Annotated in this window: 103 protein-coding genes and 1 pseudogene (2 of these 104 only partly in view); 52 read left to right on the plus strand and 52 right to left on the minus strand. The window is 66.0% G+C overall.

Annotated features, from left to right (window positions below):
* From ACODTA_RS10285 to folP, 10 genes are all read left to right on the plus strand, one after another.
* Positions 1-575: the 3' end of a peptide MFS transporter gene (locus tag ACODTA_RS10285; RefSeq protein WP_489065815.1), read on the plus strand. It extends 1,231 nt beyond the left edge of the window; only the last 575 of its 1,806 coding nucleotides appear in the window; its start codon lies beyond the left edge, outside the window; the stop codon is at positions 573-575.
* On the plus strand, positions 562-1,965 hold the full coding sequence (locus ACODTA_RS10290) for an amidohydrolase (RefSeq protein WP_489065816.1): 1,404 nt from the start codon (positions 562-564) through the stop codon (positions 1,963-1,965). The genes ACODTA_RS10285 and ACODTA_RS10290 overlap by 14 nt, the downstream gene beginning before the upstream one ends.
* A gap of 134 nt (positions 1,966-2,099) precedes the next feature.
* Positions 2,100-3,392, plus strand: coding sequence for an amidohydrolase family protein (locus tag ACODTA_RS10295; protein WP_489066196.1), 1,293 nt, complete (start codon positions 2,100-2,102; stop codon positions 3,390-3,392).
* A gap of 10 nt (positions 3,393-3,402) precedes the next feature.
* Positions 3,403-4,074, plus strand: a complete 672-nt coding sequence (locus tag ACODTA_RS10300) for an NnrU family protein (protein ID WP_489065817.1) — start codon at positions 3,403-3,405, stop codon at positions 4,072-4,074.
* 61 nt (positions 4,075-4,135) lie between these two features.
* Complete coding sequence (glmM, locus tag ACODTA_RS10305) at positions 4,136-5,476, plus strand: phosphoglucosamine mutase (RefSeq protein ID WP_489065818.1); 1,341 nt, start codon at positions 4,136-4,138, stop codon at positions 5,474-5,476.
* Positions 5,476-5,703, plus strand: a complete 228-nt coding sequence (locus ACODTA_RS10310; protein WP_489065819.1) for a DUF1272 domain-containing protein — start codon at positions 5,476-5,478, stop codon at positions 5,701-5,703. Before glmM ends, ACODTA_RS10310 begins: the two co-directional genes overlap by 1 nt.
* Positions 5,700-6,455 (plus strand): bifunctional hydroxymethylpyrimidine kinase/phosphomethylpyrimidine kinase, encoded by a 756-nt coding sequence (gene thiD, locus ACODTA_RS10315; RefSeq protein WP_489065820.1) that lies wholly within the window; start codon positions 5,700-5,702, stop codon positions 6,453-6,455. Before ACODTA_RS10310 ends, thiD begins: the two co-directional genes overlap by 4 nt.
* A complete protein-coding gene (rnhB, locus tag ACODTA_RS10320) occupies positions 6,452-7,009 on the plus strand; it encodes a ribonuclease HII (protein ID WP_489065821.1) in 558 nt (185 codons plus the stop codon). Before thiD ends, rnhB begins: the two co-directional genes overlap by 4 nt.
* A 185-nt stretch (positions 7,010-7,194) precedes the next feature.
* Positions 7,195-8,307: a site-specific DNA-methyltransferase gene (locus ACODTA_RS10325; protein ID WP_489065822.1), complete on the plus strand. Its 1,113-nt coding sequence runs from the start codon at positions 7,195-7,197 to the stop codon at positions 8,305-8,307.
* Complete coding sequence (folP, locus tag ACODTA_RS10330; protein ID WP_489065823.1) at positions 8,304-9,434, plus strand: dihydropteroate synthase; 1,131 nt, start codon at positions 8,304-8,306, stop codon at positions 9,432-9,434. Before ACODTA_RS10325 ends, folP begins: the two co-directional genes overlap by 4 nt.
* Before the next feature lie 14 nt (positions 9,435-9,448).
* Here folP and ACODTA_RS10335 read toward each other — a convergent pair whose 3' ends face one another.
* Positions 9,449-9,994 carry an RNA 2'-phosphotransferase gene (locus ACODTA_RS10335; RefSeq protein ID WP_489065824.1) on the minus strand — a complete coding sequence of 182 codons (546 nt, stop codon included), beginning with the start codon at positions 9,992-9,994 and terminating at the stop codon, positions 9,449-9,451.
* A gap of 44 nt (positions 9,995-10,038) precedes the next feature.
* Entirely contained in the window at positions 10,039-12,282 is a 2,244-nt protein-coding gene (locus ACODTA_RS10340) for a TonB-dependent receptor (RefSeq protein ID WP_489065825.1), read from the minus strand.
* 103 nt (positions 12,283-12,385) lie between these two features.
* On the opposite strand from ACODTA_RS10340, the gene ACODTA_RS10345 reads away from it, so the two are divergent.
* Entirely contained in the window at positions 12,386-13,393 is a 1,008-nt protein-coding gene (locus ACODTA_RS10345) for a serine hydrolase domain-containing protein (protein WP_489065826.1), read from the plus strand.
* A gap of 204 nt (positions 13,394-13,597) precedes the next feature.
* Here ACODTA_RS10345 and ACODTA_RS10350 read toward each other — a convergent pair whose 3' ends face one another.
* The 4 genes from ACODTA_RS10350 to ACODTA_RS10365 are packed head-to-tail and all read right to left on the minus strand — an operon-like array spanning position 13,598 to position 17,919.
* Entirely contained in the window at positions 13,598-14,947 is a 1,350-nt protein-coding gene (locus ACODTA_RS10350) for a GntR family transcriptional regulator (RefSeq protein ID WP_489065827.1), read from the minus strand.
* A gap of 55 nt (positions 14,948-15,002) precedes the next feature.
* The gene (locus tag ACODTA_RS10355; protein ID WP_489066197.1) at positions 15,003-15,779 is read right to left on the minus strand and encodes an enoyl-CoA hydratase/isomerase family protein; all 777 of its coding nucleotides are present in this window, start codon (positions 15,777-15,779) and stop codon (positions 15,003-15,005) included.
* A 2-nt stretch (positions 15,780-15,781) separates the two neighbouring features.
* Positions 15,782-16,651: a TauD/TfdA dioxygenase family protein gene (locus ACODTA_RS10360; RefSeq protein WP_489065828.1), complete on the minus strand. Its 870-nt coding sequence runs from the start codon at positions 16,649-16,651 to the stop codon at positions 15,782-15,784.
* Entirely contained in the window at positions 16,648-17,919 is a 1,272-nt protein-coding gene (locus tag ACODTA_RS10365) for a spinster family MFS transporter (protein ID WP_489065829.1), read from the minus strand. The genes ACODTA_RS10360 and ACODTA_RS10365 overlap by 4 nt, the downstream gene beginning before the upstream one ends.
* A gap of 109 nt (positions 17,920-18,028) precedes the next feature.
* Here ACODTA_RS10365 and ACODTA_RS10370 point away from each other — a divergent pair, with 109 nt between their 5' ends.
* From ACODTA_RS10370 to ACODTA_RS10385, 4 genes are all read left to right on the plus strand, one after another.
* Positions 18,029-19,210, plus strand: a complete 1,182-nt coding sequence (locus tag ACODTA_RS10370) for a hypothetical protein (protein WP_489065830.1) — start codon at positions 18,029-18,031, stop codon at positions 19,208-19,210.
* Between the two features lie 153 nt (positions 19,211-19,363).
* Entirely contained in the window at positions 19,364-19,723 is a 360-nt protein-coding gene (locus ACODTA_RS10375; RefSeq protein ID WP_489065831.1) for a PspC domain-containing protein, read from the plus strand.
* Between the two features lie 166 nt (positions 19,724-19,889).
* Positions 19,890-20,393: a glycine zipper 2TM domain-containing protein gene (locus ACODTA_RS10380; protein WP_489065832.1), complete on the plus strand. Its 504-nt coding sequence runs from the start codon at positions 19,890-19,892 to the stop codon at positions 20,391-20,393.
* A 127-nt stretch (positions 20,394-20,520) separates the two neighbouring features.
* A complete protein-coding gene (locus ACODTA_RS10385; RefSeq protein WP_489065833.1) occupies positions 20,521-20,985 on the plus strand; it encodes a GFA family protein in 465 nt (154 codons plus the stop codon).
* A gap of 19 nt (positions 20,986-21,004) precedes the next feature.
* Here the strand turns inward: ACODTA_RS10385 and ACODTA_RS10390 are convergent, their stop codons facing one another.
* Positions 21,005-21,484 carry an Lrp/AsnC family transcriptional regulator gene (locus tag ACODTA_RS10390; RefSeq protein ID WP_489065834.1) on the minus strand — a complete coding sequence of 160 codons (480 nt, stop codon included), beginning with the start codon at positions 21,482-21,484 and terminating at the stop codon, positions 21,005-21,007.
* Between the two features lie 279 nt (positions 21,485-21,763).
* Between ACODTA_RS10390 and ACODTA_RS10395 the strand changes: the two genes are divergently transcribed.
* From ACODTA_RS10395 to ACODTA_RS10425, 7 genes are all read left to right on the plus strand, one after another.
* Entirely contained in the window at positions 21,764-23,260 is a 1,497-nt protein-coding gene (locus ACODTA_RS10395; protein WP_489065835.1) for a S10 family peptidase, read from the plus strand.
* A complete protein-coding gene (locus tag ACODTA_RS10400) occupies positions 23,257-25,344 on the plus strand; it encodes an amidohydrolase family protein (protein ID WP_489065836.1) in 2,088 nt (695 codons plus the stop codon). Before ACODTA_RS10395 ends, ACODTA_RS10400 begins: the two co-directional genes overlap by 4 nt.
* Positions 25,334-26,827 carry a S10 family peptidase gene (locus ACODTA_RS10405; RefSeq protein WP_489065837.1) on the plus strand — a complete coding sequence of 498 codons (1,494 nt, stop codon included), beginning with the start codon at positions 25,334-25,336 and terminating at the stop codon, positions 26,825-26,827. The genes ACODTA_RS10400 and ACODTA_RS10405 overlap by 11 nt, the downstream gene beginning before the upstream one ends.
* The gene (locus tag ACODTA_RS10410) at positions 26,824-28,158 is read left to right on the plus strand and encodes an APC family permease (RefSeq protein ID WP_489065838.1); all 1,335 of its coding nucleotides are present in this window, start codon (positions 26,824-26,826) and stop codon (positions 28,156-28,158) included. The genes ACODTA_RS10405 and ACODTA_RS10410 overlap by 4 nt, the downstream gene beginning before the upstream one ends.
* Before the next feature lie 97 nt (positions 28,159-28,255).
* Complete coding sequence (locus ACODTA_RS10415; protein WP_489065839.1) at positions 28,256-29,419, plus strand: pyridoxal phosphate-dependent aminotransferase; 1,164 nt, start codon at positions 28,256-28,258, stop codon at positions 29,417-29,419.
* Between the two features lie 281 nt (positions 29,420-29,700).
* Positions 29,701-31,959: a TonB-dependent receptor gene (locus ACODTA_RS10420; RefSeq protein WP_489065840.1), complete on the plus strand. Its 2,259-nt coding sequence runs from the start codon at positions 29,701-29,703 to the stop codon at positions 31,957-31,959.
* A 75-nt stretch (positions 31,960-32,034) separates the two neighbouring features.
* Positions 32,035-33,789, plus strand: a complete 1,755-nt coding sequence (locus tag ACODTA_RS10425; protein ID WP_489065841.1) for a M61 metallopeptidase family protein — start codon at positions 32,035-32,037, stop codon at positions 33,787-33,789.
* Positions 33,790-33,805: 16 nt separating this feature from the next.
* On the opposite strand, the gene ACODTA_RS10430 is transcribed toward ACODTA_RS10425, so the two are convergent.
* From ACODTA_RS10430 to ACODTA_RS10445, 4 genes are read right to left on the minus strand one after another with little or no spacing between them, the layout of a single operon-like run.
* Positions 33,806-34,459: a glutathione S-transferase family protein gene (locus tag ACODTA_RS10430; protein WP_489065842.1), complete on the minus strand. Its 654-nt coding sequence runs from the start codon at positions 34,457-34,459 to the stop codon at positions 33,806-33,808.
* A 19-nt stretch (positions 34,460-34,478) separates the two neighbouring features.
* Positions 34,479-34,712 carry a hypothetical protein gene (locus ACODTA_RS10435; protein ID WP_489065843.1) on the minus strand — a complete coding sequence of 78 codons (234 nt, stop codon included), beginning with the start codon at positions 34,710-34,712 and terminating at the stop codon, positions 34,479-34,481.
* Positions 34,709-35,149, minus strand: a complete 441-nt coding sequence (locus tag ACODTA_RS10440) for an SRPBCC family protein (protein WP_489065844.1) — start codon at positions 35,147-35,149, stop codon at positions 34,709-34,711. The genes ACODTA_RS10435 and ACODTA_RS10440 overlap by 4 nt, the downstream gene beginning before the upstream one ends.
* Positions 35,146-35,508, minus strand: coding sequence for an ArsR/SmtB family transcription factor (locus tag ACODTA_RS10445; protein WP_489065845.1), 363 nt, complete (start codon positions 35,506-35,508; stop codon positions 35,146-35,148). The genes ACODTA_RS10440 and ACODTA_RS10445 overlap by 4 nt, the downstream gene beginning before the upstream one ends.
* 151 nt (positions 35,509-35,659) lie before the next feature.
* On the opposite strand from ACODTA_RS10445, the gene ACODTA_RS10450 reads away from it, so the two are divergent.
* The 3 genes from ACODTA_RS10450 (at position 35,660) to ACODTA_RS10460 (ending at position 40,967) form a co-directional block, all read left to right on the plus strand.
* A complete protein-coding gene (locus ACODTA_RS10450) occupies positions 35,660-39,967 on the plus strand; it encodes an autotransporter domain-containing protein (RefSeq protein WP_489065846.1) in 4,308 nt (1,435 codons plus the stop codon).
* Between the two features lie 92 nt (positions 39,968-40,059).
* Positions 40,060-40,683, plus strand: a complete 624-nt coding sequence (locus ACODTA_RS10455) for a YbhB/YbcL family Raf kinase inhibitor-like protein (protein WP_489065847.1) — start codon at positions 40,060-40,062, stop codon at positions 40,681-40,683.
* Complete coding sequence (locus ACODTA_RS10460) at positions 40,680-40,967, plus strand: hypothetical protein (RefSeq protein ID WP_489065848.1); 288 nt, start codon at positions 40,680-40,682, stop codon at positions 40,965-40,967. The genes ACODTA_RS10455 and ACODTA_RS10460 overlap by 4 nt, the downstream gene beginning before the upstream one ends.
* Before the next feature lie 6 nt (positions 40,968-40,973).
* On the opposite strand, the gene ACODTA_RS10465 is transcribed toward ACODTA_RS10460, so the two are convergent.
* From ACODTA_RS10465 to alr, 5 genes are all read right to left on the minus strand, one after another.
* Entirely contained in the window at positions 40,974-41,192 is a 219-nt protein-coding gene (locus tag ACODTA_RS10465) for a hypothetical protein (RefSeq protein ID WP_489065849.1), read from the minus strand.
* Positions 41,192-41,611 (minus strand): nucleoside diphosphate kinase regulator, encoded by a 420-nt coding sequence (rnk, locus tag ACODTA_RS10470; RefSeq protein ID WP_489065850.1) that lies wholly within the window; start codon positions 41,609-41,611, stop codon positions 41,192-41,194. Before rnk ends, ACODTA_RS10465 begins: the two co-directional genes overlap by 1 nt.
* 228 nt (positions 41,612-41,839) lie before the next feature.
* Complete coding sequence (locus ACODTA_RS10475) at positions 41,840-42,187, minus strand: RidA family protein (RefSeq protein ID WP_222989868.1); 348 nt, start codon at positions 42,185-42,187, stop codon at positions 41,840-41,842.
* Between the two features lie 21 nt (positions 42,188-42,208).
* Positions 42,209-43,465, minus strand: coding sequence for a D-amino acid dehydrogenase (locus ACODTA_RS10480; protein ID WP_489065851.1), 1,257 nt, complete (start codon positions 43,463-43,465; stop codon positions 42,209-42,211).
* On the minus strand, positions 43,462-44,598 hold the full coding sequence (gene alr / locus ACODTA_RS10485; RefSeq protein ID WP_489065852.1) for an alanine racemase: 1,137 nt from the start codon (positions 44,596-44,598) through the stop codon (positions 43,462-43,464). The genes ACODTA_RS10480 and alr overlap by 4 nt, the downstream gene beginning before the upstream one ends.
* Before the next feature lie 126 nt (positions 44,599-44,724).
* Between alr and ACODTA_RS10490 the strand changes: the two genes are divergently transcribed.
* A complete protein-coding gene (locus ACODTA_RS10490; RefSeq protein WP_489065853.1) occupies positions 44,725-45,171 on the plus strand; it encodes an Lrp/AsnC family transcriptional regulator in 447 nt (148 codons plus the stop codon).
* Between the two features lie 52 nt (positions 45,172-45,223).
* On the plus strand, positions 45,224-45,424 hold the full coding sequence (locus tag ACODTA_RS10495) for a hypothetical protein (RefSeq protein WP_222989871.1): 201 nt from the start codon (positions 45,224-45,226) through the stop codon (positions 45,422-45,424).
* A gap of 22 nt (positions 45,425-45,446) precedes the next feature.
* Here ACODTA_RS10495 and ACODTA_RS10500 read toward each other — a convergent pair whose 3' ends face one another.
* Both ACODTA_RS10500 and ACODTA_RS10505 read right to left on the minus strand, forming a co-directional pair.
* Entirely contained in the window at positions 45,447-45,749 is a 303-nt protein-coding gene (locus tag ACODTA_RS10500) for a DUF6958 family protein (RefSeq protein WP_489065854.1), read from the minus strand.
* Positions 45,746-46,285 (minus strand): GFA family protein, encoded by a 540-nt coding sequence (locus ACODTA_RS10505; protein WP_489065855.1) that lies wholly within the window; start codon positions 46,283-46,285, stop codon positions 45,746-45,748. Before ACODTA_RS10505 ends, ACODTA_RS10500 begins: the two co-directional genes overlap by 4 nt.
* 86 nt (positions 46,286-46,371) lie before the next feature.
* On the opposite strand from ACODTA_RS10505, the gene ACODTA_RS10510 reads away from it, so the two are divergent.
* On the plus strand, positions 46,372-47,013 hold the full coding sequence (locus ACODTA_RS10510; RefSeq protein ID WP_489065856.1) for a TetR/AcrR family transcriptional regulator C-terminal domain-containing protein: 642 nt from the start codon (positions 46,372-46,374) through the stop codon (positions 47,011-47,013).
* Positions 47,014-47,020: 7 nt separating this feature from the next.
* Here ACODTA_RS10510 and ACODTA_RS10515 read toward each other — a convergent pair whose 3' ends face one another.
* Complete coding sequence (locus ACODTA_RS10515; protein ID WP_489065857.1) at positions 47,021-47,524, minus strand: asparaginase domain-containing protein; 504 nt, start codon at positions 47,522-47,524, stop codon at positions 47,021-47,023.
* A gap of 88 nt (positions 47,525-47,612) precedes the next feature.
* Positions 47,613-47,858, minus strand: a complete 246-nt coding sequence (locus ACODTA_RS10520) for a hypothetical protein (RefSeq protein WP_489065858.1) — start codon at positions 47,856-47,858, stop codon at positions 47,613-47,615.
* A 222-nt stretch (positions 47,859-48,080) separates the two neighbouring features.
* Between ACODTA_RS10520 and ACODTA_RS10525 the strand changes: the two genes are divergently transcribed.
* On the plus strand, positions 48,081-49,127 hold the full coding sequence (locus tag ACODTA_RS10525; RefSeq protein ID WP_489065859.1) for an alpha/beta fold hydrolase: 1,047 nt from the start codon (positions 48,081-48,083) through the stop codon (positions 49,125-49,127).
* 3 nt (positions 49,128-49,130) lie between these two features.
* Here the strand turns inward: ACODTA_RS10525 and ACODTA_RS10530 are convergent, their stop codons facing one another.
* Genes ACODTA_RS10530 through ACODTA_RS10550 form a run of 5 tightly spaced genes read right to left on the minus strand, consistent with a single transcriptional unit; the run spans position 49,131 to position 56,426 of the window.
* Positions 49,131-50,309: a VWA domain-containing protein gene (locus tag ACODTA_RS10530; RefSeq protein ID WP_489065860.1), complete on the minus strand. Its 1,179-nt coding sequence runs from the start codon at positions 50,307-50,309 to the stop codon at positions 49,131-49,133.
* On the minus strand, positions 50,306-52,537 hold the full coding sequence (locus tag ACODTA_RS10535; protein ID WP_489065861.1) for a DUF5682 family protein: 2,232 nt from the start codon (positions 52,535-52,537) through the stop codon (positions 50,306-50,308). Before ACODTA_RS10535 ends, ACODTA_RS10530 begins: the two co-directional genes overlap by 4 nt.
* A gap of 4 nt (positions 52,538-52,541) precedes the next feature.
* A complete protein-coding gene (locus tag ACODTA_RS10540; RefSeq protein WP_489065862.1) occupies positions 52,542-53,621 on the minus strand; it encodes an ATP-binding protein in 1,080 nt (359 codons plus the stop codon).
* The gene (locus ACODTA_RS10545; RefSeq protein ID WP_489065863.1) at positions 53,618-55,039 is read right to left on the minus strand and encodes a DUF5691 domain-containing protein; all 1,422 of its coding nucleotides are present in this window, start codon (positions 55,037-55,039) and stop codon (positions 53,618-53,620) included. Before ACODTA_RS10545 ends, ACODTA_RS10540 begins: the two co-directional genes overlap by 4 nt.
* Positions 55,032-56,426 carry an SWIM zinc finger family protein gene (locus tag ACODTA_RS10550; protein ID WP_489065864.1) on the minus strand — a complete coding sequence of 465 codons (1,395 nt, stop codon included), beginning with the start codon at positions 56,424-56,426 and terminating at the stop codon, positions 55,032-55,034. Before ACODTA_RS10550 ends, ACODTA_RS10545 begins: the two co-directional genes overlap by 8 nt.
* A gap of 234 nt (positions 56,427-56,660) precedes the next feature.
* On the opposite strand from ACODTA_RS10550, the gene ACODTA_RS10555 reads away from it, so the two are divergent.
* Entirely contained in the window at positions 56,661-58,790 is a 2,130-nt protein-coding gene (locus tag ACODTA_RS10555) for a PQQ-dependent dehydrogenase, methanol/ethanol family (RefSeq protein WP_489065865.1), read from the plus strand.
* A 3-nt stretch (positions 58,791-58,793) separates the two neighbouring features.
* Here the strand turns inward: ACODTA_RS10555 and ACODTA_RS10560 are convergent, their stop codons facing one another.
* Positions 58,794-59,165 (minus strand): hypothetical protein, encoded by a 372-nt coding sequence (locus ACODTA_RS10560; protein ID WP_489065866.1) that lies wholly within the window; start codon positions 59,163-59,165, stop codon positions 58,794-58,796.
* 86 nt (positions 59,166-59,251) lie between these two features.
* A complete protein-coding gene (locus ACODTA_RS10565; RefSeq protein ID WP_489065867.1) occupies positions 59,252-60,052 on the minus strand; it encodes a transporter in 801 nt (266 codons plus the stop codon).
* A 96-nt stretch (positions 60,053-60,148) separates the two neighbouring features.
* On the opposite strand from ACODTA_RS10565, the gene ACODTA_RS10570 reads away from it, so the two are divergent.
* A complete protein-coding gene (locus tag ACODTA_RS10570; protein ID WP_489065868.1) occupies positions 60,149-60,448 on the plus strand; it encodes a hypothetical protein in 300 nt (99 codons plus the stop codon).
* 119 nt (positions 60,449-60,567) lie between these two features.
* On the opposite strand, the gene putA is transcribed toward ACODTA_RS10570, so the two are convergent.
* Entirely contained in the window at positions 60,568-64,209 is a 3,642-nt protein-coding gene (gene putA, locus ACODTA_RS10575; RefSeq protein WP_489065869.1) for a trifunctional transcriptional regulator/proline dehydrogenase/L-glutamate gamma-semialdehyde dehydrogenase, read from the minus strand.
* A gap of 120 nt (positions 64,210-64,329) precedes the next feature.
* Here putA and ACODTA_RS10580 point away from each other — a divergent pair, with 120 nt between their 5' ends.
* Complete coding sequence (locus tag ACODTA_RS10580) at positions 64,330-64,800, plus strand: Lrp/AsnC family transcriptional regulator (RefSeq protein WP_489065870.1); 471 nt, start codon at positions 64,330-64,332, stop codon at positions 64,798-64,800.
* Positions 64,801-64,812: 12 nt separating this feature from the next.
* Here the strand turns inward: ACODTA_RS10580 and ACODTA_RS10585 are convergent, their stop codons facing one another.
* The 5 genes from ACODTA_RS10585 to pdxR form a co-directional block, all read right to left on the minus strand.
* Complete coding sequence (locus tag ACODTA_RS10585; protein WP_489065871.1) at positions 64,813-65,916, minus strand: PepSY-associated TM helix domain-containing protein; 1,104 nt, start codon at positions 65,914-65,916, stop codon at positions 64,813-64,815.
* An 8-nt stretch (positions 65,917-65,924) separates the two neighbouring features.
* The gene (locus tag ACODTA_RS10590) at positions 65,925-68,117 is read right to left on the minus strand and encodes a TonB-dependent receptor (protein ID WP_489065872.1); all 2,193 of its coding nucleotides are present in this window, start codon (positions 68,115-68,117) and stop codon (positions 65,925-65,927) included.
* A 142-nt stretch (positions 68,118-68,259) separates the two neighbouring features.
* Positions 68,260-69,927, minus strand: coding sequence for an amidohydrolase (locus tag ACODTA_RS10595; RefSeq protein ID WP_489065873.1), 1,668 nt, complete (start codon positions 69,925-69,927; stop codon positions 68,260-68,262).
* 17 nt (positions 69,928-69,944) lie between these two features.
* Complete coding sequence (locus ACODTA_RS10600; protein WP_489065874.1) at positions 69,945-70,442, minus strand: hypothetical protein; 498 nt, start codon at positions 70,440-70,442, stop codon at positions 69,945-69,947.
* A 118-nt stretch (positions 70,443-70,560) separates the two neighbouring features.
* Entirely contained in the window at positions 70,561-72,027 is a 1,467-nt protein-coding gene (gene pdxR, locus ACODTA_RS10605) for a MocR-like pyridoxine biosynthesis transcription factor PdxR (protein WP_489065875.1), read from the minus strand.
* Positions 72,028-72,226: 199 nt separating this feature from the next.
* Here pdxR and ACODTA_RS10610 point away from each other — a divergent pair, with 199 nt between their 5' ends.
* The 6 genes from ACODTA_RS10610 (at position 72,227) to ACODTA_RS10635 (ending at position 79,973) form a co-directional block, all read left to right on the plus strand.
* Positions 72,227-72,829 (plus strand): FMN-binding negative transcriptional regulator, encoded by a 603-nt coding sequence (locus tag ACODTA_RS10610; RefSeq protein ID WP_489065876.1) that lies wholly within the window; start codon positions 72,227-72,229, stop codon positions 72,827-72,829.
* Positions 72,826-74,259 (plus strand): amidohydrolase family protein, encoded by a 1,434-nt coding sequence (locus ACODTA_RS10615; protein ID WP_489065878.1) that lies wholly within the window; start codon positions 72,826-72,828, stop codon positions 74,257-74,259. Before ACODTA_RS10610 ends, ACODTA_RS10615 begins: the two co-directional genes overlap by 4 nt.
* Positions 74,256-75,503: an amidohydrolase family protein gene (locus tag ACODTA_RS10620; RefSeq protein ID WP_489065879.1), complete on the plus strand. Its 1,248-nt coding sequence runs from the start codon at positions 74,256-74,258 to the stop codon at positions 75,501-75,503. Before ACODTA_RS10615 ends, ACODTA_RS10620 begins: the two co-directional genes overlap by 4 nt.
* The gene (locus ACODTA_RS10625; protein ID WP_489065880.1) at positions 75,500-78,724 is read left to right on the plus strand and encodes an amidohydrolase family protein; all 3,225 of its coding nucleotides are present in this window, start codon (positions 75,500-75,502) and stop codon (positions 78,722-78,724) included. The genes ACODTA_RS10620 and ACODTA_RS10625 overlap by 4 nt, the downstream gene beginning before the upstream one ends.
* Positions 78,721-79,512 (plus strand): pyrroline-5-carboxylate reductase, encoded by a 792-nt coding sequence (gene proC, locus ACODTA_RS10630; RefSeq protein ID WP_489065881.1) that lies wholly within the window; start codon positions 78,721-78,723, stop codon positions 79,510-79,512. Before ACODTA_RS10625 ends, proC begins: the two co-directional genes overlap by 4 nt.
* An 89-nt stretch (positions 79,513-79,601) precedes the next feature.
* Positions 79,602-79,973 (plus strand): tRNA-binding protein, encoded by a 372-nt coding sequence (locus tag ACODTA_RS10635; RefSeq protein WP_489065882.1) that lies wholly within the window; start codon positions 79,602-79,604, stop codon positions 79,971-79,973.
* Here ACODTA_RS10635 and ACODTA_RS10640 read toward each other — a convergent pair.
* A complete protein-coding gene (locus ACODTA_RS10640; RefSeq protein ID WP_489065883.1) occupies positions 79,970-80,725 on the minus strand; it encodes a phytanoyl-CoA dioxygenase family protein in 756 nt (251 codons plus the stop codon). The genes ACODTA_RS10635 and ACODTA_RS10640 overlap by 4 nt on opposite strands.
* Before the next feature lie 80 nt (positions 80,726-80,805).
* Between ACODTA_RS10640 and ACODTA_RS10645 the strand changes: the two genes are divergently transcribed.
* The 4 genes from ACODTA_RS10645 to ACODTA_RS10660 all read left to right on the plus strand — a co-directional run bounded on the left by ACODTA_RS10645 (position 80,806) and on the right by ACODTA_RS10660 (position 84,701).
* The gene (locus ACODTA_RS10645; protein WP_489065884.1) at positions 80,806-81,390 is read left to right on the plus strand and encodes a helix-turn-helix domain-containing protein; all 585 of its coding nucleotides are present in this window, start codon (positions 80,806-80,808) and stop codon (positions 81,388-81,390) included.
* Between the two features lie 42 nt (positions 81,391-81,432).
* A complete protein-coding gene (locus ACODTA_RS10650; protein WP_489065885.1) occupies positions 81,433-82,608 on the plus strand; it encodes an MFS transporter in 1,176 nt (391 codons plus the stop codon).
* 180 nt (positions 82,609-82,788) lie between these two features.
* Positions 82,789-84,036 (plus strand): BtaA family protein, encoded by a 1,248-nt coding sequence (locus ACODTA_RS10655; RefSeq protein ID WP_489065886.1) that lies wholly within the window; start codon positions 82,789-82,791, stop codon positions 84,034-84,036.
* Positions 84,036-84,701: a class I SAM-dependent methyltransferase gene (locus ACODTA_RS10660; protein ID WP_489065887.1), complete on the plus strand. Its 666-nt coding sequence runs from the start codon at positions 84,036-84,038 to the stop codon at positions 84,699-84,701. Before ACODTA_RS10655 ends, ACODTA_RS10660 begins: the two co-directional genes overlap by 1 nt.
* 44 nt (positions 84,702-84,745) lie before the next feature.
* On the opposite strand, the gene ACODTA_RS10665 is transcribed toward ACODTA_RS10660, so the two are convergent.
* Positions 84,746-85,642: a LysR family transcriptional regulator gene (locus tag ACODTA_RS10665; protein WP_489065888.1), complete on the minus strand. Its 897-nt coding sequence runs from the start codon at positions 85,640-85,642 to the stop codon at positions 84,746-84,748.
* Positions 85,643-85,740: 98 nt separating this feature from the next.
* Between ACODTA_RS10665 and bla the strand changes: the two genes are divergently transcribed.
* A complete protein-coding gene (gene bla / locus ACODTA_RS10670) occupies positions 85,741-86,631 on the plus strand; it encodes a class A beta-lactamase (RefSeq protein WP_489065889.1) in 891 nt (296 codons plus the stop codon).
* Between the two features lie 53 nt (positions 86,632-86,684).
* Here bla and hemA read toward each other — a convergent pair whose 3' ends face one another.
* Together hemA and murI are read right to left on the minus strand one after the other, a co-directional pair.
* Positions 86,685-87,899 (minus strand): 5-aminolevulinate synthase, encoded by a 1,215-nt coding sequence (gene hemA / locus ACODTA_RS10675; RefSeq protein ID WP_489065890.1) that lies wholly within the window; start codon positions 87,897-87,899, stop codon positions 86,685-86,687.
* Positions 87,900-88,028: 129 nt separating this feature from the next.
* Entirely contained in the window at positions 88,029-88,826 is a 798-nt protein-coding gene (gene murI, locus ACODTA_RS10680) for a glutamate racemase (protein ID WP_489065891.1), read from the minus strand.
* A gap of 134 nt (positions 88,827-88,960) precedes the next feature.
* Here murI and plsY point away from each other — a divergent pair, with 134 nt between their 5' ends.
* From plsY to topA, 4 genes are all read left to right on the plus strand, one after another.
* The gene (gene plsY, locus ACODTA_RS10685) at positions 88,961-89,572 is read left to right on the plus strand and encodes a glycerol-3-phosphate 1-O-acyltransferase PlsY (protein ID WP_489065892.1); all 612 of its coding nucleotides are present in this window, start codon (positions 88,961-88,963) and stop codon (positions 89,570-89,572) included.
* A gap of 1 nt (position 89,573) precedes the next feature.
* Positions 89,574-90,695, plus strand: a complete 1,122-nt coding sequence (gene dprA, locus ACODTA_RS10690) for a DNA-processing protein DprA (RefSeq protein ID WP_489065893.1) — start codon at positions 89,574-89,576, stop codon at positions 90,693-90,695.
* A gap of 103 nt (positions 90,696-90,798) precedes the next feature.
* Entirely contained in the window at positions 90,799-91,791 is a 993-nt protein-coding gene (locus ACODTA_RS10695) for a hypothetical protein (RefSeq protein WP_489065894.1), read from the plus strand.
* 73 nt (positions 91,792-91,864) lie between these two features.
* Positions 91,865-94,399: a type I DNA topoisomerase gene (gene topA, locus ACODTA_RS10700; protein WP_489065895.1), complete on the plus strand. Its 2,535-nt coding sequence runs from the start codon at positions 91,865-91,867 to the stop codon at positions 94,397-94,399.
* A 26-nt stretch (positions 94,400-94,425) separates the two neighbouring features.
* On the opposite strand, the pseudogene aac(6') reads toward topA, so the two are convergent.
* The 10 genes and pseudogenes from aac(6') to ACODTA_RS10750 all read right to left on the minus strand — a co-directional run.
* Positions 94,426-94,860 (minus strand): annotated as a pseudogene (gene aac(6'), locus ACODTA_RS10705) (aminoglycoside 6'-N-acetyltransferase); the annotation flags it as partial.
* A gap of 2 nt (positions 94,861-94,862) precedes the next feature.
* Complete coding sequence (locus ACODTA_RS10710; protein ID WP_489065896.1) at positions 94,863-95,618, minus strand: HesA/MoeB/ThiF family protein; 756 nt, start codon at positions 95,616-95,618, stop codon at positions 94,863-94,865.
* A gap of 5 nt (positions 95,619-95,623) precedes the next feature.
* Complete coding sequence (gene dut / locus ACODTA_RS10715) at positions 95,624-96,070, minus strand: dUTP diphosphatase (protein ID WP_489065897.1); 447 nt, start codon at positions 96,068-96,070, stop codon at positions 95,624-95,626.
* Positions 96,067-96,492 carry a DoxX family protein gene (locus tag ACODTA_RS10720; RefSeq protein WP_489065898.1) on the minus strand — a complete coding sequence of 142 codons (426 nt, stop codon included), beginning with the start codon at positions 96,490-96,492 and terminating at the stop codon, positions 96,067-96,069. The genes dut and ACODTA_RS10720 overlap by 4 nt, the downstream gene beginning before the upstream one ends.
* Complete coding sequence (coaBC, locus tag ACODTA_RS10725; RefSeq protein WP_489065899.1) at positions 96,489-97,673, minus strand: bifunctional phosphopantothenoylcysteine decarboxylase/phosphopantothenate--cysteine ligase CoaBC; 1,185 nt, start codon at positions 97,671-97,673, stop codon at positions 96,489-96,491. Before coaBC ends, ACODTA_RS10720 begins: the two co-directional genes overlap by 4 nt.
* An 8-nt stretch (positions 97,674-97,681) precedes the next feature.
* Positions 97,682-98,800: a hypothetical protein gene (locus tag ACODTA_RS10730; protein WP_489065900.1), complete on the minus strand. Its 1,119-nt coding sequence runs from the start codon at positions 98,798-98,800 to the stop codon at positions 97,682-97,684.
* Positions 98,800-99,927 (minus strand): glycosyltransferase, encoded by a 1,128-nt coding sequence (locus ACODTA_RS10735; protein ID WP_489065901.1) that lies wholly within the window; start codon positions 99,925-99,927, stop codon positions 98,800-98,802. Before ACODTA_RS10735 ends, ACODTA_RS10730 begins: the two co-directional genes overlap by 1 nt.
* Positions 99,928-99,992: 65 nt before the next feature.
* The gene (locus ACODTA_RS10740; protein WP_489065902.1) at positions 99,993-100,832 is read right to left on the minus strand and encodes a nucleotidyltransferase domain-containing protein; all 840 of its coding nucleotides are present in this window, start codon (positions 100,830-100,832) and stop codon (positions 99,993-99,995) included.
* Between the two features lie 4 nt (positions 100,833-100,836).
* Positions 100,837-102,369: a 2-polyprenylphenol 6-hydroxylase gene (ubiB, locus tag ACODTA_RS10745; RefSeq protein ID WP_489065903.1), complete on the minus strand. Its 1,533-nt coding sequence runs from the start codon at positions 102,367-102,369 to the stop codon at positions 100,837-100,839.
* The gene (locus tag ACODTA_RS10750) at positions 102,366-103,097 is read right to left on the minus strand and encodes a class I SAM-dependent methyltransferase (RefSeq protein WP_489065904.1); all 732 of its coding nucleotides are present in this window, start codon (positions 103,095-103,097) and stop codon (positions 102,366-102,368) included. Before ACODTA_RS10750 ends, ubiB begins: the two co-directional genes overlap by 4 nt.
* Before the next feature lie 63 nt (positions 103,098-103,160).
* Between ACODTA_RS10750 and mutM the strand changes: the two genes are divergently transcribed.
* The 3 genes from mutM (at position 103,161) to dnaA (ending at position 106,128) form a co-directional block, all read left to right on the plus strand.
* On the plus strand, positions 103,161-103,976 hold the full coding sequence (gene mutM / locus ACODTA_RS10755) for a bifunctional DNA-formamidopyrimidine glycosylase/DNA-(apurinic or apyrimidinic site) lyase (protein WP_489065905.1): 816 nt from the start codon (positions 103,161-103,163) through the stop codon (positions 103,974-103,976).
* Positions 103,977-104,072: 96 nt separating this feature from the next.
* Positions 104,073-104,336, plus strand: coding sequence for a 30S ribosomal protein S20 (gene rpsT / locus ACODTA_RS10760; RefSeq protein ID WP_489065906.1), 264 nt, complete (start codon positions 104,073-104,075; stop codon positions 104,334-104,336).
* Between the two features lie 391 nt (positions 104,337-104,727).
* On the plus strand, positions 104,728-106,128 hold the full coding sequence (dnaA, locus tag ACODTA_RS10765) for a chromosomal replication initiator protein DnaA (RefSeq protein ID WP_489065907.1): 1,401 nt from the start codon (positions 104,728-104,730) through the stop codon (positions 106,126-106,128).
* A 101-nt stretch (positions 106,129-106,229) separates the two neighbouring features.
* On the opposite strand, the gene ACODTA_RS10770 is transcribed toward dnaA, so the two are convergent.
* The 5 genes from ACODTA_RS10770 to secB all read right to left on the minus strand — a co-directional run bounded on the left by ACODTA_RS10770 (position 106,230) and on the right by secB (position 111,967).
* The gene (locus ACODTA_RS10770; RefSeq protein WP_489065908.1) at positions 106,230-106,883 is read right to left on the minus strand and encodes a DUF4136 domain-containing protein; all 654 of its coding nucleotides are present in this window, start codon (positions 106,881-106,883) and stop codon (positions 106,230-106,232) included.
* A gap of 130 nt (positions 106,884-107,013) precedes the next feature.
* Entirely contained in the window at positions 107,014-108,012 is a 999-nt protein-coding gene (trpS, locus tag ACODTA_RS10775) for a tryptophan--tRNA ligase (RefSeq protein ID WP_489065909.1), read from the minus strand.
* A gap of 109 nt (positions 108,013-108,121) precedes the next feature.
* Entirely contained in the window at positions 108,122-109,768 is a 1,647-nt protein-coding gene (locus ACODTA_RS10780) for a hypothetical protein (RefSeq protein ID WP_489065910.1), read from the minus strand.
* A 108-nt stretch (positions 109,769-109,876) separates the two neighbouring features.
* Complete coding sequence (gene murJ, locus ACODTA_RS10785; protein WP_489065911.1) at positions 109,877-111,430, minus strand: murein biosynthesis integral membrane protein MurJ; 1,554 nt, start codon at positions 111,428-111,430, stop codon at positions 109,877-109,879.
* 24 nt (positions 111,431-111,454) lie between these two features.
* Positions 111,455-111,967: a protein-export chaperone SecB gene (gene secB, locus ACODTA_RS10790; protein ID WP_489065912.1), complete on the minus strand. Its 513-nt coding sequence runs from the start codon at positions 111,965-111,967 to the stop codon at positions 111,455-111,457.
* Between the two features lie 160 nt (positions 111,968-112,127).
* On the opposite strand from secB, the gene ACODTA_RS10795 reads away from it, so the two are divergent.
* Complete coding sequence (locus ACODTA_RS10795; protein ID WP_489065913.1) at positions 112,128-112,781, plus strand: Tim44/TimA family putative adaptor protein; 654 nt, start codon at positions 112,128-112,130, stop codon at positions 112,779-112,781.
* 2 nt (positions 112,782-112,783) lie between these two features.
* On the plus strand, positions 112,784-114,025 hold the 5' portion of the coding sequence (mltA, locus tag ACODTA_RS10800; RefSeq protein WP_489065914.1) for a murein transglycosylase A. Its footprint extends 57 nt past the window's final position; only the first 1,242 of its 1,299 coding nucleotides appear in the window; the start codon lies at positions 112,784-112,786; its stop codon lies off the right edge, out of view.

The raw sequence follows: 114,025 nt of genomic DNA on the forward strand, positions 1-114,025 counted from the left end.
CCGATCTCAGCGTATTCGGCCTGTTCAGCATCACCGCGCCGCAGACCCAGTTCTTCAATCCGCTGTTCATCGTGCTGTTCGCGCCGGTGCTGAGCATCCTCTGGTCCAAGCTCGCCGCGCGTGGGCTGGAGCCGAGCATGCCGGTGAAGTTCAGCGTGGCACTGATGGGCGTGGGCGGGGGCTTCCTGTTGCTGGTCTGGGGTACCAGCTTCGCCGATGAGGGCTTCCAGGTCGCGATTTGGTGGCTGGCGGGCCTCTACCTCATCCATTCGCTCTCGGAACTTTGCATCTCGCCTGTCGGGCTGTCGATGATCACCAAGCTCTCGATCGCGCGCGTCGTCGGCCTGATGATGGGCGTGTGGTTCCTGTCGATCTCGGTCGCGCAATATGTCGCCGGCGTGGTCGCGCAGATCGCCAGCGTCGATACGGTGGGCGGCCAGGTCACCAACCTCAAGGTCAGCCTCGACACCTATGTCGGCGTGTTCTGGACGATCGGCCTCTGGTCCGCCGGCATCGGCGTCCTCCTCCTTATCCTGTCACCCCTCATCAAGAAGTGGATGCATGGTGTTCAATAAGCATCTGAACGTACTTTCCGCGACGATCCTGCTCGCGGCCTGCGGCGCGTCTGAGCCGCCAGCGACCGCGAGCGACAAGCCCGCACCCGCGAAGGCGGCGCAGGCACCTGTCGCCGATCCCTATCCGTCGACCTACAAGGTCTATCCGGGCGTCGCGACCGTCATCCGCGGCGCGACCATCTTCGACGGCGAGGGCGGCCGGATCGAGAACGGCACCGTTTTCCTGTCCGAGGGCAAGGTGACCGCAATCGGCGGTCCCGACACACCGATTCCCGCCGATGTCGCGGTGATCGATGGTCGCGGCAAATGGGTGACGCCCGGCATCATCGATATCCACAGCCATCTGGGTGACTATCCGTCGCCGAGCGTCCAGGCCAATTCGGATGGTAACGAGGCGACGAGCGCCGTCACCCCGCAGGTCTGGGCCGAACACAGCGTCTGGCCGCAGGATCCGGGCTTCAGCCGCGCGCTCGCCAATGGCGGCGTCACCGCGCTCCAGATCCTGCCGGGGTCGGCCAATCTGTTCGGCGGCCGTTCGGTCGTGCTCAAGAATGTGCCGGGTCGCACGGTGCAGCAGATGAAGTTCCCCGGTGCGCCGCAGGGCCTGAAGATGGCGTGCGGCGAGAATCCCAAGCGGGTCTATGGCAGCCGCAACCAGCTTCCCTCCACCCGGATGGGCAACATGGCGGTCAACCGTCACACCTGGATGCGGGCGACCGAATACAAGCGCAAGCGCGACAAGGGGGAGGCGCAGCCGCGTGACCCGTCGATGGACACGCTGGCTGACGTGCTCGACGGCAAGATCCTGGTCCATAACCACTGCTACCGCGCCGACGAGATGGCGTTCGTCATCGATATGTCGAAGGAATTCGGCTACAAGGTCTCGACCTTCCACCATGCGGTGGAGGCGTACAAGATCGCCGATCTGCTGCGACAGAACGGCATCTGCGCGGCCATGTGGTCCGATTGGTACGGGTTCAAGATGGAATCCTACGATGCGATCAAGGAGAATATCCCGCTGGTCCACAATGCGGGGGCTTGCGCGATCGTCCATTCCGACGACGCCAACGGCATCCAGCGGCTGAACCAGGAAGCGGCCAAGGCGCTTGCCGATGGCCGGCGCATGGGCATCCAGGTCTCCGACGAGGTCGCCTGGACATGGTTGAGCTGGAATCCCGCCAAGGCGATGGGCATCGGCGATGTGACGGGCAGCCTGAAGCCGGGCAAGAACGCCGATGTCGTGCTGTGGAACGGCAATCCCTTCAGCGTCTATACCCGCCCGGATCGCGTCTGGATCGATGGCGCGTTGATGTATGATGCGGGCGATCCGAAACGCAGGCCGGTGAGCGACTTCGAACTGGGCCAGATCGGCGAAGGAGACGTGAAATGAGGAATTTCGTCTCCAGCAAGCGCTGCGTCATCAAATCCGCTCGGGCTGAGCTTGTCGAAGCCCCGTTCTTCTTCAGCATCGGCACCAAGAAAAAGGCAGGGCTTCGAAAGGCTCAGCCCAAACGGGCTTTGGGCATGTTTATCACCAGCCTTCTGGCTACTGTCACAACGCCCGTGGCGGCGCAGACCGTTGCGATCACCGGTGGGACCGTCGCGATCGGTGACGGCAGCGCGCCGATCGAGCGGGGCACGGTGGTCGTCGCCAACGGACGCGTTGTCGCGGCCGGCGCCAATGTGGCGGTGCCCGCAGGCGCTCAGGTGATCGATGCGACCGGCAAATGGGTGACGCCCGGCATCGTGGCGGGCTTCACGCGCATGGGCATCGTCGAGGTCGATGGCGTCAGCCAGACCAGCGACGTCGCCGCCAACAACAGCATCTGGTCCGCTGCGATCGATATCACGCCCGCGGTCAACCCGCGCAGTACGCCGATCGCGATCAATCGCATCGAAGGCGTGACCCGTGCGGTGGTTTCGCCGGGCACCGGCGCGACGATGTTCGCCGGCCAGGGCGCGGTGATCGATCTGGGCGCGGACATGGATGCGGTGACCAAGCCACGCGCCTTCCAGTTCGTCGAGTTCGGCGAAACCGGCGCGCGCGAGGCGGGAGGGAGCCGCCCGGCGGCCTTCCTCCAGTTCCGCTCGTCCCTCCAGGCGGCACAGGCCTATGCGCGCAATCCGGCGGGCTATGACGGCGACAGCAAGGATGCGATCCTGCCGCGCGCCGACGCGGCGGCGCTGGTGCCGGTGGTCAACGGCGCGATGCCGCTGCTCGTCCATGTCGAACGTGGCAGCGACATTCTGGCGGTGCTGGGCCTTCGCCGTGAATTCCCGGCGCTGAAGCTCGTGCTGGTCGGCGCGGTCGAAGGCTGGACGGTCGCACGCGAGATTGCGGCGGCGGGCGTCCCCGTCATCGCTTCCGCGCTCAACGATCTGCCCGACAGCTTCGAGACGCTCGCCGCGACCCAGTCCAACATCGGGCGGATGAAGGCGGCGGGCGTGAAGGTCTCGATCGGCATGATCGGCGACAATGAATCGCGCATGGCGTTCCAGTCGACGCAATATGCGGGCAATCTCGTCGCGCTCGGCAAGGTGCCGGGAGCGACCGGGCTCGATTGGGCGGCGGCCTTCGCCACGATCACGTCCGCGCCGGCAGAGGCGGTCGGCATGGGCGGCGAGATCGGCTCTCTCCGCGCCGGCCGCCGTGGCGACGTGGTGTTGTGGAACGGCGATCCGCTGGAATTGTCGAGCGCCGCCGAACGCGTCTGGATCGATGGCGTCGAACAGCCGATGGAGTCGCGGCAGACCAAGCTCAGGGACCGCTATCGCACGGCAAGCGAAGGGCAGCTTCCCAAGGCTTACGAGCGGTAAGGAGCGGAACATGACTCCAATGGCTTCCCTGATCGCCGCGTGCGTCGCGTTCGTGGGGAGCCATTTCCTGCTGTCGCATCCGCTGCGCGCACCGCTGGTCGCACGGCTGGGCGCGCGGCCGTTTCTCGGCGTCTATTCGCTGGTCGCGCTCGCCAGCCTCGCCTGGATGGTGATCGCCTATCGCGCGGTGCCGCCGCAGGCGCCGCTATGGGTGCCGCCCGATTGGGGCTGGATGCTGGCATCTCTGGTGATGCTGTTCGCCGCGATCCTGTGGGCCGGATCGCTGGTCGGCAACCCAGCGATGCCGGAAGCGAAGGTGAGTGACTGGGCGCCGCGCGGCGTGTTCGCGATCACGCGGCACCCGATGATGTGGTCCTTTGCGCTCTGGGCGATCGTTCATGGCTGGATGTGGGCGACGCCCGCCAATCTCGTGCTGACCGCGTCGATCCTGATCCTCGCCTTGGGCGGAGCTGCGGGGCAGGATGCCAAGAAGGCGAAGCTGATGGGGGCGAACTGGCGGGGCTGGGTGGCGCGCACCGCCTTCTTCCCCTTTGCCGGGCGTGCGGCGCTGGGCGCGATGTGGCCTCGCTGGCCGGTGATCGCCGGTGGCGTGCTGCTCTGGCTGGTCGCCACCTGGGCGCATGGTCCGCTCGGCGACATGGCGGTCGGCCTCTGGCGTTAGTGCTCTCCGGAAGCTACCCGAACAGTCCAATGTTCGAATCGCGCAGAGGGAAGCCAGGCCAGTGACTCGCAGATTCTTCGGCACCGACGGTATTCGCGGCCGCACCAATGATTGGCCGCTGACCGCCGAGATCGCGATGAAGGTCGGCATGGCGGCGGGCGCGCATTTCCTGCGGGGCGATCACAAGCACCGTGTCGTCATCGGCAAGGATACGCGGGTTTCCGGCTATATGATGGAATCGGCGCTGGTGGCGGGTTTCACCAGTGTCGGCATGGATGTCGTGATGGTCGGGCCGATGCCGACGCCGGCGGTGGCCATGCTGGTGCGATCGATGCGCGCCGATCTGGGCGTGATGATCTCGGCCAGCCACAACCCGTTCGCCGACAACGGCATCAAGCTCTTCGGGCCGGACGGCTATAAATTGTCGGACGAGGACGAGGCGGCGATCGAGGCGCTGATCGAAGCGTCCGTGCCGCTGGCCCCGGCGGCCGAGATCGGCCGCGCCCGCCGCGTCGAGGATGTACGCGGGCGCTACATCCATTTCGCCAAATCGGCCTTCCCCGATCATCTGCGGCTCGATGGTCTGAAGATCGTCGTCGATTGCGCCAATGGCGCGGCTTATGCGGTGGCCCCGTCGGCGCTGTGGGAGCTGGGCGCGGAAGTGATCGCGATCGGCGTCGAGCCCAATGGGCTCAACATCAATCGCGATTGCGGTTCGACCGCGCCCCAGACCCTGCAGGAAGCCGTCGTCGCGTCGGGCTCGCATATCGGCATCGCGCTCGATGGGGACGCGGATCGCCTGATCGTGGTCGACGAGGCTGGCACGATCGTCGACGGCGATCAGTTGATGGCGCTGATCGGCACCAGCTTCGCGCGTGCGGGCAGGTTGATGGGGGACGGTGTCGTTGCCACCGTCATGTCGAATCTCGGGCTGGAACGCTATCTCAATGCTCAGGGGCTCACGCTCGAAAGGACCAAGGTCGGCGATCGCCATGTGCTCGAACGCATGCGGGCCGGCGGGTTCAATGTCGGTGGCGAACAGTCCGGGCACATCATCCTGAGCGATTATGCCACCACGGGCGACGGCCTGATCGCCGCGCTCCAGATCCTCGCCGAACTCGTCGAGTCCGGCAAACCGGCGAGCGAATTGCTGCGGCTGTTCGATCCGGTGCCGCAATTGCTGAAGAATGTCCGTTTCAAGGGCGGGAAGCCGCTGGAGGACGCAGCCGTCAAGGCCGTGATCGCCGATGTGGAGGCCGAACTCGCTGGCAAGGGCCGATTGGTCATCCGCCCCTCCGGCACCGAGCCGGTGATCCGCGTGATGGCGGAAGGCGATGATGCCGCGCAGGTGGAGGCGGTGGTCGATCGCATCTGCGACGCGGTGAAGGCCGCCGCCGCCTGATGCTCGCCATGCGCCCCGATTGCGAACGCTGCGGCCGTGATCTGCCGGCGCAGGCGGGTGACGCCTTCATCTGCTCGTTCGAATGCACCTTCTGCATCGATTGCGTCACCGGCCCGCTTGCCGGCCGCTGCCCCAATTGCGGCGGTGACCTTCAGCCGCGCCCGCAGCGGAGAGCGGAACTGCTGGAAAAATTTCCGGCGTCGACGGAGCGGAAGTACCGGGCGTGATCGCGCGTATCCTGATCATCGCGGGCTCCGACTCCGGCGGCGGCGCAGGCATCCAGGCGGATATCAAGACCGTCACGATGCTGGGCGGTCACGCCATGACCGCGATCGCCGCGATCACCGCGCAGAATACGCTGGGCGTCACCGGCGTTCACGCGATTCCGACCGAAATGGTGGTCGCGCAGATGGACGCGGTGATCGACGATATCGGTGTCGATGCGGTCAAGATCGGCATGATCGGTTCCGCCGAGACCGTCGAGGCCGTCGCGGACAGGCTGGAAGCTCTCGCGGGCGTGCCGATCGTCTTCGATCCGGTGATGATCGCGACCAGCGGTTCGGTGCTGGCCGACGACGCCACGATCGCCGCGTTCGGGCGATTGATGCGGATCGCGACGCTTGTCACGCCCAATGCGCCCGAACTCGCGGCACTTGGCGGTGATCGCATCGCGCGGGACTTCGGCGTGCGCGTGCTCGCCAAGGGCGGCGATCTGCCGGGCGATGTGGTGGTCGACCGGCTGCTGGGTTCCGATGGGGAGATCGCCCGCTGGAGCGATGCGCGGATCGAGACGCGACACAGCCATGGCACTGGTTGCACGCTTGCCAGCGCGATCGCGACGGGATTGGCGCAGGGCCTGGCGCTGGAACCAGCGATCATGCGGGCGCGCGCCTTTGTCCGCGCGGCATTGCTCGCGGCGCCCGGGCTCGGCGCAGGGCATGGCCCGATGGGTCATCAGGCGGTAAGGCTCGAATCATGATCGCGGGTGTGGACGAGGCGGGGCGTGGTCCCCTGGCGGGACCGGTGGTGGCGGCGGCGGTGATCCTGTGCCCCGAAGGTATCGTCGGCGTCGACGACAGCAAGAAGTTGACGGGCGCGCGCCGCGAGACGCTGTTCGCCGCGATCAGCGCGAATTGCACCGTCGGCGTCGGCATCGCGAGCGTCGAGGAAATCGACGAGATCAACATCCTCTGGGCGACGATGCTGGCGATGACCCGGGCGGTGGAGGCGCTGGGCGTCGATCCGGCCGAAGTGCTCGTCGACGGCAATCGCTGTCCCAAATGGCGTTACCCTTCGCGCGCGATCGTGGGCGGAGACGCGCTGGAGCCTTGTATCTCGGCCGCGTCCATCATCGCCAAGGTGACGCGCGACCGGATGATGGTGGAGGCCGATGCGGCGTTCCCAGGTTATGGCTGGGCATCGAACAAGGGATATGGCGCGCCGCAGCATCTCGATGCGCTGCGCCGATTGGGGCCGACGCCGCTCCACCGGCGGTCGTTCGCGCCGATTTCACAACTTTCATTGTCGATTTGAGTCTTTTTAACCACACCACAAGCGCTTGAGTCACAAGCTTCGCGCAAAACCTAGATCATGTGGGGGACTCGTTTCGTTCCGCATCGCCCATTGACTCTTGAAACAATTTATTAACCAACCTTTGCTTGACGTGAGACTCGCGCTGACTCAGGGTCCGCCGCTCGAACAAGACAAGCGGGGTTTTCATGGGGGTTATCGAACGGATCAGACACAATGTGGCAGCAGTCGAGCTGCCGCTGGATCGGATCCTGAAGGGCGATTGCGTCGAGCATATGCGCGGCCTGCCCGACAAATCGGTGGACATGATCTTCGCGGATCCGCCGTATAATCTGCAATTGGGCGGCGACCTGTTTCGCCCCGATGGCACCCAGGTCGACGCCGTCGACGACGACTGGGACAAGTTCGACACCTTCGCCGCCTATGACCGCTTCACGCGCGAATGGTTGACCGAGGCGCGCCGCATCCTGAAGGACAATGGCAGCCTGTGGGTGATCGGCAGCTATCACAACATCTTCCGCGTCGGCACCGCCGTGCAGGATGCCGGCTATTGGATCCTCAACGACATCATCTGGCGCAAGTCGAACCCGATGCCCAATTTCAAGGGCACGCGCTTCACCAACGCGCACGAGACGCTGATCTGGGCGTCGAAGAGCGAGAAGGCGCGCTACACCTTCAACTATCGCGCGATGAAGACGCTGAACGACGAACTGCAGATGCGTTCGGATTGGGAGTTCCCGATCTGCGGCGGCCAGGAGCGATTGAAGAAGGGCGGTTCCAAGGTCCATCCGACGCAGAAGCCGGAGGCTTTGCTCTATCGCATCCTGCTCGCCTGCACCAAGCCGGGCGATGTGGTTCTCGATCCCTTCTTCGGCACCGGCACCACCGGCGCGGTCGCCAAGCGGCTTGGCCGCCGCTGGATCGGCATCGACCGCGAGGGCGTCTATATCGAAGCCGCGCAGGAGCGGATCGCGGCGGCGCTGCCGCTCGACGAATCCGCCGTGGTGACGATGCAGTCGCCCCGCGCTCAGCCCAAGGTCGCCTTCGGCCTGCTGATCGAGAACGGCCTGCTCAAGCCCGGCACCGTGCTCACCGATGCGCGCCGCCGCTGGCGGGCGACGGTCCGTGTCGACGGATCGTTGGAAGCGGGCACCGATAGCGGATCCATCCACAAGCTGGGCGCGGCGCTGCAGGGCGCACCTTCGTGCAACGGCTGGACCTTCTGGCATTATGAGGATGCCAATGGGCTGAAGCCGATCGACGCGCTGCGCCAGACCTATTTGCTGGCAACGCAACCGTGACGATCGCCGGGCTCCCCGCATTGGGGAGCGGAGCGAGAGCGTATCTGCGGCCGATCCAGTTCGTCGACAGCCCGGTCGGGCTCGATGGACAGGTGGACCGGCTCGCGGGTGGGCTGAACTGGTTCGCCGCCTATGACCTGATCCTGGTCGAGGGCGGTGCGCGGGTTTTCGAAACGCCAGTGCCAGTCGCCGGGATCGCCCAGGCGATCGCGGCGCTGCCGGGCGCGCTGGCCGAAAGCGCCAGCATGTTCCGCGCGCGGCTGACCGCACCACGTGCCGCCTTGTCGTTGGGCGAGCGGGTGATCCGCTTCGATCAGCCGCAGGTGGCGGGCATTCTCAACATGACGCCCGACAGCTTTTCCGATGGCGGCGCTCATGTCGACGATCCTGTCGCGGCGGCGGCAGCCGGGGTCGCGATGGCGGCGGCCGGCGCGGCGCTGATCGATGTCGGCGGTGAATCGACGCGCCCGGGGGCTGCTGCGGTCTGGGAAGGCGATGAAGTTGCGCGTGTCGTGCCCGCGATCGAGCGGCTTTCGCTGGCCGGCACCGCGGTCTCGATCGACACGCGCAAGGCGGCGGTGATGGAAGCGGCGATCGAGGCCGGCGCGCATATGGTCAACGATGTCGCGGCATTGCTCTGGGACGATCGCGCGCTGGAGGTGGTGGCGAAGGCCGGCTGCCCGGTCGTGCTGATGCATTCGCCCGATCCCAAGGCGGGCGGGCATGGCGAGCATCGCTACACCGACGCCGTGATCGAGGTCTATGACTGGCTGGAAGCGCGGATCGACGCGGTGGTCGCCGGCGGCATCGCGCGCGAGAAGATCGTGGTCGATCCCGGCATCGGCTTCGGCAAGACGGTGCAGAACAACCTGCAACTCGTCAACGCGCTGGCGCTGTTCCAGGGGCTGGGTTGCCCATTGATGCTGGGCGTCAGCCGCAAGCGCATGATCGGTGCGCTATCCGGAGAGGCACCGGCGGACCAGCGCCTGGCCGGATCGATCGCGCTGGCACTGCGCGGCGCCGATCTGGGCGCGCAGATCCTGCGCGTGCATGATGTCGCTGAAACGGTGCAGGCGATACGGGTGTGGCGCGGACTGCGTGACGCCGCGATGATGCCGCGGCTTTAGACTCCTGCGGCGGATCAGGCGGCCGGCGTCTCGATATAATCGGGCGGTACCTGGGCAGTCAGCCAGACGAGGTTCGAGGTCAGCAGGAATGGTTGTCCGGCCGCGTGCAGCGCCGCTGCCTTGATCGTGAGAATGACTGGCGCTCCACGCCGCGCACCGACGCGGCGTGCCGTCTCGATATCGGGCGACAGATGGACATGATGGCGGCGCATCGGCTTCAACCCTTCGGCGAGAATAGCCGAAAGTGCGCGCTCAACCGTACCGTGGTAGAGAAGTTCAGGTGGCACGGTTTCGGGCCAGTCGAGTTCCACGCTGACCGAGTGGCCCTGACGCGCACGGATCCGCGCGGCGTCAGCCGACAGTTCGAAGCGCTGCTTGTCGCTCTCCTCGACGATCCGAAGCAGTCGCTGCCAGTCGCAGTGCGCACCGGCATGTGTCAGCGCGCCGAGCACGGCATCCACATCGGTCCACCCCTGCGCATCGAGCGTCAGATCGGCCGCGTCCGGCTTGTGCCGCAGCCACAGTGAAAGCATCTTCGATACGCGGACATCGTCGGCCATGATGACGGCGACATACAGGCTTGAAATCGGGGCAGGCAATGCCCCTACCAGCGCAGCCCCGCCTCGATCCCCAGCAGGCGTGGCTGGCTGTAGCGGCGGATCGTCGTGTCGCGCGCGAGATAATGGACCTCGTTGGTCACATTGTTGGCGATCGCGGCGATCGAGAAACGCTCGGTTTCATAGCCGAGCTTCAGGTTGAGCTGCTGGAAATCGTCGAGCGGCACCGAATTGACGCGCAATTCCTGGAAACCGCCCCATTGCGCGGTGTAGAAGGCGTTGGCGACGATCGCGCCCTTGCCTGCGGGATGCCGGTAATTGAGGCTGGCCGAGGCGAGATAATCGGGCACCTGGGGCAGATCGAGCCCGTCATAGCGGCCGCTGGTCACCCTGCCGCCCTGCCATGATCCGCTCAATTGCGCGCGCAGCTTGCCGCCGCCCAGATCGAAGCTGGCGGTCAGTTCGCCCTCCACGCCATAGGATTTGGCGTTGCCGGCATTGGTGAGGAAGGTGACGGCCGCGACGGGGCAAGCGGGCAGCGTGATCGCGCAGCCATTGTCGAGCTGTCCGATCAGATTGTCGAGTTTGTTGTAATAGCCGGCGATCGCGAAATAGAGATTGGAGGCCGGGTCGCCCTTGATGCCGGCTTCGTAGGACATCGCCTTTTCATTGCCATAGGCGGCGGGGATGACGACGGGCTGGCGCGGATCGCCGAGATTGGTGTTGAAGCCGCCCGCACGGTAGCTGCTGCCGACCTTGGCATAGCCGAGCACGCCGAAGCCGGTCTTGTACGACAGGGTTGCGTTATACGAGATATTGTCCGGCCTGGTGCCGGCATCGACCATGCGCGCGGCGCCGCCGACATTCGCGCTGGTCACCCGGTCGAGCAGCCGCGCCCAGAGCGAGCGGTCGTCCTTGGTGTAGCGGATCTCGCCCGTGGCGCTCAGCGCGTCGGTGATGTCGAAGCCCAGCGAGCCATAGGCGGCATAGGACCGGTAATCGAGTTTGGCGGGCGCGCGCGTGCCGGTGGAGGCATTGGCGGGCGTCGGCGTGCGCGTGGTCGTCACCTGATAATTGCTGTCGAGGATGACCACCTCGGCGCCCGCGAGCCAATGGAGCCGGCCGTTCGCGGCGGTGCCGTTCAGATAGAGATTCTGGTTGAAGGTCCTGGTGGTGTCGATGACATAGGATGCCGATTCGGTATCGGTGTTGACCAGCGGGGAGACCAGGCCGGCGGCCTTGGCGCGCGCGAGTTCCTCCGCGCTGATCGCGTCATTGTCGAGATCGTAGCGCGAGTGCCGGGCGCGGTAGAGCGACGCCCAGTTGAGCGAGGTGCCGCCGCCCAGGTCGAGCGATCCGAAGATCTGCAGCCCCTCCACATTCTGTTCGGCGCGCGGGCGCGTGTTCCAGGGGTAGCTGAACTTCTCCTGCGTATAGCCGCCGGGATAGCCCGGCGTCCCCGGTGCGATCGACACCTGATAATGGATGCTGGGGATGATCATCGCCTGGATTTCGGCGAGGAAGGTGACGTCGAGCGCGCCGCTCCTGATCCGGGCCTGGCCACGCGCGGCGAAGCCGTTCGAGCGGTCGAAATAGACGTCGTGATAGGGATTGTAGAAGAAGCCCCCGGTCTGGTTGACCGCATCGGCGGAGAAGCGCAGCGCGACCGTGTCGCTGACCGGGATGTTCGCCGCCGCCTGCAACTGGGTGCTGTCGTTCTCGAAACTGTAGCGCGCCCTGGCATAGCCGCTGAAACCGAATTCGGGACGGGCGGAGACGATGTTGATCGCGCCGCCCACGGCGTTGCGGCCGTAGAGGGCGCCCTGGGTGCCGCGCAGCACCTCGACGCGGCCGATGTCCATCATGTCCAGTCGCGTGAAATTGCGGCCGCCGATCGCGCCGCCGCCGATATAGCTGCCGTTGCGATAGAGGCCGACGCTGGGATCGCCATTGGTTGCGCGCGCGGTGGAGGATGCGCGCATCGAGATTTCGGAAGTGACCGCGGAATTGAGATTGTTGAAGCGGACGCTGGGCTGGTCGGCGAGCAGTTCGCCGCTCGAAAAGGCGCCGCCCCGATCGACCAGCGACTGCGCGTCGATCACCGATGCCGCGGTGGGGACGTCGGCCAGCCGCTCCTCACGCCGTCGCGCGGTGACGACGATCTCGCCCTCATTGGCATATTGGCCTTGTGGGGATTCGGCGCGGTCGGCGTCCGATTGGGCGTGGGCGGGCAGCGCGAAGGCAAGCGCTCCGATCGCCGCAGATGTGAACAGACCCGTCCTGATCGCCATATCGCCCCTCCGATGTTTCTTTTGCCAATTATTGACATAATTATCGACAATCGACCGTCCGTGCAATAGGGTCCGGATTGCCGGTTCAGAAGGATATGCCGCCATGGGTTCGATCGTCCTCGCAATGCTTCTCGCCGCCGCTTCGCCGGCCGGCGTACCGCGATCGGGCGATGCGGGCTGTGCGGCCGCCACCGCCTATTCGGATGCGCGGCGCGGTTTCGCCGTGCTCGTCATGCGCGACGGCAAGCCGGTCTGCGATACGCGCACGACGCCGGCCGAGGCGCCGCACGAACTCTGGTCGGGCACCAAAAGCTTTGTCGGGATCATGGCGGCGGCGGCGGTGCGGGACGGACTGCTGACGCTCGACGAACCTGTGGCGGACACGATCACCGAATGGGCGGACGATCCCGTGCGGCGCAAGATGACGATCCGCCACCTGCTGTCGATGACCAATGGGCAAGGCGGGACGATCGGCAAACCGCCGACCTATGCCGAAGCGGTCGTGCAGAAACTGTCGGCGGCGCCGGGCGAGAAGTTCCAGTATGGCCCGGCGCCGATGCAGGTGTTCGGGGAGGTGATGCGGCGCAAGCTCGTCCGGGCCGGGCTGGATGCCGATCCCTATGCCTATCTCAAGCGCCGCATCCTCGATCCGCTGGGCATCCATATCGCGGCATGGCGTCGCGGCGCCGACGGCAACGCGCTGCTGCCGCAGGGCGCGGCGATGACGACGGCCGAATGGGCGAAGTTCGGTCGCTTCATCCTCGACGGCGGGCGGCACCAGGGCAAGATGCTCGTCGATCCCGCGGCCTTTGCCGAACAGTTCAAGGGGAGCGCGGCCCATCCCGGCTATGGATTGACCTGGTGGCTACCGCACGCGTCGGCCACGCCGGATCCGGTGACGGCGGGCAGCGATATCGGCCGCCGCGCCGCCGAACTGCCGAAGGATCTGGTGGTCGCGGCGGGAGCGGGCGACCAGCGGCTTTATGTGATTCCGTCGCGGCACATGGTCATCGTCCGCCAGGCGCGGCTCGACCTGGCGTCGTTCGGCCCCAATGCCGATCCGGCAACGCACTGGTCGGATGCGGATTTCCTGAAGCTGCTGCTCGACTGAGAGGTGCCGGGGCTATCGGCTTTTGCGCGTGCGTCGTAACCGGCATCGAAAGTGCGAGAGCCAGCGTGAGCGCTGCCGCCGGCGACTTGAGCATGATGAAGTCCACCCCCTTGTCTGAACGTGCAAAGGGATGATCCAGCCAGCGAAAGTTGCAATGCCAATAGTCCTGCCTCACAGGGCCAGAAGGGCTAAGACTTGCTGGGATCAGCGCGGCGCGCGCTGGATCGTCTTCAGTGCTTCCGCGCCGGCTTCCTCGACGACCTGGCGGCCCAGCGCGCGTGCTTCTGTCGCATCACCAGCAAGGATCGCGTCGACGATCGACCGCCAGGCGCGCGCCGAGGTGAGGCGTCGCTGGGGGGTTACGACACCGGCCCAGAGGATCGCGACCTCACCCTCCAGTTCGGCGGCGAGGCGGCCGATCATGATGTTGCCGCCGGCCGCGAGCGTGACCAGCGCCAGCGTGCGCCGCGCGACGATGTAGTTTTCGAAGGGGCTGTCCCCATCGTGTGACAATGCGTCGAGCAGGTCGGCGCCGGCGACGAGTTCGTCGTCGATCCAGGCCGGGCGATCGGGGGCTTGCGCCGCTTCCGCCATCTGCACGCCGGACAGCACCGCGCGGATCGCGAACAGGTCCGCGACGTCGCTCTCGTCGAGGCGACGGACGAAAACACCGCGCCGCCCCTCCATGCTGATCAGGCCGTGCCGGTCGAGCAGGCGGAACGCTTCTCGAACGGGGCCGCGGCTGGTGCCGAATTCGGCGGCGAGCGGTAGCTCGCGGATCGGGTCGCCGGGCTTGAGCGCGCCGAACTGGATGCGCTGCAAGATCGCCGCCGCGACCTGATCGGTGGCGGAGGGCGCGGAGGGGCTGGTGGCAAGCAGCCTTTGCCCGATGCGCGAGACGTAATGACGGACCTTGCGCGCGGTCCGCCCCTTGTCGATCACCACGGGTGTCGCGGCACCGGGAAGCCGGGCCGCCTCGCGCCGCGCGGGCGAGCGGCGGGTGGTTTCGAGAAAGCTCGCCGCGATCAGCCGATCAGCATCGTCGAAACGATCCTGCGCGATGTGCTCGGCCAGATCGCTCAGCGCCTCGACGTCGATCGGGCTGGCGTGGCCGTGGGCGATCATGCTCATCACCCCCAACCGTTGCAAGATCGCCGCCAGCCTCGGCAGCCCGCTCGCTTCGCCGATGAGCGCGAGCGCGGTCCTCAGCTTCAGATAGTCGCGCCAGGCGCCCGGGGCGGCATCGACGGGCGCGATGATGATATCGCCCCGCCTGATTTTCGCGCGGTCGATGGCCAGCGCGAGCAATGCCTGCCAGATCGGCCTGATGTCGGTCGGATCGGCATCCTGCGGCCGAGCCAGCGTCGCCCCCCGCCGCGACGACAATGTCAGCGCGCCGAGCTTGTCGAGTTGGTGCAGTGTTTCGCGGGCCTGGGTATGGGTCACGCCGAAGGTATCGACGAACCAGCGCTCGGCAAGACGCGCACCGGGGGCGACGGCGCCCTCGATCATCCGCCGCAGGGCGGCGAGAACCAGATCGTCTTCCTCAGCCATTCATGATCCGCTGGTCACGCTCCGTCGGTCGATTCGGATGTGTCTAAACCCACTCCTAGCGGCCATCAAAGCGCGGCGTACGTTTCTCGATAAATGCGGCGACACCTTCCTCGAAATCATGGCTGAGCGAGGTCAGCAGAAACTGGTCGCGGTCCATATGGCTGGACGTGGCGTGAAGCGCGCCGGACGTGCGGTTGACCGCTTCCTTGGTCATCCGGACGGGGATGGGGGGCAGGGTAGCGACGCGTTCGGCCCATCGCACCGCCAGATCCAGCTCGCCGCCCTGCGCGGCGCATGTATCCGCCAGTCCCCAGTCCAGCGCTTGGGTGGTGGCGATCGCATCGCCGAACAGCACGATCCGCTTTGCGCGTGCAGGGCCGACCAGCGCGGTCAGGCGTGGCAATGTCTGCCAACTCATGTTCATGCCCAGCGCGATCTCGGGAAGGCGGAACGTGGCGCCGTCCCCCATGATGCGGAAATCGCAGGCGAGCGCCAGTGCGAAGGCGCCGCCGACGCAATAGCCCTCGATCGTGCAGATGGTGATCGCCTCGATCTCCTCCCAGGCGCGGCACAGATCGGGGCCGGCGCGCAGCGCCTGACGGCGCTCGATCAACGTCGCATCCTCCGCGACCGTGGGCACGGCGAGATCGATCCCGCACGAAAAGATCGTGTCGCCTCCGCTCAGGATCACGGCGCGGATATCGGCGCGCACGCCCAGATCGCAGGCGATAGTGGTGAGTGCCGCGATCGTCGCCGGGTCGAGCGCGTTGCGCCGTTCCGGCCGGTCGATGCGGACGATGCAGATCCCGTCCGCGGGCTCTTCAAGGATCACGCTCAAAAGGGCCTGCCCCCTTTTATGGTCACGCGATTGCCGTAGCGGCGCGCGGGCCAGTAATCCCAGATCGCATGATGCTGCGCGCAGCGATTGTCCCACAGCGCCACGCTGCCCGGCGTCCAGTGGAAGCGGCACTGGAACAGCGGATGCGCGAGATGCTGGAACAGATAGCGCAGCAGCGCATCGCTCTCGTCCGCCGGCATGTCCAGGATATGCGTGGTGAAGCCGGCATTGACGAACAGCGCCTTGCGTCCGGTGACGGGATGGGTGCGCACCACCGGATGGATCGCGCGCGGATAGCTTGGCCGGTCTGCGACGCCCAGATCGGCATAGAGGCCACGATAGACATGTTCGCCGTCATGCACCGCGCGCAGCCTGTCCAGCCGCGCTTTCATGCCATCCGACAGCGTCTCATAGGCCGCGTACATGTTGGCGAACAGCGTGTCTCCGCCGATCTCCGGGCAAGTGCGGATATGGAGGATGCTGCCGAGCGGCGGCTCGGCGTCGCATGACACGTCGGAATGCCAGCCCTCGCCATTGGCGCGCGCGCTGTTCTCGTCGGCAGCGATGATCATCAGTTCGGGATGGCCCGCCTCGCTCGGAGCGGCGGGGTGGATATGCAGTTCGCCGAAACGCCTGCCGAACGCGATATGCGCTGCCGGGGTCAGTCGTTGATCGCGAAAGAAGATCACCAGATTCTCGGCGAAGGCGCGTTCGATCTCGGCGAAGACGGCGGGTGCGATCTCCGCCGACAGGTCGACGCCCCCGATCTCGGCGCCGATCGCCGGGGTCAGCTTGCGCACGCCGATATGGCGATAGGTGCCGCCGGTCGGTGAAACATCGGCGATATGGACGCGTCTCTCGGTCATTGCTCAGCTCGCGCGGGATCGGCGCCGAGCGCGCTTGCCGCGCGCCAATAGGCGAAGCCCGCCAATATGTTGAAGATGAAGATGCCGGCGATGGCGACGCCCAGCGCGCGCGTGCCGAGGTCGGGCGCCAGTCCGTCGCTGATCATGCCGATCAGCAGGGGGCCGAGGCCGAGGCCCACCAGATTCTGCACGAAGATCATCAGCGCGGCGGCGCTGGCACGTTCGCCGGGATGCGCGACGCCCTGGACGAGCGCATAGGTTGAGGGCTGGTAGAGGAAGTTGAGGAAGGTCGCGAGCGCGGTGCCGGCCAGCGCCAGTTCGTAATCGCCGGTCAGATAGGCGGGGGTGCCGATAGCGGCGGCGATCAGTACGGTGATCGCGGGCCACCATCCCAGCCAGCGCCGGTCGCGTCGCGCCAGCCGGTCGCCGATCGCGCCGCCCGCCAGGCTGCCCAGTGCGCCGGCGACGAGCCCGATCATGCCGAGCAGCAGCCCGGCCTGTGCGATCGACAGGCCATGGCCGCGCACGAACCAGGGGATCGCCCACGCACCCAGACCATAGGTGACGACCAGATGGAGCGCGGAGCCGGAGATGCACCAGGTGAAGGCGCGATTGCCGAGCAGTCCGCGATAGACGCTCCAGGCCTTTTCGGCGCGTGGCGGCGCGGTGCGCGGCGGCTCCTTGATCGTCAGCCGGACGAGCAATGCTACGACGATGCCGGGCAGGCCGATCGCCGCGAAGGCCCAGCGCCAGCCATGATGCTGTGCGACATAGCCGCCCAGTGCGGAGGCGACGAACGCGCCCAGCGAAATGCCCGTCACCAGCACCGCGAATGCCGTGCCGCGATTGCGGGCGGGCACGCTGTCGGCGATCAGCGAATGGGTGCAGGGTGCATAGCCGGCCTCACCCGCAGCCACGCCGGCACGTGCCAGCAACAAGGTCCAGAAACCTGTCGCCAGTCCGCAAAGGCTGGCCATCGCGCTCCAGATCGCCAGGCAGATCGCCAGGATGTTGCGCCGGTTGAACCGGTCCGCCAGCCGCGCGATCGGCAGGCCGAGCGGGGGATAGACAAGCGCGAAGGCGGTGCCGCCGAGCAGGCCGATCATCGTATCGGACAGGCCGAACTCGCGCTTGATCGGCTCGGCGATGACACCGATGATTTGCCGGTCCGCCATGTTGAGCGTCGAGACGAGCAGCATGACCAGCAGGAAATAGGCGGTGCGCCCACGCGTCGATGCTTCGGCGGACGATGGCGCAGCCATGGTCATGATCGCTTCTGTTCCTCCGCCGGATAATCATCGCAATCATATTGCGAATGTCGATTATTGACAATAATGCTTGTGAAGAAGACGCGATGCAAGTGGATGAATTGCCTGAATGACGGATCCTCTTTCCCGCCTTATCGAACGTTATGCCGGTTTCGGTGGCAAGGCATCGGGCGGTGCGGGCGACGACGCGTGCGGGGCCTGGCTTGAGGCCGAGATGACGGCGATCGGCTTCGCGACCGAACGGCGATATTTCGATATTTCATGGTTCGAGGCGGATCGGGCGTCGCTGTCCGCCGCAGGGTGTCAGGTGCGGCTTCTGCCGCATCGTGACTGGTCTGGAACCGTGGCAGGCGTTCTGCTGCCATACTGGCCCGGTATGCCGGTGCGGGATGCCAAAGGCCGTATCATCCTTCTCCATCTGCCTTTCGAGCGCTGGTCCGACAGCGCGGATCAGCGCATTGTCGAGCAGATCGATGCGCTGCTCGACCATCGCCCGGCGGCGATCATTCTGGTCACCACCGGGCCAACGGGGCAGGCACTTGCGCTCAACGTCGGCGATGGAGATGTCGCGCCGCTGCCGATGGCGATCATGGGTGCGCGCGATGCGGCGGCAATCTCCGCCTTGGCGGGAGAGGAGGCGATCCTGACCGTGCAGGCGCGCGGTGGGCGTCGCCCAGCCTATAATCTGGTCGCGCGGCTCGATCGGGGGTATGCACGGGATCTGGTCGTCTCAACGCCGCGATCGGGCTGGTTCGATTGCGTGGGGGAGCGCGGCCCAGGCATCGCGATCTGGCGCATGCTCGCTGAAGCATTCGTCCGCGATGATCCCGGCGCCAATCTCGTCTTCCTGTGCGCGAGCGGGCATGAGCGCGGTTATGCCGGCATGTCTGCCTATCTCGCGGAAGGTACGCCTCCGATCGAACGAACCGCATTCTGGCTACATCTGGGTGCGAATTGCGCGGCGCGCGACTGGCACCGTTCGGAGGCATGGCTGATGCCCTTGCCCAGCGCGGATTCCCATCGTTTCTTGGTCGCGTCTCCCGCCCATGTTGAGATGGCGCGGCCATATTTTGCCGGGTTGAGCGGGCTCGAATGCCCTTATCCGGGTGACGGCAGGGCCGCCGGCGAGACGGGCAGGATCATGTCCGCCGGCTATCCGGGGGTCGCCGGGATTTTCGGCGGGCATCTTCTCCATCATTGCGCGGACGACGATCTCCGCGCGACCGATGCCGGGCTTGTCCGGCCAGTGCTCGACGCATGTGAGGCGTTTCTGCGCCGGGCTGTCGCCTGAATCCTCATTGTTGGTGATAATTGCCGATATTTGGCAAAAAATCTTGGCTGCAGTCTTGGCCATAAGGCACTTTTCCTGGCCGAAAACGGCGAAAAACCTGACTTCCGCGAAATTGGCACGGTCCGTGCTGAAGGGGATTGCAAGAGCGGCGGGATGTTCGTCCGCCCCGGCAATGGAGTTCAGTCGATGGAAGCGCAGCAGTCCCTTTTCGCCCGCAGCGATACGCTTTTCGGCATTTGCGAGGCGCTGGGCCAGGATTTCGGTTTCAATCCGAACTATCTGCGCGTGGCTCTGGCGGCGGCGGTCATCTGGAGCCCGGTAGCGGCGATGGGCGGATATGCCGCCGCCGGTGCGGTGGTGCTGCTGTCGCGCCTGATCTTCCCGGCGCCGCGTTCGGCGCAGGCCGATGCGGAGGTGGATGCGCAGGGCGATATCACGACGCCGGCCATGCTGCCCGCCCCCCGCGCCCGCGCCGAGGCGGTGGATGCGGAAATGCTGCCGATCGCTGCCTGATCTTCTCGTACGGCGCGATGACCCCAGCATCGCCCGCACGATGCCCGCCCCTGCCAAGGCAGGGGCGGGCTTTTTCGTATCGGTCGCGGTTCAACATCGGTTCAGCCGTCGGCGTGGAACCTTGCGGGCCTTCGGAGCGCTATCGGCGCAGGATTGGAGACAGACCGTGAAGACCAGGCTTATCATCATCGCCGCAACGCTGGCCGCCGCCAGCGCGGCGCCCGCGCTCGCACAAACCCGTGCCGATCAGGAGCGGTGGGATGCGGCCCAGGCGCGCTATCAGGCGGAATCGGACCGCTATCAACGCGAACGCGAATATTATTACGAGGCCCGCGACCGTGATCGCAGCGGCTATCGGAGCCGCTCCGGCTATGGCGATGATCGCTACGCGACCGATTACGATGCTTCGCGCTATTATCGCGACGATCCGCGTTATACCGAACGGCGGCTGAGTTCGAACGACGAAGTCTATCGCGGTTCGGACGGGCGCTATTATTGCAAGCGCAGCGATGGCACGACCGGTCTGATCGTGGGCGCCGCCGCCGGCGGCTTGCTTGGCAATGTCATCGATGGTGGCCGCCGCCGCACGGGTGGCACGCTGATCGGTGGCGCGCTCGGCGCGCTGCTCGGCCGTTCGGTCGAACAGAACAGCGATATCCGCTGCCGCTGAACCCGCGATATCGAACCCGATCCGCGCTGATGCGGATCGGGTTCGTCTCTCGTCTGAACCGGCCTGATGCGCTAACCGGTGCACGTGGTGCGGGGTGATTCCCGGCATCGGGTTCAAGGAGAGTGCGATGACCGGGCCGACATTGCCGATCGAGGGTGAGTGCCGTTGCGGCGCGGTGGGTTTTTCGATCAGCGCGCTGCCGCTCTTGACCATGGCCTGTCACTGCACGGGCTGCCAGCGGATGAGTTCGAGTGCTTATTCGCTGTCCGCCGCGATCCCCAGCGAGGGCTTCTCGATTACAAGGGGCGAAACGGTGATCGGTGGCCTCCACGGCGCGAGCCAGCATCATTTCTGTGCTCATTGCATGAGTTGGCTGTTCACGCGGCCGGAGGGCATGGATTGGTTCGTCAATATCCGCCCGACGATGTTGAACGACACGAGCTGGTCACGCCCGTTCATCGAGACTTTCACGAGCGAGAAGCTGCCATGGGCGGAAACCGGCGCCGCGCACAGCTATGAGAGCTTCCCCCCGATGGAGGCTTATGAGGGGCTGGTCGCCGAATATGCCGCGTGGTCCGACAGCACCGGTTGATTCCGGGGGTAAGCGCTGATCAATAGCGGCTTTTGCGTACCGGGATCGCCGTGGTCTGCTTGATCTCCGCCAGCGTCACCGTCGACTGGACGTCCTGCACGCCCGGCAGCTTCAGGATCACGCGGAAGATGAACTTCTGATACCATTCAAGCGATTCCGCGATGATCTTGAGCATGATGTCGCGCTCGCCAAAGATGGTGTGGCACTCCATGATCTCGGGGATGGTGTCGATCTTGCGGTTGAACACCGCGCGCTGTTCCTCGCTCAGCGTCACCATCTTGAGCGTGGCGAAGATATAGAGGCTGTCGCCGAATTTCTTGCGATCGAGCACCGCGACCTGGCCGGTGATATAGCCTTCGTCGCGCAGCCGCTGCAGCCGTCGCCAGCAGGGCGATTGCGACAGGCCGACGCGCTCGGCCAGTTCGGTGGTCGATAGCGCCGCATCCTTCTGCACCTGTTCCAGGATCTTCAGGTCGATCGGGGTCAGCGCTTCGGTCATGGGATGCTCGTCCTTTCCGCGCCATGTGACGCCGGGGGCGGCGTATGCGCAACATAAATTTGCCGGTAATCCCGGCAATGCGCGTGAAACCTATTTTCCGATCGACGGCCCGGCTGCGATGGTGCTTCGGCGCGAGCCGGGTTCCGGCCAGCATTATCGGTCGATCCGGCAAGGGCGCCGGGGAAATTCTATGCGCGCTTCGGCCGGGTTCACACCATCTTCGCATAAGTATTTCGCGGGCGGGCCCATAAGGTGGCGGGATCGGAGGACCAATCGCAGATGAAAATCATCGGATCACAGCTTGCCCTGGCGTTCGGCACCGCGCTCGCGCTTTCCCTGGCGGCGCCGGCCACCGCACAGCAGCCCGGCGCCGGACCCGTCACCGATCAGGTCGATCATCCTGCCGTCGTCACGCGCCATCAGGGGCGCTTCGGCGGGCAGGCGGTCGCCTATACGGCGACGGTCGAGGGGATCGCGATCTCGACCGGCCAGAACGAAGCCGCGCGGATCGTCGGTTTCGCCTATACCCGCGACGGCGTCGATCCCGCGAAGCGGCCGGTGATGTTCCTGTTCAACGGCGGGCCGATCGTTGCCGCGCAATATCTGCATATCGGCGGCATCGGGCCGAAGCGGGTCGCCTATCCCGACGATATCCGCGCCGATCCGTCGACCTTCCGTCTGGTCGCCAACGAATTCTCACCGCTCGACGCGGTCGACATGGTGTTCGTCGATCCAGCCTCGACCGGTTTCAGCCGGGTCGCACCGGGCACCGATCCCAAAGCCTATTTCTCGGTCAAGGCCGATGCGCGCCAGTTCGCGGCCTATATCCGCGCCTGGCTGAAGCAGCATGGCCGCGAAGGATCGCCCGTCTATCTGACCGGCGAAAGCTATGGCACCAATCGCGCGGCGGAGATCGCCGGCCAGCTTGCCGCCGGCCCCGATCCGCTGCCGCTGGCGGGCATCTTCCTCTATGGCCAGGCCGCCAATATCATCGAATATTCGCAGCGCCCCGCCAACATCACCAGCTATGTCGCCTCGCTGCCGACGGTCGCGGCGATCGGCTGGTATCACGAGCGCGCCGATCGCAAGGGGCGGGGGCTCGATGCCTTCCTGGCCGATGCGCGCGCCTTCGCGAAGGGCGAGTATCTGACGGTGCTCTACCAGGGCAGCGCCGCGTCGGACGCTGACAAAAGGCGCGTCGCCGCGCGGCTGGCGGAGTTCAGCGGCATCCCCGCCGACTGGTATCTGGCCAATGGGCTGAAGATCACCAAGGAACGCTATCGCGCCGAATTGCTCAAGGATCGCGGCCTGCTGCTCGGCCGCGCCGATGCGCGCTACACCGCGCCCATCACAGACAAGGGCAATGGCCCCGATCCGTCGGACGTGCTGATGCAGGGCGTCCAGAAATTCCTGCCTATCTATCTGCGCGACGATCTGAAGGTGACGTGGAGCGATCCCTATGTGCCTGCTGTCGGCATCACCAGCCTGGAGGATTGGGGCTGGGGCGACGGCACGAGCCCCTTTGCGGACTGGCCCTATTATCAGGGGATCAGCGCGATGATGGCGCGCAACCCCGATTTCCGCCTGCTGATCGGCAACGGTATCTACGATACCCAGACGACGATGGGGGCCGCCGAACTGCTGGCGACGCAATCGGGCTGGGATCCGGCGCGGGTGACGCTGCGCTATTATGACGGCGGGCATACCGGCTATTCGGTGGCGGCGACCGCGAAGGCGATCGGCGACGATATCCGCACGCTGGTGCGCCGGCCATGAGGAGCGTTCTTTCCGCCGCGCTTGCCGCGACTTTGCTCGTCGCCGCGTCGCCCATGGCCTTTGCCGCGACCGAGCGGCTGTCGATCCTGTCCAACGGCGAGAGCGTCGGCTCGCTCGTCGTCGAAAGCGAGGGCGACCGCGCCACCGTCGACTATCGCGTCGACAATAACGGGCGCGGCCCCAAGCATCGCGAAGAACTGACCTTCGACGCGCAGGGCATCCCCACCGCCTGGACGATCAAGGGCACGTCGCTGATGGGCGGCACGGTCGACGAACGCTTCGCTTGGTCGGGCGGCCGCGCGCGCTGGACCAGCCAGGCCGACAGCGGCGCCGTCAAGGCGGATCGACCGCCGCTCTATGTGGTCAATGACGACAGTCCCTATGCGATCTGGGTCTATGCGCGCGCGGCGCTCGCGGCACCGGATCACAGTATCGCGGTGCTGCCCTCGGGCCGGATCAACATGGAGAAGCTGCGCACGCTGACCTTGGGCGAGGGCGCGGCCGCGACGCAGGTGACCGCGTGGCGGCTCACCGGGGTCCAGCTCAATCCCAGCTATCTGCTGCTCGACGGCGAACAGAAACTGTTCGCGCTGTTCGGCCCTTCTGCCGAAGGCACGACGATCCGCGCCGGCTATGAAGCGGCGGTGCCGCTGCTCGGCAAGCTCGGTTCGGAACTGGAGACCGAGCGCGCCCTGCAGCTCCAGCGGAAGTTGGCCCACCGTTTCGACGCGCCGGTGCGCGTGCGCAACGTCCGCGTCTTCGATCCGGACACGGGCGCGCTGTCGCCGCTGTCGAGCGTCGTCGTCATGCGCGACACGATCGCGCAGGTGACGGTGGAGGACGAGCGACCCGTGCCGGCCGACGAAGTGGTGATCGATGGCGAGGGTGGCACGCTCTATCCCGGCCTGCACGACATGCATTCGCACGCCACATTGCCCGCCAGGCTGATGTATCTCGCCGCCGGCGTCACCGCGACGCGCGACATGGGCAACGACAATGGCTTCCTTCAGGATCTGCTGACCAAGATCGATGCGGGTGAGGTTGCCTGGCCGCGCATCGTGGCCAATGGCTTTATCGAGGGGCGCAGCCCCTATTCGGCGCGCTTCGGCTTCATCCCGGCGACCGTGGAAGAGGCGCTGGGTAATGTGCGCTGGTACGCCGATCGCGGCTATGCCGAGATCAAGATCTACAATTCGATGAACCCCGACTGGATAAAGCCGATCGCGACGGAAGCGCATCGGCTGGGGCTGAAGGTGACGGGCCATGTGCCTGCCTTCACCACGCCCGACCGGGTGATCGCCGATGGCTATGACTCGATCGCGCATATCAACCAGCTCATGCTCGGCTGGATCCTGAAGCCGGGGGAGGACAGCCGCACGCCGCTGCGCCTGACCGCGATGGCGCGTGCTGGTTCGCTCGATCTGAATGCGGAGGCCGTCCAGCGCACCGTCGGGCTGATGAAGACGCATGGCACCGCGCTCGACACCACCGCCGTGATCCTGGAACAGTTGATGCTCAGCCGCGCGGGACAGGTGCCGCCGGGGCAGGAGGATTTCCTGCCGCACATGCCGATCGGCTTCCAGCGCTATCGCAAGCGCTCCTTCGTGACGATCGCCAACAAGGCGGAGGATGCCGCCTATCAGGCGGGCGTCGCCAAGATGCTGGAGACGATCGGGATGCTGCACGGACAGGGCATCCGTCTGCTGCCCGGCACCGACGACGCGACGGGTTTTTCGGTGCAGCGCGAGATCGAGCTCTATGTGAAGGCGGGGCTCACCCCGGCCGAGGCGTTGCGTGCCGGCACGCTGGGTGCGGAGGAGTTTCTGGGGCGGGCGGACCGGCTGGGCAGCATCGTGCGCGGCAAGCTCGCCGATTTCGTGCTGGTGCCCGGCGATCCGACGCGCGACATCACCGCGATCCGTCGTCCGCGCATGGTGATGAAGGGCGGCGTGGTCTATTTTCCGTCGGAGATCCACGCCGCGCTGGGCATCCAGCCCTTCACCACCGCGCCCGCGATCCGGCCGGCGGCAAAGTTGGCAAAGAAGGAAGGGGCCGATCATGGTGAGCATGCCGATGCGTATTGATCGCACGATCGCCGCGCTGGCGCTGATGCTGTCGGCGACGGCTGGACAGGCCCAGACGCCTCCGCCTCCGCCACAGCCGCTCGCGGAACCGCGGATCTACCGATCGGAGGGGCAGGCCGAGATCGGCGGAACGCGGCTGCGCTACGCCGCGGCCGTCGAGGAATTCCTGCTGCCTGGCGCGAGCATCTTCGCCACCAGCTATATCCGCAGCGACGTGAAGGACGCGACCGCTCGCCCGGTGATCTTCGCTTTCAACGGCGGGCCGGGTTCGGCGTCGATCTGGCTGCATCTGGGGCTGATGGCGCCGCGCCGCGTCGATTTTGACGATCCCGCGAACCCGCGCACCGTTCCGCCCTTCGCCACCGTCGCCAATCCGGACAGCCCGCTCGATATGGCCGATATCGTGCTGATCGATCCGCCGGGCACCGGCTATAGCCGCGTGCTGCCCGGCGCCAAGACCGAGCAATTTTACGGCGTTGAACAGGATGCGAGGGCGATGGTGGAGGTGGTGCGGCAATGGCTGCGCCGCCATGGCCGTGCCAATTCGCCCAAATATCTCGTCTCCGAAAGCTATGGCACGATCCGCGCGGCGGTGATGGCGCGGCTGATGGCAGGCGGGCCGACCCAGACGGGCGCGATGGACGGGCTGACGCTCAACGGCGTGGTGCTGCTCGGCCAGGCGCTCGACATGGCGCGCGGCGCCGAGGGCGACGACCGCGCCTATCTGGCCATCCTGCCATCGCTGGCCGCCACCGCCTGCCATTTCGGCAAGGTCGCCGCCGGCTGCACGGCGGAAGGGCAGGCGGATGCCGCGCGCCGCTTCATCGACAGCGGCTATCTCGCCGCGCTCCATGCCGGTTCGCGGCTGCCCGCTGATCGCAAGACGGCGGTCGCAGGCGAACTGTCGGCGCTGATCGGCATCGATCAGAAGGATATCCTCGCCGCCGATCTCCGCATGTCCGGCGCCGCGTTCGCGAAGCTGCTGCTCGCCGATCGGGGCCAGCGCGTCGGCATGTACGATGCGCGCTTCGTACTGCCGTCGAAGGGCGCGGGCAGCGATCCCGTCGCCGACGATCCGGCGATGGGCCAATATGTGCCGGGCTTCGTCGCCGCCTGGAACGATTATGCGGCAAGGACGCTGAAAGTGACGCTCGACCTGCCCTACGAGCCGATCGCCTTTCGCGAGGTCAACGGGCGTTGGGATTACGGCTTCGGCCCCGGCGTGCCGGTGGGCCGCAATTACGGCACCGATCTGGCAGCGGCGATGAGCCGCAATCCGGCGATGCGGCTGATGGTCGGCACCGGCTATTACGATCTCGTTACCCCGATCGGCAGCGCCGAGTATACGCTGACCCATGTCGGGGTGCCGCTATCGGCGACGCGCTTCCACGCCTATCCCTCGGGTCATATGCCCTATGTCGGCGCGGGCGCGCGCACTGCCTTGATCCGCGACCTGCGCGCCTTTGTGAGCGGCCGCGAATGATGGCGCCGGCTCAAGGGGGAACGCTGCGCAAGAGCGTCGGGCTGGTCGGCGTCGTCACCTTCGGCGCGGGCACCGCGATCGGCGTTTCGATCTTCTCGATCCTCCAGCCCACCGCACAGGTGGCGGGATCGGGGCTGCTCGCCGCGATCGGCGTGGCGGCGCTGCCGATGCTCGTCTTCGCGGTCGCCTATGCCTATCTCGGATCGGCGCTGCCGATTTCCGGGGCGTCCTATGAATGGCCGAAACGGTTCATCCATCCCGGCGTCGGCTTCATCATCGCCTGGCTGCGCATCGTCTCCAATGTCGGCGCGCTCACCATCCTCTCGCAGGTGATGATCAGCTATCTGGGCATGGTCGTGCCGGTGCCGCTCAAGCTCGGCATGGCGATCACCATCACCGCGGTCTTCGCGCTCAACTATGTCGGCGTGTCGATGGCGGCGCGCGTCCAGACGCAGTTGATGGCGCTGCTGCTGATCATCCTGGCAATCTTCGTCGCGACCGGCCTGCCGCATTTCGACGGTGCGCTGGTCGGCAATCCGCTCGATACCCCGCCGCTCGCCATCCTCGCGGTCGTGCCGCTGATGATCAGCCTGTTCCTGGGCATCGAATCCGCGGTCGAGATCGGAGAGGAAGTGCGCGATGCAGAGCGCAACGTGCCGCTCGGCATTGCGCTGGCGATCGGGCTGACCGCTCTGGTCTATGGCCTGGTCGCGGTCACCGCGCTCGGCCTGGTCGGACCGGAGGCGCTGGCGAAAAGCACGGCGCCGCTGCTTGATGCCGCCAGGGTGCCGCTGGGCGATCTCGCGGTGCCGCTGATCGTCGGCGCCGCCTGTTTCTCGATCATCAAATCGATGAACGCCGCCGCGCTCACTTTCTCGCGCAGCCTGTTCGCGATGGGCCGCAACGGCGCTCTGCCGCAGGCGATCGGTGCGATCCATCCGCGCTTCGGCACGCCGCACCGGGCGATCCTGTTCGGCTATGTCTGTGCGATGTCCGGCCTGTTGATGCCGCCCAGCCTGATTTTCCTGCTGCTGGCGGTGAATGTGCCGACGATGCTCAAATATATGGCCTGTTCCTATTCGGCGACGGTGGTGGCGGGCCACCACCCCGATATACATGCCCGTTCGGCGCTGCGTCTGTCGCGTGGCACTGTCGTGGCGGTCGGCTATGCCGGCGTCGTCTGTGCCTTGCTCGTCGGCGTGTTCGGGGTGGAGGCGGATCCGCGTCCCTATCTGCTGGTCGGCTGCTGGCTGGTGGTCGGGCTGATCTATTGGTTCGCCAAGGGTCGGCGGGACTCCGCCGATCACGCCAAGCGCGCTTTGGGCGAATAGCTGCGCAAATTATGCGCAATCGGCGCCGGTGCGCGCGAGATCGAATAATTAGTGCCCGTCGCGCGCGGTAGAAAACCCCATGTTCAAGGATGATCACATGATGCCGGCGATGCCCGAGGGCGAGAGCTATGCGCAATGGGTGCGCGGCGCGCTCGCCATGGCCCGCGCGCGAGACGGGCAGGCGGTGAGCCTGTTCGAAAGCTCGGTTCCCGAACCGCGCGAACTGTTGCGGCAGATGGTGCTGGAAACGGCGGAGCCGCGCTTCTCTCGCTATTATGTGAGCGCGTTCGGTGACGGCAATCCGTTCGTGCGCGCGATGCTGGCCGAACGCTATGGCGTCGATCGTGAGCAACTGCTCTGCACCACCGGTGCCACCGGCGGCCTGTCGCTGATCTACCGCGCCTTTGTCCGCCCCGGCGATCATGTGCTCGTCGAAACCCCCGGTTTCGACCTGTTCACCTATCTTGCCCAGGCGTCCGGGGCCGCGATCGGCAGCTTTCGCCGTCATGGCGACCGTTTCATGATCGATCCTGCCGAGGTGGAGGCGCGGCTGCGCCCCAATACGCGGCTGGTGGTACTCTCCGACCTGCATAATCCGTCAGGCATGGCGACCCCGCAGCCGGTTCTGAGGGCGCTGGCCGAACTGGCTGAACGGCGCGGCTTTCTGCTCGTCGTCGACGAAGTCTATGGCGATTATGCCCCGAAGGAGCGACGCCCGGCCGCCGCCGCCGCGCTGTCGCCCGCAGTCATCAGCCTGTCGAGCCTGACCAAGATCTATGGGCTGGGCGTGCTGCGCTGCGGCTGGATCGTCGGCGCACCGGCCGTGGTGGAAACGCTGCGCCGGTTGAACGGTCAGATCGAGTTCGGCATCTCGACCCTGTCGCACGCGGTGGCGGCGCATGTGCTCGACAATGCCGGCGTGTTCGAGGGGAATGCGCGGGGCGTCGTCGCACGCTGCCGTCCGCGCTTTCAGGCCTGGTTCGAAGCGATGGTGGCCGAAGGGCTGATGGGCGGCGAGCTGCCGGACGATGGCTGTATCTGCTTCCCATCATTGCCCGGCATCGCTGACAGCCGCGCCTTTTCCGAATGGCTGGTCGAACGCTCGGGCGTGATCGTGGCGCCCGGCGAATATTTCGGCGCACCCGGCCGCATCCGCATCGGCTTTTGTCAGGAAGACGATCGGCTCGATGCGGGCCTTGCGGGATTGGAAGAGGGGCTACGTGCCTATGCGCGTGCGCCGCAACCGGTGACGGGCCGGTGAAGGCGCGGGAAATCTTGACCGGTCAGGCGCGCGATCCGCGAAAACTTATGCACGATGCGGGTCGCGAGCCCCGATTTCGAATAAATATGGCGGTGGCGCGCCGGTAAAATTCGCCTGGCCTCGAACAAGGGAGGCTCGTCGGGGAGGGCGGCATGATCGCGGTTTCCCGTTGGGCTGGAGAGAGAGGCCAGATCGGATGGACGATCCCCGCCACGCGGATCGGACGCCCGAACAGATTCAGTGGAGGCCAGAAAATGAAGAACCAGAAACTTGCTATTTCCATGTCCGCGGCGATCCTCGCCCTGACCGTGTCGATGCCCGCCATCGCGCAGGATCCGCAGGGCGCCGAGACGGCGGAGGGTGCGGTCGACTCCGGCGAGATCATCGTCACCGCGCAGAAGCGCGCCGAGCGTCTGATCGACGTGCCGGTCGCGATCAGCGCGATTTCGGCGGAAACGCTGACGACGCAGAATATCAATCGCCTCTCGGAATTCTTCGATCGCGTGCCCGGCCTTCAATATTCGGGCCAGCGCGTCTCCTCGATCGCCTTGCGCGGCGTCACCACCGGCGGTGCGACCTCGCCCACCGTCGCGCTGCTGGTCGACGACGTCCAGTTCGGCGGCACCACCGGCACCGGCCAGCCGCCGCTCCCCGATTTCGACGCCAGCGCCGTCAGCCGGGTTGAAGTGCTGCGCGGCCCGCAGGGCACGCTCTATGGCGCATCGAGCCTGGGTGGCCTGATCAAATATGTGCTGAAGGAGCCCGATACGCGCGAATTCTCCGGCCGGATCGAACTGGGCGGCACCGCCGTCTCGCATGGCGACACCGGCTATGCGCTGCGCGGATCGATCAATGTGCCGATCACCGATTGGCTGGCCGTCGCCGGCAGCGCCTTCAAGCGCGACGACGCGGCTTGGCTCGACAATATCAATCCCAAGGCGCTGAAGGCGAAGAACGTCAACACGCGCGAGGTCTGGGGCTTCCGGGGCGCGGCGCTGATCAAGCCGGCGGACAATCTCCGCATCGTGCTTTCGGCGCTTCGCCAGAAGCAGGATGCGATGAACAGCGATCTCGCCATCACCTCCGGCGGCGTTCCGATCTGCGCGGCCTGCACGCTCACCACTTCGCCGACGCGCACGACCGCCGTCACCACCTTCGATCCGGTCTATGGCGATCTGACGCTCAATGCGCTCGATTCGATCAACAAGGCGAAGTTCCAGCTCTACACCGCGCGCGCCGAACTCGACCTGGGCGGCGTCAACGTCACCTCGATCAGCGCGTGGAGCCGCGCGGACAATGTCATCACCAGCGATGTCAGCGCCGTGTTCGGCGGCCTGCTGCGCTCGCTCTATGGCCTGGCGACCGCGCCGACGGTGCAGATCGCCAATGCCGACCGCACGCATAAATTCTCCCAGGAACTGCGCTTCAGCGGCGATATCGGCACCAGCTTCAGCTGGCTGGCCGGTGGCTTCTACACCATCGAGCATGCCGCGACCGATCAGACGCTGATCGCCTCGGGCAGCCTCGACGCGCGGCCCTATATCGGTGAAGGCCCGGGCAGCTATCGCGAATATGCGGGCTTCGCCGATCTGACCTGGCATGCCACCGACAAGCTCGATATCCAGGTTGGCGGCCGCTATTCGCGCAACAAGCAGCACAATGAATCGACGCTCAACACATCGGCGACGGTGGCGCCGGTCTTCGGATCGGGCACGACGATCGGCGATTCGAAGGACAGCGCCTTCACCTGGCTGATCTCGCCCAATTATCACTTCTCGCGCGACATCATCGCCTATGCCCGCATCGCCACCGGCTATCGCCCGGGCGGCCCGAACATCGCGGCGCCGCCCTCGGTGGACGGCTCGTTCGGTCCCGATCGCGTGCTCAACTATGAACTGGGCTTCAAGGGCAAGGTCGTTCCCGGCCTGCTGACGATCGACGCATCGCTGTTCCAGATCGACTGGAAGAACATCCAGCTCCAGGGCACGGATTCGGTGAGTTCGCTCACCTTCCTGACCAACGGCGGCAAGGCGCGCAGCCGCGGCCTGGAATTCGCGGCGAACCTGACGCCCTGGGCGGGCATGAGCATCGACACCAACCTGACCTTCACCGATGCCACGCTGACGCAGGACCTGCCGACGCTGGCGGGCGCCACCGGGCTCAGGGGGCTGGCGGGCGATCGGCTGCCGTTCGCGGCGAAGGTCACGGCCAATATCACGGCGCAGCAGAGCTTCGCGCTGACCGAGACGCTGGAAGGCAATCTCGGCTTCACGGTGATCTATGTCGGCGATCGCGCCGGCACCTTCGTCACCAACGCCGCCAATGCGACGCGCCCGCGCATCCTGCTGCCCGAATATACCAGCGTCGATATCCGCGGCGGCCTGGTTTACGACAAGGACTGGAGCGTCAACCTGTTCATCCGCAACCTGTTCGACAAGCGCGGCGTGACCGCGGCGGACAATCGGAACGGCGTGAACGTGCCGACCGCCTTGTTCACCCAGCCGCGCACCTTCGGCGTCACGCTGGCGCGGTCGTTCTAAAAGTCCTTGTCCATCATCCCGGCTTTTGCCGGGATGATGGAAGGTTCAATCTGACGAAGGATCGGGGCGGGCGTGATGCGGCTGGCATTGATCATCATGGGCCTGGCCTCCGCGCCGCTCCTCGCCGCACCGGCGCAGGCGCAACCCGCATTGTCGCTGACTCTGGCCCCGCTTGCGGCGCGCAAGGCACCGGCGCGGATCGAGACCGTGCGGGTGACGCTGCGCCTGGACGGGATCGTGGCCGGGCCGGGCGAGGTATTGCTGCGCCTGCCCAAGGTCGCCAGCAATGTCGACACCGTCGCCACGGTGATCGGTCATCTCTCCGCGCGCGATGCGGCAGGGCAGTTGCGGCTGAGTGCCCGCGACGTCGACTTGCCTGAAACCGGGATGCGCGATGCGGTGGGCGGCGGCCCGTCGCGTGAATGGATCGCCGATCGCGCGGTGCGCGGGCCGGTGACCGTGGTCTACGACGTGCCCGCCCATGCGACCCTGCCGCCGCGCGGCCCCGCGCCGCCCTTCGCCTTTTCCGCCGATGGCGGCGGGGTTTCGGCGGCGGGCCATGTCTTCCTGCTGCTGCCGCCGGGCGACCATCGCTACCGTGCCACGTTCGGCTGGGATCTGTCGCGCGCGCCCAAGGGCAGCCGGGGCGTCAGTTCGCTGGGGGAGGGGACCGTCGCCGCCGCCGAACCACTCGACGGCAGCGAATTGCGCATGAGCTTCTTCATGGGCGGGCGGATCGGCACCTGGCCGCCGAAGGGGCAAAGCCCTTCGGCGGGCTTTTTCGGCGCGTGGCAGGGTTCGCCCGGCTTCGACGCGTCCGCGCTGCTCGGCTGGACGGGCAAGCTTTACGATCATTATGTGCGCTTTTTCGGCCAGACGGGCACCCAGCCCTATGGTGTTTTCCTGCGCCACAATCCGATCAATGCGGGTGGTGGCGTCGGCCTTCATCGATCCTTCGTCACCACCTTCGGCAAGGGGCGCGGATCGGACGTGAGCAGGATCCGCCTGACCCTTGCGCACGAGATGTTCCACACCTTCCAACCCTTCATCGCCCAGCCGGCGGGGCTGGAATCCTCGTGGTTCGGCGAAGGGCTGGCGACCTTCTACCAGGCGCGGCTGCCGTTTCGCTTCGGCATGCTGAGCCCGGATGCGTATCTGGCCGACATCAACTGGACGGCGGCGCGCTATTATACCAGTAGCATGGCGACCGTGCCCAATACGCAGGTGCCGCTGCGCTTCTGGGCCGACACGCGCGTACGCACGCTCCCCTATGACCGGGGCATGCTCTATTTCGTGACCGTCGACGACGCGCTGCGCAAGGCGAGCGGCGGCAAGACAACGCTCGACACGCTGATGCTCGCCATGCTGGCGATCGAGAAGGCGGGCAAGGCGACCACCAACGCCGATTGGGAGAAGCTGCTTGGCCAGCATCTGGGGCAGGCGGCGGTGGAGGATTTTCGCGCCTTCCTGAGCGGGCGCATGCCGGTGCCGGCATCCGACGCCTTCGGCCCCTGCTTCCGTCGCACGACGCGCGCGCTGCGCCGCTATGAACTGGGCTTCGCCACCGACGTGCTCGCCCGGCCCAAACGTATCGTCGAAGGGCTGGTGCCCGGATCGGCGGCGGCGCAGGCGGGCCTGCGCGACGGCGACGAGATCGTCGATCCGGTGCCGCAGGACGGCATCCAGGGCGAGCAGGCGGAAATGCTCCACCTGCGTATCCGCCGTGACGGCAAGCTATTCCCGATCGCCTATCTGCCAAGGGGCGAGACGGTCGACGCCTATCAATGGGAACGCGTGCCCGGCAGCGAGGGGATCGCCTGCGCGCTTTGATAGGCGGTCGGGATGTTCAGGCGGTAGGCGGCTCGTTCCCTTCGAACGATCGCAGTTGATCCGCCAGCGCCTTGGCGAAGGCCGGGCGAGCCATGCAGCGGCCGCGATAGGCGGCGAGCCTGGGGCGGCGTTCAACCAGATCGGTATGTTCAAGGTCGCGCAGCACCGTCGTCATCAGCAAGTCGCCGGCACTGAACCGGCCCTCCAGATAATCGCGATCACCCAGCCATCCCTCGAGCAACGACAGCTTTTCCTCGATCATCTCGACCACGGCGGGGCGACGCGCGGCCGCCCAGGCTTCGCCTTCGGCGAAGATGTCGATATCGGCGAGATTGGCGATCGCGGGCTCGACCGAATTGAGCGCGGCGAACATCCATGCTTCGGCGCGCGCGCGTCCCGCAGGATCGATCGGCATCAGGGCTTCGGAACGCCGCGCGATCCCGAGAACGATCGCGCCGGATTCGAACAGCAATGCGCCATTCTCCTCGATCGCCGGCACCTGACCGAAGGGCTGGATCGCCAGATAGTCCGGCGCCGTCTTCTCCTCCAGCCCGATCAGTCGTTCGCGATAGGGGATGCCGGCCTCTTCCAGCGCCCAGCGGACGCGCAAGTCGCGTACATACCCCTTCGCGAAATCGGGTACCCAGCGAAAGGCGTAGAGCGTGATCATCATCGATCCTCCTGTGATGTCATTCCAATGGCCGGCCGCACCACGCATGGACGGGCCGATCCGGAATTCGCGCATGATCCTTCGGATCCGGGGCGGTGGCGCCGGCGAGCGCGAGCACCGGTATGACGAGCAGCATGCCACCGCTGGCGGTGCGCAGAGATCGCGGCAGGTTGCCTAGCCATCGCCTGGCGCCGATCAGGAAGGTGGTGAACAGGCCAAGGACGCCGCAACACAGCATGGCGGATCCTCTCAAATGACCGTGAAGTGCCGCACCAGCTTGTCGAGCGCGCCATTCCAGCCTTCCTCATGGCTGATCCGCGAGGCTTCGCTCTTCAGGCGGGCATGGGTGAATGTCAGCTCCGTGCCGGTCTCGATCGGGCGCAGGTCGATCTCGACGCGCGATTCCTCACCTGCCTCCTCCGGCTCTCCGCCACCCGTCCATCGCCAGCTCATCGCCAGCCGGACGGGCCTGTCGACCTCCAGATACTCGCCCATGCTTTCATGCTCGCTGCCGTCGAGCATGCGGAAGCGCACCTTGAAGCGACCGCCGACGCGGAGATCGGTTTCCGCCAATAATACCGGGCCGTCGTCCGGCCCCCACCAGCAGGCGATGCCCTCGGGCGTCGTGAGCGCGTCGAACACGATCGATGGCCGTGCCGCGATGCGGCGCACGATGGTCAGGCTGGTCATGCGTCATTCTCCCGCGCGACCGCCGCTCGTTCCTCAGCTTCGGCATAGGCGGTCAGGCGGTCGAGGCTCGTCGACCAGAAGCGCTCATATCTGCGGAGCCAGTTCATCGCTTCCTCCATTGGGGCTGGCGCCAGCCGCACCGCGACGGTGCGCCCGGTCTTGGAACGCGCGATCAGCCCGGCATCGCCGAGCACGTCGAGATGCTTCATCACCGCCGGCAGCTTGATCGCGAACGGGCGCGCCAGTTCGGTCACGGAAACGCTGTCCTCGCGCTCGAGCCGCGCCAGGATCGCGCGCCGGGTTGGATCGACAAGCGCCGCGAAGACGCGATCGAGGCCGGATTCTGGAAGCTTCACCATATAGTGAAGTATTGATCGTTGCCTTTGGATTGTCAAGTCGGCCACATCCGCTGGAACGCGGCTGTAACGGAACCGTCATAGCTGTCACAAAAGGATCAAGCAGCGCCCCTATCGCCGCACGAATCGGATTTTCCGTGAATTGGGGGTGACCATGAAATTGCGTGTCGAGACGAGCCGGATCGCGCTTGCTGCTGGAGTGCTGACCTCGATTGTGATGGTGGCGACGCCCGTCGCGGCGCAGACCCATCATGTCGTTCCCGGCGGCACGACCGACACCGCGCAAAAGACCGTGGCGGGCACCGACAGCATCACCGTTCAGGCGGGGGGCACGCTGCAGACCACGACCAATCCGGCGATCAACTGGAATAACGCCTCGACCGGCTTGGTCATCACCAATTCGGGCACGATCCGCACCACAAATGCCAGTGGCCGCGCGATCAACGCCTCGGGCGACGGCAATGTCCGCTCGATCACGCTCACCAACAATGCGGGCGCGGTGATCGAAAGCGCCGACGACGCGTTCCGCATCAACGTGAATCCGACGGGCGGCAGCATCACCGTCGACAATTACGGGATCATCCGCACGACCACGGCCGGCCAGGCGCTCGATTTCGACGCGGTCGCCAGCGACGCCGCGACCATCGTCATCAACAATCATGCGGACGCCGAGCTGCGCTCGATCGGGCAGGACGCGATCCGGCCGGGGCAGGGCGCCGTCGTCACCAATGCCGGCCTGATCCGTTCGGACGGTGCATCCAACAACAGCTTCGACGGCATCGACTGGCAGGCGCGTTCCGGCAAGGTGATCAATCAGGCGGGCGGCGTCATCTCCGGTCTTCGCCACGGCATCACCAGCGACACCAGTGTCGACGTGATCAATGCGGCGGGCGCCACGATCACCGGCCGCAACGGATCGGGCGTCGGTTCCGATGGTGACGGCATTGTCGTCAATTACGGTACGATCACCGGCCAATGGGATGGCGTTGCCACCAATGGCGATGGTGACGGCGTCGATATCGACCTGGTCGGCACCATCCGCAATTTCGGCACGATCGAGGGGCTGAGCGCGGCGGGTGTCGATTCCGGCGGCAGCCCCAATGGCGCGCAGGGCATCGCGATGGGCGGCGGCCTGATCGAGAATGCCGCGGGCGCATCGATCGTCGGCGGCGCCGACGCGATCCTTATCGACGACGGTTCGGGCGGTGGCGCCTATGGCGCGACCACGATCACGAATGCCGGCACGATCCGCGGGCTTGGCGGCATGGGCGTTGTGCTTGTCGGCGATTTCGCTGACACGATCACCAATTCCGGCACCATCGCAGGCACCACCGCCGCGCTCGACATGGGCGCGGGCAACGACACGCTCAACGTTCAGGGTGGCGCGGTCTTCACCGGTGCCGTCAATGGCGGCGCCGGCATCGACCGGATCAATTTCAATGGAAGCGGCGATTTCGCGGGTGCTGCCGGCTTCGAGCAGGTCGCCGTCCAGACCGGTACCTGGAACCTGACCGGTGCGCTCGCCGCCGACAGCTACCAGGTGGACAAGGGCGCAACCCTGACCAGCGCGATGAGCGCGACCATCGCCTCGACCGCGACGCCGCTCACCATCAGCAATTCGGGCACCATCGCCAACACCAATGCCACCGGTCGCGCGATCAACATCGCCGGATCGAACAATGCGCGTGATATCACCATCACCAACAATGCCGGCGCCGTGATCCAGAGTGCCGACGATGCCGTACGCGTGAACTTCAATCCCACGGGCGGCACGATCACGCTGAACAATGCGGGCATCATCAAGACGACCAATGGCGGCCAGGCGATCGATTTCGACGCCGCCGCATCGGGCGGCGCCACCATCGTCATCAACAATCTGGCGGGCGGCGAACTGCGTTCCTTCGGCCAGGATGCGATCCGGCCGGGGCAGGGCGCCGTCGTCACCAATGCCGGGCTCATCTATTCGGATGGTCCCGCCAACAACAATTATGACGGCGTCGACTGGCAGGGCAAATCGGGCAAGGTGATCAACCAGGCGGGCGGTGTCATTTCCGGCCTGCGCCACGGCATCACCAGCGACGTGAATGTCGATGTGACCAATGCGGCGGGCGCCACGATCATCGGCCGCAACGGGTCCGGCGTTGGGTCCGATGGCGGCGGCACCGTCGTCAACAACGGCACGATCGTCGGCCGATGGGATGGCGTCGCGACGAATGGCGATGGCGATGGCGTCGATATCGACCTGATCGGCACCGTTCGCAATTTCGGCACGATCCGCGGCATCAGCGCGACCGGGGTCGATTCGGGCGGCCGGCCGAACAGCGCGCAGGGCATCGCGATGGGCGGCGGCCTGATCGAGAATGCGGCAGGCGCGCTCATCAGCGGCGGTCGCAACGGCATACTGATCGATGATGGCGCCGATAACGGTGCCTATGGCGCGACGACGATCGTCAACGCCGGCCGGATCGAGGGGCTTGCCGGTCCCGCGATCACCTTTGTCGGGGATTTTGCCGACACGATCACCAATTCGGGCACAATCGCCGGTACTGGCGGCGTCGCGATCCAGATGGGTGGTGGCAATGATATGCTCAACCTGCTGACCGGATCGGTCATCACCGGCAGTGTCGATGGCGGCGCCGGCAGCGACACCGTCACGCTTGGCGGCACCGGCAATGGCAGCTTCGCGGGCTCGGTCAATTTCGAGCGTCTCGCGGTCGCGTCGGGCAACTGGACCTTGAGTGCGGCCTCCAGCTTCAGCGACGGCACCACCATCGCGGGGGGCGCCACGCTGACCGGCAACAGCACCACGCTGACCGGCGCGATCGCCAATGCCGGCACGCTCCGCGTCGATCAGGCCGATACCGGTACCCTTGCGGCGACGCTGACCGGCACGGGGCTGCTCCAGAAGCTGGGTGCGGGCACGCTCTCCATCGGCGCGCAGCCGGGCTTTGCCGGCCCGGTCGACATACTCGCCGGCCGCCTCAATATACTGGGCGTGATGCCGTCGGCGGTTCGCGTGGCGAATGGCGCGACGCTGGGCGGCACCGGCACCATCGCGGGCGCGACCGTCCAGTCCGGTGCGACGATCGCGCCGGGCACCGGTGTCGGCACGCTCACCATCACCGGACAACTCGTCCAGGAAGCCGGATCGACCTATGCGGCCGAGATCATGTCAGGCGGTGCGGACCGGATCGCGGTGGGCAGCATCGCGACGATCCGATCGGGTGCGACGCTGGCGGTCACGCGTGCGGCCGGCGATTACACGGTCGGCTCGCGCTACACGCTGCTGACCGCGGCAGGTGGCGTCAGCGGCAATTACACGATGACGCAGAATGCCCTGGGCAACACCGAGCTACGGCTGGGATCGAACGCCAACGCGATCTATGTCGATGTCGTGCGCACCGGCGCTTCGCTGGCGCTGCTCGGCCTCAATCCCAACCAGGTGAACACCGCGACCGCGTTCGGCACCCTGGGTGTGGCCAATCCGGCCTATGCCGCGCTGACGCTGATTCCGAGCGACGATGCCGTGCGTTCGGGGCTCGACCTGCTCTCCGGCGAGGTCCACGCGTCGGTCGGCACCGCGATGGTGCTCAATGCGATCGCGGCGGAAGCTTCATTGGCGCCCCGTTTCGCGGTGGATGCGGAGGGGCCGGCGATCTGGGGCCAGTTCGTCGCGTCGAGCGATGAGGATTCGGGCGTGCTTGGTGCGGCGGATGCCGAACGCGAAACCACCGGCGGGATCGGCGGGATCGATTTCGGCTTCGCTTCAGGCGCGCGCGTCGGCATCGCCGGAGGCTTCACCAGCGAGGACATGACGGTCTCGGCGCGGCGCAGCACCGCGAAGCTGGAGACGGTGCATGTGATGGCCTATGCCGGCGGCCGCTTCGGCGGCGTCAATCTGCGTGGCGGCATCGGCTATGGCCGGGTGGATGTCGGCACCGTTCGCGACATCGCCTTCGCCGGCTTCAACGATCACGTGGTGGCCGATTACAAGGGCCGCACGCTGCACGGCTTCGCGGAGATCGGCATGCCGATCGCGGTGAAGGGCGGCGCGGTCGAGCCCTTCGCGGGCCTTGGCGTGTATCGGGTGAAGATCGACGGCTTCAACGAAGTCGGCGGCCCCGTCGCGCTGCGCGTCGCGGAGCGTGAGGACACGTTCGGCCTTGGCAAGCTGGGCGTGAAGGGATCGACCCCCATCGTCGGCGGACTTTCCGGCCGTGGCAGCTTGGCGTGGCAGCATGTGTTCGGTGATCTGGTTTCGACCAGCGTCCACGGCTTCGGTACCTCGGCCGCCAGCTTCGGCATCACGGGCACCGCGCTGTCGCGCGATGCCGCTGCGGCGACGGTCGCGCTCGACTGGCGGATGAGCAAAGCCGCGACGCTTTCGGTCTCCTATGATGGGCTGATCGGCAAGAACGGTTCGCAGAGCAACGGTCGCCTGACGCTGTCGATCGGTTTCTAGGCGCGTCGACGCACCGCCGATCGGTTTCGTGCAACGGTCGGGAGCTTTCTTGGCTTCCGATCGTTCTCGAAACCGCAAGGAGGAGGCGCGCGATGCTGCAACATGTTCCGCATTGGCTTGGCAGCCTGCTCCGCAACGTGCGTGCGGGGCATGCGAAGCTTGTGATCGCGCAGGAGGAACTTCGTCTGGGCGACGGTTTCATAGAACTGTCGAGCCCGGCTTTCGCCGATGGCGGGCGATTGCCGATACGCTTCACCGCCGATGGCGAAGGCGTGTCGCCGCCGTTGATCTGGCGTGGCGTGCCCGAAGGCACCGCCAGCCTGGCGCTGATCGTCGAGGACCCGGATGCGCCGGCGACGAGCCCGATTGTCCACGCGATCGTCTGGAACCTGCCGCCTGACGAGACGGGCCTGGCCGAAGGTGCGATCGCGCGCGACGGTCATGGCGAGGCCGATGGCCGCGATGTCGGGCGAAACAGCCTGTTCGCCGAAGGCTGGCTGCCGCCCGATCCGCCCACGGGGCACGGCGCCCATGATTATGTCTTCCAGCTTTTCGCGCTGTCGGACACACCGGCGATCGGCGACAACCCCGGGCGCTCCAGCGTGGTGAGCGCGATCGCCGGTCGCGTTCTGGCGGCAGGCATGCTCGTCGCAAGCTATTCGCGCGGCGAGGAAGCCGGCGTGGGCAGTGCCGGATTTGCGGAGGCACGCGCATGAACAGCGGCAAGCCCGTGGGCTATGGGCATTGGATCCGGCAGGCCGAGGCGTGCCGGCGGACGGCGGAACGCATCACCGGCGAATTCACCCGCGCCTATCTGCTCGATCTCGCGATGCGGTGCGATGCGCTCGCGGCGGCATCGGTGCCTCGCATCCGCCCAAGGGGTGGCCTGATGGACGGTGTCGCCGGAGAGGGTGGGCTGATGTTCACGAAGCCGGTTCACGATCCGGTATCGGACATGCTGATCGCGCGGCGGCGGTTAGGCCCTGACGCGCACGGCTGACGGCCGTCAGGATATGCGGCGGATCAGCTCGCCGCTTTCGATCACTTCGAAACAGGCCTGGTCGATATAGCGCACGGGCTCGCCGGTCTCGAGCGTGAGCTTGGTCGCGCCCAGGTGACGGCGCGTGCCCGTACTGCTGCGCGCCAGATGCACATAGCGATATTCGACGACGGCAACCCGCGTGCCGTCGTCGCCGATGCAGCGATAGCGGGCGAGTTCCTCCATCACGGCGACTCTCCCGGCTTGACCTCGACGATGCGCAGCGATCGTTCCTGGCCTTCGCGATCGGGCCAGTCGATCGCGTCGCCCTGTGCCAGACCGATCAGTCCGGCACCGACCGGTGTCAGGATCGAGATCCGCCCCGCCTCGATATCGGCGTCCTGCGGATAGACGAGCTGCACGGTCCGCCGCGTGCCGCTGCGCTCATCGATATAGGCGATGACGCTGTTCATCGAGACGGTGTGCGGCGGCAGAGTATCCGCCGAATGGAGTTCGGCGCGTTCCAGTTCGGTGAGCAGGAGGTCCGCCACCACGGGCTGGGCGTCCTCGACCCTCAGGGCAAGCGCGGTCAGCGCCTCGCATTCCGTGTCGATGATATGGATGGGCGGGCGGCGGTGCTTCACCGCAGCCGAGGATGTCGTCATGATCATGTCTCTCAGGGTTCGGCGCGCGCTTTCATCGGCCGCCGGATGCTTCGGATACTGTCTCCCCGGGCTTCGGGTGAGGATAAAGGAAGCCCGGGGCTAGCTGCGCGCGGCGAGCTGCCCTGAGTGGTGGCGATATCGCCCATGGATGATCTCGGTGATCATCATCGTGATGTGGAGGCGCGAGGGCGGTCTGTCAAATCCGCCCTCGCGTCATGATGGCAAACCTTAGGGAAGCGCTGCGACGATGATGACTTCGACGCGGTACTCATCGGTCGCCAGCCGGACTTCGCCCGTCGCGCGCGCCGGCGCGGTCGCCTGGTCCACCCAGTCTTCCCACACCGCGTTCATCGCGGCGAAGTCGCCCATGTCGGCGAGCCAGATCGTCGCGCTCAGGATGCGCGAGCGATCGGTGCCGGCCTCGGCGAGCAGCGCGTCGATCGACGACAGCACGGTGCGCGTCTGCGCCGTCACGTCGTCGCCGGGATTGCCGACCTGGCCCGCCAGATAGACCAGCCCGCCATGGATCACGGCCTGGCTCATGCGCGGCCCGGAATGCAGTCTGACGATGCTCATTGATGGTTCTCCTTTTCGTGGTCAGGCTCGATAGCGTGCGATCGACAGGCCGTCCGCATCGATTTCGGGGGCGCGGCCGGAAATAATGTCGGCGATGACATGGCCGGATCCGCAGGCCATCGTCCAGCCGAGCGTGCCATGGCCCGTGTTGAGGTAGAGATTGGGAATCGCGGTCGGCCCCAGGATTGGCGGGCCGTCCGGCGTCATGGGCCGCAGGCCGCACCAATAAGAGACGTCCGAAAGATCGGCCGCGCCGGGGAAGAGATCGTCGACGCAGTAGAGCAGCGTGCCGCGCCGCCGCTCCGGCAGGTCACGATTATATCCCGAAATCTCCGCCATGCCGCCGACGCGGACGCGATTGCCAAGGCGGGTGATCGCGATCTTGTAGCTTTCGTCGAGCAGCGTGGAGACAGGCGCGCGCTCCGCATCGACGATGTCGGCGGTGATCGAATAGCCTTTCACCGGATAGACAGGCACTCGGAAGCCGAGCGGCTTCAGCAATGCGGGCGAGAAGCTGGCGAGCGCGACGAGATAGCGATCGCCCGTGATCAGGCCGCGATTGGTGCGGACTCCGGCGATCTGGCCCTGCGCCGTCGCAAGCGACTCGATCTCGGTGTCGTAGCGGAATTCGACTCCCATCTTCTGGAGCCGCGCGGCGAGTTCGGTCGTGAAGATCTGGCAGTCGCCGGTCTCGTCATTGGGCAGCCTCAGGCCGCCGACGAAGCGCTCGCGCGTCGCGGCCAGGCCGGGTTCGGCGCCCACGCAGCCGTCCCGATCGAGCACTTCGTAGGGAATGCCATAGTCGCGCAGCACCGCGATATCCTTGGCGCTGCCGTCGAGTTGCGCCTGGGTGCGGAAAAGCTGGAGCGTACCGCGCTCGCGATGATCATAATCGATGCCGAGTTCTGTGCGCATCTCCGCGAGCTGGTCGCGGCTGAACTCGGCCAGGCGGACCATCCGGCTCTTGTTGAGCGCATAGCGCGCGCTGGTGCAGTTGCGCAGCATCGCTGCCACCCAGCGCACCATTTCCATGTCGAGGCCGGGGCGCAGGATCAGCGGCGCATGACGCATCATCAGCCAGCGGATCGCCTTCATCGGAATGCCGGGCGCCGCCCAGGGCGAGGCATAGCCGGGCGAGATCTCGCCGGCATTGGCGAAGCTGGTTTCGAGTGCAGGCCCCGGCTGGCGATCGATGACGACCACTTCATGGCCGGCTTTCGCAAGATACCATGCCGATGTGACGCCGATGACGCCGGCGCCCAGGATGACGACCTTCATTGCAAACCCCTCGGTGACTGGATGTCGGTCACGCCGCTTTCGATGAAGAGGCGCTGGAAGCGCGTGCCCAGACGCGCCAGGATTTCGTGGTCGATCGTCCCGGCATCGTCGGCGACCTCGACGGCGGACTGGTTCGGCCCGATCAGCTCGACGAAATCGCCATGGCGGAGCGCATCCTGGGGCAGTGCGCCGATGTCCACCGTCATGCAGTCCATCGACACCCGGCCGACGATCGGCAGGCGCACATCCTTGAACCAGGCGGCGCCGCACCCGCTCAGGCTGCGCGGCCAGCCATCGGCATAGCCGATGCCGAGCGTGGCAAGGCGCTGGGGCGATGATGCGATATGCGCCAGCCCGTAGCCGACACCCTCGCCGGGTTCGATCGTGCGAAGCTGGATGACGCGCGCATCGAGCCGGACAGCAGGGCGGGGCACTGCGCCTGTCCCTGTCGATACCGTTCCGAACAGGGCAAGGCCGGCGCGCACCAGTTCGAAATGATATTCGTCGCCGAGCACCGCTCCAGCGCTGTTGGCAATCGAGGCGGGGACGGCCGGGAACAGCGATCGCACCGCCGCGAAGCGCGCGAGCTGATCGGCATTGGCCGGATGATCGGGCGTATCCGCGCAGGCGAGGTGAGTCATCAACAGGCGCAACGAAAGCTGTTCGGTCAGGGCTGCGTCGTTCGCCAGCCGCACGGCGCAGTCGAGGTCCATGCCGAGCCGCGACATGCCCGTATCGATCTGGAGCGCGGCGGGCAGCGCGCGTCCGCGTTCGATCGCCAGCGCACGCCAGGCGCCAACCTGTTCGGGCGCGTTGAGCACGGGAATGAAACCCCGGTCGGCGCAAAGCGGCTCATAGCCTGGTTCCAGCCCGTTGAGCACGAAGATCTCGCTGTCGGGGGCAAGGACACGGGCGATCGTAAGCGCTTCGGAGAGATGCGCGACGAAGAAGCTGCGGCATCCCTGCCGGTGAAGCGCTTCAGCAACGAAAGGCGCGCCGAGCCCATAGGCATCGGCCTTGATCACCGCGGCGCACACCGCCGGCGCGACATGCGCCGCGATCGCCGCGAAATTGGCGCGGACGGCATCGAGGTCGACGGTCAGACGACCGGTCCCGCCAGGACAGCCACTCATATCCACGCGCCACCTCCTGTTGCGGATGTAGCGGTGAAGCTGTCGAATATTTCGCCTGTTTGTGCTAGAAAGCGCCGAGTAAGAGCAATAATTCGCAGATTATTCGAATATGTGGAATAAATCACCATGCACGCCATCGACGAGATAGATCGCCGGATTCTGACCGCGCTGCGGCTGGACGGGCGGATCACCAACGGCGCGCTCGCCGCCAAGGTCGGCCTGTCCGCCTCGGCATGCCTGCGCCGCGTTCGCATGCTCGAACGCTCGGGCGTGATCCGGGGCTATACGGCGATCATCGCGGGCAGCGCGCCGGACGAGGGCATGACCGCGATCGTCCAGGTCGCGCTCGACCGGCAGACGGAGGAGTATCTCACCCGTTTCGAACAGGGGCTGCGCAATCATCCCGAGGTGCGCGAATGGTATCTGATGACGGGCGACGGCGATTATGTGCTGCGGCTGCAGATTGCCAACATGGCGGAATATGAGCGTTTCCACGCGACAGTGCTATCGCGTTTGCCCGGCGTGTCGCGTATCACCTCAAGCTTTGCCATGCGCAGCCATGCCCATCGATAATTCTTTGTGATGACGGTTGAAATCGGTTCGGGAAGACCGCTACCGGCGCGCGATGAGCATCATCGCAACCATCATGAATTCCGCCACCGGCGAACCCATCCAGAAAATGAGCTTCGGGCGGATGCCGCGCCCCTATGCCAGCTTCACGCTGAAATCGGGCGAACTGGTCACGGCCGAACGGATCGACATCGGCAAGCCGGCGCCGGGCAAATTCGCGGCGCCGGTCGATATCTGGGTCACGCTCAAGGCCTGACCCGACGCATCTCGTTCAATGATCAAAGCCGGTGCAGGCGCAGCGGCTTTGTCTCCTCGCGTTTGATCAGCGTCTTTGCTTCCAGGTCGAGTTGGACGCCCTTGAGCCACCAGCCCGCCTTGGCGCCGCCAGGGAACAGCGATTCGGGCAAGAGCGGCAACAGTCGCGCCTTGGTTTCGGCAACCGTCAGCCCGGGTGAGGCGGCGGGCAGCACCGCGAGGATCGCGTCGCGCATCGCCCGATATTTGTCGGCATCGACGCGGATCGGGCGGCCGGGGCTGTTGATATTCTCCATCAGCACCTTTTCAGACGTGTCGCTTTTCATGCGGCCTCCAGTCCGGGCACGCGCGGAACGCGCAGCCCCATTGCGATCCAGGCCCCGAGCAATCGCCACATGAAGCGGCCGGAATGGCGGGTATAGGCAGGGATGTCGTCGGGAAGGGGGATATCGTCCGGCTGATCGGCGGTCATCACCCGCATCTCCGGCGGCGGAGCATGATCGGGGAAACGATCGCGATACATGCTCAGCCAATGGCCCTTGGAAAATTCGAGCGCCATCGGGGCATTGCAGCAGCGTGCAACCAACCGACGCGTAGGCGAGTCGGGTTCGAGCCGAAGCGTCTCCAGCTTTTCGCCGCCGCGCGCGCAGCGGAGGCGGTCCTTGCGGTAGAGCAGGAATGCCGTGCCACCGACGGCGTTGAGCACCGCCGGTGCGCCTGGGCGCTCCTCGATCCGACGTCCGGCTGTCCGGCAACTCGTACAATGACAGATGACGCTCATGATCGGTGAGCCGGCCGTTTCGAAAGTCACCGTGCCACATAAACACGATGCCGTCAGGGACTGACTGTCTTCACCGTTCATCGGAGTCTCTTCTCTTCGTTGCTTGAATCAAACTGGACTGTCCAGTACTAAGAGTCAATCAACGCAAGCGATTGGAGGCTGTGCGCGTGACGGAAGCTCTGACGGCCGAGGGCGAAGGGCGGTCTGAACGAAAGCGCCGGGCGATCCTTGATGCCGCCACCGAAATCTTCCTGCGGAACGGTTATCCGGGCACCAGCATGGACGAGATCGCGGCACAGGCGGCGGTGTCCAAGCAGACGGTCTACAAGCAGTTCGCGAGCAAGGAGGCGCTGTTCGTCACGATCATCACCGGCATGACGTCCCTCGCCGGGGACGAGGTGCAGCGCGAGATCGCCGATCTGGGCGACAAGGATGATGTCGAGGCGCGGCTGCTCGCCTATGCCGAGCGGCAATTGATCGTGGTTCTCACACCTCGGCTGATGCAGTTGCGCCGGCTGATCATCGCCGAGGCGAACCGTTTTCCAGAGCTTGGTGCGGCGCTCGATCGCGGTGGGCCGGGGCGTGCGGTGGCCGGGCTCGCCGTCGCCTTCGCGCGCTGGTCCGATCGCGGACTGCTTGCGATCGGTGACGCACGGATCGCCGCCTCGCAATTCAACTGGCTGGTGATGGGCGATCCGGTGAACCGCGTCATGATGCTTGGCGACAGCGCCATACCCGATCAGGCGACACTGCGGCGTCATGCCGCGGAAGCGGTGCGGGCTTTCCTCGCGGCCTATCGGCTGCGTTGATGGGACCCTACTGCGTGTCGCGGCGGACGAAGGCGCCCTTCGCCCGGTCCTTCACCACTTCGCTGGCGTTGGAGATCGTGCCGTTCATCGCGATATAGACGCCGGGCGCGGCGGTCTGGGCCGCTGCGAATGCCATGCCGAGATTGAACACCGCATCGCTTTCCGCGAAGCGCGCGGGCGTGAAGGCGCCGACCAATATGATCACCTTGCCGGGAATGCCGGCCAGCGATTCCGCCGTCACCGTCATCGTATCGGTGCCATGGGTGATGACGAACCGCTTGGCTTCGTCTGCGCGAACGCGCGCGACGAGCGTTGCGCGATCCTCTTCCGAAATATCGTTGCTGTCCTTGCGGAACATCTCTTCCACCCGGTGCGGCTGGGTGACGCGCGCGATCTCCAGCAGCCGCGTCACGATCGTGTCGGTGATCTGATATTCGCTGAGGCTGTCGAAATACTGCTTGTCGATCGTCCCACCGGTGGTGAGCACCTGGATCGTGTCGTCGTTCGTCATCGATATCCCATCTCAAGGCGGAAGGCGCACCGACCATAGCCGATGCGCCGCGTCAATCTCGATCATGCCGGTTTTTTAGCGCGCGCCCTTAGCAGGGGCGCATGCCGCATGCTCCGCCCTGGCTGCGCTGGATGCCGCCCATCGCCTCGTTGGTTTGCCGGCGGGCTTCCTCCCACTCCTTGCGCGTCCGGCAGGTGCGCGTCTTCTGAAGGCGCGAGCCGGTGGCCGATTCGGTTCGGCAGATACGCTCATTGGGATCGGGGGCCGGCTTTTCCGTTTCGGGCGCGGCCAGCGCGGGCGAAAGCGCGATCGTGCTAGCGGCGCATAGAATCATAAATCGGAAAAACATGCGGAAAACCTCACTCGAAACGGGTGCGCAATGGCGCAATCGCCGATCAGCACTGATTTATATGTGTTTTGCGCATCGCCGGAAAGACCGGCATTCACCCAAAACGGATGAATTCATCCTGCGAGGGTGATTGTGGGGCCTGCATTCCGATGACAATGTTCGCGCAATATAATGTCGCCAAGCCGGATAAAATTGGCGGGAGGATATATGGCGGGATCACGGTCGTTGCGCGTGCTGAAGCGCATCGGAATCGGGCTGGGGGGCGTCGTGGTCCTCGCCGTGGCGTTAGGCGCCGCCTACGAGCAATGGGCACGGCACAGCGCCGCGAAGGATTTTCCGCCGCGCGGCCAGCTTGTCGATATCGGCGGGCGCAAGCTTCATCTCGATTGCCGGGGCAGCGGATCGCCGACGGTGATCCTCGAATCCGGCGTCGATCCCAACGGTACATTGTCGTGGCGCCCGGTGCATGATTCGATCGCAAGGATCACGCGCACCTGCGCCTATGATCGCGCGGGCATCATGTGGAGCGACGACAAGTCCGGGCCGCACGACGGCGAAGGGGTGGCGCGCGATCTTCACGCCATGCTGGAAAAGGCGGGCATCGGCGGGCCGCTGGTGCTTGTCGGCCTGTCCGCCGGTGGCCCTTATGCGATGACCTATACGCGGCTCTACGGCGACGATGTGAAGGGGATCGTGTTCGTCGATGCCTCGCATGCGGATCAGGGCAAGAAGCTGCCCCCGCCGGGGCGCAAGGCTTATGTCGAGTTACCTTTCGTGCCGCGCGCGATGTCTGCGCTCGCCTGGACCGGGATCTGGCGCCTGGTGCCCGCCCAGGCGGCGCCCGGTGAACCGCCGGCCGAAGCCGGCGCGCGCCAGGCCTATATGGGACACAGCATCGGCGGCGTGATCGCGGAAATGGACGCGCTGCCCGCGATCTGGGAACAGGCGGGCAAGCTCCGCAACCTGGGCGATCGCCCCGTCGTCGTCCTCACCTCCACCCAGCCCTATCCGCCCGAAATGCTGCAGGGGCTGGGCGTGACCAAGGCGGAGGGCGAGGGCATGCAAGCCCGCTGGAAGGCGCTCCATGCCGAGATCGCTTCATGGTCGACGCGGTCGCGTCAGGAACTCGTGCCCGATGCGGGCCACTATATCCAGAACGAGCGGCCCGATGTGGTGGTGCGCGCGGTGGACGAGGTGGTGAAGGCGGTGCGCGCCGACGTGGTCAAGGCGCCGGCCGCGGCGCCGGCGACCTGAAGGTCAACCGTCGGATCGGATCAGCTTGATGTCGCGATCGGCGGCCCAGCCATGCACGTCCTCGCGGCGAAGCGCGGTCGCCATCAGATCGGGGAATTGATCGGGTGTGCACGCGAAGACGGGAATGCCGAGCGCCGCGACCCTGGCGGATAGCGCGGGATCATAGGATGGCCGGCCGGTATCGGTGAGCGCCAGCAGCACGATCACATTGACGCCGGTCAGCGTTAGCCGCGCCAGCCGATCGACCAGCGCATCGGCATTGCCGCCTTCGTACATGTCGGAGATCAGCACGAAGGTCGCCTTTGTCGGGCGCTCGATCCGTTCCTCGCAATAGGCGACGGCGCGGTTGATGTCGGTGCCCCCGCCAAGCTGGACGCCGAACAGCACTTCCACGGGATCGGCGAGCGTTTCGGTCAGGTCGACGATCGCGGTGTCGAAGCAGACGAGCTTGGTCGCGACGACGGGCAAAGAGGCCATCACCGCCGCGAAGATCGATGCATAGACGACCGACGTCGCCATCGACCCGGACTGGTCGACGCACAATATGACCTCGTCGAGATCAACGATGCGCTGCTGCCGCCGCATGAAGCCGATCAGCCGTTCGGGCACCACCGTGCGATGCTCCGCCTGATAATGGCGCAGATTGGCCTGGATGGTACGCGGCCAGTCTATATCGGAAAAGCGCGGCCGGTTGGTCCGCCGGGATCGGTCGAGTGAGCCGCGGATCGCGTCCGCGGTCTTGCGCTCCAGCCGCTCCATCAGTTCGGCGACCACTTTCGCGATCACGATCCGCGCGGTCTCCTTCGTCTTTTCGGGCATCACCCCCCGCAGCGAAACCAGATCGGCGACCAGATTCACATCGGCTTCCACCGTCGCGAGGAACTCGGGTTCCAGCAGCATCTGACGCAGGCCCTTGCGCTCGAACGCGTCCTTCTGGATCACCTGCACGATCGGGGCAGGGAAGAATTCGCGGATGTCGCCCAGCCATTTGGCGACGCGCGGCGCCGATCCACCCAAGCCGCCGCGCCCCTTTTTCGGTGCGTCGTCGCCATCGCCGTAAAGCGCGGTGAGCGCTTCGGACATGCGGCGATCGCTGTCCGACAACGCGGAACCGCCATCCTCGGCGGCATCCATGCCCAGCGCCAGCGTCCAGCGGCGGTCGTGTTCGTTCGGCTCGGTCATCGCGGTGCCCCCGCCGTCAGCAATGCGATCACGCGTTGCTCATGTGCCGGCCAGATCGCGGCGGCGCCGTCGATCAATCGATAGCCGCCGGCGCCGCTGGTGCTGCCCCGCCCGAATATGGCGTCGATCAGCCGGCGCCTTTCGGTGCGGTCGAGCGCCGAGAAGACGCGCCGGAACAGCGGCAGATTGGCGGTGAAGGCGTCCTCGTCGAGCGACATCAGCCAGGCATCGACGGCATCGCGCAGCGACGCGTCGTGGATCAGTCTTTGCCCCGCGCCCTCCAGAAATCCTTCGAAGAACCCGGCGGCGTCGGTGACCGGTGTGCCGGGGGAAAGCATGCGACCAAGCAGGTCCGCCGCCGCATCGGCATCGAGCAACTCGGCTTCGTAGAGCAGCCGGGCGGCTGCACCCGCGATCAGGCGCGTCGCCTGCGCATCGCTCAGCAGCAACTGGAGCGCGCGGTGCCAGGTCTCCAGCGTATCGCCGTCGAGTTCGGCCAGTGCGATCGCGCGATTCGCCGCCAGGATCGCGCCGCGCAGTCGGCCCGCCGCGTCCGCGTTCAGATTGCGCGCGGCATAGGGCAGCGCCAGCGCGGCCTGAACGACGATGCGCGGCATCAGCGCGGAAAGATGCGCCGCCGTTCCCGCGCGCGCCTCACCATAGCGCATGATGTCGGCCATCGGCGTGATCGTGGCGAGCAATGTCTGGCAGTCGCTGGTCAGCGCGGCCTTGTCCTCCAGCAGCGCGATGCCCGCCTCGGTCGCGCGCGGCAGGTCCGCGACCATGGCGGCGCGGACCAACGTCGCCAGCGCGGCAAGATCGGCTTCGCCGCGCATCGCCTCGAGCAGGCGGCCGCCCGCAGCCTCGGCGATGGTCGATCCGAAGACGAGATTTTCGACCAGCCGCACCGCATATTCGGGTTCCCAGCAGAGCTGCCAGTTCTCGCGGAAGGTGCCACGGCTGCGCCCCGCATCGGCCAGGCGGCCCCATGGCACGTCGAGCGCGTTCAGCCGGTGAAGCAATGTCGATCGCGTGAGCCCGCTCTCGCTGCGAAGGTCGAGCGTCAGCGCGCGTTCGAGCGCCTCGGGCTTCAGGCGCGTCGCCTTTTGCTGGCGCTGCAGATCCTCCAGCAGCGGGGCGAGCGGCGTCGATGCGGGGATCTCGCCGACCGCCGATCCGATCAGCAGTTCCGCCGCGATATCGTCCCACAGGGCGCGTTCGCCGTTGCAGAGGCAGGCGATCGCGGCCTCGCGCAATTCCTCGAAGCCAGGCGCCGGCCGATCGCGAAGCGCCGCCAGCGCGGTGCCGAGCCGTTGCGCCTCGATCACCGATGCGGTCGACACGAAATGTCCGCGCTCGCGCATCACCCGTGCGATCCGCGCCAGCCAGACGACATCGCGTTCCTCGTTATCGCGCGTGTCCCACAGATGCGCGCACCAGCCGGGGGCGACGACGCCGGCGCCATAGCCGCTCGCGCGCGCCAGTCTTGGCGCGGTCCAGGGTGCCCAGGTCGCCTTGATCTTCGCTTTCGGACGTCCCTTCAGCAGGTCTCGGTCGGCGGTCAGGCTCTGTCTGGCGAGCAGTGCCGGCACATGCCACGCTCCGCATACCACCGCGACTGGCCCGTCGCTTTCATTCGCGGCGCGGGCGATCTCGATCCGCATATGCGCCTCGCGCGCGGCTTCCCGCGCGGAGAGTGGACCGGCTTCGGCGCGAAGCGCGCTCATCGCGTCGGCGACGGCCGCGAACACCGGGCCGGACGAAGGATTCTCCTCGATCACATCCGACCACCAGGATTCGCCGTCGTCATAGCCGGCTGCGATGGCGAGCATGCCGATGGGATCGCGGCTGATCGGATCGTCGTCGGCGGTCGCGGCGGCATCCTCGTCGATCCCGCCGTCATGCGCGCCCAGCCGGTCCGATGCGGGCAGGTCTATGAAGCGCAGCGCGGCGCCGTGCTGTACCGCCCAGAGCGCCGCCTGATATTCGGGCGAATAATCGGTGAAGGGAAAGAAGCTGGCGTTGGCGGGGTCGTCCTCGGCATAGGTCAGGAGCGCGACGGGTGTCGTCATGCCCGGATCCGCGAGCATCGGCAGCAGCGCCGACGCATCCGCCGGCCCCTCGATCAGCACCGTCGCGGGCGCGAGCGTGTCGAGCGCCTCGACCAGCCGGCGTGCCGAGCCGGGGCCGTGATGGCGGATGCCGAAGATCGAGACGTCGCCGGGCATCGCGTCAGATCAGGTCGGTCAGCGAGGCATAATAACCTTCGAAACCGCGCCGCTTCTTCAGCACGGTTTCGAGATATTCCCCAAGCACCGCGCGATCCTGCACCGGATCCTTGACCACCGCGCCGATCACGTTCGCCGCCAGCGTCTCCGGCGTCAGCGCGCCGTTGTTGAAGAAGGTCGCCTGGCTGATGCCGCCGACCATCACCGCGATCGCCTCCGCCGTCGAAAGCCCGCCAGAGGGCGATTTCAGCGCCACCTTGCCGTCCTCGGTCGAGCCGGAGCGGAGTTCGCGGAAGATCGCGACGACGCGCGCCACTTCCTCGGCGACATTCTTGGGGGCCGGCAGGTCCAGGCTTCGCGCCATTTCGCCGACGCGCTTGACGATGATCGCGATCTCCTCGTCGGCGCTGTCGGGCAGCGGCAGCACGACGACGTTGAAACGCCGCTTGAGTGCCGACGACAGTTCATTGACGCCCTTGTCGCGATTGTTGGCGGTGGCGATGATGTTGAAGCCCCGCGCCGCATAGACCGCGTCGTTGAGTTCGGGGATCGGCATCATCTTTTCGGAGAGCACGGTGATCAGCGTGTCCTGCACGTCGCTGCCCATCCGGGTCAGTTCTTCGAAGCGGCAAAGCTTGCCCGTTTCCATCGCGCGCATCAGCGGCGTCGGCACCAGTGCGTCGCGGCTCGGGCCGTGCGCGAGCAATTGCGCATAGTTCCAGCCATAGCGCACCTGGTTCTCGTCGGTGCCGGCCGTGCACTGGATGATCATCGTCGAATCCCCGGTGATCGCGGCGGCCAGATGTTCCGAGACCCAGGATTTGGCGGTGCCCGGCACACCGAGCAGCAGCAGCGCGCGATCGGTGGCGAGCGTGGCGACCGCGGTTTCGATCAGCCGCTTGTCACCCACATATTTGGGTGTGATCGTGGTGCCGTCGGCGGCCTTGCCGCCCATCAGATAGGTGACGACAAGCCGGGGCGACAATGCCCAGCCCGGCGGGCGAGGGCCGGTATCGCCGGTCGCCAGCGCCGCCAGTTCGGCCGCATGGCTCTTTTCGGCGGGTTGCCGCAATATCTCGCTCATCGAGTCGCTCCATTGTTTTCCAGGGCGGCATTCAGCCGGATCATGTCGAGGCGGGGATCGGCGGCCAGCATGCCGGCGCGGCCGAGCCGTTCCATCGCCTGGGCTGCTGCCGATCGCGATGCGAGCAGGCCGAACGCCAAAAGCTCTCCGGCCAGTTCCGCAGGACGCATCGCGTCATTATTGCCCGCAGCCGCGACGATCGCGGCGCCGGCCGGCGTGTCGATCAGGCCATCCAGGCCGCAATCGCCGCCCGCGATGTTGAGCGCCACCTGGCAGGAGGCGCGCCGCCGCAGCAATTGCCGTGCGAAATCCAGGCGTTGTGCGCGGTCCAGCCTTGGCAGCAACGCGTCGAGCGTCGGCATGGCGGCGGTGCCGATATCGTCGAGCCGCGCGCACAGCGCCGCGATCAGCGCGTCGGGGGCGGAGCGGGCGGCCATCTCGGCGATGCCGGCATCGGCGATATAGTCTTCACACCAGGTCCACATCTGCGCGAGCTCATCGGGTGTGATCTGCAAGGCCGATGCGAAGCCCGCGATATCGACACTCGCGAACAATGTGCGCCGCCGCTGGTGCTGCGCCGGCGTCTTGAGCGGCAATGCCGCGACGATCCTGGTCCGCCGCAACAATCCCTTGGTCCGGACTTCGAAATAGCCCGCAAGTTCGGCCGCGTCCTCGCCAGCGGCGGCGCCATGGCCGAGCCGCGCGAGCAGCGAGGCTGCCAGCGATTTTACCTTGGGCGCGCGGTCGCTCGTCGCGAGCGTCTGGAGCAGGGCGGTATCGCCATCGGACAGCCTCGTCGCCAGCAGCGAAAGCAGGCGCAGCCGCGTGTCGGCACCTTCGCCGGCCAGCCTGGTTTCAAGGAGCGCGCGTCCGGCGGCGGGATCGCGGCGCCGCAATTCGCCGAATGCGGCCTGCCGCGCGGCGGGCCAGAAATCGTCCCAGCTCTCGGCGGTGAGCGCATGTGCCGATGTCCGATCCTTCGCCGCCGGCGACGCCGCTGCTTCGGCCCAGTCGCGCCACGGCGCATAGACATCGGGTGTGTCGTCGTCGCTCGCGGCGGGCATCCAGTCGGCGGGATGCATCGTCCAGCCGCGTGCGTCGAGGAAACGAAGCAGGTCGCAGCGCTGGCGCGTTTCCTTGATCGAAAGCAGGATGCGGCGCACCGTCGCGCGCAGCGGGGCGGGAATGGTCGGAAGCGCCAGCACCGGCACATCGGGCAGCACGCGCAAACCGGCGGGCGGCTCAGTCGTCACCGCGACGCCCAGAAACTGGCCTGACAGCGCGAGAAGCCGCAGTTCGGCTTCTTCGGGGGCGTCGCCGAGCGCGTCTTTCCAAAGGCTGGTCGCGGGCGCGGCGGCGGCCCCCATCGTCCAGCGCGTCAGTACCGCGCCCAATGCGTCGTGGATCGCCTCAGCCATCGGCGCTGATCCGTCCCCAGCGCGTCTGCGCGGCCAGGATCGTCAGCCGGTTGCCGGACCAGATGGCGGCCGCCCGGTCCAGGTCCGTGCCGCACAGCAGGCCCTCGACCGCGCCGGTGACCGGCAGCACGGCATCGCCGCTGCCGGCGCGCCACCAGGGGCGGTCCTCGGGATCGAGCGCGATCCGCCCTGCCGGCAGCAGGATCGGCAGGTCGAGCGCCCAGGGTTCGGAGAGAAGCGGCGCGGTCAGTTCGTCGTTCAGGGGTGTTTCCGTGGCGGGCCAGCCGGCCGGCGCGCCATCCTGCGCCGCCGGGGATCGATTGACGAGCACTGCCCGAAGCGGGCGTTGCCCCGGATAGAAAGCGAGTTCGCCCATGAATTGCTCGCCTGGTGTGAACACCGATCCGCGCCGGCCGGCGCTTGCGGGGAAATAATCGAGCAGCATCGCGAAGCGCGGGCCTTCGGCGTCAAGATTGAGCAGCCAGGTGGTTTGCGAGACCAGCCCGTCGCGGCGCGTCTGCACCTGTTCGGCCAGCACCTCCCAGCGTGCCGAAACACGCGTCGCGTCGGGGTTGTCGAGCACCGCGTCGCGCGATTCCGATGTCGCCACCGCCCGGCGGATATCGGCATCGCGCGGGGCCGCGCGAAAGGCGCGGGCAAGCAGCACCAGCTTGCCGAGTTCCACAGTCGCGCCGCGCGGCCGGTCGCCCGTCGGCAGCGCCAGCAGGCGCGCGGGCAATTCATCGATCCGGCCAGCGAGCGTCGCCGCCTTGCCGTCGACGAGCCGGGCCGCGATCTTGCGGCAGCGTGCGGTGGCATCGTCGATGAAGCCGGCCAGGCCCATGCGAAGCTGGTCACCGATCCATTGTTCGAGCGCATCGAGCGCATCCACGATGGCGCGTTCGGTGTCTTCGGATCGCTTCGCCGCCGCCGCCTCGCGCCGCGCGGCTGCTTTTGGATCTTCCGGCGCTTCGACCTCTTCGGCCAATGCTGCGCGCAGGTCCTTGGCCGCCGCCGGCGCGGTGGTGGCCGCCGCCTTGGGCGCGCCCGCGCCTGTCCGCCGTCGTCCCAACCAGTCGCTCACCCAATCGGGCGTGTCGGCGGTGGGGAAGGGTATGATCGACTCGGCCTTCAGCCACAACAGGCCGAGCACGTGTTTGCAGGGGAATTTCCGCGACGGGCAGGTGCATTTATTGCCCAGGTCGCGCAGGTCCGCCATCACCCGATAGGGGTTCGCGCCGGATCCCGCGCACTCGCCCCAGATCAGTGCCCCGTCATGACTGATGCCGGCGCCCGACCATTTTGCGGGTTTGGCGAGGCCGGCCGCGGCCTTGAGCGATGACTGATCGGTGGCAAGCTGTTCAACCGCCTTCAGATCGATCGCCACACCATTCCCCTACGCCCGGCGCCGCCATGATAGGCGACGATTATGGAGGTGTGATGTCACGCCATCGCGCCTCCCGATCGGATTAATCGGACAGGCGCGGTTCGGGAAGATGCGCGTGCGCCTGTTTCACATATTTTCAAATCATTGGCTCAATCGGAAAATCATTTTCCATTTGGAGTTGCGCCGGCGGCGCGCGCATGACACCTTCCCCGGAAACAGGGACGGGGGCGGACCATGCGGATCTTTCGGCTTGTCATGATGGCGGCGATCGCGGTTCTAGGATCGTGCAATGTGACGCCGGATGCCTCGGGCGATCCCTTCGCCCTGCCTGCCGGTACCGATGCGACCGAATGGCCGCTCTATGGCCATGGTTTCGGCGAGCAGCGTTTTTCGCCCGTCGCCGATATCACCCGCGCCAATGTCGGTACGCTCGGCCTGGCATTCTCGTTCGACGATTTCGTCGTGCGTGGCCGAACCCATCGCGGCGCACAGGCGACACCGATCATGGTCGACGGAACGCTCTATTTCACCGGACCGTGGAGCGTCGTCTACGCGGTTGATGCCAAGACCGGCGCGCTCAAATGGTCGTACGATCCCGAAGTGGACGGTGGCTGGGGGAGACACGCCTGTTGCGACGTGGTCAATCGTGGTGTCGCGGTGTGGAAAGGCGTGGTTTATGTCGGCACCGTCGACGGCTGGCTGGTCGCGCTCGACGCCGCGACGGGCAAGCAGAAATGGCGATCCGACACGTTCGTCGATCGCACGAAAAGCTATGCGATCACGGGCGCGCCACGCATCGCGGGCAACAATATCGTGATCGGCAATGGCGGCGCCGAAATGGGCGTGCGCGGTTATGTCAGCGCCTATGACGCGGAAACGGGCAAGCTTTCGTGGCGCTTCTACACGGTGCCGGGGGCGGGCCCCGACGAGCATCCCGAAGTGGCGATGGCGCGCAAGACCTGGGCGCCCACGGCTCGCTGGGACCTGGGCGGTGGCGGCACCGCATGGGACGGGATGACCTATGATCCCGCGCTTGGCCTGATCTATATCGGCGTCGGCAATGCCGGGCCTTATCCAGCGAAGCTGAGGAATGGCGGGGGCGCGGGCGACAATCTGTTCGTCTCCAGCATCGTCGCGCTCGACGCCGCGACGGGGCGGATGAAATGGTATTACCAGACGACGCCCGGCGACGAATGGGATTTCACCGCCACGCAGAACATGATCCTGGCCGACCTCGATATCGGCGGGAAGCCGCGCAAGGTGCTGATGCAGGCGCCCAAGAACGGCTTCTTCTACGTGCTCGACCGCGAAACCGGGGCATTGCTGTCGGCGGAGAAATATACGCCGGTCACCTGGGCCAGCCATGTCGATATGAAGACCGGCCGGCCGGTGCTGCTCGACAATGCCGATTACAGCAAGCAGGAGCGCGTGATCTGGCCGTCCCAGGCGGGCGGGCACAATTGGGCGCCGATGGCGTTCAGCCGCGAAACGGGGCTTGTCTATATCCCGACGATCGAAATGCCGATCAAGTTCATGGTCGCGGACAAGGAGATGAAGCAGCTGGTGCCTGGCGCCGCGAACATCGGCGTCGGTGCCGACTTCGCCGATGCGAAGCGCGACGCGGCGATCATGAAGGGCATGCCGGCCCCCACGCAGCATACCGTGCTGAAGGCCTGGGATCCGAAGACGGGCAAGGTGGTGTGGCAGAGCAAGCCGATGCCCTATTGGGGCGGTGGCGTGCTGACCACCGCGGGCGGTCTGGTGTTCCACGGATCCACCGACGGCAAGCTGCGCGTTTATGGCGCGACCGACGGCGCGCTGCTCAAGGAGATCGATACCGGGCTGGCGATCATGGCCGCGCCGATGACCTATCGGATCGACGGCCAGCAATATGTGGCGGTGCTGGCCGGACTGGGTGGTGCGATGACAGGTTTCCCGCTGCTGCCGGGATTCGCCGCCAATATCTATCAGAACCACGAGCGGTTGCTGGTGTTCAAGCTGGGCGGCGGTCCGGTCGATCTGCCGCCGCGCTATGTGAAGCCGGCGATGCAGCCGATCCCGACCGGACTGCCGACCGATGCGGCGACGATCCAGCGCGGGCTGATGGCCTATGCGGTCAATTGCGCGCGCTGCCATGCGCCGAGCGGTACGCGCAACGGCTATCCCGACCTCTGGAACCTCTCGCCTGAAACGCATGCGGCCTTCGACGCGATCGTGCTCGACGGAGCGCTGAGCTATGCGGGCATGGCGAGTTTCAAGGATGTGCTGACGCCGGCGGACACGCTCGCCATCCGCGCCTTCATCGCGGACGATCGGCGCAAGGCGGGAACGCGCAAGCCGGTGGAGCGATCAGCAGGGCATTGAGGGCTATTTCGAACGTGGCCGGGTGACCGCTCCGCGTAGATACAGAGCGCGCGTCTCCAGTTCCTGCCGCTCGGAGGCGGACAGTCCGTCCTGGCTCAAGCGGGTCGCCAGACTGTCGATCATCCGGGTCTCTCGGCGGAACTGCCGCGCTTCGGCCCGCGACATCGCGCCGGCGTCACGGGCATCGTCAATGCGGTCGCGGATATCGTTCATGTCACGCCATGTGCCTGGCCCCGTCTCGCGCCTGTCGATCGTCAGCGGATTGGGCCGGAACGCATCGGCCGATGATGGATGCAGGGCGACGATCTGCGCGGTCGCGGGGCTTGCGATCGCAGCAGCAGACAGGGCGAGTGCAGCTAGTGCCAATCCGCGCATCGGGGCTCCTCCGTCGTCAATTCGCGCGATGATCATGGAGCCATGCTGAATGGGAGCCGAACCGCTATCGATCGGGTGGTCCGCGATCAGAAGCGCCGGGCGATCCCGAAATAGAGTTCGGTATCGGGGCTTGTGGCGTTCAGGCCGATATTGAGCCCGATATCGAACTGAAGATCCTTGTCCGGCTGCCACCCGGCGGACAGGCCGGCCAACGCCTCGGTGGTGTGGCCGGCGGGATCGTCGTCACGATGGATCGAGATTTCGGTGCTCGCGGAGAGGGTGTCGGTCAGCGAAAATTCGAGCCCGGCGATGCTGCCATAGCCGAGATGACGACCCGCGCCGTCGCCATCGACCGCCGCGTCGATTTCGGGCGCCAGCGCCAGCGAGATACCGCCGAGATCGAAGCTCATGGGAATGAGCAATCCGGCGCCCCAGTCGCCCGCACCGATCGCCTTGCCGCCACTGGGCAGGGTGACATAGGGCATGGCCGCGATCGAGAAACCGGACCCGTCAGGATTGCGGAAATTCCGGCGCAATGCCAGCGTGACGTCGCCCGCGCCGGCGGTGTCGTGGGCGGTGCGGGCTATCCGGTCATACGTCCGCACATGACCATAGGCCGTCCAGCCGATCTGCGCTTCGAGATGGTTGGTCAGCCCGACGCGTACCAATGCGTCGCCCGCGACGAGGGTGTCCGTCCGCATCGGGCCTGCCGTGTCGCGCGTCCAGTCGGCCAACCCAAGTTCGGCCAGCACATGACCGCTATCGAGCGTGCAGGCCGGCGTGCCCAGTCCCGGCCGGTCCGGGCAAAGGTCGCGCAGGGGTGGCGCATCTGCCCATGCCGGCGTCGACATGCTGGACAGGAAAAGCGCGATGGCGATGCGGCGCATGCGCAATGGCTCCACGCTTTGGCCAGGTCAGTCAAATAAATCTTCCGTCATGAAGTCGCGAATACAACCTTGATCCCGCCCGGCCATTGGTTCGGCATGGCACGTAATCCTTCCTGGGCGGCGCTCGCGATCGATAGCTGGATGCTTGGCGTGGAATCATCCGCCGTCATCGGTTTGCGGATGATGACAGTCTCGCAGGGCGGCTCCGCCGCTGCGGCAGAGGCGCAGCGGATGGTGGCGGAGAAGGTGCGGGCGGCGATCGAGCTTCAGGCGCTGGCGTTCACCGGTTCGCTTGGCACGACGCCGAACGCTGCCGCCGCGAAGTCGATTGCGCATTACGGAAAGAAGGTGCGCGCCAATCGCCGCCGCCTCGCCAGACGCGCCCGAAAGGGCTAGAGCAGGCTGCGCTTAGGTTGAAGCGCAGCCTGCTCTATTTATTATTTGTTCTCCGCATTTTGCGAGTCGTCAGGTGAGTCCACCTGACTTCAAAATGCTCTGGCCGGCGTTGCCCGCCCTCACGCCAATGTCATCAGGCTCGCATTGCCGCCCGCCGCCGTGGTGTTGATCGAGGTCGAAACCTCCTCGACCAGCCAGTCGAGCGTATAGGCGTCCACCCCGGTGCATTGCGCCGGTGTCGCGGCCTGCACCAGCACGATCGGGCCGGGCCGGGTGGCGATGTCGCGCGCTTCGGCGCGGATCTGGTCGGCATCGCCTTCGATCAGCGCGCCGGCCAGCGGTTCATCGGGGAGTACAGGCGAGATGCGCGCCATCACGCTTGCCGGGGCACCCGCGAGCGCGCCGGCCAGACCCGCGCGATCATCGATCGCGACGCTGTTGCCGGTGGCGAGCACCGCCGCCACCTGCTGGCGCAATCCGGCCGCCGATACCGGACGGATCAGGATGCGACCGCGCGGATGAAGCGCGTAGAGGTTGCGCTCTCCCACCGGCCCGGCGAGCTCCAGTTCGGTTCCGAGCCCGGAATTTTCGCCATAGCGCCGTGCCTGTTCGGCCGCAGCGGTCTCTTTGCTGGTTTCGAGCCAGCCGGCATAGTCGAGCAACGCGGCATCGGTATGCGCCGTGCCATGGCCCTGCGGCACCGGCGCCGTCGTGACGAGGCGACCGAGATAGAGCGGTCCGCCCGCCTTGGGGCCGGTGCCCGAAAGGCCGCGCCCGCCAAAGGGCTGGACGCCGACGACCGCGCCGATGACGTTGCGGTTGATATAGAGATTGCCCGCGCGGATCCGCGAGGTGACATGCGCGATCGTCTCGTCGAGCCGCGTGTGCAGGCCGAAGGTGAGACCATAGCCGGTGGCGTTGATCGCATCGATCAATGCGTCGAGCCGCTCACGCTGATAGCGCACGACATGGAGCACGGGGCCGAACACCTCACGCCTGAGCGCGCCGATATCGTCGAGTTCGATGATCGTGGGCGGCACGAAGGTGCCGTGCGCGGTCTCGGGCGCGAGGTCGAGCTGCGCGACCGGGCGGCCGGCGGCGCGCATTGCCGCGATATGCGCCTCGATCGTGTCTTTCGCCTCGGCGGTGATCACCGGGCCGATATCGACGCGCAGCCGATCGGTGCGCCCGATGCTCAATTCGTCGAGCGCGCCCTTGAGCATCGCCAGCGTGCGGTCCGCGATCTCCTCCTGCAGGCAGAGGATGCGCAGCGCCGAGCAGCGCTGGCCAGCGCTGTCGAAAGCGGAGGCGATCACGTCGGCGACCACCTGTTCGGCGAGTGCCGAGGAATCGACGATCATCGCATTCTGTCCGCCGGTCTCGGCGATCAGAGGGATCGGTTTGCCCGCAGGAGACAGGCGATCGGCGAGCTGCGCCTGGATCAGGCGCGCCACTTCGGTCGATCCGGTGAACATCACCGCCGAAGTTTCAGGGGCCGCGACGAGGGCCGCACCGATCTTGCCGTCGCCCGGGAGCAGGTGCAGCGCGTCGGCGGGCACGCCCGCTTCATGCAGCAGGCGAACGCCTTCGGCCGCGACCAGCGGAGTTTCTTCGGCGGGTTTGGCGAGCACGGGGTTGCCTGCGACCAGCGCGGCGGCGATCTGGCCCGTGAAGATGGCCAGCGGGAAATTCCAGGGGCTGATGCAGACCACGGGGCCGAGCGGCGCATGGACGGGCCCCAATGTGCCGCGTGCCTGCGCCGCATAATAGCGCAGGAAATCGACGGCCTCACGCACCTCCGCAATGGCGTTGGGCAGCGATTTGCCAGCTTCGCGCACGATCAGGCCGAGCAGTATCGGCATACGCTGTTCGAACAGGTCTGCCGCACGCTCCAGGCGGGCGGCGCGATCGGCCGGAAGCGTCGATGCCCAGCCGGAGACGGCGGCGCGTGTCGCGGCGCCTCTTGCCGCATCCGTCGAGGCTTCGGTGACGATACCGACCGTGTCGCGATGGTCCGCTGGATTGAGTACAAGGCGGGTGGTGCCCTGCCCATCGGCCGGCGCTGACGTCCAGTCGACCGCGGCACTTTCGCGCAGCGTCTCGCCGAGCGCGGCGAGCGCGGTTTCGTCGCTCAGGTCGATGCCCGACGAGTTGCGCCGCGCGCCATAAAGGTCGGCGGGGAGCGCGATCTGGTCATGCGGTGCACCGGGCACCGGCATGGCGCGGACGATCTCGACCGGATCGGCGATCAGCGCGTCGATCGACACCGCCGGATCGGCGATGCGGTTGACGAAGGAGGAATTGGCGCCGTTTTCGAGCAGGCGCCGCACCAGATAGGCGAGCAGCGTCTCGTGCGTGCCGACCGGCGCATAGACGCGGCACGGCCGGTTCAGGGCATCCGCGCCGACGACTTCCTCGTACAGCGGCTCTCCCATGCCGTGCAGGCACTGGAATTCGTAGTCGCCCAGCGCAAAGTCCGGCCCGGCCATCTGGTAGATGGTCGCGAGCGTCTGCGCATTATGCGTGGCGAATTGCGGGAACACGGCGTCGGTCGCGCCGAGCAGCTTGCGCGCGCAGGCGACATAGGCGACGTCGGTGTGGATCTTGCGCGTATAGACGGGGAAGCCGGCGAGCCCGTCGACTTGGGCGCGCTTGATCTCCGCGTCCCAATAGGCGCCCTTGACCAGCCGCACCATCATCCGCCGGCCCGCGCGCCGTGACAGATCGATGATGAAATCGAGCACGAAGGGACAGCGCTTGCCATAGGCCTGAACGACGAAGCCCAGGCCGTTCCAGCCGGCCAGATCGGGATCGAACGCCAGGCTTTCGATCAGATCGAGCGAGAGTTCGAGCCGGTCGGCTTCCTCCGCATCGATGTTGAAACCGATATCATAGGATCGCGACAGTGCCGCGAGGGCCTTCACCTTGGGCAGCAACTCGCCCATCACCCGCTCGGCCTGCGCGCGCGCATAGCGCGGGTGGAGCGCGGAAAGCTTGATCGAGATGCCGGGGCCGCCATAGATGCCGCGTCCTGCCGATGCCGCGCCGATCGCATGGATCGCGTTTTCATAATCGCGATAATAGCGTTCGGCATCGGCCGCCGTGGTCGCCGCCTCGCCGAGCATGTCGTAGGAATAGCCGAAACCCTTGGCTTCCATCTCGCGCGAGCGGCGCAGCGCCTCGTCGATCGTCTCGCCGGTCACGAACTGCTCGCCCATCATCCGCATCGCCAGATCGACGCCCCGGCGCACCACCGGTTCACCGGCGCGCGCGACCAGCCGGGTGAGGGCGGCGCCAAGCCCGCGATCGTTGACGCTGTTGACCAGCTTGCCGGTCACGACGAGACCCCAGGTCGCCGCGTTGACGAACAGCGATCGTCCGCCGCCGAGATGCGATTTCCAGTCGCCATCGGCGATCTTGTCGCGGATCAGCGCGTCACGCGTCGCGCTGTCGGGGATGCGCAGCAGGGCTTCCGCCAGGCACATCAGCGCCACGCCTTCCTCGCTGGACAGCGAATATTCCTGGACCAGCCCTTCGACGCCCGTGCCCTTGTGCTTGGCGCGCAGTGCGGTGATCAGCGCGCGCGCGGTTTCGCGGGCTTCCTCGCGGGACTTGTCTGGCAGCGTCGCGGCATCGAGCAGGGGGGCGATGCATTCGGGCTCGGGCCGGCGATAGGCCGCCGTGATCGCGCGGCGCAGCGCGTCCTGCTGCCGGATCGGCGGCGCGAAGCTGGAAAAGGCGGGTTCGGCGGCTGCGGTCATGCGGAACGGCTCCTGGAAATCCATTGTCGATATAAGATGAAACAGGAAGTCATTCAGACTTTTCATATGGCCATTTGAAGTGAAATCGACCATTGTTAAGGAAGATTCTGGAGGAATGGTGTGGATATTGCGATAAATTCAGTCGATCTGGACGAGTTTGATCGCCGTATCCTCGACGTGCTCGCCGAAGACGGCCGGATGACGGTCACCGAACTGGCAAAACGCGTGGGACTGTCGAAAACGCCGTGCATGGTGCGCTTCAAGCGCCTGGTGGACGCCCGCTATATCCTGGGCTTCCGCGCGGTGATCGATCCGGTGAAGCTGGGCATGGATCATATCGCATTCGCCGAGGTGAAGCTGTCAGACACGCGCGAAAAGGCGCTGGAGGAATTCAACACCGCGGTGCGCAGGATTCCCGAAGTCGAGGAATGCCACATGATCGCGGGCAATTTCGACTATCTGCTGAAAGTGCGGACATCCGACATCCGCAAATATCGCGCGGTGCTGGGCGAGAAGATCTCGAGCCTGCCGCACGTTGCGAACACCTCTACATTCGTGGCGATGCAGACAGTCCGCGAAGCCGTGACGTGACCCGGATTGGTCCTAGCGCCGTCGCCACCAGAGCAGGGTCCCGATCACGATCATGCTCGCCAGCCACAGGCCAAGAGCCATGGTGAGCAGACGGCCGACAAATCCGCCCATCTCGCCGGTATGGAAAGCGAAGAGCCCGTCGATGAAGGCGCGTGGCCAGGGCGTTTCGCTTGCGGGGAAATTGCCGCGCGGCATGCCGGTGACAGCGTCGACATAGACGACGCTCGTACCATAAGCGCGCCTGATCTCGCCGGGCGCGAGCAGCCGGATGCGATAAAGCGCATTTTCTGCCGTCGGCATCGTCACCGCGGTCAGTCGGCTGCCGGGAATTTGCGCTTGCGCGGCGCTGACGGCGGCGGAGAAGGGAATGAATGCCGGGTGTTCGGCCGGCGATGCCGGAATGCTGGCCGATTCCGCGCCGATCATCGCGCCAATGCCGTCCTGGAAAACCAGCATTGTACCCGCGCTTGCCGTTGCGAGCGCGGGTAGCACCATCCACAGGCCGAGCGCGCGGTGCCAGCCATAGAAACGCGCGGTCAACGGCCCCCTGCGCGACGGCATCAGCGTACGACGCCATGTCCGCCGTTTCGGCCATGCCGCGACGATGCCGAGCATGAGATTGCTGATCAGCAGCACGCCGCTGATCCCGACGATCCAGCTCCCAAGGTCGCCGGAAAGCAGATTGTGATGGATCAGCACAAGCGTGCCCGGGGTGCTGCGCACGCCCTTGTCTTGCGATCGCAGCACAGTGCCGTCGCCACTCACCCGGATGGCGCGTTCGCGGTCGGTGTGGGTTTCGGCGACGGTGATGTCGTAGCGATCGGCCAGTCCCGCCGTCACCCAGACCGACTTGATCCGGCGATCCGAATCCGGTGGCGCCAACCGGTCCATGGTCCGCTCGATCGCGGCCAGGTCGGTCGGCCGGTGCACACCGGAAACGGCCAGATCGTCGAGCTCCCAATGGAAGACGATCAGCAGGCCGGTGATCGCCTGGACCAGCCAGAACAGCGCCGCGCCCAGGCTGAGCCAGCGATGAAGGCGCAGGACGATACCGCGTCGCGCCGGGGGCTTTCCGGGGGCGATCTTGTCGGTCGCGGCCAGTGCGGTCTCCAGCATTGTCGACATCAATATTCGAAGGTCACCGAGGCTTTCACGGTGCGCGGCTGGCCCTGGAGCAGATAGCCGCCGAATGCCGAATACCAGTAATTGCGATTGTCGATATTCTCCGCGCTCAGGCGCAGCGTGACGGGATGCTCGTCGACGACGAGTACATAGCGGATGCCCAGGTCGAAACGCGTCCAGGCAGGCACCTGTTGGGTGTTCGCGACGTCGAGATATTGCTTGCCCGTGCGCACGACACGTCCGGTGAGCGTGGCGGCCGGCAGGAAGGGGGGCACGATCTCGACACCGAAATTGACCTGGTGATCGGGCACGCCGACCGCTTTCTTGCCGTTGCTTGCCCCGTTGAGCGTGCGCGTCAGCTTGGCGTCGTTGATCGTGAAGCCGCCGATCAGGCGGATCCAGTCGGTCGGCTCACCATTCAGCGAGACCTCGATGCCGCGATTGCGCTGTTCGCCGTCGACAACGAAGGTCAGCGCATTGGGATTGGTGGGCGTGGGCGTCGCCGCGCTGAACGCGCTCGGCTGCTTGGTCTGGTAGATCGCGATCGTGCCCGTCAGCCCCTTGATCGCGATCTTCGCACCCAGTTCGTACTGAACCGAGCGGAAGGGCGCGAACACCTCGCCTGGGTTGAGGATATTGGCGTTGATCGGCGCCACCGGCCCCTGCGCCAGTCCCTCGATGCGATTGGCGTAGACCGAGAAGGTCTCGGTCGGCCGCACGATCACGCCCACCACCGGTGTTGTGGCGGACTCGTCATAGCTCTGGGTGCGCAGGAAGGTGCCGCGATTATAGGCGTTGATCTTCATGTTCTGGCGCCGTGCGCCGAGCGTGACGAGCAGGCGATCGTCGAACACGCCGATCGTGTCCGAGATGAAGGCGCTGGTCAGTTCGCTGTCCGAAACGCGCGGCAGATCGGTCAGGCTGCCGCCGCTCGACGGCAGCGTCGAATTGACCGGGGCGGGCACGATTGGCGCGGCATAAAGGTTTGAGAAGAAAGAGGTGCGCGCCGTCGGCACGCCGATGCCGGCGGGGAAGGTGCCGAAGCTGAACGAATTGCGATTCTCGGTGAAGACCACCGATCCGCCGATGTTGAATTCGTGGCTCATGCCCGCGAACGAGACTTTGCCGCGAACGCCGATCTGGCCGGCCTCGTTATTGTCTTCGCGGGGTACGAACAAGCGGCCGCCAGTCGCCGCGCCGGTGGTGGCGTTGGTGACGGTAAGCGTCGAATAGTCGCCCGATTCCGCGCCGTCGCGCATGCCGGCGGCGGCATAGGCCATGATATCGTCGGTCAGGTCGAGCTCGGCGCGCGCGAGCAGATAGATGTCGCGCAGCTTGGTGAAGGTCCAGGGCTGGCCGTAATTGGCGTTGGCGTTGGGCGCGGCGGGCACGGGGATGCCGGCCGCCAGCCTGACGGTCGGCCGCGTCCAGTTGGCGCGCTGATCCTCATAGCCGAAATCCAGATAGAAGCGGCCCGGCCCGCGCCGGAAATCGAAGCTGGCGCCGAGCACGCGGACCGACCTCTTGTCGTTGTCCACGGCGGTTTCGCCGTCGCGATAGACGCCGTTGACGCGGATGCCGAAGGAGTCCTCGCTGCCGAAGCGCGTGCCGATATCGAAATTGCCGCCGAACATGCTGTCGGCGCCGTAGCTGGCGGTAGCGCGCAACAGCGTTTTCTGCGCGCGCTTGGGCGTCAGGTTGATGCCGCCGCCGATGCCCGATCCGCCCGGCGCGGCGCCGAACAGAAAGGCGCTGGCACCGTTCAGCACCTGGATATTCTCGTAAAGCTCAGGCGAGACGAGCTGGCGGGGCGTGACGCCATAGAGCCCGTCGATCGAGACGTCGTCGCCGCTGAGCGCAAAGCCGCGAATGACGAACAGTTCGGACTGGTTGCCCGATCCATAGGTGGTGCGCACCGACGGTTCGTTCTCGAGCACATCGCCGATCGTTTCCGATTGCTGGTCGAGCACCAATTGCGCGGTGTAGCTGGTGACGTTGAAGGGAGTCTCGAGAGCGCTTTTTGCGCCAAGCACGCCGAGGTCGCCATTGCTGACCACCTGTTTCTGCGCCTGTTGCGCGGTGACGATGATGTCGCTGCCCGGATCGCCCTGATCCTGCGCATATGCCGGCGCGGAAAGGCCGAGCGCGGTTGCGATTGCGGTGACGGCGACACCCTTGGCGATTGCCTGGCGCATAATTTCCCCCTGTTCCCTGTAACGGCGGTCCCGCTCGGGCCGTTGTCCGGCCGTTGGGACTTTCACTCCCTATCGTCCGGAATAATCCCGCCGACTCGGACCTGAAAACATCCAGTTTTGGAAAGATTGAGGGGGCCAATCCCTAGCCGAAGCGCTGGACCCCGTTGACGACGGTCCGCAACACGCGCGCATCGCCGATCGTCTCGGGATCTATCTCGAACGGATCGCGGTCGAACACCGCGAAATCCGCCGCATAGCCCAGCGCGATCAGTCCCTGGCGATCGTCGGTGAAGCCGGCAAAGGCGCTGCCCCGTGTATAGCCGGCAAGCGCCTGCGCCAGCGATATCCGCTGCTCCGGATGCCAGCCGCCGGGATTCTTGCCGTCGATCGTTTCGCGCAGCACCGCCGCCTTGATTCCGGTCAACGGATCAAGCGGCGCCACCGGCCAGTCCGATCCCAGGCAGACGCGCGCGCCGGCCGCGATCAGAGAATGGAAGGCATAGGTGCCCTTCAGCCGCTCCTCGCCGATACGCTTCACCGCCCAGCGTCCGTCGTCGATCGCGTGATAGGGCTGAACGGACGCGATCACCTGTTGCTTCGCGAACCGGGCATAGGCGCTCGCGCGCAGATGCTGCGCATGCTCGATGCGGAAACGCCGGTCGCGTTTGCCATTCGTGCGGGCGACCTCCGCCATCACGTCGAGCACATGGTCGTTCGCCGCGTCGCCGATCGCATGCGCGGTGATCTGCAACCCGGCCTTGTCGGCGGCGAGCATCCAGCGTTTGAAGTCGGCGGGCTCGGTGACGGTAATGCCGCGTGTCGCCGGATCGTCGAGATAGGGTTCGTAGAACAGCGCGGTCCGTGAACCGAGCGATCCGTCATAAACCACCTTCGCGCCGCCCCAGCGCACCCAATCGTCGCCGCGTCCTTCGTCGCGCACCAGCGCCGCCGTGCGTTCCCAGTCCCTGAGCGGGGTGAAGGAATAGAAACGCATATCGGTCTCGCCGCGCACGCGCAGGCGCCGCAGCGCTTCATGCGTGTGCCAGTCGGGCTCGGTGGTATGGACCTGCGTGACGCCCTTGCTCAGCCCCAGCGCGATGCCGCGCCGCACCGCGGCCTCCATCTGCGCGTCGCTCGGCGCAGGGATGGCGCGGGTGACGAGGTCGCGCGCCGCATCCTTGACCACGCCTGTCGGCTCGCCTTTCGCATCGCGCACGATCACGCCGCCCGCCACGTCGGGCGTGTTGCGATCGATCCCCGCCAGCCGCAGCGCTACCGAATTGAGCAGCAGCATATGCAGGTCGTAGCGGATTACCGCGACCGGCGTGTTCGGCGTGACCGCATCGATCCATTGCCGCGTCGGCATCTCGCCACCCCAGCGATCGGCATCCCAATTGCCACCTTCCAGCCATTGGCCGGGCGGGAGCGCTGCCGCCGCCGCGCCGATCCGGCGGATGAATTCCTCCGGCGATCCCGCGTCGCGCAGCGAGGGCTGGGCGAGCATGAAGGATGCGCGCAGGAAATGGGTATGCGCATCGATGATGCCGGGCATGACGAACGCGCCCTCAAGATCGACGATACGCGTCCTGGCAGTCTTCGACGCATCGACATGCGCCCGCCCGATCGCGGCGATCCGGCCTCCCGAAACACCGATCGCGTCGGTGCGATGGGCTGGACCACGGCCTGTCCAGACCCGGCCGTTTATATAAGCCGTATCGAGGGCGTGGATGGCGGCACGTGCGGTGCTTGGCAGCAATAGCGCCGCGCCGGTTCCGGCCGCGTGCCCGAGAAAGACTCTGCGATCGATCATCCTGCGCCCTCGCTCGTTCAGTGTCCGCCCGCCTTGGGATTCTCCGCGCGCCATTTGCCGAGTCGCGCCAGCCATTGTCCCGCGCTCAGCGGACCATAGGCCTTGCTGTCGGTATGCGACGCGACGGTCTCGCGCAGCTTGATGAAATAGGCAGGGCCGCTTTCCATGCCGAATTCCTTGCGCTTGGCTGCCATCGCGGCCAGTTGCGCCGCCGTTGGCTTCACCGCGCGGACGGGCTTGTACAGCAGCACGTCCCAATCGGCGCCGGTTTCATGGACGAAGATCTGGATCGGCGGCTGCCCGCCGGCCTTGGCGACTTCGTCGGCGCGCGCGATGCGGCGCATGAATTCCTCGTGCTTGCCCGGCGCCAGCTTGAAGACTTCGAACCAGGCTTCGGGCCAATCCTCGTCGTCCGCCGCCGCAGCCGGGGTGGACGGCGGAGTCTGTGCCATGGTGGCCGTTGAGGCAAGCGCGCTCGACGCCAGCAGCGAAAGCGTTGCGATGATCCTTTTCATGTTCACCCCCTGAATATCGTCGGGCGCCAACGATCCGTCGCGCCAGTCTGCACTATTCGGCGATGCTGGTTGCACGAAAACATCCAGTTTCGGGCAAATGATGGGTCCAGCCGTTTGGCTAGTCGGCGGCTGCCCTGAGTGCCGCGATCGCCGCGCGGGCCTCGCGCTCGGTCATGCTGGCGAAACCGATGCGCAGGCCGCGCGTCGCGCCTTCGCGCGCGACGAAGGATCGTGATGATGCGAAGCGCAGCCCCTTGGCTGGCGCGCGTTCCTCGACATGGTCGAGATCGGCCTGGCGCCGGAAGCGCAGCCAGAAGGCGAGGCCGCCATCGGGCATGTCGTAATCGACCAGATCGCCCAGTACCGTCTCGATCGTCTCGGCAAAGGCGATGCGACGCTGGGCGTAGACCTGGCGGACCTTGCGCGCGTGACGGCGTAGTTCGCCATTCTCGATCAGCTCTGCGGCGGCATCCTCGGTCAGCGTATTGCCCATGCCGTCGGTCAGCGAGATCATGTGTGCAACCGCATCGATCACCTCGCGCGGTGCTGCGATATAGCCGATGCGCAACGCGGGCAGCAGCAGCTTGGAAAGCGATCCGACATAGATCACCCGTCCGGGCGCATAGCCGGCCATGGGCAGCAGCGGCTGCGATTCGAAGTGGAATTCGTGATCGTAATCGTCTTCGATCACCGCGAAGCCGAACTGGCGCGCGCATTCGAGCAGGCGCAGGCGGCGCTCGGGCCGCAGTGCCACCGTCGTCGGAAACTGGTGGTGCGGCGTGACGAAGACGGCGCGAACGGCATGGCGGCGGCAGGCCGCCTCGACATCGTCGATATTGATGCCGTCCTCGTCGAGCCGCACCGGCAGGATTTTCGCGCCACACGCCCGGAACGCGGCGACCGCTGGTTCATAGGTCAGTTCCTCGACGATGACGGCGTCGCCGGGTTCGATCAGGATCTGGGTGGCGAGGAAGATGCCGTTCTGGCTGCCGCGCGTGATGCAGATATTGTCGGCGCCGACGGTCAGCCCGCGCTGGCTCTTCAGCATCTGCGCGATGCTTTCGCGTAAAGCGGGCGATCCGCGCGGGTCGCGATATTGCAGCCGGTTCTCGCGCGATGCGCGCTGCACGGCGGAGCGATAGGCGCGGGCGAGCAATTCCGCCGGAAACAGCCGCCCGTCCGGCGTACCCTCGTCAAGCTTGGGGCCGGTGCCGGCGGGCAGGGCGAGCGGCCGTGCCGGCGGTTCGGCGAAGCGGTACTCGGCGGGTGCGTCCTGTTCGGGATGGGCGGCGGTGCCGTCCACGCCCTTTCCGGGTTCGGGCAGCGACAGCGACACCATCGTGCCGCGCGTTCCGGCCGACGATAGCCAGCCTTGGGCGATCAGGTCCTCATAGGCGAGCACCACCGTCTTGCGGTTGACGCCCAGCGCCTCCGCCAACTCGCGGCTGCTCGGCAGGAAGTCGCCCGATGTGAGCCGGCCACGTTCGATGTCGCGGATCAGCGCCTGGATGATCTGCATATAGACCGGCAGCTTGCGCGACGAATCGATGCGCTCGCTCAGGCTCACTTTCCATGGGCGCAGCATTGGTCCCTCCAATCCCGGTCATTTTTTGTATTGAGGGGGCCAGAATATGTACCAATCGGGCCATCGGCAAGTTTCGTCTTGGACCATCGGTTATTTCGTTCTTGGTGCTTGTCCGAGAGCCAAGCCGTGACGAGAAGACGGCGATGTCGAGGGGGCCGATGACCGATCGCAATCGCTACGCCGTGCCTGGAGCAAGGCCGTGAACGCGCTGTTCGAGCGTTTCGGCGCGGACGATGTTCGTGCACTGATCGCGGAATATCCGCTGGCCTGGGTTTGTTCGGGTGACGGTGCGGCGGAGCAGGCCAGCCTGTTGCCGCTGATCGGCGAATATGACGCCGATGGCGTGTTGACGCACCTTGTCGGCCATTTGTCGCGGACCAACCCGTTGTGCGCCGCTCTCCAGGCCGATCCGGTCGCGCTGATCCTGTTTCGTGGCCCAGAGGGCTATGTTTCGCCGGACCATGCCGGATCGCGGGAATGGGCGCCTACGTGGAACTATGCGCAATTGCGGATCGAGGGCGAAACCACCTTCGAGCCGGACATCACCGACGAAGCGCTCGACCTGCTTATCGACGCGATGGAGGCGGGGCGCCCCGAACCCTGGACTTCGGCGGAACTCGGTGATCGCTATGCGCCGATGCGGCGGGCGATCATCGGCTTCCGCATGCGGGTGACAAAGATGCGCGGGACGTTCAAGCTCGGCCAGGACGAACGGCCCGAAACGCTGCGATCGATCCTGGCCAGCCTGCCCGATCCGGCACTGGTCCGGTGGATGCGGCGCTTCAATCCGGAGCGGGGATGATGCTCAGATATTGTTCGGTCATGCGGGTGCCTGCGACGCTGTTGTCCGCGACGGCGTTGGTCGCGGCGAGCGCGCCGCCTTCAGCGGAGAGCGGGGCCACGCCCTGGCGTGACGATCCCGTGCGCAGCACCTATGTGCCGCTGCCGCGCAGCGACCTGATGATCCGACACGCGACCATTCTCGACGGCGCGGGGCGGCGGATCGACGATGGCGACATATTGCTGCGCGACGGCCATGTCGCCGCGGTCGGCAGCGGCCTCGACAATCCCGGTCATGCGCGGGAGATCGATGCGCGCGGGCGTTGGGTGACGCCCGGCGTGATCGACGTGCACAGCCATGACGGCACTTATGTCCTGCCGTTGACCACGATCGACAAGGACTCGTCCGACGTCGCCGAATTGAGCGACATGAATGTCTCCGACACCTGGATCGAGACCGCGATCAACACGCAGGATACGGGTTTTTCGCGCGCGCTCCAGGGGGGCGTGACGACGATCCAGGTCTTGCCCGGATCCAGCCCGATCTTTGGCGGCCATTCCGTGATCCTGAAGCCGGTGCGCGCCAACAGCGTGGCGGCGATGAAATTTCCCGGCGCACCGGTCGGCATGAAGATGACCTGCGGCGAGAATCCGAAAAGCCAGGGCGCGGAATCGCGGCGTGGCCCGACCAGTCGGCAGGGCGTGATCACCTATATCCGCAAGGCCTTTGCCGATGCTCAGGACTATCTGCGCGAAGTGCGGCACATGGATCGTCCGCCGGAAGCGGCCGGGCGTGACGGTGGAGGCGGCCGCCCGCCAAAGCGCGACATGAAGCGCGAGGCGCTGGCCGGCGTGCTGAGCGGCGACATCAAGCTGCACGTCCATTGCTACCGCGCTGACGACATGGCGATGGTGATGGCCGTCGCCGAGGAGTTCGGATTCCGCATCGCGGCGTTCCATCATGCCAGCGAAGCTTATAAAATCCCCGCGATGCTGCGCGCGCATGGCGCCTGCGCGGCGGTGTTCGGCGACTGGTGGGGCTTCAAGATGGAAGTGCAGGACGCCGTCCGGGCCAATGCGCCGCTGCTCGATCGGGCAGGCGTGTGCACGATGATGCATTCGGATTCGCCGGCTTCAGGCCAGCGGCTCAATATCGAGGCCGCAAAGGCCGCGTCCGCCGCGCGCCGTGCTGGCATCGAGACGCCGCCCGAACGGATGATCACCTGGATCACCAGCCAGCCGGCGCATCTGCTGGGTCTGGACGACCGGATCGGCACGCTGGCGCCCGGCTATAATGCCGATGTCGTGCTGTGGTCGGGCAACCCCTTCAGCATCTATTCCAGACCCGATCTGGTGCTGCTCGATGGCGGCGTGGCGTTCGATCGCACGGCGCCGCCCGGTCCACCGGCATCCGATTTCGAACTGGGCCGCCGCGCCGGAGCTGAGTCGTGAGGGCGGTGCGTATCCTGCTCGCATGCGCCCTGGCGATGCCGCTGCCCGCCGCTGCGCAATCGCTGGCGATCGTCCACGCCAAGGCGTGGACCTTGCAGTCCGACCAGCCCGTCGACGATGCGACCATTCTTGTCACCGACGGCAAGATTGTCTCGGTGCGCGGCGCCGGCCCCGTGCCGGCCGGTATGCCGACCATCGATGCCAAGGGGCAGCCGGTGACGCCCGGCTTCGTCAATGCGGCGACCCAGCTTGGCCTGACCGAGGTTTCGTCCGCATCCGATACGCGTGACGTCGCCTCGAACGACGCGGGTGCGGGCGCGTCGTTCGACATCCGCTATGCGCTCAATGGCAATTCGGCGCTGGTCGAACTGGCGCGTGGCGACGGGCTGACGCGTGCGCTCAGCTATCCATCCCCGTCCGATGTCCCGCCCTTTTCGGGTGAGGCGGCGATGATCCGGCTGCGCGAGGGCGCGGACATATTGGATCGTGCCAGGGCGGCGATGTTCGTCGTGATCGGCGGCGGAACATCGCCGCTCGGATCGCGCGCGGCCCAGTGGCAGAGGTTGCGCGACGCGTTCGACGAAGCGAAGTCGAACGGCGCGACGTCCAGCGGTGACGACAAGCCGCTGCTCAGCCGGCGTGATGCCGTGGCGGTGCGCACGGTGCTCGCGGGCACGCAGCCGCTCGGCATCGTCACCCATCGCGAGTCCGACATCCGCGAAGCGATCCGTCTGGCCGCCGATTATCGCGTCAAGGTGGTGATCGTCGGCGGGGCGGAGGCCTGGCGTGCGGCCCCGGCGCTGGCGGCGGCGCATATTCCCGTCATCCTCGATCCGCAGGCGAACATGCCGGCGAGCTTCGACCAGCTCGGCGCGCGCCGCGACAATGCCGCGATCCTCGCGCGCGCGGGCGTCACCATCGCGTTCGGGCTGACCGGCGGGGTGATCAACCTTACCTATAATGCCGGCGTGGCATTGCGCGAGGGCGCGGGCCTCGCCGTCGCCGGTGGCCTGCCCTATGCGACTGCGCTCAGGGCCGCGACCGTCAATCCGATCGCGATCTGGGGCGGCCGGGGCGCCGGTACGATGGCGCCGGGCAGCGATGCCGATCTCGTGGTCTGGGACGGCGATCCGCTCGAACCGCTGACCCAGCCCGTCGCCATGGTGATCGAGGGGCGGCGGGTATCGACACGCACGCGGCAGGATGCGCTGGTCGAACGCTATCTGGAACACGCGAAGCCATGAAATGCGCGACACTGCTGCTGGCCGCGGCCTGGCTGGCGGCGGGAACGGCGCAGGCGCGGGACGGGATTGCGGACACGGGATTGCCGCTCGCGCCCGCGCGCCATCTCGATTTCGAGGCGGATCGCGGTACATGGATGTCGCTCGATATCGCGCCGGACGGGCGCACTATCGTCTTCGACCTGCTTGGCGATCTCTACGTCATGCCCGCAGGTGGTGGACCCGCCACCGCGATCGCGACCGGCATGGCGTTCGAATCGCAACCCAGCTATTCGCCCGATGGTCGCTGGATCGCCTATGTCAGCGATCGTTCGGGCGGCGAAGGTGTCTGGATCGCGCGTGCCGACGGATCGCGGGCGCGCCGGATCGGCGGCCAGGACGACGACAGTTCGCTCAGCTCGCCCGAATGGAGCGCGGACGGCAAGGCGGTGTTCGTCAGCCGCTTCCGGCCCGATCTCAACAGCTACGAACTCTGGCGCTATCCGCTCGACGGCGTGGCGGAATTGCTCGTGCCTGTCAAACCTGCGGCCGACGCGCCGCGCGAACGCTGGCGCAGCACATTGGGCGCATCGGCATCGCGCGATGGCAAGTGGCTTTATTATGCGCGCGTTTCCGGCGGCATGGATTTCGAAGTGGCGCCGGCCTGGACGATCGTGCGGCGCGATCTTGCAAGCGGCGCCGAGACGACGGTTATCGCCGGATCGGGCGGACGGGGCGCCGATCGCGAGGCATTTTTCCGTCCGGTGATCGCGCGCGATGGTCGAAAGCTCGCTTATGGCGCCTGGCATATGGATCGGACGGAATTGCGCGTGCGCGATCTGCTCGATGGCAGCGACCATGCTGTGGGCGTGACCGCACTCGATCAGGCCCAGGCCTCGTCCTGGCAGGATCTTTTGCCGCGCTATGCCTTCACGCCCGACAGCAAGGCGTTGCTGCTCAGCCGGAACGGCGAGATCGAACGCCGACCGATCGATGGCACGGATGCGGAGCGCATCGCCTTTCGCGCACCGGTGCATCTGGCGGTCGGGCCGACGACACGCGTACGCATCCGTGAGGGTGATGGCCCGGTGCGGGCTAGGCTGGCGCAGGCGCCTGTCGCCGCGCCTGATGGATCACGCATCGCATTTTCCGCGCTTGGTGCGCTCCATCTCGAGCCGGCAAGCGGAGGCCCCGCGCTGGCCCTGGCGACTGGCGCCGATCCGGCCTTCCAGCCAAGCTGGAGCCCTGACGGCCGCCGCATCGCCTATGTGACGTGGAGCGAAGCCGCCGGCGGTGCGATCTGGACGGTCGCGGCCGATGGATCGGACGCCCCCGTGCGCGTCAGCGATGTCCCGGCCTATTACAGCTATCCCGCCTTCACGCCCGACGGCGCCTCGATCGTCGCGGTGCGTTCGGCGATGGCAGCGCGCCAGCAGACCAATTTCGAATATGGCCGGCTGCGAGAGGGGGAACTGGCGATCTGGCCGGCGCAGGGCGGGCAGGCGCGCGTGCTGACGCGCGGCCGGATCGGTGCGCGGCCGCATTTCTCGGCGCGGCCGGGCGCCGTGTTCATCCTGGCAGGCGACGGGCTGAACGCCGTCGATCTCGTCACCGGCGCGCGCGAGCGGATCGTGCAGGTGAAGGGGCCGGGCTGGTATTTCAGCGAAGGCAATGCCGCGGTCGACGATCTCCGGCTCAGCCCCGACGGCAAATGGCTGCTCGCGCAGGTGGCGCAGCAGCTCCATCTCGTTGCCATGCCGAGCGATGGCGCAAAGGAAGTCGACCTGCCGGGCACGGCGCTGCCGCACCGGCAATTGACCGATATCGGCGCCGACTATTTCGAATGGGCGCGCGACGGTGCGATCGACTGGTCGGTGGGGGCGCATTTCGTTCGCCTGCCCATGGCCGGGGCGATCGAAGGCAAGGCGCGACCGGCGCTGGCGGTCGATCTGATCGTCGAGCGGCCGCGCGATCGGCCGTCGGGCAGCATCCTGCTGCGCGGCGCGCGCGCGATGACGATGGCCGCCGGCGACCGGGTGATCGACGATGCCGACATCCTCGTCACCAATGGCCGGATCGCGGGCGTCGGTCCGCGTGGCAGCATCGCGGTGCCGACGGGCGCGACCATCCGCGACCTGGGCGGCAGGACGGTGCTGCCGGGCTTCATCGACGTTCATGACCATATCGGCAATGTACGGCGCGACGTGTTGAGTTTGGAGGAATGGGGCCTGCGCGCCCGGCTGGCCTATGGCGTCACCACCGCCTTCGATCCCTCGACGCTCAGCATCGACCAGCTCGTTTATCAGGATCTGCTCGACACCGGCGCGATGATCGGGCCGCGACTGCGCTCGACCGGCCAGGCGATCTTCTCGATGAACCGCTTCCAGTCGCCCGATCAGGTGCGCGCGGTATTGCATCGCTATCGCGACGCCTATGGCCTGGGCAACATCAAGATCTATCGCAGTGGCAACCGCCGCGTGCGCCAGTGGCTGGCGATCGCGGCCCGCGAACTCGGCCTGTTGCCGACCGCCGAAGGCGCCCTGTCGATGAAGCTCGATCTGTCGCAGATCATCGACGGTATCGCCGGCAACGAACATGCGCTGGCGGCGCCGCCGCTGCAAAAGGATGTCGTCGCCCTGCTGACCGCCATGCGGACGAGCTATACGACGACGCTGGCGATCACCAACAGCGGCGCGCCGGCAAGCGACTGGTTCGTCGCCGATCGCAAGCCCTGGGCCGATCCCAAGCTTCGCCGCTTCTGGACGCCTCCAGCGATCGAGCAGAAACTGAGCCATGCGCGCTGGCAGCCGCTGGAAAGCTATCGTTTCCCGGCGATCGCGCATGACGCGGCGACCATCGCCGCGGCCGGCGGGCTGATCGGCATGGGCGCGCATGGCGAACTGCCTGGCATCGGCTATCATTGGGAAATCGAATCCCATGTGATGGGCGGCATGGCGCCGATGGCGGCGCTGCATGCCGCCACCGCCGGATCGGCGGAAACCATCGGCCGGCTCGACGATCTCGGCACTATCGAACCCGGCAAGCTCGCCGATCTGATCATACTCGATCGCGATCCGCTCGCCGATATCCGCAACACGCTCTCGATCTCCCAGGTGATGCGCGACGGCCGGCTTTACGACGCGAACAGCCTCGACGAGATCTGGCCGCTGACAAGGCCGCTGCCCGCGCCCTGGTTTGCGTCGGATGCGGAGGCGCATTGGCTGCCGAGCGGAAGTGAGCGATGAGCATGGCCGGTTTCCCGATCCTGCTCGTCGGTTGCGGCCGGATGGGTGGCGCGCTGGCACGGCAATGGCTGCCGCGCCATCCGCTGCTCGTTCATGATCCGTACGCCGATCTGCCCGATGGCGCGAGACGGATCGATCAGATCGACGCTGAAGCCTTGCCCGAGGATCTGGTCGTCGTTTTGGCGGTGAAGCCGCAGTTCTTCGGTCAGGTCGCGCCGGCCCTGTCGGTGCTGGCCGCGCGTGGCGCGCTGTTCGTGTCGATCATGGCCGGTGTGACGCTCGATGGCCTGGGCGATGCGCTGGGAGAGGGCACGCGGATCGTTCGCGCCATGCCCAACACGCCGGCCGCGATCGGGTGCGGGATCACCGCCGCGATCGCCGGCGACCCGGTAACCGATGAGGATCGCGATCGTATCGATGCCCTGCTGCGGCCGACCGGCGAACTTGTCTGGTTGTCGCGCGAAGCCGATCTCGACGCTGTCACGGCGGTGTCGGGCAGCGGCCCGGCCTATTTCTTCCGGATGACCGAGGCGTTGGCGCTGGCCGGCGAGGCGGCGGGGCTTGCGCCCGATCTGGCCGTCCGGCTTGCGCGCGCAACCTTCTCGGGCGCTGCCGCGCTCTCCGATCGCCGCGCGGAATCGCTGGCGACGCTTCGGGCTGAAGTCACGAGTCCGGGCGGAACCACGGCGGCAGGCCTGGCCTGTTTCGACATGGACGACAGGCTGAATCGGCTGATGACCGATGTTGTCACCGCCGCGGCCATTCGCGCGCGGGAACTGTCGGGCTGAAGAATGCGGGCAGGCGGAGCTTGCCGAAACATCGGGGATCGCCTTTACAGCGTCGGAAGATCCATTCCGTCACAAATCGGGGTTTCCTGATGCATGTTTCCCATGATCCGTCAGCGCCGGCTGGCGAGCCGATCTCGTTCGATCAGTTCCTTGCGGTCGATATCCGCGTCGGTACTGTCGTCGAGGCCGAGTCCTTTCCCGAAGCGCGGAAACCCTCGATCAAGCTGGTGATCGATTTCGGCCCCGCGATCGGTCGCCGGAAGTCCTCGGCGCAGATCACGCGCCATTACACGCCGGAAGCGCTGATCGGCAGACAGGTCGCCGCTGTCGTCAATTTCCCGCCGCGCCAGATCGGCAAGTTCATGTCCGAAGTGCTGACTCTCGGCTTTCCCGATGCCGATGGCGAAGTGGTGCTGGCGATGCCGGGCCTCGCGGTGCCTGACGGCGGGCGCCTCTTTTAGAGCGCAGCGGCGATCGCGCGTTCGACCGGCGAATCCCCGGACGGATCGAGCGTCCCGCTCGGCAGCAGTGGCGGCTGCGCCAGGAAGCGCGGCCGGGTGCCGTGATGCGGCTGGGCGGAATGGACCAGGAAAGGATGGCAGAGATAGACGCTGCCCGCTTCGCCGGTCGCCAATGTCTCCGCGCAGCCACGGCTTTCGTCGAAACCGTTCGCGGCCAGTTCGCGCAGCGTAAGTCCGTCCTCGCCAGCCGGTGCCAGCATCCGTGCGATCGAACGATGCGATCCGATCCTGATCCGTGTCGGCGCATCGTTTTCACCGACATCCGAGAAGAGGAAGAGCATCAGCAGCGCGCGGCCGCGCGACATGATATTCGCGCGCCAGGCCATGAAGTCGGGATCCTCATGGCCGAAACTCACATCGATATGCCATCCGGTATCGCCGGGATCGGCCGGTGAAGGAAAACGGACCGGAAACGTACCCATCGCACGGGGCGGCAGCCATCGTCCGGCGCCGGCCAGCCGGTCATAGGCGGCATGAAGGACCGGGGTGTTCGCGGCCTCGATGAAGGGCGGTTGATGATACATGCCGAGCCGGATCACCGGGCGCGTCCAACTCGCCGGATTGTCGGGGTCGCAGCCGGTGTCGCGCCAGAGGATCGCGTGCGCTTCGTCCGCCATCGAGCGTGGGAAGGCGCCAGGGATTTTCACAAAGCCGTCGCGGATGAAATCCGCGATCATGGAATCCTCTTTCATCGCCGCAGTTTAGCCGCGCAGCCATCATTTAGGAAAGAGCGCGGGTGACGGTTGTGCGCCGATCGCGCTAAACCGAGGGCATGGGCCAGCGAGTCTCGACTCTGGACAGCATCCATCCGCCGCATGTGCCGCTCGGGCGTGCGCTGCGGCGCTGGCGCGTGCTTCACCGGATCAAGCAGGCGGCTGCGGCGGAACGGTTCGGCGTGGCGCAATCGACGGTTTCGCGTTGGGAATCGGGCGCACAGGCGATGGAGCCGGCCGAACGCATGAAGGTGGAAGCGGTGCTGGCAGCGCGCCTCGATGCCGGGGCCGATCGCGTGCTTGCCGGATTGGTGAGCGACAGCCCGCGCGCCATGCACCTGATCTGCGATCTCAGCCACCGTCTGCTTGCCCTGTCTCCGGCCCGGGCGCGAGATTTCGGCTGTGCGTCCGACGCGATGATCGGGCAATCGCTCTGGCCTTTCATCACCGAGGAGCTGGCGGTGATGGAGGCGCGGCTGCCCGCATTGGGCTGGCGCGAACATCCCGGTGTCGTGCCGGTCGAGATGGAAACCGGCGCGAACGGGTCCGACGTCGTACCGGTTCGCCCGAGCCTTTGCCGCTGGACGCGCTTCGTCCTGTCCGATGGTACCGCTGCGCGACTGGTCGAGACGCTGGGCGCATAACTTATGCGTTGCCGCGTTCGTGGGCGCGGTTAGACCCGGCACATGGCCACGATCCCCAGCCGCCATGTCGGCACATTCCTGTTGATCGTCAGCGGAACGGTCATCGGCATTGCCGGGACCGACCTGATCCTGCCGGCCGTACCCGGCCTGCCGGCGGTGCTGGGTGGGGACTTGCCGCGGGCTCAGCTGGTGCTCGCCAGCTTCACAGCGGGCGCGGCGGCGGGACTGTTGTTCTTTGGTGAGCTCGGTGCACGGTTCGATCAGCGCCGGCTGCTCGCCGCGTCCTTGCTCGCTTATGCGCTGGTGTCGCTGCTGTGCAGTTTCAGCTCGTCGCTGGATGCATTGATCGCGCTCCGCTTCCTGCAGGGCGCCTCGGGTGCGGCCGCTGCGGTGTTCGCACCCGGCCTTTTGCGGTTGCTCTATGGCGACGATCACGCGGTAGGGGCGCTCGGGCTCCTCGGCAGTATCGAATCGCTTGTCCCCGCCCTGGCGCCGCTGGTGGGGCTCTGGCTTCTCGGCCTTTGGGGGTGGCGCGCGAGCTTCGATGTGCTGGCGGCGCTCGGCTTTGCTCTGGCCGCGGTCACGCTTCTGCGTCATCGTAATCTGCCCCGGCCTGCGGCGAGCCGGCATGACGGTGGTTATTCGCGATTGCTCGGCGATCCGGTGTTCATGCGCTATGCGCTGAGCCATGCCTGTACGCTGGGGGCGTTGCTCGTCTTCGTGTTCGGGGCGCCAACCGTTTTCACGGTCGCAATGGGCGGCAGCATCGGCGATTTCATTACGATGCAGATCAGCGGCATCGCCTGCTTCGTCGTCGCGTCGAACATGGCGGGGGGGCTCGCCCGGCGTTTCGGTGCGGAACCGATGATCCTGCTGGGCAATGCGATCTCGGCGGCCGGCGGTATCGCGATGCTCGGCTATGCTTTGGCAGGCGGCGCGAATCCGCTCAGCGTGACTGCCATTTTCCTGCTGTTCAACATCGGCTTGGGGGTGCGCGGTCCGCCCGGCTTCCATCGTGCGGTGGTGGCCGCCAGGGGCGATGATGCGCGCGGCGCCGCGCTGGTGATCGTCGCGATCCTGCTCGTCACCGCGCTGGGCACCGCCGGTGTCGCGCCGTTCATCGAGCGCGGGCTGGTGCCGTTGTCAGTAGGAGCGGCGTTGATCGCGGTCGCCGGCGTCCTGTTCCTGTCATTGCCTGCGCTCCGCGAGGATTGCTGACAGCAAGCGTCTCGGTTCCTTCGCCAAATCGTCACCATGCCGTCACGACGCGCGTCTAGGGCGCTTCCGCAATGAGCGGAAACGCTCTTGTCTTTCGTGGTCGCATTTTCCGAGCCGTCGACCGTGAACGGTCAACTCGAAAATGCTCCAAGCGTACCGAAACCGGGCAGGGGACGCATCATGGCGAGCGCCGCAATCACCGACACGAAACCGGGATCCAATCATCGCGTGCGCGATGCGGTCCTTCAGCATGGCCAATTGTCAAAGCAGGGCCTGCTCGAACGCGCCTTCACCTTCGCATTTCGCGGGCTGGTCTATGCGCAGATCTGGGAAGATCCGGTGGTCGATCTCGAGGCGCTCCAGCTTGGGCCTGACACCCATCTGGTGACGATCGCGAGCGGCGGCTGCAACGTGCTGTCCTATCTCACCGCCAATCCGGCGCGGATCACCGCCGTCGACCTCAACACCGCGCATATTGCGCTCAACCGGTTGAAGCTGGCGGCTGCGCGGCGGCTACCCGATCATGACAGTTTCTACCGTTTCTTCGGCGATGCCGACCGGCGCGAGAACGTGACCGCCTATAAACAACATGTCGCCCCGCATCTCGACGAAACGTCGCGCCGCTATTGGGAAGGGCGCGACATGATCGGACGCCGCCGGATCGGCGGCTTCGCGCGCAATTTCTACCGCCGGGGGCTGCTCGGCAACTTCATCGACGTCGCGCACCTGCTCGCTAAATTCTATGGCGTCGATCCGCGGCAATTGCTTCAAGCCGGTTCGATCGAGGAACAGCGCGTGATCTTCGACGCGCATTTCGCGCCGGTGTTCGATCGTCGGTTCATCCGCTGGCTGACGAGCAATCCCGCCTCGCTCTTCGGCCTGGGCATTCCACCCGCGCAATATGAAGTGCTCGCTGGTGGCAAGGACATGGCGGTGGTGCTGCGCGAGCGGCTGGAGAAACTGGCCTGCGATTTCGATATCGGCTCAAACTATTTCGCCTGGCAGGCCTTCGGCAAGGCCTATGGCAAGGCGCCGGGTGCTTCGGTGCCGCCCTATCTGGAAGCGGGCAATTACGAAGCGGTGGTCTCGCGCGTCGATCGTGTCGATGTGCGCCACGCCAATTTCGTCGATTTCCTGCGCGAAAATGCCGATGCGAGTCTCGATCGCTACGTCCTGCTCGACGCGCAGGACTGGATGACCGATGCGCAGCTCACGACCTTGTGGAGCGAGATCACCCGCACCGCGAAGCCGGGTTCACGCGTGCTCTTCCGGACGGCCGCCGAGCCGACGCTGCTGCCGGGCCGCGTGCCCGACGCGATCCTGGACCGCTGGCAATATGAGGAGGTCGCGTCGCGCGATTTCACCCGGCGTGACCGTTCGTCCATCTATGGCGGCGTTCATCTCTATGTGCTGAAGGGCGCCGCCTGATGGGGCCAGTCGCGGCGTCCACCGCGGATCATATGGATGCCATCTACCGGACCCAGCGTCACATCTACGATCTGACCCGCAAATATTATCTGCTCGGTCGCGATCGGCTGATAGGCGGATTGCGACCGCCGCCCAAGGGCGCGGTGCTGGAGGTCGGCTGCGGCACCGGGCGGAATCTGGTGGCGGCGGCGCGGGCCTGGCCGCAGGCGCGGCTGCACGGATTCGATATCTCGCGCGCGATGCTGGAAACCGCGACCATGGCGGTCCGCCGCGCGGGACTGTCGCACCGGGTCAGGCTCGCGCAAGGCGATGCGACCGGCTTTGATCCTCGCGCGATGTTCGGCCGCAAGGATTTCGATCGCATCTTCTTCTCCTATACGCTGTCTATGATCCCTGGCTGGCGTGAGGCGATCTCGGCCTCGATCGACGTACTGGCGCCCGGTGGCGCGATCCATATCGTCGATTTCGGTCAGCAGGAGCGGCTGCCGCGCTGGTGGCGGGCAATGCTGTTCGCGTGGCTTGCCCGCTTCTCGGTGCGCCCGCGTGCCGATCTGCGGACGACGCTGGCTGCGCTCGCCGACGAGCGTGGCCTGACGCTGGATTTCAAGCCGTTGTATCGCGGCTATGCCTGGAGCGCGGTGCTACGCCGCCCCAAATCCCGATAGGAGCCAGATTCACGCTTTCGGTGGAAACGCCAAGTGCTTCCACCTCAAACGATCAGGCTCCCAAGGGACGGTAGTTCCTCGCAACCCGCGATCAGCCATTCGCGGAACACCCGCATCGCCTCGCTCGGCTTTCTGGTCTTTAGCCGCGTCAGCCAATAGGCGCCGGTTTCGATCTCGTGCGCGAAAGGGCGCACCAGCCGGCCCTGATCCAGCGCATGCTCGAACATGCGCGCGGGCAGCAGTGCGACGCCGCTGCCTGCGGCGGCCGCGGCGGCGGTGGTGACAGAGGAATCGAACATCGGGCCGTGAAGCGGCGGGCACGGCGTGCGCAGCGTCTCGAACCAGAGCGGCCATTCGTCGGGGCGATAGGAACGCAGCAGAAATTCACCGGCCAGATCACCCGGCTGAGACAGGCGCTGCGCGATGCCGGGGGCGCACATCGGCGTCAGCGGCGCCGTCATCAGCCGGTCGGCGTCCGCGCCGCGCCACGCACCGTCGCCGAAGCGGATCGCATAATCGAGCCCTTCTCCCGCCAGGTCGACCCGGTTGTTGTTGGTGAGCATGCGCAGATCGACAAAGGGATGGGCTGCGGCGAAGTCGGGCAGGCGTGGCAGCAGCCAGCCGGTGGCGAAGGTGCCGACCACGCCCAATGTCAGCACTTCGCGCATGCGCCCGCCGGCGTAGCGATCGAGCACGGCCGAAATCCGGTCGAAGCTTTCGGCGAGCACGGGAACGAGCGCCGCGCCCTCATCGGTGAGCGCCAGACCGCGCGGCAGGCGGCGGAACAGGGGAACCCCCAGTCGCTGCTCAAGCGCATTGACCTGATGGCTCACCGCCGCCTGGCTCACGCAGAGCTCAAGCCCCGCACGCGTCAGGCTCAGGTGCCGGGCCGCCGCTTCGAAGGCGCGCAGCGCGTTGAGCGGCAATTGCGGACGATCCATCTTTCACCCCAGGAAAACTTATGGCTCTTTCGAGATATGATCGATTGTCGCTTCGCCTCCAATCCATATTTTCGGCGGATATGAAGGGAGATCGGCAGATGTTCGGACGACGCGATATATTGATTGGATTTGGGGCAGCGGCGGCTGGAGCGGCATTGGCGCCGCAACTGGCGCGCGCCGCCGGGCGTGATCCGTGGCGCAGCGATGCGTTGCTGGTGGAGATCAAGCGGATCGAAGCTGGGGTCGGCGGGCGGCTGGGTGTCTCGATGCTCGATACGGGCAATGGCCATCGCTTCGTGTGGCGCGGTGGCGAGCGCTTCCCGATGTGCAGTACCTTCAAATTCCTGCTCGCGGCGGCGGTGCTTCGTCGAGTAGAACAGGGCAGGGAACGGCTGGGCCGCGCGGTGCCGATCGCCAAGAGCGATTTCGTGCCCAATTCCCCTGCGATCGAGAAGCATTTCGGCGGCACGCTGACCGTTGCGCAATTGTGCAAGGCGACGGTGACGCTCAGCGACAATGCCGCCGCCAATCTGCTGTTGCCGGCGGTTGGCGGCATCGCGGGCTTCAATGCGTTCGTGCGCAGCCTGGGCGATAGAGCCACTCGGCTCGACCGAATCGAGCCGATGATGAGCGAGGCCATTCCGGGCGATCCACGTGACACGACGACGCCGGATGCGATGCTGCAATCAATGCGCGCCGTGCTGATCGGCAATGCGCTGAAACCCGCATCGCGCGCGCAGGCGATGCAATGGCTGGTCGAGAACGAGACGGGCGGCAAGCGGTTGCGTGCCGGGCTGCCCGCTGATTGGCGCGTCGGCGACAAGACCGGCACCAGCGGCAATGGTGTCGTCGGCGATATCGGTATCCTGTGGCCGCCCGCGCGCAAGCCGATCCTGGTGACGTCCTATCTGGCGGAGAGCCCGACGGATCAGGCGGCTCGGCAGGGCGCGCTCGCGGACGTCGCACGCGCGCTGGTGGCACATCTGTAGCATTTGACCACCGTATTCCCGCACCGGCGGGAATACGGTCGGAAGCTTGGCGCTCAGGCCGCCTTGCGCATCTCCAGCCGGTCCCAGATCTCGACCAGAGCCTGCGTCAGTTCGCGCATCATCGATTCGTCATGCGCCGGGCCGGGGGTGAAGCGCAGCCGTTCGGTGCCGCGCGGTACCGTCGGATAATTGATCGGCTGCACATAGACGCCATATTCGGCGAGCAGGATGTCGCTGATCTTCTTGGCGCGGACAGGGTCGCCCACCATCAGCGGCACGATATGCGTGGTCGACGGCATCACCGGCAGGCCGGCTTCGGCGAACATGTCCTTCAGGCGCGCGGCCGCCGCCTGCTGGCCGTCGCGCTCGACGCTCGACGATTTGAGGTGGCGCACCGCCGCGAGCACACCGGCGACGAGCACGGGCGAAAGCGAGGTGGTGAAGATGAAGCCGGGCGCATAGCTGCGGATCACGTCGACGATCATCTTGTCGGCGGCGATATAGCCGCCCATCACGCCGAAAGCCTTGCCCAGCGTGCCTTCGATGATCGTGATCCGCTGCGCGGCCTCGTCGCGCTCGGAAATGCCGCCGCCACGCGGGCCATACATTCCGACGGCATGGACCTCGTCGAGATAGGTCAGCGCATTGTACTTGTCGGCCAGGTCGCAGATCGCATGGAGCGGCGCGATGTCTCCGTCCATCGAATAGACGCTCTCGAACGCGATCAGCTTAGGCGTGTCCTCGTCCTCGGCCGCCAGCAGTTCCTCGAGATGCGCCAGGTCGTTGTGGCGGAAGACGCGCTTCTCGCAGCCCGAATTGCGGATGCCCGCGATCATCGACGCGTGGTTGAGCTCGTCGGAAAAGATCACGCAGCCGGGCAGCAGCTTGCCGAGCGTGGCGAGCGTCGCCTCGTTCGAGACATAGCCCGAAGTGAACAGCAGCGCGCCTTCCTTGCCGTGAAGGTCCGCGAGCTCGTTTTCGAGATCGATATGATAATGGGTATTGCCGCCGATATTGCGCGTGCCGCCCGATCCGGCGCCGACGTCGTGGAGTGCTTCCTCCATCGCCGCGATCACCTTGGGATGCTGGCCCATGGCGAGATAGTCGTTCGAGCACCAGACGGTGATCGGCTTCGGCCCGTTATGGCCGGCGAAGCAGCGCGCATTGGGGAACATGCCCTTGTTGCGCAGGATGTCGATGAACACGCGATAGCGTCCTTCGGCATGCAGCCGATCGATCGCCTGGGTAAAAACGCGCTGGTAATCCAATGTCCCGGCCCCTCAGCCAATAATGACGCTGCGCCCGCCTCTTGGCTTGGCCTTTAGCGCCGCGATGCGTCTATGGCCAGCGAGAACGGCTCGCAAAATACGCAATTCTACGGGTCAAATTGTCCTAGTCTAAAGCGTTTCCACACGGAGAAGGCCGTATCGCGTCAGTGCAGGGACCAGGGCCGCATTGGCCGGATCGGCGGCGGTGAAGACCATCACGCCTTCGGACGGTGTTGCCGGCCAGCCCTGTCCGGCGGTCAAATGCGCGATCCGCCGTGCTATGCCTTCGCCACCATCGACAAAGGCGATCGGATGGGGCGCCGCGGTCGCCAATTCCTGCGCGACCAGCGGAAAATGGGTGCAGGCAAGCACGATCGTGTCGATCGCATCGCCGCCCGCTTGCTCAATCAGGCCGGCAATGGCGCGTTCGAAGATGGCCGGATCGGGTGCGCGGCCACGCAGTTTCGCCTCGGCGGCGGTGACCAGTTCGGCCGACCCGTGGCGGAACACCGCGCAATCCGCCGCGAACTCGGCGGCAAGCCGGTCGACATAGGGCTGACGGATCGTCGCATCGGTGCCCAGTACGCCAATCGCGCGGGTTCGTGACGCCAGCGCCGCCGGCTTGATCGCGGGGACTGTGCCGACGATCGGCACGTCCAGCGCCGAACGGACATGCGCCAGCGCGATCGTGGAGGCGGTATTGCAGGCGATGACGATCAGTCGCGGGCGATAGCGTTCGGCCAATCGCCCGAGCAGCGCGGGCACGCGTGCCGCGATTTCCGCTTCGCTGCGGGTTCCATAGGGAAAGCCGCCATTGTCCGCGACGTAGACGAAGGGAGCCTGCGGAAGCAGTTCGCGCGCCGGCGCCAGCACCGAAAGTCCGCCCACGCCGGAATCGAAGAACAGGATCGGTCGCATATCGGTCATGCGTGCTCCCTAAGGCCTGGGCGATCGGGGGGGAAGCGTTGGCCAAGAAATCGGTTCGGAATGGATCGATCTGTTGATCGGCTTTATTGCGGCCATGGCACAAACCACTATGTTGGCCGCGAAAGGGGTGGGATTTGGAAACCAGCATCTGGATCGGACCTGCGGCGGCTCTGCTGCTCGGCTATCTCCTGGGATCGATTCCCTTCGGCCTGATCCTCACGCGGATCTCCGGGGCGGGCGATCTGCGCGCGATCGGATCGGGCAATATCGGCGCCACCAACGTGCTGCGCACCGGCCGCAAGTGGCTGGCGGCGCTGACGCTGATCCTCGACATGGCGAAGGGTACGGCGGCGGTGCTCATCGCGGCCGCCGTCAGCCCGGAATTCGCGCCGCTCGCTGCGGTCGGAGCCTTTCTGGGGCATGTCTATCCCGTCTGGTTGCGCTTTCGTGGCGGCAAGGGGGTGGCGACTCTGTTCGGCATTGCGCTTGCCTTCAGTATCCTGACCGGCAGCCCCTTTTACGCGCTGGTGTTCGCCGCGGTCTGGATCGGGACGATCCTGATAACGCGGATCTCGTCGCTCGGCGGCATGTCCGCCGCGATCCTGCTGCCCGTGACGGCGGCGGTGCTCGGCCGGTTCGATCTGGTCGTGCTGTTCATGGCGCTCACGCTGATCCTGTTGTGGAAGCATCGCGGCAATGTCGAGCGCTTGATGGCGGGAACCGAGCCGAGGATCGGGCGCGCCTGACATGAGGGGCGATGGGGCGGCCGATGGCGCGGATCGCGCCGATGACCGGCTGGCGCGCCTGCGGCTGATCCGTTCCGCGCAGATCGGTCCGGTTACCTATCGCCAATTGATCGCCAGGTTCGGCAGCGCACACGCTGCTCTCGACGCCTTGCCGGGACTGGCTGCCCGTGGCGGCGGCCGGGCGCCCCGCATCGCCGGCATGGCTGAGATCGAGCAAGAAATACGCGCGGTGGAACGGCTGGGCGCGCGCCACCTGTTTCTGGAAGACGTCGGTTATCCGCCACTGCTCGATCAGATCGAAACGGCGCCGCCCGTCCTGATCGTGCGCGGCGATCCCGGTCTGGTGACGCGTCGCACGGTGGCGATCGTCGGCGCGCGCAATGCCTCGGCAGCGGCGTGCCGCTTTGCGCGCCAACTGGCCCAGTCGCTGGGCGAAGCGGGTGTGCTGGTCGTTTCAGGCCTGGCGCGTGGCATCGACACCGCCGCGCACCAGGGATCGATCCGATCGGGGACGGCGGCGGTTATCGCAAGCGGCATCGACATCGCCTTCCCGCCGGAAAACGCCGGATTGCAGGAGGAGATCGCGCGGCACGGCCTGCTGATCGCCGAACAGCCTCCGGGCCGTGAGCCGCTGGCACGGCATTTTCCGTCCCGCAACCGGATCATCGCCGGCATGGCGCTCGGCACCGTGGTGGTGGAGGCCGCGCCGCGCTCCGGTTCGCTGATCACCGCGCGGCTCGCCAACGAAGCGGGGCGTGAAGTGATGGCAGTGCCCGGATCGCCGCTCGATCCGCGTGCCCAGGGCTGTAACGGCCTGATCCGTGAAGGCGCGACGTTGATCCAGTCCGCCGCCGATGTGATCGAGGCGATCACGCCGATCGGAGTTGCGCGTTTCGCGGAGCCAAGTGGCGGTTATGCGCCGCCGCCGTCGCCGATCACCGGCGATGTGGCCGAGCGCGAGAGAGCCCGGATCGTCCTGCTGCTTGGCCATGCGCCAGTGCCGGTGGACGAGATCATTCGCCAATCGGGCCTTGCGCCGGCGACAGTCCACACCGTGCTGCTCGAGCTTGAACTTGCCGGCCGGTTGGAACGTCATGCCGGGGGCAAGGTCAGCCTCGCCTGAGTGTTTCCGTCTGGCGCCGCGCTATCACGAAGACTTTGAATTCCGGTTGATATCGGTTTAAGCATGCCGCCGGGTCGCGCCCATTCTCCCGGGGGAGAAAACCGTGTCCCGTCTCATCATCACCACCCTGTTTTCAGCATTGGCGCTGGCCGCCATGCCCGCCGCGGCGTTGGCCGCGAAGGCGAAGGACCCAGTGAAGGTCACGGCCGCCAAGAATGTGAAAGGAACGCAGCGGGTCGTCATCGGCCAGCTTACCATTGGCTTTCTGATCGAACGCAAGGATTCGACGAAGGCCGGCGGCGGTATGTTGGGAAGCGGTTATGGCGGCCGTTCCACCGTGCGCAGCACGCTTGCCGGTTATAGCCAGGCCGATCTTCAGGAAATCGCCGATGCCGCCCATGACGATCTGGCGGCCAGGCTGACGGCGGCGGGTTTCGAGGTGGTCGATCGCGCCGCGCTTGCGGCCCATCCCGCCTATGCAAAGGCGAAGGGCGAGCCAGGCACAAAGGAAATGACGACGATCACAGGCCGTGACGACAAGGCGAATGTGCTGTTCGTCAGCGCATCGCAAACCGCGCCGCTCAAGCTCGTCACCGGCGATGTCGTGGCCGGCGGGTTGAGCGCGATGAGCCTGATCATGAACGGCACCCAGGTGATGGGCGGTGCCACGACCTACGCGAAGGATAGCGGGGTCAATGTGGTCAACGCGATCTACTATGTCGATTTCGCGGATAGCGACGAATATGGCGGCTGGTTCCGGTCAACCTCGGCAGTCAATGTGAAGGGCAGTCTGGCGCTGCTCCCCGATCAGTCCAAGCTGACCGTGATCGGGCCGAACTACAAATCCGCGACCTTGGCACTTGCCGATCCCGTCGCGGTCGGTGGCGATTTCTTCGACAAACGCGATTCCATGTCGGGGGGCGAGAAGACGACCAATGCGATCGGCAATGCGATCGGACTGCTCGGCGGCGTGGGGACCAACAGCTCGAAGAAGTTCACCTTCACCGCACGGCCCGGCACTTATGTCCCCGGGGCGAAGCAGGCGGCGTTCGACGCCAATGAGGTGCTGGTGGGCCGGCTGGCGAGTCTGCGTTGAACGGAAGCGCTTGACGGGGCGGCCGGAGGCTTTCCACCCTCGCGCGTACGCGTAGGGAGTGAATCAGACCGCCATGCAGCTTGTCATCGTCGAGTCCCCGGCCAAGGCCAAGACCATCGAAAAATATCTGGGCGGGGACTTCAGGGTCCTCGCCTCTTACGGGCATATCCGCGACCTGCCGGCCAAGGACGGCTCGGTCGATCCCGACGCCGCTTTCGCGATGCAGTGGGAGAATTATGCCGATAAGGGCAAGCAGCTCAAGGCGATCACCGACGAGGCCAAGAAGGCCGATCGCCTGATCCTGGCGACCGACCCTGATCGCGAGGGTGAGGCGATTTCCTGGCATGTCCAGGAAGTGCTTCGGCAAAAAAAGGCGCTGCCCAAGGAGGTTGATCGCGTTACCTTCAACGCGATCACAAAGGCGGCCGTGACCGAGGCGATGAAGGCGCCGCGCGCGCTCGATGAGGATCTGATCGACGCCTATCGCGCGCGCCGCGCGCTCGATTATCTGGTGGGCTTCACCCTGTCTCCCGTGCTCTGGCGCAAGTTGCCGGGCGCCAAATCGGCCGGCCGCGTGCAATCGGTCGCGCTCAGGCTGGTCGTCGATCGCGAACGCGAGATCGAGCAATTCCGCCCGCAGGAATATTGGTCGGTCACGGCCGATATGGAGCAGGACGGCCAGGCGTTCGTCGCGCGCCTCGCTCGCTGGAAGGGCGAGAAGGTCGATCGGCTGACGCTGGGCAACAAGGGCGATGCCGAAGCCGCGAAGGCAGCGGTCGAGGCGGGGCGGTTCAGCGTCGCATCGGTCGAGACCAAGCCGCTCACGCGTAATCCGCCGCCGCCCTTCACAACCTCGACATTGCAGCAGGAGGCCGCCCGCAAGCTGGGCTTCTCTGCCAGCCACACGATGCGGGTCGCGCAGAATCTCTACGAGGACGGCGCGATCACCTATATGCGGACAGACGGCGTCCAGATGGACGGCAGCGCCATATCGGCGGCGCGCGGCGCGATCGCGAACCGCTATGACGGCAGCTATGTGCCCGACAAGCCGCGCCAATACACTGCCAAGGCCAAGAACGCCCAGGAAGCGCACGAAGCGATCCGCCCAACCGACTTTTCGAAGGACAAGCTCGGCTCGGGCGATCATGCCCGGCTCTACGATCTGATCTGGAAGCGCGCGCTGGCGAGCCAGATGGCGTCGGCCCGGCTCGAGCGCACCACGGTGGATTTCGCCGACGGTACCGGGCAGACCGGCCTGCGAGCGACCGGACAGGTCGTGCTCTTCCCCGGTTATCTCGCCTTGTACGAAGAGGGCAGGGACGACGAGGGCGACGAGGATTCGCGCCGCCTGCCGCGCATGTCGGAGGGTGATGCTCCCGCGAAGAAGGCCGTCCATGCCGAACAGCATTTCACCCAGCCGCCGCCGCGCTATTCGGAAGCGAGCCTGGTCAAGAAGCTGGAAGAGCTCGGGATCGGACGGCCATCGACTTATGCATCGACTCTTCAGACACTTAAGGATCGTTCCTATGTTCGTGTCGAGAAAAACCGCTTCTTCGCGGAGGAAAGCGGCCGACTGGTCACGGCATTCCTAGAGCGCTTTTTCGAGCGTTACGTAAGCTATGATTATACCGCCGAGCTCGAGGACGAGCTCGACGAGATTTCGGGTGGCCGCGCTCAGTGGCAGAAGGTGCTCGAGGCCTTCTGGCGCGATTTCAAGCCGCGTACCGCCGAGGTGATGGAACAGAAGCCGTCGGACATCACCGCCGCGCTCGACGAATTCCTGGCGCCCCTGCTGTTCCCTGAAAGGGAAGACGGCAGCGACCCCAGGCTCTGCCCCAATTGCGGCGAGGGGCGGCTGTCGCTGCGCGGCGGACGCTTCGGCGCGTTCATCGCCTGCTCCAACTATCCCGAGTGCAAATATACCCGCCGCTTCGCGCAGGCTGGCGGCAGCGGCGACCAGGGTGGCGATACCGGGCCGGAGGTACTGGGCAGCGATCCGGAAACCGGCCTCGAAGTCTCCAAGCGGTCTGGGCGGTTCGGGCCTTATGTGCAGCTTGGTGACGGCAAGGAGGCCAAGCGTTCGTCGATACCCAAGGATGTCGAACTCGATTTCGACTGGGCTGTGCGACTGCTCTCGCTGCCGCGCACGGTTGGCGAACATCCTGAAAGCGGGAAGCCGATCACGGCCAGCATAGGGCGTTATGGCCCTTATCTCGCACATGATGGCAAATATGCGCGTCTGACGTCGACCGCCGAGGTATTCGAGACCGGCATGAACGCGGCCGTGGTCAAGCTGGCCGAGGCGGCGGCAGGCGGTGGCCGGCCGCAGCGCGGCTCGCGCGAGCCGCTGCGCGTGCTTGGCGCGCATCCCCGCACCGAAGCCGAGATCAAGCTGATTGAAGGACGGTTCGGCCCTTATGTGACCGACGGCACGACCAACGCGACCTTGCCGAAGACGGTCGACAAGGATGCGCTGACGCTGGAGGAGGCCGCGCAGTTGATCGATGCCCGCGCAGCGGCGGGGCCGGCCAAGGGCAAGAAGAAGCCTGCGGCAAAGAAGGCGCCTGCCAAGAAGAAGGCGCCGGCCAAGAAGGCGAAGGCCGACTGAGAGCTTGCCGGCGCTTGAGGCGCCGGCAGCACTTTCCGGAAATAGACCACGCGCTCGGTTTCTTCGAAGCCGAGCGCGTCGTGCATGGCATGGCTTTCGACATTGTCGAGCAACGCGTCCGACGCGAATTCGGTGCAGCCCTGGCGAACCGACCAGCGTTCGGCTTCATCGCACAGCGCGCGGGCGATGCCGCCCAGCCGGTGCGCGGGATCGACATAAATGCCTTCGAGAAAGCCGACCGGAGAGGTTTCGCATCCGTTCACATAATCGCGGCGCAACGCGACCTCGGCAAAGCCGATCGCCAGATCGTCCGCATCGACGGCGAGGAAAATGGACATGTCGTCGCGCGACAGCATGTCTGGCGCCATGACGTCGGGCTCATCCTTCAGCCAAGGCCAGAGGGCTTCGCGCAATGCCATCCAGGCCCCGAGATCCGCTTCCCTGCAGGGGCGGATCCTCACGCTCATTGTCCGCAGGCTCGGCAGGCGGGATCCTTGGGCAGCCGGATCGTCCGCATCATCGGTGCGATGCCGTCGAAGACATGGAGCTTGCCGGTCGCCTCCGGCCCGAAGCGGGTGACGAGCCGGATCGCCTCCATCGCGGCGAAACTGCCCATCATGCCGGCCATCGCGCCGAGCACGCCTTGCTCGGCGCAACTGTCGCAGTCGTCGGGATCATGCGCATCGCCGACGAAGCAGCGATAGCAGGGGGCGTTCGCTTCCCAGCCGCGAAACGTGCCGATCTGTCCCTGGAACTGGCCGATCGCCGCGGAGACCAGCGGGATATGCGTGCGCGTGCAATGGTCGGATACCACGAGCCGCGTCGCGAAATTGTCGCATCCGTCGAGCACCACGTCGGTATCGGCGATCAGCTCGGCGACATTGGCGGCGGTGATCCTCGCGACCTGCGCGGTGACCGAAACATAGGGATTGAGCGCGCGCACCGCATCGGCGGCGCGTTCCGCCTTGAGCGCGCCGACATCGCCGGTGGTGAACAAGGTCTGGCGCTGAAGGTTGGCCAGACTCACCCGATCGTCATCGATGATGGTGAGCGCGCCGACTCCGGCAGCGGCGAGATACTGGATCGCCGGGCAGCCGATGCCGCCCGCGCCGACCACGGTGACGCGCGCCTGTTTGATCAGGCCCTGGCCCGTGCCGCCGACCTGCTTGAGCACGATATGCCGGGCGTAGCGGTCCAGCTCCTCGTCGGTCAGGTCCATCGCCGTCAGCCGCGAACGCCGGTCGAACCGAAGCCGCCGGCGCCGCGCGCGGTCTCGTCGAGCGAATCGACCTCGGCGAAGATGGCGGGCTGGACGGCGGCGGCGACGAGTTGCGCGACCCGGTCTCCCCGTACGATCTCGAACGGTTCGCTGCCCAGGTTGATCATGATGATCTTCAGTTCGCCGCGATAATCGGCATCGATCGTGCCGGGGGTGTTGGGCAGCGAGATGCCGTGCTTGAGCGCAAGGCCCGAGCGGGGCCGCACCTGCACTTCGTAACCCGCCGGGATCGCCATGGCGAAGCCGGTCGCGACGGCGTGGCGGCTGCCGGGCGCAAGGATCACGTCCTCGGCGGAGACGACGTCCATGCCGGCGGCATGTTCGGTGGCATAGGCGGGCACGGGCAGGCCCTCGCCATGGGGCAGGCGCTTCAGCGCGATCGTGATTGTCATGATGTCCTTTCGAGGAGTCGATCGAGAGCGACAAGGCCGGCGCCCAGCGTCGCGAAGAGCAGGCCCAAAGCGATCAGCACGGCCGCCGGCCAGATCTCGCGAAAGCCCTGCGCCAGATGGACCATCACCACGCCGACCGTGAAGTTGAAGGCAAGCAGCAGTCCGGCCCAGCGCGTCAGCAGGCCGAGAATGAGCGCGATGCCGATGGCGAACTGCGCCCAGACGGAGAGCTGCGCCATGATGTCGGGCGCCGCGAAGCCATTGGCGGCAAGAAAATCCGAAAATTCGGCCATGCGGGCACGGCTCAGGATATTGTCGAGCACACCGTGGATCAGGAAGCTGCCGGTGAGCAGCCGCGCCGTCAGCAGCGCCAGATCGCCGAACGCGGCAAGCGGGCGCAGCAGCAACAGGTCGCGTGTCACGCCAGCGCCTGTGCGATCCGCGCGGCCAGACGGTCGGCCACGGCCTGTTTGGGCAGGGTCTCCCAGCTTTCGACCCCATCGGCGGTGATGATGTGGACGCTGTTGCGCTCGCCGCCCATCACATCGACCGAAACGTCGTTGGCGACGATCCAGTCCGCCCGCTTGCGCGCGCGCTTGGCGGTCGCATGCTCGATCAGCTTCTCGGTTTCCGCAGCAAAGCCGATCACCAGTCTCGGGCGGTCCGGCGAGGCCGCGAGGGTCGCGAGGATGTCGGGATTTTCGGTGAAGTGAAGCGCGGGCACCGCGCCGTCGCCCGTCTTCTTGATCTTTTCGGGGCTGGCCTCGGTGCGCCAGTCCGCGACGGCGGCGACCATCACCGCGGCGTCGGCGGGCAATGCGGCATCGACCGCCGTCGCCATTTCGCGCGCGGTCTCGACGTTGACGCGCGTCACGCCCATCGGCGTGGGCAAGGTGACTGGCCCCGCAACCAGGGTCACGCGCGCGCCCAGCGCGGCGAGGGCTCCGGCGATCGCGAAGCCCTGTTTGCCCGACGAACGATTGGCGATGTAGCGCACCGGATCGATCGGCTCGTGCGTCGGCCCCGCCGTGACGAGCACATGGCGGCCGGCCAAAGCCTCGCCACGCTCGAAATGCGCCTGGATCGCGGCCATGATCGCCTGCGGATCGGGCAGGCGGCCGGGGCCATATTCGCCGCAGGCCATCGGACCTTCGTCGGGATCGAGAATCGTCACGCCATCTGCACGTAGCTGCGCCACGTTGCGTTGCGTCGCGGCATGTTGCCACATGCGGACATTCATTGCGGGCGCCGCCAGCACCGGCTTGTCGGTGGCGAGCAGCAATGTCGTCGCCAGGCTGTCCGAGATGCCCGCCGCCATCTTGGCGAGCAGATCGGCGGTGGCCGGCGCGATCACGACCAGGTCCGCCTGTCGGCTGAGCTGGATGTGACCCATTTCCGCCTCATCCTTCAGGTCGAACAAATTTGTGTGGACGGGTTGTTCGGAGAGCGCCGCCAGCGTCATCGGCGTCACGAAATGCGCGCCGCCCTCGGTCAGCACGCAACGTACCGACATGCCGGCCTTGCGGATCAGCCGGATCAGTTCGCAGGCCTTATAGGCCGCGATCCCGCCGCCGACGATGAGGAGGATGCGCTTTGCCGTCATCGCCGGCACTAATGCCCGGCGACGGCCTGCCTGTCGAGATGGGAAGCCGATCCGAAGGCTCCGCGCAACAGATCGCGAAGCGCGATCGGCGCGAAGGCGAGGCCGACGAGCAGCAGCGGCGCGATCAGCAGGCCCCAATAGAAATTGTCCGGCCGCCCGAACAGCATGAGCATCAGCGCATATCCGCCGAGAATCGCGAGCGTTCGCAATCCCCAGGGTGATCGCCATGACGCCCAGCCGAGTAGTGCCAGCGGAATGGCAAGCGCGCTGATCCAGAGCGGCATCAGCGTCAGCGGTGTGGTCAACCGCATCGCCGAGATGAAGAAGCGCCAGCCGCCCATCGCAGCCCAGCCCGGCGAGACCGGATCGCCCGGCAGCACGACCGTGGCGACCTGCGCGGCATGGAGGGCGAGCGCGAGGCCGAACAGGACCGCCACGCCCGACCAGGCCGCCATCTCGCGCCAGCGCCGCTCGAGCAGCGCGAATCCCGCCATTGCGAGGATGTAGGGCAGGGCGGTTTCCCGGATCAGCACGGCGCAGAGTCCGACAATCACGCTCGGCCACCATCGATCATCGCGGCGCAACGCGAGCGAGAGCGCGATCAGCAGCGACGCCCAGATTTCGTGAAACACGATCATCGCGGGCTGGAGCGCGACCGCGACGCCGCAGACAAGGAGCAGACAGGCGACCGCGCCGGTCGCGGGCCGGGTGAAGGCGGGCAACAGGCTGATCGTCCAGGCGAGGAGCGTGGCGGCGACCAGCGCCAGCATCAACGCGCGCGAAACGACGGGTGGTAGCGATGCCAGCAGGGCGGCAAGAGTCGGCAACCGGAAGGCGACGAAGGGCTTGAGGGGGTAATCGCCCTCGCGCAACGCCGGGGCGGCTGCGACGTAATAGGGCGTCCCGGTCCGCATCTCGCCGACGATGCGTTCATAGAGGAGCTTGTCGGTGCCGCCATTGGCGGATCCCGCGGCGGGGGCGCCCCCCTCGGCGTTGATTGACGTCCGCTCGATGGCGATACCATAGAGCATCACCAGCGCGAGCAGCGCGAGCAGTGTGACGGCGAGCCAGCGCGGCCAGGCCGCGAAGCGCGTCGGCTCGCGGAGCCAGGAGCGCGGATGCGCCATCAGCGCCGCCAGGTAATCACCGACGAGACCGCGAAATTCCACACGGCGCCGATCACGGCACCCGCGACACCCGCCAGCCACCAGCGGCCATCGGTATCGTTCACCCATGTGCCGACGCCGATATTGGCGAGCGCGCCGATCAGGCAGATCGCGTAGAACGAGAAGAGGCCCGCGATCATCTTGAGGCCTTTCAGGCGACGGTCGCGATAGGTGAAGACGTTGTTGAGCATGAAATTGAAGGTCATCGCGCTGAACACGGCGAGAACCTCCGCCGTGACGAAGGCAACGCCGAGTTGTACCGATCCGCCGAGCACCGCCAGATGAACGCCCAGACCGAGCGAACCGACGGCGAGGAAGCTGATCAGGCGAAGCGGCACGATATGGCCGATCTTCTTGTCGAGCAGCAGCGACAGATATTCGAGTACGACGAGCGCGCCGAGCTTGCTTTCCCCGGCTTCACGCAAACGGAATTGATAGGGTATTTCGGTCACGCGGAGCGGTTCCTTGCTGGAGGCGGCCAGGTCGAGCAGGATCTTGAAGCCGACGCCGGACAATCGGGGCAACGCACCGGTCAGCGCCTCGCGGGAGATGGCGAAAAAGCCGCTCATCGGATCGCTCAGGCGCGTCCGGGCGATGTGCTGGCCGATCCGGGTGGCGAAACGGCTGATGAAGCGTCGGCGAGCATTCCATGCGCCGAAACCGCCGCCTTCCGCATAGCGGGTGCCGACGGCGAGATCAGCTTCGCCGCTCGCGACAGCCTTGACGAGCGCGGGCAGGATCGCCTCGTCATGCTGCATATCGGCGTCGATCACCGCGAGCACCGGAGCGGAGGTGGCGAGCATCCCTTCCACCACCGCGGAGGACAGCCCACGTCGGCCGATACGCTGAAGCACGCGCACGCGCGCGGTGCCGCGCCCGATCTCGCGGATCAGGTCCGACGTTCCGTCGGGCGAATTGTCGTCAACGAAGATCGCTTCCCAGGAATAGCCGGCGAGAACCGTTGACAGCTTGTCGAGCAGCGCCCGGATATTCGCGGTTTCGTTGAAGGTTGGAATGATCACCGCCAGTTCGAGCGGTGCTTCGTCAATGCCTTGCGGCGAATCGAACTGGATGGCCGCATGCAGCACCGATCATTTCCCCCACCGGTTGATCCGGTCGGGAATGTGCTAAGGCTGCGTGGTTAAGGTTCGGTTTACGTTTCGGGCAAGTCGCGCAGCATGTCACGGAAAAACGTGGCGGCCTCGATCCGGGCATCTTCGGATATGCGATGCGCGCGTGCTGGAAAATGGTCGCGCGCGACAAGGAATTCGCCATCGACGAAATCGCGAATCGGCGTGGGTAGCGCGCCTGTGCCGAACTCGCGCGTCACGGCCTTGCGCGCGATCAGATCCAGGCTTAGCCGGAGCACCTCCGCAGGCGGATCGCATTGGTCGAGCAGGACATGGAAATCCATCGGCGCGATCACCGCGTCGGGGTGGAGCCGCAGCCAGCGCAACGCCGCCGCCGGGCGCAGGGCGTAGAAGATCTTCTTCAATGAAACCGTCTTGTGATCGGCGAAATAGGTGTTCCGCTGGCGTTCTCCCAGATGGAGATAGTGGCGTGCGATCGCGGCGCGGTCTGTGTGCTTCCGCGCGAGCCGCAGCAGTCCGCTTCGAAACGCTTCGTCCCCGGCATAGACGATGGGCGACATCAGCCATTCGACGACCACAGCATTGCCCTTGAGCAGCAGCTTGATCGCCTTGCCCAGTTCCCAGCCATTGACGTCCATATCGTCTTCCAGCGGCGTCTCGATAACGTCGCGCTTCTGCCATGGCGACAGATAGTCCTCGGTCCTCCGCATGAAGATGAAGCGGCAGTCATAGTCGCTGTCGGGAGAAGGGAAGCCCCAGGCCCTGCTGCCGCTTTCGATCGCCAGCCCGATCTCTACACGATGGTCGCGCGCGATGCCCGCCAGCCGGGCGTCGATATCCGCCAGCCGTTCCGGCGAGAAATGCGATGGTATCGACCGCAGCGTGGACGGCGGCGAAACCATCGCGTCAGCCGAAAGCCGCCATTGCGGCCGCGCCGATCCCGGCCGCGAGCGCGGCGACCACCGCATAGCGCCAGCCGCCACCGATGCGGATCACTTCCACTTCGCGCAGGGGCGGGGGGGGTGGGGCGGCTCCCGGCTTGGGGAATTGTGCCTCTATCCGTCTGATCAGGTCGGGCAGGCTGCGCAGCGTGCGGAAGTCCTGTATCAGGCGATCCGCGACCATGGCCTCCGGTCCAAGTTCGGTCCGGAGCCATTCCTTCACGAACGGGCCCGACACGTCCCACATGTTGATGTCAGGATCGAGCGTCTGGGCGACACCCTCGACCATCACCATCGTCTTTTGCAGCAACAGCAGATGGGGCTGGGTCTGCATGTCGAAATCGCGCGTGATCGCGAACAGGCCGTCCAGCATCTGCCCGATCGACACGTCCTTGACCGGCAGCCCCCGGATAGGCTCGCCCACCGCGCGCAACGCCGTGGTGAACTCATCGACATTATGATGGGCCGGCACATAGCCCGCCTCGAAATGGATCTCGGCGACGCGGCGATAGTCGCCGGTCAGCAAGCCGTAGAGGATCTCGGCCAGCCACATCCGCGCCTGGCGGTTGATCCGGCCCATGATGCCGAAATCGATCGCGGCCAGGTCCCCGTTGGGCAAGGCGAACAGATTGCCCTGATGGAGATCGGCGTGGAAGAAACCCTCCGCGATCGCCTGGCGGAGAAAGGCGCGAACAAGGCGCGCGGCCAGCGCCGCCGGATCATGACCTGCGGCGATCAGTGCATCGCGTTTCGAAAGCTTGATGCCGTCCAGCCATTCCAGCGTCATTACCCGGCGCGCTGTGCGCTGCCAGTCGATCGCGGGGATGTGATAGCCCGGTTCGGCCGCCATCGCCTCGGCCAGTTCGGATGCCGACGCGGCTTCGCGCCGCAGGTCGAGTTCGCGCATCGTCCATTGACGGAAGGTGGCGATGACGAGCCGGGGACGGAGCCGCGCGATCTCTCCGCCGAACGCTTCGGCTTGCGCGGCCGCCCATTCATAGGTTTCGAGCGCCTCGGCGAAATCGTCCTCGATGCCGGGGCGCAGCACCTTGACCGCGACGGTGCGGCCGTCGGTGGTGACCGCCTTGTGAACCTGCGCGATTGACGCCGCGCCGACGGGATCGGGATCGATCGACTGGAACAAGGATTCGATCGGTTTTCCCAGCGCCGTTTCGATACTGTCGCGGATCTGCTCGAACGGCGCGGGCGGCAGCGCGTCCTGCAGGCGCAACAGATCGTTAGCCGCCACCTCGCCGACGAGATCCGGCCGGGTCGCGAGCGACTGGCCGAGCTTGATCGCGGCGGGGCCGATCGCCTGGAAGGCATCGGCATAGCGGGGTTGCCTGGGCACGCGTGCGCCGAAGCGGGCGAGGCGGACGAGCCTGCGTACGCGTGGCGGCGTCAGCGGATCTCGTTCGATACCCGTCAGCGCGCCATGGCGCGCCAAGGTGCGGCCCCATTTCAGGAGGCGCCAGAGGTGGACGGAAGCGTGGGTCAAATCTTCCAGCCGCTATGGATTGCGACGAGCCCGCCGAGCAGCGGTTCGACGCGGGTTTGGACGAAGCCGGCCTTGGCGATCATGCCCTCGAAGCTTTTCATGTCCGGGAAACGGCGGATCGATTCGATCAGATAGCGATAGCTGTCTTCGTCATTGGCCAGCGCCTTGCCGAGTTTCGGCACCAGCTTGTGCGAATAGACGTCGTAGACCTCGGCGAAGCCCGGCCACAAGGTGGTCGAGAATTCGAGGCAGAAGAAGCGCCCGCCGCGCTTGAGCACGCGATGGGCTTCGCCCAGCGCCTGCTGGATGCGGGTGACGTTCCGGATGCCGAAGGCGATCGTGTAGGCATCGAAGCCCGCATCGGCGAAGCTCAGCGTCTCCGCATTCTCCTCCTGCCAGGTCAGCCCTTCGATGCCACGCTTGGCGGCGCGTTCCATGCCGACGCCCAGCATTTCCGGATTGATGTCGGACACGGTGACGCTTGCGCCCGAGGCGGCCATGCGGAAGGCGATATCGCCGGTGCCGCCCGCGACATCGAGAATGTGTTCGCCCGTGCGCGGCTTCACACGGCGGACGAAGCGGTCCTTCCACAAACGGTGCATGCCGCCGGACATGGCGTCGTTCATCAGATCGTAGCTGGAGGCGACGCTGGAGAAGACGCCGCGCACGCGCGCGGTCTTTTCCTCTGGGGCCACATCCTCATAGCCGAAGGAGACGGTGTCGGTCATGCGCGCTGCTCTAGAACGTGAACGGCTCTTGTTGAAGGGCCAAAGGCTGTTAAGTCGACGCCCATGCCAGAGCTTCCCGAAGTCGAGACCACCGTGCGCGGATTGCGTTCCGTGCTGGAGGGCGTCGAACTTACTCGTGTCGAGCCGCGCCGGCCGGATTTGCGCCGCGCGATTCCGCCCGATCTGCGCCAGCGCATGACCGGTGCCCGGGTGACCGGGCTGGGGCGACGCGCCAAATATGGCATGATCGACACCGACAGGGGCGATACGCTCATCTTCCATCTCGGCATGTCTGGCCGATGGCGAGTCGATCCGGAAGATATCGGGACGCACGATCATCTGGTGATCGAGACGGCGGCTGGCCGGCGGCTGGCGCTCAACGACCCGCGGCGATTCGGTTCGCTCGATCTGGTCGATACTGCTTCGCTTGCGGGCTTTGCGCCTTTTGCCGCGCTTGGTCCCGAACCGCTGGACGATGTATTCGACGCGGCGCACCTGGCCAAGGCGTTCGAAAACAGGATCGCCCCTGTGAAAGCGCTGCTGCTCGATCAGCGCGTCGTGGCGGGGCTGGGCAATATCTATGTGTGCGAGGCGCTGCACATCGCGGGAATCGCGCCGACGACGGCGGGCGGTCGAATCGCCCGCAAGCGACTCGATCCGCTGGTCGATGCGATCAAGGCAGTGCTGGCCTCTGCGATCGAAGCCGGCGGATCGACACTGCGCGACTATGCCCGACCCGATGGCGAACTCGGCTATTTCTTCAAGCAATGGCGCGTATATGGGCGGGAGGGGCTGGATTGCCCGAGTTGTAGCAAGCCGGTAGAGCGGCGAGTGGATAGCGGGCGATCGACCTTTTTCTGCGCGAAATGCCAGCGCTGAGCGGTTGACCAATTGCGGAAACCTGACTAAGGGAGCCGCTTTCCGGGCGCGGGCCACTCCGCGCCTTGTTTTTTCGAGAAGCAGAGGCACCAAAGAATGGCGAACACGCCGCAGGCAAAGAAGCGCATCCGCCGCAACGAGCGTCGCGCCGAGATCAACGGCAATCGCATTGGCCGTATCCGCACCTTCGTGAAGAAGGTGGAAGCCGCGCTCGAAGCCGGCAAGAAGGATGACGCAGCCACCGCGCTCGCCGCCGTGCAGCCCGAACTGGCCCGTGGTGTCGCCAAGGGCGTGCTTCACAAGAATACCGCGTCGCGCAAGTTCGCGCGCCTGACGAAGCGAGTCGCCGCACTCGGCTGAGTCGTTTCGAGTTTCAGAGTTTGGAGCCCGTCGGCAGCTTTGCCGGCGGGCTTTTTTCATTTTTCTGTCACGCGATTGTAACCTCAGCTTTTCCCGCGATTCGCGATGGTTACGATTCGGCATCGATTATAAAATCTTTTAAAAACAACAATTTACTAGATATCGCGGATTTCCGCCGTCAAGCATCTTTATTTCAAATTTTTGACATGGCCGGCCTTGATCCCGAACCCAGTCCGTCTCACAAAACCCCTCTTGCCGGCGATCGAATCGGTTGCCGGAACAGCACACCTTAGCGTTTCCGCGCCGCGACCAGTTGTTCCGGCCGTGGGATCGCTGTGCGGGCGAACTAGCGGGGGGGCTGCCCGCGTGAAAGGGTGAGGGTTCAAGCATAATGGCGTTGGGAGGCGATGGACTGGCGGTGGAAGGCACGACGCTTGCTCAGGCGTGGGAAGCCGTCCGGACAGGCCTGCGCCGGGATTGCGGCGCGCGTACCTTCGATCATTGGCTGAAGCCGATCGGGCTCGGCCGTTTCCGTGCCGCGGACGCGACCGTGGAACTGGTCCTCCCTTCGGCGTTCATGGCACGCTGGGTCGAGTCGCATTTCTCCGAACGTCTGGCATTGGCATGGCGCGCAGCGAATTGCGGCGTCCGTGCTGTCGAGATCGTCGCCGGAGAGGGCGAGTCTCGCGCCGTCTACGCCGCGCCGGTCGAAGTCCCTGCCGACGAGGCGCCCGTGGCTGCGGAAGCGGCCGGTGCTGCTCCGGCATCCAGCAGCCTGCTCGATCCGCGCTTCACCTTCGACACTTTCGTCGCCGGCGAAGCCAATGCGCTTGCCGCGAACGCGGCGCGGATGCTGGGAGAGGGCGGAGCGGTGCTCTTCAATCCGCTGTTCATCCATGGCGGCACCGGGCAGGGCAAGACCCACCTGATGCACGCGATCGGCCATGCCTTTCGCAACCATAACCCCCAGGCGAACATACTCTATATGTCCGCCGAGAAGTTCATGGTCGAATTCGTTTCGGCGATGCGCGCCAAGGATACGCTGGGTTTCAAGGCGCGGTTGCGTTCGGCCGACCTGCTCATGATCGACGATATCCAGTTCATCGCGGGCAAGGGATCGACGCAGGAGGAGTTCCTCCACACCGTCAACGAGATCATGACAAGTGGGCGCCGGCTGGTGATCGGCGCGGATCGTTCGCCGCAGGCGCTCGAGGGCGTCGAAGGCCGCATCCTGTCGCGTCTGTCGATGGGACTGGTCGCGGACATCAAGCCCGCCGATCATGCGCTTCGGCTCGCGATCCTGCAGCGCAAGGCGGCGACCGTTCAGGGCGTCACCATCCCCGAGGATGTGATCGAGATGCTGGCGCATCGGATCGCGAGCAACATCCGCGAGATGGAAGGCGCGCTCAACCGCGTCGTGGCCTATGGCCAGCTTAACGGCAGGCCGATCGATATCGAGTTCGCGCAGGAAGTGCTGGCCGACGTGCTTCAGGCCAGCCAGCGCCGCGTGACGATCGACGAGATCCAGCGCCGGGTATGCGCGCATTTCAACATCCGCCAGAACGACATGGTGTCCGCGCGTCGCGCGCGCGCCGTCGCGCGCCCGCGCCAGATCGCCATGTATCTGGCGAAGCGGATGACGCCACGTTCGCTGCCTGAGATCGGCCGCAAATTCGGCGGCCGCGACCATACGACGGTGATCTATGCAGTCCGCCAGATCGAGAAGCTGCGCGAAAGCGATATCGATATCGACAAGGATGTCCGCGCGCTGATCCGCGAACTGGAAAGCTGACAAAGCGGCCCATATCGGGCCTCGCTTTCCCGGCAACGAAAAAGGGCGTCATGCCGGATTGGCATGACGCCCTTTTTTCGGGCTGCAGCGGGAGGGGCCGATCAGCTCTTGGGTGGCGGCGGAACGGTGATGCGCATCGTCTCGCCCGAATTGCCGGGGAAGCCCGTGAACATCGCCTCGACCAGATTGGGCACGAGATAGGTCAGGTCGTCGCTGCGCGACTGCGCCTTGGCCTCTCCTTCGAACACGCGTTCGCCGGTGCGGCGCTCGATCACCATGTCGAGATCGGCGGTGAAGACCGTGTAGCTTTCGACATCGTTATAGCCATAGCCGCCGAACAGGAACGGATCATGGAAGCCGTAGATGAAGCCGCCGCGGCCCCAGCGGCGATAGGGGCCCCAGAAGAAGGGGTCGCGATTCCAGCCCGCCCCATAGCTGAAGGGTGAACTGCGGATCTTCTCGCGGCCCTTGTCGACGCCATAGTCGAGTTTCACCAGCAGGCTGGCGCTGGCTGGCGATTCCGCGCGGACATAGCCCTGATCGGCCAGCCGCGCTTCGACGAGGCGTGCATATTGAGCGAATTCCAGGCTGCCCTGCAAAGCAGGGTCGCGCGCGACGACCGCGAAGCTCTGGCCCTGCGGTGCCGGCATTTGCTGGAAACGGGTGACGTTGGACGTCAGCCCGGTGGCGCAGCCACCAAGCGCGATCAGGGCGATCGGTGCGGCGGCCAGCGCGATTTTACGGACGATAGACATGACCTTGACCCTTCGGGGTGAAACCATTCGATGTTTCAGTGACGTAGACGTTTATGTCAAACCGCATGAATAGCGATTGAACGCACCGCTGATCGATGAGGTTGCACGCTTCGTCCACCTTGGCCAGCGATTATCGTCCCCTGACCAGGCCCAGCGCATCATAGGCGGCGTCGAGCGTCGGTTGCGCCAATGTCCGCGCCTTCTGGGCGCCAAGCGCCAGATAGGAATCGAGCTGCGCCGTATCCGCGCGCAGCTCGTTATAGCGGGCGGTGATCGGGCCCAGGACCGAGACCATCAGATCGGCGAGCGCCGGCTTGAACTGGCCGAAGCCCTGGCCCGCATATTGGGCGAGCACGGCATCCGGCGTCTTGTCCGCCAGCGTTGCGTAGATGTTGACGAGATTGCGCGCTTCCGGGCGGCCTTCCAGCGCCTCCTCATTGTCGGGCAGGGGCTCCGGATCGGTCTTGGCCTTGCGGATCTTCTGGGCGATCGTGTCGGTATCGTCGGCCAGGTTGATGCGGCTCATGTCCGACGGGTCGGACTTGGACATCTTGGCGGTGCCATCGCGCAGCGACATGATCCGCGCCGCCGTCTTGGGAATATAGGCGTCGGGAATGGTGAACACCTCTCGCCCGAAATCCTGGTTGAACTTGATCGCGATGTCGCGGGTCAGTTCCAGATGCTGGCGCTGATCCTCGCCCACCGGCACGTGGGTGGACTGATACAGCAGGATGTCCGCCGCCTGGAGCACGGGATAGACATAGAGCGCGGCACTCGCGCTCTCGCGATTCTTACCCGATTTTTCCTTGAACTGGGTCATGCGGTTGAGCCAGCCGATCCGAGCGGTGCCATTGAGCAGCCAGGCGAGTTCGGGATGGGCCGGCACCTGCGCCTGGTTGAAAAGGATCGACCGGTTCGGATCGATGCCCGATGCGATCAGCGCCGCCGCCATGTCGCGCGTGTTGCGCGTCAGTTCAGCAGGATCGTTGTGGATCGAGATCGCATGAAGATCGGCGAGGAAATAAAGGCATTCGGCCTCGTCCTGCATCTTCACCCAATTCTTGATCGCGCCCAGGTAATTGCCGAGGTGGAGGTTTCCGGTGGTCTGGATTCCAGAAAGGACGCGCATCGATTGCTCTTCATGGCTGAGGCACGGGCTGCCGCCCGGCCGTTGACGGAGTGACGCTGGCGATGCCCGCGTGGAGGGCGATGTGCAAGCGTGGCGTTGCCGGCAGCGATCAAATTGCTGAAAGGCGGGGCGTCAATTCGTCGATGACCGCGCCGACCGGCACGATGCGCCAGCGCTCGCTTTCCAGCTCGGGCGGCAAGGCGTCGCTTTTCAGCAGGCGTATGTTGAGCTGCCCTTCATGGCCCATGGGCTGTTCTCCGACGACCTGTCCGCCCCACGACGTCGTTCGGGTGGTGCGGACGACTGTCCGGCGCGCCAGGATCAGGATGCTGTCATAGCCTTCCTGCCGCGCGAAGCTGGCCGCGCTCAGAAGCACCAGTTCCTCGACGGTGGCGGCGCTGGCGAGATTGTGCGTGAACCGGATGGTCCAGCAATCGGGCTCCTCCATGCGGCGGCGCGAAAAGCCATTGTCGCTCAGGAAATATCCATCCCCGGCCCGTTTGAAGCGCGGCTGCATCGCCGGGGTTTCGGGGCGGGGCAGTGAATCACGGAACGTGCCCAGATCCAGCTTGAGCTCCGAGAGGCGCAACCGGTCCATCTCGGCCAATATCCCGTTCACGACGCTCTGGCGCTCTGCCACGCCGCCGGGATCGGTGACCTTGAGTTGCATGATCAAATCGGCGAACACCGGAACCTTGCCCTTGGGCAGCTTCTCCGCTTCGGTGAAGAAACGCTCGGGCGTCCAGCTCGCGGCGTCCTTGCGAAACTGTATGAGGTTCCTCCACAGGTCCAGGGCGACGCGTCCGCTTTCTCCATATTGTTTGCGCCGATCGAAATCGATGATCTTGGATTTGGAGAGCTTCACACCCTCTGGCGGAGTCGGGGGAGGGGCCATCGCTTCCACGAGATCCTGATCCGCGTCGGCCAGCACCTTGGCCGCGGCAGCCTCCCGGCCTGCGGCGATCAACGTATAGGCATAGTTCCCCGCGATTTCCGCCCGTGCCTTGATCAATTCATATTGCAGCATGGCTTCGCCATCGATGGTCCATCCGCCACGGCTGCGTGGAAGATCGAACGACAATCCGCCGCCGATCGCCGCGGCGTCGCTCAGTCGGTTGGCCCAGACCGCATATTGGAAGATGCTGAAAAGCTTGCCGGGAGAATAGCGCGCGTCGGCCTTGAGCATGGCGAGGTGCGCGTCCAGGCCGTTGTCGATCCGAAGTCTCAGGAAATCCGCCAGTGCACGGACGGAGGACGCATAGGGCCGGGCCTTGTCGATCGCCGCGATTTCCTGTTTCGCCTCGTCCTTGCGATCGAGATTGATGAGGGCGAAGCCGCGCACGGCATGGTTGCCGATGCCGATTGTCTCGCGGCGATGACGATCTTCGCCGATCAGCGCGTCCGATAGCGACAGTGTCGCAAGCGCCGCGTCCGGAGCCGAGCTCGCGATCTGGTGAACCGCCTTGGATTGCAGCAGATGCGCCCGGCGCAAACTATAGTCGGGAAGCAGGAGAGGGTCCGCCAGGGCTTTGTCGCAGGAGTCCGCCCCGCTAGGACCGATGCCGACCTTTTCGCTGCGCCGAATGTCGCCATTCTGGCTTGCCAGCCCGAACAGGAGGCTGACTGTCGTCATGCCGTCGCTCTTCTTGTTTGGTGCCGGATATCCGTCGCAGGACGGAAAATCCTGCGGGGATGCCCAGGCCGCCGTGGCGGCCGATAGCGCGAACGCCGACAGGCTCGCACGCAGGATTTTCATTCTTTCCCCCGAAATTTCGGGAGATGCCTAGGTGTTGCCTGGAATCATGACAATGATTCGTATCAAGTAAAACATCCGAAACGGTGCGAATTTCGGCGGGGCAAGCGGCTATAGTTTTTTCCGGCGCAACAGCAGCATGATAGCGTTGCGATCGATGCCGCCGACAATGAACGCGGTGACGAAATAGACCAGGCCGCCAACACTGCAGAGCGCGCCGACACCGATCAGCCGCTGGCCGATCGATCCGGAGAACCAGTCGCCCAGCAGCGAACGGGTGCCCCAGAGCGCGGCCGCCATGACGAGGCCCGACAGCAATTGCCGGCCGATCCGGCTCCACAGCCAGCCCTCGATACGGAAATGCCCGCGCCGGCTGAGGATGACGTAGAGCATGATCGCGTTGAGCCAGGAGCAGGCGGAGATCGCGATGGCGAGGCCATAGATGCCGAAGGGGGGGATCAGCGCGAAATTGAGGACGACATTGGCGATCAGTACGATCGCCGCGGTCTTGACCGGGGTCTTGGTGTCCTTGCGCGCATAGAAACCGGGCGTGATGACCTTGACCAGCACATAGGCGGGCAGGCCCGAGGCGATCAGTGCGAGGACATTGCCGGTTACCATCGCGTCATAAGCGGTGAAACGACCGCCCTGGAAAAGCGCGGCGACGAGCGGCGGCGCGGCGACGCCGAGCGCGATCGCGGCCGGCAGGCAGAGCAGCATCGAAAGATCGACGGCCTGGCCCTGGACCTTGGCCGCCTCGGCCGGATTATCCTGACTGATGAAGCGGCTGATATGCGGCAGTATCGCGGTGCCCAGCGCGGTGCCGATCACCGACAGCGGCAACTGGTTCAGCCGGTCCGAATAATTGAGATAGCTCATCGATCCTTCGGGAAGCCGCGTGGCGAAGAAGGTGTCGATGAGCTGGCTGATCTGATAGACGCCCGCGCCGAGCGTCGCAGGGATCACGACGACGAAGAATTGCCGGACGTCGGGCGTCATTTTCGGGCGGCGCAGGCTCAGGGAGACGCCGGCCTTGCGGGCGCTGTTCCACAGCAGCAGCAATTGCAGAACGCCGCCTGCGGTGACGCCGACGGCAAGCGCGGTAGCGCTCCGTTCACCGCCGGTGGGCACCACGAGCAGCGCGATCAACATGGCGACGTTGAGCAGGGCGGGGGCGAATGCGGCGGCCGCGAACTTGGTCAGCGAATTGAGGATGCCCGAGAAGAAGGACACCAGGCTGATCAGCAACAGATAGGGAAAGGTGATCCGGCTGAGGAACACCGTCAGCGTAAACTTCTGCGGTTCGTCGGCATAGCCGGATGCGATCGCCCAGACGAACAGCGGCATCGCCACTTCGAAGATCGCCGTGAAGACGAGGAGCGCGGGGACGAAAAAGGCCAGCACCTCTTCCGAGAAGCGCTTGGCGTCTTCCATCCCGCCGGGGCCGTGGAAACGCTGGCTGAACAGCGGCACGAAACCGGCGGAGAAGGCGCCTTCGCCGAACAGCCGGCGAAAGGTATTGGGCAGGCGAAAGGCGACCAGGAAGGCGTCGGCCGCGCCGCTCGCCCCCATGATGCGCGACATCAGCATTTCGCGCGCGAAGCCGAAGACGCGGCTGACCATAGTCAGCCCGCCGATCGTGCCCATCGATTTGAGGAGGTTCATTTCATGCTCCTCCCTTGGCCCGGATCAGGCCTGACCGCCGGTTTCCACGGTGGCGAGGTCCGCCTGCGCCTGGACCTGGCTCATGTAGAGGCCGCCGAAATCGATCGGCTCCAGCATCAGCGGCGGGAAGCCGCCGTCGCGCACGGCGTCGGCAAGGACACGGCGAGCGAAGGGGAACAGGATGCGGGGGGCTTCGGCGAGCAGGAAGGGCTGAAGCTGTTCGTCGGGAATGTTGCGCAGCCCGAAGAGGCCGGCATAGGCGAGTTCGACCTGGAAGGCGACCTGGCCGTCCTCGGCCTCGGCGCGCGCGTCGATTTTCAGGACGACTTCATGGACGTCCTCGCCGACCTGATTGGCGCCGATGTTGAACTGAATGTCGATCTTGGGCTGGCCGGGCCACTGATAGACCGCCGGCGAATTGGGGTTCTCGAACGAGAAATCCTTCACATATTGCGAAATGACGCCAACCTGGGGGAGGGTGTCCTCGCCGTTCGCCAGCGGCTCGTTCTGGTTGATCGCGCCTTCTTCTTCGGCCATGTCCCGATAGTCCTCGATACCTTGAAAAGATGTCGCGCGCGCTAGCAGGCGCCGTTGCCAAGGGCAATGCCGGCTGGTGCGGAACCGCATTGTTGGACGATGATTTGAAACGTACGCGGCAAGCGCCTATGTAGAGGGGCGACGCGCGATCGGAGGTTTTGTGGTAACGGTTGTAATTCTTGCCTTGGTAACGCTTTTCCTGGCTTTCAGGCTCTATGCCGTGCTGGGCAAGCGGACCGGCCATGAGCAGCAGCCGCTGCCGCGCACCGCCGACGAGCGTATCGCGCCAGCCCGGCCGAGTACGCCTGTTCCCGATATCAGCCCCGAAGCACGTGCCGTCGGCGATCCTTCGGTTGGCCCGGCCGCGATCCGTGGCGTCCGCGCGATCGCCGGCATCGATCCCCAGTTCGATCCCGCTCGTTTCGTCGAGGGCGCGAAGGCCGCCTACCGCATGGTGCTGGAAGCCTATTGGTCGGGTGACGAGGCGACGCTCGCCGAACTCGTCGGCGATGATGTCCGCGCCGCCTTTGTCGAGGCGATCGCCGATCGCAAGGCAGCCGGCCAGGTGCTCGACAACCGGCTGGTCACCATCGAGAACGCGATGATCTCCGATGCCGAGGTGCAGGGCCAGACCGCCTATGTCACTGTCCGCTTCGACGCCGATATCGCGGCGGTGACGCGTGATCTGGAGGGCAATGTCGTTGCCGGTTCGCTGAGCGACGCGGTTCCCACTCACGATGTCTGGACGTTCAGCCGCAACCTGCGCTCGAACGACCCCAACTGGATCCTGACCGACACCGACGAGGCGTCCTGATCATGGCGCTCTGGCGGGGGGCGGCGACTTCAGTCGCCGTGTTGACGCTTGCCGCCTGTTCGGGGGCGATTGTTCCGCCATCGGCGAATGCGCCCGCGCGACCGCAGCCGGCCCGGCCATCGGTTCAGCCGGAGCAACCCGAGCGGGCGGCGCGGCCTCAACCGGCGACGCCCGTCGCCGCGGTGCCTGCCACGCCGCCGCCCGCCGACGCGGTCAACGCCCGCACCCAGGGCGTCGTTGCCGGCATACCGATCGCGAAGCTGGAAATTGGTGATGCTCAGGCACGCCGGGCGCTTGCCGCTTTCCGCATTTCCTGCCCCTCCGTACAGCGCCGCACGGACACGAGCGGATTGACGCGGGGCAGCGACTGGGCACCGGCCTGCACGGCGGCGGCGAACTGGCCGGACAGTGATGCCGCCGGCTTTTTCCGGCGTAATTTCGAAACGGCACAGATCGGTACCGGCGCGGCGCACGCGACTGGATATTTCGAGCCGGAAATTCGTGGTTCTCGCGAGAAACGGCCCGGCTATCAGGTGCCGGTCTATCGCCGTCCGCCCGATCTGATCGATGTCGATCTCGGACAGTTCAACGATGCGTTGAAGGGCAAGCGCATCCGCGGACGCGTCGATCGTAGCAATTTCGTGCCTTATTATGATCGCACCCAGATCGAGGAAGGTGCGCTTGCCGGGCGCGGGCTGGAAATCGCCTGGGCAGCCGATGCCGTCGAATTCTTCTTTCTGCAGATCCAGGGTTCCGGCCGCCTGATGCTGCCCGATGGCGGTGTGATGCGCATCGGCTATGATAACCAGAATGGCCGTGACTATACCGGCATCGGCAAGCTGCTGATCGATCGTGGCGAGATCGCGCGTGGCCAGGGATCGATGCAGGGCATCATGGCGTATCTGCGCGCCGATCCGGTCAAGGGTCAGGCGGCGATGCGCGAGAACAAGAGCTTCGTCTTCTTCCGTGAGTTGACCGGAGCAGGGCCGCTGGGCTCGCTGGGCCTGCCGGTGACGGGCCGCGCGACGGTGGCCGCCGATCCGGTCTTCGTGCCGCTCGGGGCACCGGTGTTCCTGTCGCTGGACCGGGCGGAAACTGCGGGGGTCTGGGTAGCGCAGGATACGGGCGGGGCCATCAAGGGCGCCAATCGCTTCGACACATTCTGGGGCGCCGGCGCCGATGCCCGCGCCATTGCCGGCGGCATGTCGGGCCGTGGAACGGCTTTCCTGCTGCTGCCAATCGGC

The organism is Sphingomonas sp. FG14, from assembly GCF_057809675.1.

Excerpts from the sequence above, each read along its gene's own strand:
- ACODTA_RS10290 (WP_489065816.1), top strand. The coding sequence starts at position 562 with ATGGTGTTCAATAAGCATCTGAACGTACTTTCCGCGACGATCCTGCTC.
- ACODTA_RS10295 (WP_489066196.1), top strand. The coding sequence starts at position 2,100 with ATGTTTATCACCAGCCTTCTGGCTACTGTCACAACGCCCGTGGCGGCG.
- ACODTA_RS10300 (WP_489065817.1), top strand. The coding sequence starts at position 3,403 with ATGACTCCAATGGCTTCCCTGATCGCCGCGTGCGTCGCGTTCGTGGGG.
- ACODTA_RS10310 (WP_489065819.1), top strand. The coding sequence starts at position 5,476 with ATGCTCGCCATGCGCCCCGATTGCGAACGCTGCGGCCGTGATCTGCCG.
- rnhB (WP_489065821.1), top strand. The coding sequence starts at position 6,452 with ATGATCGCGGGTGTGGACGAGGCGGGGCGTGGTCCCCTGGCGGGACCG.
- ACODTA_RS10325 (WP_489065822.1), top strand. The coding sequence starts at position 7,195 with ATGGGGGTTATCGAACGGATCAGACACAATGTGGCAGCAGTCGAGCTG.
- ACODTA_RS10335 (WP_489065824.1), bottom strand. The coding sequence starts at position 9,994 with ATGGCCGACGATGTCCGCGTATCGAAGATGCTTTCACTGTGGCTGCGG.
- ACODTA_RS10340 (WP_489065825.1), bottom strand. The coding sequence starts at position 12,282 with ATGGCGATCAGGACGGGTCTGTTCACATCTGCGGCGATCGGAGCGCTT.
- ACODTA_RS10345 (WP_489065826.1), top strand. The coding sequence starts at position 12,386 with ATGGGTTCGATCGTCCTCGCAATGCTTCTCGCCGCCGCTTCGCCGGCC.
- ACODTA_RS10350 (WP_489065827.1), bottom strand. The coding sequence starts at position 14,947 with ATGGCTGAGGAAGACGATCTGGTTCTCGCCGCCCTGCGGCGGATGATC.
- ACODTA_RS10360 (WP_489065828.1), bottom strand. The coding sequence starts at position 16,651 with ATGACCGAGAGACGCGTCCATATCGCCGATGTTTCACCGACCGGCGGC.
- ACODTA_RS10365 (WP_489065829.1), bottom strand. The coding sequence starts at position 17,919 with ATGACCATGGCTGCGCCATCGTCCGCCGAAGCATCGACGCGTGGGCGC.
- ACODTA_RS10370 (WP_489065830.1), top strand. The coding sequence starts at position 18,029 with ATGACGGATCCTCTTTCCCGCCTTATCGAACGTTATGCCGGTTTCGGT.
- ACODTA_RS10375 (WP_489065831.1), top strand. The coding sequence starts at position 19,364 with ATGTTCGTCCGCCCCGGCAATGGAGTTCAGTCGATGGAAGCGCAGCAG.
- ACODTA_RS10385 (WP_489065833.1), top strand. The coding sequence starts at position 20,521 with ATGACCGGGCCGACATTGCCGATCGAGGGTGAGTGCCGTTGCGGCGCG.
- ACODTA_RS10390 (WP_489065834.1), bottom strand. The coding sequence starts at position 21,484 with ATGACCGAAGCGCTGACCCCGATCGACCTGAAGATCCTGGAACAGGTG.
- ACODTA_RS10395 (WP_489065835.1), top strand. The coding sequence starts at position 21,764 with ATGAAAATCATCGGATCACAGCTTGCCCTGGCGTTCGGCACCGCGCTC.
- ACODTA_RS10400 (WP_489065836.1), top strand. The coding sequence starts at position 23,257 with ATGAGGAGCGTTCTTTCCGCCGCGCTTGCCGCGACTTTGCTCGTCGCC.
- ACODTA_RS10405 (WP_489065837.1), top strand. The coding sequence starts at position 25,334 with ATGCGTATTGATCGCACGATCGCCGCGCTGGCGCTGATGCTGTCGGCG.
- ACODTA_RS10410 (WP_489065838.1), top strand. The coding sequence starts at position 26,824 with ATGATGGCGCCGGCTCAAGGGGGAACGCTGCGCAAGAGCGTCGGGCTG.
- ACODTA_RS10415 (WP_489065839.1), top strand. The coding sequence starts at position 28,256 with ATGATGCCGGCGATGCCCGAGGGCGAGAGCTATGCGCAATGGGTGCGC.
- ACODTA_RS10420 (WP_489065840.1), top strand. The coding sequence starts at position 29,701 with ATGTCCGCGGCGATCCTCGCCCTGACCGTGTCGATGCCCGCCATCGCG.
- ACODTA_RS10425 (WP_489065841.1), top strand. The coding sequence starts at position 32,035 with ATGCGGCTGGCATTGATCATCATGGGCCTGGCCTCCGCGCCGCTCCTC.
- ACODTA_RS10430 (WP_489065842.1), bottom strand. The coding sequence starts at position 34,459 with ATGATCACGCTCTACGCCTTTCGCTGGGTACCCGATTTCGCGAAGGGG.
- ACODTA_RS10440 (WP_489065844.1), bottom strand. The coding sequence starts at position 35,149 with ATGACCAGCCTGACCATCGTGCGCCGCATCGCGGCACGGCCATCGATC.
- ACODTA_RS10445 (WP_489065845.1), bottom strand. The coding sequence starts at position 35,508 with ATGGTGAAGCTTCCAGAATCCGGCCTCGATCGCGTCTTCGCGGCGCTT.
- ACODTA_RS10450 (WP_489065846.1), top strand. The coding sequence starts at position 35,660 with ATGAAATTGCGTGTCGAGACGAGCCGGATCGCGCTTGCTGCTGGAGTG.
- ACODTA_RS10455 (WP_489065847.1), top strand. The coding sequence starts at position 40,060 with ATGCTGCAACATGTTCCGCATTGGCTTGGCAGCCTGCTCCGCAACGTG.
- ACODTA_RS10460 (WP_489065848.1), top strand. The coding sequence starts at position 40,680 with ATGAACAGCGGCAAGCCCGTGGGCTATGGGCATTGGATCCGGCAGGCC.
- ACODTA_RS10465 (WP_489065849.1), bottom strand. The coding sequence starts at position 41,192 with ATGGAGGAACTCGCCCGCTATCGCTGCATCGGCGACGACGGCACGCGG.
- rnk (WP_489065850.1), bottom strand. The coding sequence starts at position 41,611 with ATGACGACATCCTCGGCTGCGGTGAAGCACCGCCGCCCGCCCATCCAT.
- ACODTA_RS10475 (WP_222989868.1), bottom strand. The coding sequence starts at position 42,187 with ATGAGCATCGTCAGACTGCATTCCGGGCCGCGCATGAGCCAGGCCGTG.
- ACODTA_RS10480 (WP_489065851.1), bottom strand. The coding sequence starts at position 43,465 with ATGAAGGTCGTCATCCTGGGCGCCGGCGTCATCGGCGTCACATCGGCA.
- alr (WP_489065852.1), bottom strand. The coding sequence starts at position 44,598 with ATGAGTGGCTGTCCTGGCGGGACCGGTCGTCTGACCGTCGACCTCGAT.
- ACODTA_RS10490 (WP_489065853.1), top strand. The coding sequence starts at position 44,725 with ATGCACGCCATCGACGAGATAGATCGCCGGATTCTGACCGCGCTGCGG.
- ACODTA_RS10495 (WP_222989871.1), top strand. The coding sequence starts at position 45,224 with ATGAGCATCATCGCAACCATCATGAATTCCGCCACCGGCGAACCCATC.
- ACODTA_RS10500 (WP_489065854.1), bottom strand. The coding sequence starts at position 45,749 with ATGAAAAGCGACACGTCTGAAAAGGTGCTGATGGAGAATATCAACAGC.
- ACODTA_RS10505 (WP_489065855.1), bottom strand. The coding sequence starts at position 46,285 with ATGAACGGTGAAGACAGTCAGTCCCTGACGGCATCGTGTTTATGTGGC.
- ACODTA_RS10515 (WP_489065857.1), bottom strand. The coding sequence starts at position 47,524 with ATGACGAACGACGACACGATCCAGGTGCTCACCACCGGTGGGACGATC.
- ACODTA_RS10520 (WP_489065858.1), bottom strand. The coding sequence starts at position 47,858 with ATGATTCTATGCGCCGCTAGCACGATCGCGCTTTCGCCCGCGCTGGCC.
- ACODTA_RS10525 (WP_489065859.1), top strand. The coding sequence starts at position 48,081 with ATGGCGGGATCACGGTCGTTGCGCGTGCTGAAGCGCATCGGAATCGGG.
- ACODTA_RS10530 (WP_489065860.1), bottom strand. The coding sequence starts at position 50,309 with ATGACCGAGCCGAACGAACACGACCGCCGCTGGACGCTGGCGCTGGGC.
- ACODTA_RS10535 (WP_489065861.1), bottom strand. The coding sequence starts at position 52,537 with ATGCCCGGCGACGTCTCGATCTTCGGCATCCGCCATCACGGCCCCGGC.
- ACODTA_RS10540 (WP_489065862.1), bottom strand. The coding sequence starts at position 53,621 with ATGAGCGAGATATTGCGGCAACCCGCCGAAAAGAGCCATGCGGCCGAA.
- ACODTA_RS10545 (WP_489065863.1), bottom strand. The coding sequence starts at position 55,039 with ATGGCTGAGGCGATCCACGACGCATTGGGCGCGGTACTGACGCGCTGG.
- ACODTA_RS10555 (WP_489065865.1), top strand. The coding sequence starts at position 56,661 with ATGCGGATCTTTCGGCTTGTCATGATGGCGGCGATCGCGGTTCTAGGA.
- ACODTA_RS10560 (WP_489065866.1), bottom strand. The coding sequence starts at position 59,165 with ATGCGCGGATTGGCACTAGCTGCACTCGCCCTGTCTGCTGCTGCGATC.
- ACODTA_RS10565 (WP_489065867.1), bottom strand. The coding sequence starts at position 60,052 with ATGCGCCGCATCGCCATCGCGCTTTTCCTGTCCAGCATGTCGACGCCG.
- ACODTA_RS10570 (WP_489065868.1), top strand. The coding sequence starts at position 60,149 with ATGGCACGTAATCCTTCCTGGGCGGCGCTCGCGATCGATAGCTGGATG.
- putA (WP_489065869.1), bottom strand. The coding sequence starts at position 64,209 with ATGACCGCAGCCGCCGAACCCGCCTTTTCCAGCTTCGCGCCGCCGATC.
- ACODTA_RS10585 (WP_489065871.1), bottom strand. The coding sequence starts at position 65,916 with ATGCTGGAGACCGCACTGGCCGCGACCGACAAGATCGCCCCCGGAAAG.
- ACODTA_RS10590 (WP_489065872.1), bottom strand. The coding sequence starts at position 68,117 with ATGCGCCAGGCAATCGCCAAGGGTGTCGCCGTCACCGCAATCGCAACC.
- ACODTA_RS10595 (WP_489065873.1), bottom strand. The coding sequence starts at position 69,927 with ATGATCGATCGCAGAGTCTTTCTCGGGCACGCGGCCGGAACCGGCGCG.
- ACODTA_RS10600 (WP_489065874.1), bottom strand. The coding sequence starts at position 70,442 with ATGAAAAGGATCATCGCAACGCTTTCGCTGCTGGCGTCGAGCGCGCTT.
- pdxR (WP_489065875.1), bottom strand. The coding sequence starts at position 72,027 with ATGCTGCGCCCATGGAAAGTGAGCCTGAGCGAGCGCATCGATTCGTCG.
- ACODTA_RS10615 (WP_489065878.1), top strand. The coding sequence starts at position 72,826 with ATGATGCTCAGATATTGTTCGGTCATGCGGGTGCCTGCGACGCTGTTG.
- ACODTA_RS10625 (WP_489065880.1), top strand. The coding sequence starts at position 75,500 with ATGAAATGCGCGACACTGCTGCTGGCCGCGGCCTGGCTGGCGGCGGGA.
- proC (WP_489065881.1), top strand. The coding sequence starts at position 78,721 with ATGAGCATGGCCGGTTTCCCGATCCTGCTCGTCGGTTGCGGCCGGATG.
- ACODTA_RS10635 (WP_489065882.1), top strand. The coding sequence starts at position 79,602 with ATGCATGTTTCCCATGATCCGTCAGCGCCGGCTGGCGAGCCGATCTCG.
- ACODTA_RS10640 (WP_489065883.1), bottom strand. The coding sequence starts at position 80,725 with ATGAAAGAGGATTCCATGATCGCGGATTTCATCCGCGACGGCTTTGTG.
- ACODTA_RS10645 (WP_489065884.1), top strand. The coding sequence starts at position 80,806 with ATGGGCCAGCGAGTCTCGACTCTGGACAGCATCCATCCGCCGCATGTG.
- ACODTA_RS10650 (WP_489065885.1), top strand. The coding sequence starts at position 81,433 with ATGGCCACGATCCCCAGCCGCCATGTCGGCACATTCCTGTTGATCGTC.
- ACODTA_RS10655 (WP_489065886.1), top strand. The coding sequence starts at position 82,789 with ATGGCGAGCGCCGCAATCACCGACACGAAACCGGGATCCAATCATCGC.
- ACODTA_RS10660 (WP_489065887.1), top strand. The coding sequence starts at position 84,036 with ATGGGGCCAGTCGCGGCGTCCACCGCGGATCATATGGATGCCATCTAC.
- ACODTA_RS10665 (WP_489065888.1), bottom strand. The coding sequence starts at position 85,642 with ATGGATCGTCCGCAATTGCCGCTCAACGCGCTGCGCGCCTTCGAAGCG.
- bla (WP_489065889.1), top strand. The coding sequence starts at position 85,741 with ATGTTCGGACGACGCGATATATTGATTGGATTTGGGGCAGCGGCGGCT.
- murI (WP_489065891.1), bottom strand. The coding sequence starts at position 88,826 with ATGACCGATATGCGACCGATCCTGTTCTTCGATTCCGGCGTGGGCGGA.
- dprA (WP_489065893.1), top strand. The coding sequence starts at position 89,574 with ATGAGGGGCGATGGGGCGGCCGATGGCGCGGATCGCGCCGATGACCGG.
- topA (WP_489065895.1), top strand. The coding sequence starts at position 91,865 with ATGCAGCTTGTCATCGTCGAGTCCCCGGCCAAGGCCAAGACCATCGAA.
- ACODTA_RS10710 (WP_489065896.1), bottom strand. The coding sequence starts at position 95,618 with ATGGACCTGACCGACGAGGAGCTGGACCGCTACGCCCGGCATATCGTG.
- dut (WP_489065897.1), bottom strand. The coding sequence starts at position 96,070 with ATGACAATCACGATCGCGCTGAAGCGCCTGCCCCATGGCGAGGGCCTG.
- coaBC (WP_489065899.1), bottom strand. The coding sequence starts at position 97,673 with ATGACGGCAAAGCGCATCCTCCTCATCGTCGGCGGCGGGATCGCGGCC.
- ACODTA_RS10730 (WP_489065900.1), bottom strand. The coding sequence starts at position 98,800 with ATGGCGCATCCGCGCTCCTGGCTCCGCGAGCCGACGCGCTTCGCGGCC.
- ACODTA_RS10740 (WP_489065902.1), bottom strand. The coding sequence starts at position 100,832 with ATGGTTTCGCCGCCGTCCACGCTGCGGTCGATACCATCGCATTTCTCG.
- ACODTA_RS10750 (WP_489065904.1), bottom strand. The coding sequence starts at position 103,097 with ATGACCGACACCGTCTCCTTCGGCTATGAGGATGTGGCCCCAGAGGAA.
- mutM (WP_489065905.1), top strand. The coding sequence starts at position 103,161 with ATGCCAGAGCTTCCCGAAGTCGAGACCACCGTGCGCGGATTGCGTTCC.
- rpsT (WP_489065906.1), top strand. The coding sequence starts at position 104,073 with ATGGCGAACACGCCGCAGGCAAAGAAGCGCATCCGCCGCAACGAGCGT.
- dnaA (WP_489065907.1), top strand. The coding sequence starts at position 104,728 with ATGGCGTTGGGAGGCGATGGACTGGCGGTGGAAGGCACGACGCTTGCT.
- ACODTA_RS10770 (WP_489065908.1), bottom strand. The coding sequence starts at position 106,883 with ATGTCTATCGTCCGTAAAATCGCGCTGGCCGCCGCACCGATCGCCCTG.
- trpS (WP_489065909.1), bottom strand. The coding sequence starts at position 108,012 with ATGCGCGTCCTTTCTGGAATCCAGACCACCGGAAACCTCCACCTCGGC.
- ACODTA_RS10780 (WP_489065910.1), bottom strand. The coding sequence starts at position 109,768 with ATGAAAATCCTGCGTGCGAGCCTGTCGGCGTTCGCGCTATCGGCCGCC.
- murJ (WP_489065911.1), bottom strand. The coding sequence starts at position 111,430 with ATGAACCTCCTCAAATCGATGGGCACGATCGGCGGGCTGACTATGGTC.
- secB (WP_489065912.1), bottom strand. The coding sequence starts at position 111,967 with ATGGCCGAAGAAGAAGGCGCGATCAACCAGAACGAGCCGCTGGCGAAC.